Origin of the sequence: Comamonas resistens (genome assembly GCF_030064165.1) — a bacterium.
In the GTDB taxonomy this organism is placed as follows: domain Bacteria; phylum Pseudomonadota; class Gammaproteobacteria; order Burkholderiales; family Burkholderiaceae_C; genus Comamonas; species Comamonas resistens.
On record NZ_CP125947.1, the window covers coordinates 1 to 113400 of the forward strand.

Annotated in this window: 102 protein-coding genes (1 of these 102 only partly in view); 54 read left to right on the forward strand and 48 right to left on the reverse strand. The window is 62.0% G+C overall.

Annotated elements, in window-relative coordinates:
• The 3 genes from dnaA (at position 1) to gyrB (ending at position 5381) form a co-directional block, all read left to right on the forward strand.
• A complete protein-coding gene (gene dnaA / locus QMY55_RS00005; protein WP_283486680.1) occupies positions 1-1407 on the forward strand; it encodes a chromosomal replication initiator protein DnaA in 1407 nt (468 codons plus the stop codon).
• A 131-nt stretch (positions 1408-1538) separates the two neighbouring features.
• The gene (gene dnaN, locus QMY55_RS00010) at positions 1539-2660 is read left to right on the forward strand and encodes a DNA polymerase III subunit beta (RefSeq protein ID WP_283486681.1); all 1122 of its coding nucleotides are present in this window, start codon (positions 1539-1541) and stop codon (positions 2658-2660) included.
• Positions 2661-2810: 150 nt separating this feature from the next.
• Entirely contained in the window at positions 2811-5381 is a 2571-nt protein-coding gene (gene gyrB / locus QMY55_RS00015) for a DNA topoisomerase (ATP-hydrolyzing) subunit B (RefSeq protein ID WP_283486683.1), read from the forward strand.
• A 56-nt stretch (positions 5382-5437) separates the two neighbouring features.
• Here gyrB and QMY55_RS00020 read toward each other — a convergent pair whose 3' ends face one another.
• Positions 5438-6055 (reverse strand): glutathione S-transferase family protein, encoded by a 618-nt coding sequence (locus QMY55_RS00020; RefSeq protein WP_283486684.1) that lies wholly within the window; start codon positions 6053-6055, stop codon positions 5438-5440.
• Between the two features lie 155 nt (positions 6056-6210).
• Between QMY55_RS00020 and QMY55_RS00025 the strand changes: the two genes are divergently transcribed.
• Positions 6211-6612 carry a YkgJ family cysteine cluster protein gene (locus QMY55_RS00025; protein ID WP_003060002.1) on the forward strand — a complete coding sequence of 134 codons (402 nt, stop codon included), beginning with the start codon at positions 6211-6213 and terminating at the stop codon, positions 6610-6612.
• 58 nt (positions 6613-6670) lie between these two features.
• Here the strand turns inward: QMY55_RS00025 and QMY55_RS00030 are convergent, their stop codons facing one another.
• The 5 genes from QMY55_RS00030 to QMY55_RS00050 all read right to left on the reverse strand — a co-directional run bounded on the left by QMY55_RS00030 (position 6671) and on the right by QMY55_RS00050 (position 14448).
• On the reverse strand, positions 6671-8068 hold the full coding sequence (locus tag QMY55_RS00030) for a sensor histidine kinase (RefSeq protein ID WP_283486685.1): 1398 nt from the start codon (positions 8066-8068) through the stop codon (positions 6671-6673).
• The gene (locus tag QMY55_RS00035) at positions 8068-8772 is read right to left on the reverse strand and encodes a response regulator transcription factor (RefSeq protein WP_283486686.1); all 705 of its coding nucleotides are present in this window, start codon (positions 8770-8772) and stop codon (positions 8068-8070) included. The genes QMY55_RS00030 and QMY55_RS00035 overlap by 1 nt, the downstream gene beginning before the upstream one ends.
• 126 nt (positions 8773-8898) lie before the next feature.
• A complete protein-coding gene (locus tag QMY55_RS00040) occupies positions 8899-10071 on the reverse strand; it encodes a TolC family protein (RefSeq protein WP_283486687.1) in 1173 nt (390 codons plus the stop codon).
• Positions 10072-10150: 79 nt separating this feature from the next.
• Complete coding sequence (locus QMY55_RS00045) at positions 10151-13264, reverse strand: efflux RND transporter permease subunit (RefSeq protein ID WP_283486688.1); 3114 nt, start codon at positions 13262-13264, stop codon at positions 10151-10153.
• A gap of 20 nt (positions 13265-13284) precedes the next feature.
• Positions 13285-14448, reverse strand: a complete 1164-nt coding sequence (locus QMY55_RS00050; RefSeq protein WP_283486690.1) for an efflux RND transporter periplasmic adaptor subunit — start codon at positions 14446-14448, stop codon at positions 13285-13287.
• Positions 14449-15467: 1019 nt separating this feature from the next.
• Between QMY55_RS00050 and dinG the strand changes: the two genes are divergently transcribed.
• Complete coding sequence (gene dinG / locus QMY55_RS00055) at positions 15468-17633, forward strand: ATP-dependent DNA helicase DinG (protein WP_283486691.1); 2166 nt, start codon at positions 15468-15470, stop codon at positions 17631-17633.
• Between the two features lie 1390 nt (positions 17634-19023).
• Here the strand turns inward: dinG and QMY55_RS00060 are convergent.
• On the reverse strand, positions 19024-19584 hold the full coding sequence (locus tag QMY55_RS00060) for an acyloxyacyl hydrolase (RefSeq protein WP_283486692.1): 561 nt from the start codon (positions 19582-19584) through the stop codon (positions 19024-19026).
• 209 nt (positions 19585-19793) lie between these two features.
• Positions 19794-20330: a Spy/CpxP family protein refolding chaperone gene (locus tag QMY55_RS00065; protein WP_283486693.1), complete on the reverse strand. Its 537-nt coding sequence runs from the start codon at positions 20328-20330 to the stop codon at positions 19794-19796.
• A 262-nt stretch (positions 20331-20592) separates the two neighbouring features.
• Here QMY55_RS00065 and QMY55_RS00070 point away from each other — a divergent pair, with 262 nt between their 5' ends.
• Complete coding sequence (locus QMY55_RS00070; protein WP_283486694.1) at positions 20593-21630, forward strand: recombination-associated protein RdgC; 1038 nt, start codon at positions 20593-20595, stop codon at positions 21628-21630.
• Between the two features lie 152 nt (positions 21631-21782).
• Here the strand turns inward: QMY55_RS00070 and QMY55_RS00075 are convergent, their stop codons facing one another.
• The 3 genes from QMY55_RS00075 to QMY55_RS00085 all read right to left on the reverse strand — a co-directional run bounded on the left by QMY55_RS00075 (position 21783) and on the right by QMY55_RS00085 (position 23939).
• Positions 21783-22970: an acetyl-CoA C-acyltransferase family protein gene (locus QMY55_RS00075; RefSeq protein WP_283486695.1), complete on the reverse strand. Its 1188-nt coding sequence runs from the start codon at positions 22968-22970 to the stop codon at positions 21783-21785.
• Positions 22971-23148: 178 nt separating this feature from the next.
• Positions 23149-23655 (reverse strand): Cu(I)-responsive transcriptional regulator, encoded by a 507-nt coding sequence (gene cueR, locus QMY55_RS00080; protein WP_283486696.1) that lies wholly within the window; start codon positions 23653-23655, stop codon positions 23149-23151.
• Between the two features lie 89 nt (positions 23656-23744).
• On the reverse strand, positions 23745-23939 hold the full coding sequence (locus tag QMY55_RS00085; RefSeq protein ID WP_283486697.1) for a heavy-metal-associated domain-containing protein: 195 nt from the start codon (positions 23937-23939) through the stop codon (positions 23745-23747).
• A gap of 273 nt (positions 23940-24212) precedes the next feature.
• Here QMY55_RS00085 and QMY55_RS00090 point away from each other — a divergent pair, with 273 nt between their 5' ends.
• Positions 24213-25910: a methyl-accepting chemotaxis protein gene (locus tag QMY55_RS00090; RefSeq protein WP_283486698.1), complete on the forward strand. Its 1698-nt coding sequence runs from the start codon at positions 24213-24215 to the stop codon at positions 25908-25910.
• Positions 25911-26030: 120 nt separating this feature from the next.
• On the opposite strand, the gene QMY55_RS00095 is transcribed toward QMY55_RS00090, so the two are convergent.
• The 4 genes from QMY55_RS00095 to QMY55_RS00110 all read right to left on the reverse strand — a co-directional run bounded on the left by QMY55_RS00095 (position 26031) and on the right by QMY55_RS00110 (position 28940).
• Positions 26031-27140: an alkene reductase gene (locus QMY55_RS00095; protein WP_283486699.1), complete on the reverse strand. Its 1110-nt coding sequence runs from the start codon at positions 27138-27140 to the stop codon at positions 26031-26033.
• A gap of 69 nt (positions 27141-27209) precedes the next feature.
• Positions 27210-27818 (reverse strand): glutathione transferase GstA, encoded by a 609-nt coding sequence (gene gstA / locus QMY55_RS00100; RefSeq protein ID WP_283486700.1) that lies wholly within the window; start codon positions 27816-27818, stop codon positions 27210-27212.
• 74 nt (positions 27819-27892) lie between these two features.
• Entirely contained in the window at positions 27893-28297 is a 405-nt protein-coding gene (locus tag QMY55_RS00105; protein ID WP_283486701.1) for a BLUF domain-containing protein, read from the reverse strand.
• 64 nt (positions 28298-28361) lie between these two features.
• Positions 28362-28940, reverse strand: coding sequence for an NADPH-dependent FMN reductase (locus QMY55_RS00110; protein WP_283486702.1), 579 nt, complete (start codon positions 28938-28940; stop codon positions 28362-28364).
• A 254-nt stretch (positions 28941-29194) separates the two neighbouring features.
• Here QMY55_RS00110 and mnmG point away from each other — a divergent pair, with 254 nt between their 5' ends.
• From mnmG to QMY55_RS00140, 6 genes are all read left to right on the forward strand, one after another.
• Positions 29195-31156 carry a tRNA uridine-5-carboxymethylaminomethyl(34) synthesis enzyme MnmG gene (gene mnmG, locus QMY55_RS00115; RefSeq protein ID WP_283486703.1) on the forward strand — a complete coding sequence of 654 codons (1962 nt, stop codon included), beginning with the start codon at positions 29195-29197 and terminating at the stop codon, positions 31154-31156.
• Positions 31153-31812 carry a 16S rRNA (guanine(527)-N(7))-methyltransferase RsmG gene (rsmG, locus tag QMY55_RS00120; RefSeq protein ID WP_283486704.1) on the forward strand — a complete coding sequence of 220 codons (660 nt, stop codon included), beginning with the start codon at positions 31153-31155 and terminating at the stop codon, positions 31810-31812. The genes mnmG and rsmG overlap by 4 nt, the downstream gene beginning before the upstream one ends.
• Positions 31813-32046: 234 nt before the next feature.
• Entirely contained in the window at positions 32047-32658 is a 612-nt protein-coding gene (locus QMY55_RS00125) for a LysE family translocator (protein WP_283486705.1), read from the forward strand.
• Between the two features lie 12 nt (positions 32659-32670).
• Positions 32671-33441: a ParA family protein gene (locus QMY55_RS00130; protein WP_283486706.1), complete on the forward strand. Its 771-nt coding sequence runs from the start codon at positions 32671-32673 to the stop codon at positions 33439-33441.
• A gap of 52 nt (positions 33442-33493) precedes the next feature.
• Positions 33494-34042, forward strand: a complete 549-nt coding sequence (locus QMY55_RS00135) for an RBBP9/YdeN family alpha/beta hydrolase (protein WP_283486707.1) — start codon at positions 33494-33496, stop codon at positions 34040-34042.
• A gap of 15 nt (positions 34043-34057) precedes the next feature.
• Positions 34058-34987, forward strand: a complete 930-nt coding sequence (locus QMY55_RS00140; RefSeq protein WP_283486708.1) for a ParB/RepB/Spo0J family partition protein — start codon at positions 34058-34060, stop codon at positions 34985-34987.
• Between the two features lie 65 nt (positions 34988-35052).
• Here QMY55_RS00140 and QMY55_RS00145 read toward each other — a convergent pair whose 3' ends face one another.
• From QMY55_RS00145 to QMY55_RS00155, 3 genes are all read right to left on the reverse strand, one after another.
• On the reverse strand, positions 35053-35826 hold the full coding sequence (locus tag QMY55_RS00145) for a class II aldolase/adducin family protein (protein ID WP_283486709.1): 774 nt from the start codon (positions 35824-35826) through the stop codon (positions 35053-35055).
• A 189-nt stretch (positions 35827-36015) separates the two neighbouring features.
• The gene (locus tag QMY55_RS00150; RefSeq protein ID WP_283486710.1) at positions 36016-37302 is read right to left on the reverse strand and encodes a M20/M25/M40 family metallo-hydrolase; all 1287 of its coding nucleotides are present in this window, start codon (positions 37300-37302) and stop codon (positions 36016-36018) included.
• Between the two features lie 297 nt (positions 37303-37599).
• Positions 37600-38898 (reverse strand): MFS transporter, encoded by a 1299-nt coding sequence (locus tag QMY55_RS00155; protein WP_283486711.1) that lies wholly within the window; start codon positions 38896-38898, stop codon positions 37600-37602.
• A 79-nt stretch (positions 38899-38977) separates the two neighbouring features.
• Here QMY55_RS00155 and QMY55_RS00160 point away from each other — a divergent pair, with 79 nt between their 5' ends.
• The 5 genes from QMY55_RS00160 (at position 38978) to sorU (ending at position 42794) form a co-directional block, all read left to right on the forward strand.
• Positions 38978-39859 carry an AraC family transcriptional regulator gene (locus QMY55_RS00160; RefSeq protein ID WP_283486712.1) on the forward strand — a complete coding sequence of 294 codons (882 nt, stop codon included), beginning with the start codon at positions 38978-38980 and terminating at the stop codon, positions 39857-39859.
• A gap of 118 nt (positions 39860-39977) precedes the next feature.
• Complete coding sequence (locus QMY55_RS00165; protein WP_283486713.1) at positions 39978-40541, forward strand: RNA polymerase sigma factor; 564 nt, start codon at positions 39978-39980, stop codon at positions 40539-40541.
• On the forward strand, positions 40538-41116 hold the full coding sequence (locus QMY55_RS00170) for a hypothetical protein (protein ID WP_283486714.1): 579 nt from the start codon (positions 40538-40540) through the stop codon (positions 41114-41116). The genes QMY55_RS00165 and QMY55_RS00170 overlap by 4 nt, the downstream gene beginning before the upstream one ends.
• Positions 41117-41164: 48 nt before the next feature.
• Positions 41165-42388 carry a SorT family sulfite dehydrogenase catalytic subunit gene (gene sorT / locus QMY55_RS00175; protein ID WP_283486715.1) on the forward strand — a complete coding sequence of 408 codons (1224 nt, stop codon included), beginning with the start codon at positions 41165-41167 and terminating at the stop codon, positions 42386-42388.
• 73 nt (positions 42389-42461) lie between these two features.
• Positions 42462-42794, forward strand: coding sequence for a SorU family sulfite dehydrogenase c-type cytochrome subunit (gene sorU, locus QMY55_RS00180; RefSeq protein ID WP_407650580.1), 333 nt, complete (start codon positions 42462-42464; stop codon positions 42792-42794).
• A 7-nt stretch (positions 42795-42801) separates the two neighbouring features.
• Here the strand turns inward: sorU and QMY55_RS00185 are convergent, their stop codons facing one another.
• Entirely contained in the window at positions 42802-43554 is a 753-nt protein-coding gene (locus QMY55_RS00185; protein ID WP_283486716.1) for a class I SAM-dependent methyltransferase, read from the reverse strand.
• A 230-nt stretch (positions 43555-43784) separates the two neighbouring features.
• Here QMY55_RS00185 and QMY55_RS00190 point away from each other — a divergent pair, with 230 nt between their 5' ends.
• Positions 43785-44387, forward strand: coding sequence for a tetratricopeptide repeat protein (locus tag QMY55_RS00190; RefSeq protein WP_283486717.1), 603 nt, complete (start codon positions 43785-43787; stop codon positions 44385-44387).
• Positions 44388-44455: 68 nt separating this feature from the next.
• A complete protein-coding gene (locus QMY55_RS00195) occupies positions 44456-45283 on the forward strand; it encodes a hypothetical protein (protein WP_283486718.1) in 828 nt (275 codons plus the stop codon).
• Positions 45284-45373: 90 nt separating this feature from the next.
• On the opposite strand, the gene QMY55_RS00200 is transcribed toward QMY55_RS00195, so the two are convergent.
• On the reverse strand, positions 45374-46792 hold the full coding sequence (locus tag QMY55_RS00200; protein ID WP_283486719.1) for an FAD-binding oxidoreductase: 1419 nt from the start codon (positions 46790-46792) through the stop codon (positions 45374-45376).
• A gap of 64 nt (positions 46793-46856) precedes the next feature.
• Positions 46857-47078: a hypothetical protein gene (locus QMY55_RS00205; protein WP_283486720.1), complete on the reverse strand. Its 222-nt coding sequence runs from the start codon at positions 47076-47078 to the stop codon at positions 46857-46859.
• A 266-nt stretch (positions 47079-47344) separates the two neighbouring features.
• Here QMY55_RS00205 and QMY55_RS00210 point away from each other — a divergent pair, with 266 nt between their 5' ends.
• The 3 genes from QMY55_RS00210 (at position 47345) to QMY55_RS00220 (ending at position 49995) form a co-directional block, all read left to right on the forward strand.
• A complete protein-coding gene (locus QMY55_RS00210; protein ID WP_283486721.1) occupies positions 47345-48343 on the forward strand; it encodes a Bug family tripartite tricarboxylate transporter substrate binding protein in 999 nt (332 codons plus the stop codon).
• Positions 48344-48354: 11 nt separating this feature from the next.
• Positions 48355-49347: a BMP family ABC transporter substrate-binding protein gene (locus tag QMY55_RS00215; protein WP_283486722.1), complete on the forward strand. Its 993-nt coding sequence runs from the start codon at positions 48355-48357 to the stop codon at positions 49345-49347.
• Between the two features lie 78 nt (positions 49348-49425).
• Positions 49426-49995, forward strand: a complete 570-nt coding sequence (locus QMY55_RS00220) for a cob(I)yrinic acid a,c-diamide adenosyltransferase (protein WP_283486723.1) — start codon at positions 49426-49428, stop codon at positions 49993-49995.
• Positions 49996-50008: 13 nt separating this feature from the next.
• Here QMY55_RS00220 and QMY55_RS00225 read toward each other — a convergent pair whose 3' ends face one another.
• The 4 genes from QMY55_RS00225 to boxC form a co-directional block, all read right to left on the reverse strand.
• The gene (locus QMY55_RS00225) at positions 50009-50587 is read right to left on the reverse strand and encodes an HD domain-containing protein (RefSeq protein ID WP_283486724.1); all 579 of its coding nucleotides are present in this window, start codon (positions 50585-50587) and stop codon (positions 50009-50011) included.
• 150 nt (positions 50588-50737) lie between these two features.
• Positions 50738-52060 (reverse strand): benzoyl-CoA 2,3-epoxidase subunit BoxA, encoded by a 1323-nt coding sequence (gene boxA, locus QMY55_RS00230; RefSeq protein ID WP_283486725.1) that lies wholly within the window; start codon positions 52058-52060, stop codon positions 50738-50740.
• Between the two features lie 117 nt (positions 52061-52177).
• Positions 52178-53605, reverse strand: coding sequence for a benzoyl-CoA 2,3-epoxidase subunit BoxB (gene boxB / locus QMY55_RS00235; RefSeq protein ID WP_283486726.1), 1428 nt, complete (start codon positions 53603-53605; stop codon positions 52178-52180).
• Positions 53606-53631: 26 nt separating this feature from the next.
• Positions 53632-55287: a 2,3-epoxybenzoyl-CoA dihydrolase gene (boxC, locus tag QMY55_RS00240; protein ID WP_283486727.1), complete on the reverse strand. Its 1656-nt coding sequence runs from the start codon at positions 55285-55287 to the stop codon at positions 53632-53634.
• Between the two features lie 300 nt (positions 55288-55587).
• Here boxC and QMY55_RS00245 point away from each other — a divergent pair, with 300 nt between their 5' ends.
• Entirely contained in the window at positions 55588-56787 is a 1200-nt protein-coding gene (locus QMY55_RS00245) for a threonine ammonia-lyase (protein ID WP_283486728.1), read from the forward strand.
• Positions 56788-56817: 30 nt separating this feature from the next.
• On the opposite strand, the gene QMY55_RS00250 is transcribed toward QMY55_RS00245, so the two are convergent.
• Both QMY55_RS00250 and QMY55_RS00255 read right to left on the reverse strand, forming a co-directional pair.
• Positions 56818-57588 (reverse strand): slipin family protein, encoded by a 771-nt coding sequence (locus QMY55_RS00250; protein WP_283489057.1) that lies wholly within the window; start codon positions 57586-57588, stop codon positions 56818-56820.
• Between the two features lie 179 nt (positions 57589-57767).
• Positions 57768-58913 carry an MFS transporter gene (locus tag QMY55_RS00255; protein WP_283486729.1) on the reverse strand — a complete coding sequence of 382 codons (1146 nt, stop codon included), beginning with the start codon at positions 58911-58913 and terminating at the stop codon, positions 57768-57770.
• A 121-nt stretch (positions 58914-59034) separates the two neighbouring features.
• Here QMY55_RS00255 and QMY55_RS00260 point away from each other — a divergent pair, with 121 nt between their 5' ends.
• From QMY55_RS00260 to QMY55_RS00270, 3 genes are all read left to right on the forward strand, one after another.
• Complete coding sequence (locus QMY55_RS00260; RefSeq protein WP_283486730.1) at positions 59035-59865, forward strand: AraC family transcriptional regulator; 831 nt, start codon at positions 59035-59037, stop codon at positions 59863-59865.
• Positions 59866-59976: 111 nt separating this feature from the next.
• The gene (locus tag QMY55_RS00265; protein WP_283486731.1) at positions 59977-60114 is read left to right on the forward strand and encodes a hypothetical protein; all 138 of its coding nucleotides are present in this window, start codon (positions 59977-59979) and stop codon (positions 60112-60114) included.
• Positions 60115-60422: 308 nt separating this feature from the next.
• Entirely contained in the window at positions 60423-62279 is a 1857-nt protein-coding gene (locus QMY55_RS00270) for a phosphoenolpyruvate carboxykinase (GTP) (protein ID WP_283486732.1), read from the forward strand.
• Positions 62280-62487: 208 nt separating this feature from the next.
• Here QMY55_RS00270 and QMY55_RS00275 read toward each other — a convergent pair whose 3' ends face one another.
• The gene (locus QMY55_RS00275) at positions 62488-62931 is read right to left on the reverse strand and encodes a hypothetical protein (RefSeq protein ID WP_283486733.1); all 444 of its coding nucleotides are present in this window, start codon (positions 62929-62931) and stop codon (positions 62488-62490) included.
• A gap of 135 nt (positions 62932-63066) precedes the next feature.
• On the opposite strand from QMY55_RS00275, the gene QMY55_RS00280 reads away from it, so the two are divergent.
• From QMY55_RS00280 to QMY55_RS00290, 3 genes are all read left to right on the forward strand, one after another.
• A complete protein-coding gene (locus tag QMY55_RS00280; protein WP_283486734.1) occupies positions 63067-64047 on the forward strand; it encodes a LysR family transcriptional regulator in 981 nt (326 codons plus the stop codon).
• A gap of 101 nt (positions 64048-64148) precedes the next feature.
• Positions 64149-65027 carry a metallophosphoesterase gene (locus QMY55_RS00285; protein ID WP_283486735.1) on the forward strand — a complete coding sequence of 293 codons (879 nt, stop codon included), beginning with the start codon at positions 64149-64151 and terminating at the stop codon, positions 65025-65027.
• 29 nt (positions 65028-65056) lie between these two features.
• On the forward strand, positions 65057-65479 hold the full coding sequence (locus QMY55_RS00290; RefSeq protein WP_283486736.1) for a universal stress protein: 423 nt from the start codon (positions 65057-65059) through the stop codon (positions 65477-65479).
• Between the two features lie 248 nt (positions 65480-65727).
• Here QMY55_RS00290 and QMY55_RS00295 read toward each other — a convergent pair whose 3' ends face one another.
• Positions 65728-66642: a LysR family transcriptional regulator ArgP gene (locus tag QMY55_RS00295; RefSeq protein WP_283486737.1), complete on the reverse strand. Its 915-nt coding sequence runs from the start codon at positions 66640-66642 to the stop codon at positions 65728-65730.
• Positions 66643-66683: 41 nt separating this feature from the next.
• Between QMY55_RS00295 and QMY55_RS00300 the strand changes: the two genes are divergently transcribed.
• The 14 genes from QMY55_RS00300 (at position 66684) to gorA (ending at position 80557) form a co-directional block, all read left to right on the forward strand.
• Positions 66684-68060 (forward strand): D-amino acid dehydrogenase, encoded by a 1377-nt coding sequence (locus QMY55_RS00300; protein ID WP_283486738.1) that lies wholly within the window; start codon positions 66684-66686, stop codon positions 68058-68060.
• Between the two features lie 102 nt (positions 68061-68162).
• Complete coding sequence (locus QMY55_RS00305; protein ID WP_283486739.1) at positions 68163-68831, forward strand: fumarylacetoacetate hydrolase family protein; 669 nt, start codon at positions 68163-68165, stop codon at positions 68829-68831.
• On the forward strand, positions 68828-69592 hold the full coding sequence (locus tag QMY55_RS00310; RefSeq protein ID WP_283486740.1) for a fumarylacetoacetate hydrolase family protein: 765 nt from the start codon (positions 68828-68830) through the stop codon (positions 69590-69592). The genes QMY55_RS00305 and QMY55_RS00310 overlap by 4 nt, the downstream gene beginning before the upstream one ends.
• 114 nt (positions 69593-69706) lie before the next feature.
• Positions 69707-71164, forward strand: coding sequence for a 5-carboxymethyl-2-hydroxymuconate semialdehyde dehydrogenase (gene hpaE / locus QMY55_RS00315; RefSeq protein ID WP_283486741.1), 1458 nt, complete (start codon positions 69707-69709; stop codon positions 71162-71164).
• 77 nt (positions 71165-71241) lie between these two features.
• Positions 71242-72216: a tripartite tricarboxylate transporter substrate binding protein gene (locus tag QMY55_RS00320; protein WP_283486742.1), complete on the forward strand. Its 975-nt coding sequence runs from the start codon at positions 71242-71244 to the stop codon at positions 72214-72216.
• A gap of 5 nt (positions 72217-72221) precedes the next feature.
• The gene (hpaD, locus tag QMY55_RS00325; protein ID WP_283486743.1) at positions 72222-73148 is read left to right on the forward strand and encodes a 3,4-dihydroxyphenylacetate 2,3-dioxygenase; all 927 of its coding nucleotides are present in this window, start codon (positions 72222-72224) and stop codon (positions 73146-73148) included.
• A 12-nt stretch (positions 73149-73160) separates the two neighbouring features.
• On the forward strand, positions 73161-73601 hold the full coding sequence (locus QMY55_RS00330) for a 5-carboxymethyl-2-hydroxymuconate isomerase (protein ID WP_283486744.1): 441 nt from the start codon (positions 73161-73163) through the stop codon (positions 73599-73601).
• Positions 73602-73605: 4 nt separating this feature from the next.
• Positions 73606-74439: a 2-oxo-hept-4-ene-1,7-dioate hydratase gene (hpaH, locus tag QMY55_RS00335; protein WP_283486745.1), complete on the forward strand. Its 834-nt coding sequence runs from the start codon at positions 73606-73608 to the stop codon at positions 74437-74439.
• A gap of 16 nt (positions 74440-74455) precedes the next feature.
• Positions 74456-75910 carry an NAD-dependent succinate-semialdehyde dehydrogenase gene (locus QMY55_RS00340; RefSeq protein ID WP_283486746.1) on the forward strand — a complete coding sequence of 485 codons (1455 nt, stop codon included), beginning with the start codon at positions 74456-74458 and terminating at the stop codon, positions 75908-75910.
• A gap of 183 nt (positions 75911-76093) precedes the next feature.
• Positions 76094-76912: an HpcH/HpaI aldolase/citrate lyase family protein gene (locus QMY55_RS00345; protein ID WP_283489058.1), complete on the forward strand. Its 819-nt coding sequence runs from the start codon at positions 76094-76096 to the stop codon at positions 76910-76912.
• Between the two features lie 81 nt (positions 76913-76993).
• Positions 76994-77479, forward strand: coding sequence for a homoprotocatechuate degradation operon regulator HpaR (gene hpaR / locus QMY55_RS00350; protein ID WP_283486747.1), 486 nt, complete (start codon positions 76994-76996; stop codon positions 77477-77479).
• Positions 77480-77614: 135 nt separating this feature from the next.
• A complete protein-coding gene (locus QMY55_RS00355) occupies positions 77615-78247 on the forward strand; it encodes a 3'-5' exonuclease (RefSeq protein WP_283486748.1) in 633 nt (210 codons plus the stop codon).
• 253 nt (positions 78248-78500) lie between these two features.
• Complete coding sequence (locus QMY55_RS00360; RefSeq protein ID WP_283486749.1) at positions 78501-79022, forward strand: flavin reductase family protein; 522 nt, start codon at positions 78501-78503, stop codon at positions 79020-79022.
• Between the two features lie 170 nt (positions 79023-79192).
• Positions 79193-80557 carry a glutathione-disulfide reductase gene (gorA, locus tag QMY55_RS00365; RefSeq protein ID WP_283486750.1) on the forward strand — a complete coding sequence of 455 codons (1365 nt, stop codon included), beginning with the start codon at positions 79193-79195 and terminating at the stop codon, positions 80555-80557.
• 124 nt (positions 80558-80681) lie between these two features.
• On the opposite strand, the gene minE is transcribed toward gorA, so the two are convergent.
• The 3 genes from minE to minC are packed head-to-tail and all read right to left on the reverse strand — an operon-like array spanning position 80682 to position 82571.
• On the reverse strand, positions 80682-80948 hold the full coding sequence (minE, locus tag QMY55_RS00370) for a cell division topological specificity factor MinE (protein ID WP_283486751.1): 267 nt from the start codon (positions 80946-80948) through the stop codon (positions 80682-80684).
• Positions 80949-80953: 5 nt separating this feature from the next.
• Positions 80954-81766 carry a septum site-determining protein MinD gene (minD, locus tag QMY55_RS00375; protein ID WP_283486752.1) on the reverse strand — a complete coding sequence of 271 codons (813 nt, stop codon included), beginning with the start codon at positions 81764-81766 and terminating at the stop codon, positions 80954-80956.
• Positions 81767-81824: 58 nt separating this feature from the next.
• Positions 81825-82571 (reverse strand): septum site-determining protein MinC, encoded by a 747-nt coding sequence (gene minC, locus QMY55_RS00380; RefSeq protein ID WP_283486753.1) that lies wholly within the window; start codon positions 82569-82571, stop codon positions 81825-81827.
• Between the two features lie 152 nt (positions 82572-82723).
• On the opposite strand from minC, the gene QMY55_RS00385 reads away from it, so the two are divergent.
• Positions 82724-83473, forward strand: a complete 750-nt coding sequence (locus QMY55_RS00385; protein WP_283486754.1) for an enoyl-CoA hydratase/isomerase family protein — start codon at positions 82724-82726, stop codon at positions 83471-83473.
• A 39-nt stretch (positions 83474-83512) separates the two neighbouring features.
• Here QMY55_RS00385 and QMY55_RS00390 read toward each other — a convergent pair whose 3' ends face one another.
• Complete coding sequence (locus QMY55_RS00390) at positions 83513-85066, reverse strand: GGDEF domain-containing protein (RefSeq protein WP_283486755.1); 1554 nt, start codon at positions 85064-85066, stop codon at positions 83513-83515.
• A gap of 105 nt (positions 85067-85171) precedes the next feature.
• Positions 85172-87253: an acetoacetate--CoA ligase gene (locus QMY55_RS00395; protein WP_283486756.1), complete on the reverse strand. Its 2082-nt coding sequence runs from the start codon at positions 87251-87253 to the stop codon at positions 85172-85174.
• Between the two features lie 260 nt (positions 87254-87513).
• On the opposite strand from QMY55_RS00395, the gene QMY55_RS00400 reads away from it, so the two are divergent.
• The 5 genes from QMY55_RS00400 to QMY55_RS00420 all read left to right on the forward strand — a co-directional run bounded on the left by QMY55_RS00400 (position 87514) and on the right by QMY55_RS00420 (position 93941).
• Positions 87514-89433, forward strand: a complete 1920-nt coding sequence (locus QMY55_RS00400; protein WP_283486757.1) for a B12-binding domain-containing radical SAM protein — start codon at positions 87514-87516, stop codon at positions 89431-89433.
• A 207-nt stretch (positions 89434-89640) separates the two neighbouring features.
• Positions 89641-90957 (forward strand): solute carrier family 23 protein, encoded by a 1317-nt coding sequence (locus tag QMY55_RS00405; RefSeq protein WP_283486758.1) that lies wholly within the window; start codon positions 89641-89643, stop codon positions 90955-90957.
• A 236-nt stretch (positions 90958-91193) separates the two neighbouring features.
• Complete coding sequence (locus QMY55_RS00410) at positions 91194-92708, forward strand: acetyl-CoA hydrolase/transferase family protein (RefSeq protein ID WP_283486759.1); 1515 nt, start codon at positions 91194-91196, stop codon at positions 92706-92708.
• A gap of 276 nt (positions 92709-92984) precedes the next feature.
• Positions 92985-93446, forward strand: coding sequence for a GFA family protein (locus QMY55_RS00415; RefSeq protein ID WP_283486760.1), 462 nt, complete (start codon positions 92985-92987; stop codon positions 93444-93446).
• 21 nt (positions 93447-93467) lie between these two features.
• The gene (locus tag QMY55_RS00420) at positions 93468-93941 is read left to right on the forward strand and encodes a PaaI family thioesterase (RefSeq protein ID WP_283486761.1); all 474 of its coding nucleotides are present in this window, start codon (positions 93468-93470) and stop codon (positions 93939-93941) included.
• A gap of 695 nt (positions 93942-94636) precedes the next feature.
• Here the strand turns inward: QMY55_RS00420 and QMY55_RS00425 are convergent.
• From QMY55_RS00425 to QMY55_RS00460, 8 genes are all read right to left on the reverse strand, one after another.
• A complete protein-coding gene (locus QMY55_RS00425; RefSeq protein WP_283489059.1) occupies positions 94637-95338 on the reverse strand; it encodes an ABC transporter ATP-binding protein in 702 nt (233 codons plus the stop codon).
• A 142-nt stretch (positions 95339-95480) separates the two neighbouring features.
• Complete coding sequence (locus QMY55_RS00430) at positions 95481-96251, reverse strand: ABC transporter ATP-binding protein (RefSeq protein WP_283486762.1); 771 nt, start codon at positions 96249-96251, stop codon at positions 95481-95483.
• Positions 96244-97338 (reverse strand): branched-chain amino acid ABC transporter permease, encoded by a 1095-nt coding sequence (locus QMY55_RS00435; protein WP_283486763.1) that lies wholly within the window; start codon positions 97336-97338, stop codon positions 96244-96246. Before QMY55_RS00435 ends, QMY55_RS00430 begins: the two co-directional genes overlap by 8 nt.
• A 159-nt stretch (positions 97339-97497) precedes the next feature.
• Positions 97498-98367 (reverse strand): branched-chain amino acid ABC transporter permease, encoded by an 870-nt coding sequence (locus QMY55_RS00440; protein WP_283486764.1) that lies wholly within the window; start codon positions 98365-98367, stop codon positions 97498-97500.
• A gap of 163 nt (positions 98368-98530) precedes the next feature.
• Positions 98531-99691, reverse strand: a complete 1161-nt coding sequence (locus QMY55_RS00445) for an ABC transporter substrate-binding protein (protein ID WP_283486765.1) — start codon at positions 99689-99691, stop codon at positions 98531-98533.
• Positions 99692-99873: 182 nt separating this feature from the next.
• Positions 99874-101460, reverse strand: a complete 1587-nt coding sequence (locus QMY55_RS00450) for a benzoate-CoA ligase family protein (protein WP_283486766.1) — start codon at positions 101458-101460, stop codon at positions 99874-99876.
• A 4-nt stretch (positions 101461-101464) separates the two neighbouring features.
• Positions 101465-103027, reverse strand: a complete 1563-nt coding sequence (locus tag QMY55_RS00455) for a 3,4-dehydroadipyl-CoA semialdehyde dehydrogenase (RefSeq protein ID WP_283486767.1) — start codon at positions 103025-103027, stop codon at positions 101465-101467.
• A 41-nt stretch (positions 103028-103068) separates the two neighbouring features.
• Positions 103069-103563 carry a 4-hydroxylaminobenzoate lyase gene (locus QMY55_RS00460; RefSeq protein WP_283486768.1) on the reverse strand — a complete coding sequence of 165 codons (495 nt, stop codon included), beginning with the start codon at positions 103561-103563 and terminating at the stop codon, positions 103069-103071.
• 166 nt (positions 103564-103729) lie between these two features.
• Here QMY55_RS00460 and QMY55_RS00465 point away from each other — a divergent pair, with 166 nt between their 5' ends.
• Entirely contained in the window at positions 103730-104635 is a 906-nt protein-coding gene (locus QMY55_RS00465) for a helix-turn-helix transcriptional regulator (protein WP_283486769.1), read from the forward strand.
• A 72-nt stretch (positions 104636-104707) separates the two neighbouring features.
• Here QMY55_RS00465 and QMY55_RS00470 read toward each other — a convergent pair whose 3' ends face one another.
• The 3 genes from QMY55_RS00470 to QMY55_RS00480 all read right to left on the reverse strand — a co-directional run bounded on the left by QMY55_RS00470 (position 104708) and on the right by QMY55_RS00480 (position 107261).
• On the reverse strand, positions 104708-105553 hold the full coding sequence (locus tag QMY55_RS00470; protein ID WP_283486770.1) for a M48 family metallopeptidase: 846 nt from the start codon (positions 105551-105553) through the stop codon (positions 104708-104710).
• A 9-nt stretch (positions 105554-105562) separates the two neighbouring features.
• Complete coding sequence (locus QMY55_RS00475; protein WP_407650719.1) at positions 105563-106453, reverse strand: DMT family transporter; 891 nt, start codon at positions 106451-106453, stop codon at positions 105563-105565.
• A gap of 109 nt (positions 106454-106562) precedes the next feature.
• Positions 106563-107261: a helix-turn-helix domain-containing protein gene (locus tag QMY55_RS00480; protein WP_283486772.1), complete on the reverse strand. Its 699-nt coding sequence runs from the start codon at positions 107259-107261 to the stop codon at positions 106563-106565.
• Positions 107262-107364: 103 nt separating this feature from the next.
• Here QMY55_RS00480 and QMY55_RS00485 point away from each other — a divergent pair, with 103 nt between their 5' ends.
• The 3 genes from QMY55_RS00485 (at position 107365) to QMY55_RS00495 (ending at position 110813) form a co-directional block, all read left to right on the forward strand.
• Positions 107365-108720, forward strand: coding sequence for an AmpG family muropeptide MFS transporter (locus QMY55_RS00485; RefSeq protein WP_283486773.1), 1356 nt, complete (start codon positions 107365-107367; stop codon positions 108718-108720).
• 126 nt (positions 108721-108846) lie between these two features.
• A complete protein-coding gene (locus QMY55_RS00490; protein ID WP_283486774.1) occupies positions 108847-109593 on the forward strand; it encodes a response regulator in 747 nt (248 codons plus the stop codon).
• The gene (locus QMY55_RS00495) at positions 109593-110813 is read left to right on the forward strand and encodes a HAMP domain-containing sensor histidine kinase (RefSeq protein ID WP_283486775.1); all 1221 of its coding nucleotides are present in this window, start codon (positions 109593-109595) and stop codon (positions 110811-110813) included. Before QMY55_RS00490 ends, QMY55_RS00495 begins: the two co-directional genes overlap by 1 nt.
• 132 nt (positions 110814-110945) lie before the next feature.
• Here QMY55_RS00495 and QMY55_RS00500 read toward each other — a convergent pair whose 3' ends face one another.
• The 3 genes in view from QMY55_RS00500 to QMY55_RS00510 are tightly spaced (each overlapping or abutting the next) and all read right to left on the reverse strand, a layout consistent with a single transcriptional unit that may run on beyond the window.
• Positions 110946-112283, reverse strand: coding sequence for a UDP-glucose dehydrogenase family protein (locus tag QMY55_RS00500; protein ID WP_283486776.1), 1338 nt, complete (start codon positions 112281-112283; stop codon positions 110946-110948).
• Complete coding sequence (locus QMY55_RS00505) at positions 112280-113290, reverse strand: NAD-dependent epimerase (RefSeq protein ID WP_283486777.1); 1011 nt, start codon at positions 113288-113290, stop codon at positions 112280-112282. Before QMY55_RS00505 ends, QMY55_RS00500 begins: the two co-directional genes overlap by 4 nt.
• A protein-coding gene (locus QMY55_RS00510; protein WP_283486778.1) for an ArnT family glycosyltransferase crosses the window boundary here: on the reverse strand, positions 113287-113400 show its end. Its footprint extends 1386 nt past the window's final position; the window shows 114 of its 1500 coding nt (coding positions 1387-1500); its start codon lies beyond the right edge, outside the window; its stop codon occupies positions 113287-113289. The genes QMY55_RS00505 and QMY55_RS00510 overlap by 4 nt, the downstream gene beginning before the upstream one ends.

A 113400-nucleotide genomic window follows, 5' to 3' on the forward strand; every position in this document is an offset into this window, starting at 1 on the left:
ATGACAGAGGAACCTACCAACGATGCAGGCCAGGCCCTGTGGCAAGTCTGTGTTGAGCAACTGGGTCAGGAGCTGCCAGAGCAGCAATTCAATACCTGGATCAAGCCGCTGACGGCAACAGTTGCAGAAGATTTTTCCAAGGTCACCATCTACGTGGCCAACCGCTTCAAACTGGACTGGATTCGCGCCCAGTATGCGGGCCGTATCTCGGCCATGCTGGAGTCGCTCTACGGCCAGCCAGTCACTCTTGAGTTAGCGCTTGCTCAGCGTGAAAGCGTTGTACGTACTTATGTACGTCCTCCATCTTCCGTTCAAACCAGTGCACCCGAGACCATGAATGTCTCCGTGCCCACGGTCAGCAATGAAGAGGCCAGTGCACCGGTTTTCCGCACCCGTCTGAACCCGGCTCTGACCTTCGAAACCCTGGTCGAAGGTACGGCCAACCGCATGGCGCGCTCTGCCGCCATGCATGTGGCGGGCTCTCCCGGCCACCTCTACAACCCGCTGTTCATCTACGGCGGTGTCGGCCTCGGTAAGACTCACCTGGTGCATGCTGTGGGTAACCAGCTGCTCAAGGACAAGCCCGACGCCAAGATTCTCTACATCCACGCCGAGCAGTTCGTCTCGGATGTGGTCAAGGCCTACCAGCGCCGCACCTTCGACGAGTTCAAGGAACGCTACCACTCGCTCGATCTGCTGCTGATCGACGATGTGCAGTTCTTCGCCAACAAGGACCGCACCCAGGAAGAGTTCTTCAACGCCTTCGAAGCCCTGCTGGCCAAGAAGAGCCATATCGTGATGACGTCCGACACCTACCCCAAGGGTCTGGCCAATATTCACGAACGTCTGGTATCACGCTTTGATTCTGGCCTTACTGTCGCCATCGAGCCTCCAGAACTCGAGATGCGCGTCGCCATTCTGATCAACAAGGCCCGTGCCGAGAACGCCGACATGCCCGAGGAAGTGGCCTTCTTCGTGGCCAAGAACGTGCGCTCCAACGTGCGTGAACTCGAAGGCGCGCTGCGCAAGATCCTGGCCTATTCGCGCTTCAACCAGAAGGAAGTCTCGATCCAGCTGGCCCGCGAGGCCCTGCGTGATCTGCTCAGTATTCAAAACCGCCAGATTTCTGTGGAAAACATCCAGAAAACGGTGGCTGATTATTACAAGATCAAGGTCGCCGACATGTACAGCAAGAAGCGCCCGGCCAGCATTGCCCGCCCGCGCCAGATTGCCATGTATCTGGCCAAGGAGCTGACGCAAAAAAGCCTGCCAGAAATCGGCGAGCTGTTCGGCGGCCGCGACCACACCACGGTGCTGCACGCGGTACGCAAGATCGCAGGCGAGCGCCAGACCAATACCGAGTTGAACCAGCAGCTGCATGTGCTGGAACAAACGCTCAAGGGTTGATGAAAACTCCCCCATGAATGTCACTCACACAGGGCAAAATGGGGAATTCACGCGGCATGAGGGAGCATCCGCCCCACCCTGCGGATGCCGCCGCGTCAAAACAAATGCGCACTTAAATCACTGAGGTTGACATGATCGTCCTGAAAGCCACACAAGACAAAGTTCTAGCGGTCCTGCAATCAGTGGCCGGCATTGTCGAGCGCCGCCACACCTTGCCCATCCTGGCCAATGTGCTGATCAAGAAGACAGGCAATGCGCTGCAGCTGACCACCAGCGACCTGGAAATCCAGATCCGCACCACGGCCGAGCTGGGCGGCGACACGGGAGACTTCACCACCACCATCGGTGCCCGCAAGCTGATCGACATCCTGAAGACCATGCCCGGCGACCAGACCGTGAGCCTGGAGACCCAGCAAGCCAAGATGATTCTCAAGGGTGGCAAGAGCCGCTTCACGCTGCAGACCCTGCCAGCCGAGGACTTCCCCCTGGTGCAGGAGTCGGCCGCCTTCGGCCCCGCGTTCAGCGTGCCCCAGAAGGTGCTCAAGGACCTGCTGGGCCAGGTTTCTTTCTCCATGGCCGTACAGGACATCCGCTATTACCTGAACGGCATTCTGTTTGTCGCCGAAGGCAAGCAGCTGTCGCTGGTGGCCACCGACGGCCACCGTCTGGCCTGGGCCAGCGCCACGCTGGATGTGGAAGTGCCCATCAAGCAGGAAGTGATCCTGCCGCGCAAGACCGTGCTGGAGCTGCAACGCCTGCTGTCCGACGCCAGCGGCGAGAACCAGCCCGTCATCGAGATGCAGTTCGCCAACAACCAGGCCAAGTTCACCTTTGGCGGCATGGAGTTCGTGACCAAGCTGGTCGAGGGCAAGTTCCCCGACTACAACCGTGTGATTCCCAAGAACCACACCAACAGCGTGACCCTGGGCCGCGCCCCGCTGCTGGCTTCGCTGCAGCGCACGGCCATCATGACCAGCGACAAGTTCAAAGGCGTGCGCCTGTCGGTCGAGCCCGGCACCTTGCGCGTGGCGTCCAACAACGCCGAGCAGGAAGAGGCCATGGACGAGCTGGACATCGACTACGGTGGCGACACCATCGAGATCGGCTTCAACGTCACCTACCTGATCGACGTGCTCTCCAACATGAACCAGGACATGGTCAAGATCGACCTGCAGGACGGCAACAGCTCGGCACTGATCACCATCCCCGAGATCGACAGCTTCAAGTACGTCGTGATGCCCATGCGCATCTGAACGCCACCCAGCTCAAAGCCAGCCCTTCTATTGCCTGAAAAACATGAGCAGCTACCGCTTGTCATTCATGCTTTTCAGGCAAGTATCCATTTGAAAGTTATGCCAGTCAGGCGCCAACCGCTTCTGACTTGGTAGCAGCAAGGTAATTTCATGACCGAAGAGAACAAGCCAGACACCCAGAGCGCCGCAGCAGATGCAGGCGGCTATGGCGAAGGCGCAATCCAGATCCTGGAAGGCCTGGAGGCCGTGCGCAAGCGCCCGGGCATGTACATCGGCGATACCTCCGACGGCACCGGTCTGCACCACCTGGTTTTCGAAGTCGTGGACAACTCCATCGACGAAGCGCTGGCCGGCTACTGCGACGACATTCTGGTCACCATCCACGCCGACGGCTCGCTGTCCGTGATCGACAACGGCCGTGGCATTCCCACGCGCGTGAAGATGGACGACAAGCATGAGCCCAAGCGCTCGGCTGCCGAAATCGCACTGACCGAACTGCACGCCGGCGGCAAGTTCAATCAGAACAGCTACAAGGTCTCGGGCGGTCTGCACGGCGTGGGCGTGTCCTGCGTGAACGCGCTGTCCATCTGGCTCAAGCTCACTGTCAGCCGCGATGGCCAGCGCTACGAGATCGACTTTTCGCGCGGCCATGTGCAAAACCGCCTGATCGAGGTCGTGGACGGCTTTGAAGTCTCGCCCATGCGCGTGGTCGGTGCCAGCGACAAGCGCGGCACCAAGGTGCACTTTCTGCCCGACCAGGAAATCTTCAAGGAAAACTTCGAGTTCCGCTACGAGATCCTGGCCAAGCGCCTGCGCGAGCTCTCCTTCCTGAACAACGGCGTGCGCATCCGCCTCAAGGACGAACGTGACGGCAAGGAAGACGACTTCTCGGGCGCCGGCGGCGTCAAGGGCTTTGTGCAGTTCATCAACGGCACCAAGAAGGTGCTGCACCCCACCACCTTCCACGCCAACGGCTCGCGCCCTGCGGAAACCTATGGCGGCATTCCCGGCACCGAGATCGGTGTCGAAGTGGCCATGCAGTGGAACGACAGCTATGCCGAGCAGGTGCTGTGCTTCACCAACAACATTCCCCAGCGTGACGGTGGCACCCACCTGACCGGTCTGCGTGCGGCCATGACCCGCGTGATCGGCAAGTACATCGCCGACAACGAACTGGCCAAGAAGGCCAAGGTCGAAGTCTCGGGCGACGACATGCGCGAAGGCCTGTGCGCCGTGCTGTCCGTCAAGGTGCCCGAGCCCAAGTTTTCCAGCCAGACCAAGGACAAGCTGGTCAGCTCGGAAGTGCGTGCGCCCGTGGAAGACATCGTGGCCAAGAGCCTGACCGACTTCCTCGAAGAGAACCCGAACGACGCCAAGATCCTCTGCGGCAAGATCATCGAGGCGGCCCGCGCCCGTGAAGCCGCGCGAAAAGCACGAGAGATGACCCGCAGAAAGGGTGTTCTCGACGGCATGGGCCTGCCCGGCAAACTGGCCGACTGCCAGGAAAAAGACCCTGCGCTGTGCGAAATCTACATCGTCGAGGGTGACTCCGCCGGTGGCTCCGCCAAACAGGGCCGCGACCGCAAGTTCCAGGCCATCCTGCCGCTGCGTGGCAAGATCCTGAACGTGGAAAAAGCCCGCTACGAAAAGCTGCTGTCCAGCCAGGAAATCATCACCCTGATCACGGCCCTGGGCACCGGCATCGGCAAGGTCAGCGAAGACTCGGGCAAGAGCAGCAGCGACGACTACAACCCCGACAAGCTGCGCTACCACCGCATCATCATCATGACCGACGCGGACGTGGACGGCGCCCACATCCGCACCCTGCTGCTGACCTTCTTCTACCGCCAGATGCCCGATCTGGTCGAGCGCGGCCATATCTACATCGCCCAGCCGCCGCTGTACAAGGTCAAGAACGGCAAGGAAGAGCTCTACCTCAAGGACGGCCCGGCCCTCAACAAATACCTGCTCAAGATCGCGCTGAACCACGCCAGTGTGAACACCGGCGGCGCCAATGCACGCACCGTCGAAGGCGAAGAGCTGGCCAGGCTGGCCGACATGCATCTGGCCGCCGAAACCGTCATTGAACGCCTGTCCAACTTCATGGACGCCGAGGCCCTGCGCGCCATCGCCGATGGCGTGCAGATCAAGCTCGACACCATCGAAGAAGCCCAGTCCTGCGCCCCCATCCTGGAAGCCAAGCTGCGCGAACTCTCTGCCACCGGCGTGCCCGCCGAAGTCACGGCCGAAATCGACCCCAACAGCGAGCACCCCATCCTGCGCATCAGCCGTCATCACCACGGCAATATCAAGAGCTCCATCCTCACGCAGGAATTTGTGCGCAGCCATGACTACGCTGCCCTGTCCGACGAGGCACAGAACTTCGTCGGCCTGCTGGGCGAAGGCGCCAAGGTCACGCGCGGCGAAGGCGAAAAGGCCAAGACCGAGAAGGTCGGCGACTTCCGCCAGGCCATGACCTGGCTGATCAGCGAAGCCGAACGCACCACGGGCCGCCAGCGCTACAAGGGTCTGGGCGAAATGAACCCCGAGCAGCTGTGGGAAACCACCATGGACCCCAATGTCCGCAGCCTGCTGCAGGTCAAGATCGGCGACGCCATCGAGGCCGACCGCGTCTTCACCATGCTCATGGGCGACGAGGTCGAACCGCGCCGCAACTTCATCGAAGACAATGCGCTGCGAGCGGGGAATATCGACGTTTGATTTTTGCCCTGGTTGCAAAAAACCAAATAAAAAAGGCCAGCTTGCGCTGGCCTTTTTTATTGCAGCCTCTGCACCGAGTCCCTGGCCTTCACTCGCTCGAAATGGGCTGCCACGCGCGGAAACTCGGTGATGTCCACGCCGTCGCCCTTGAGCCAGCCGGCGACGGTGTACAGATAACCGTCTGCCACGGTGAATTGCTCGCCCATCACCCAGGTCTTGTCGCCCAGGTAATGCTCTTCGATCATGGCGAAACATTCGCGCATGTTCTGGGGCACCTTGGCGCGCATGGCGGCCTGGGCGGCCTCGTCGTCTGCCCAGCGCGAGGCACGCGGACGGTGGGCGTGGGCGATGTGCGCGGTCGAGGCCAGATAGGCATTGAACTCCTGCATCTGCGCCAGCGCAAAAGGGTCGTTCAGCGGCGCCAGCCTTGCCTGCGGATGGGTCTGTGCCACGTACAGCAGCAGCGCGGGAGTCTCGGTCAGCACGCCGCGTTCCGTGGCCAGCGCGGGCACTCGGCCCTTGGGGTTGATGCGCAGGTATTCGGGGCTGCGCTGCTCGTTGTCGGCAAAGCTCAGCGCCTTGAGCGTGAACTGGGCATTCGCCTCATAAAGCGCAATCAGTACGGCCTGCGCGCAGGTGCCAGCTGCGTAGTAAAGCGTGGGTTGGCTTGCCAAAATCGTTCTCCCGTGGAGGTGATATGCCTGTGCAGTGTAGGCTGCTGCGCAGCCCGCTCAATCCCATGAACCGGGTCTGCTCATAGCCATAGCGCAAGGCAGACATCGACATCTCGTGGCAGCATCGCGCTTCTCCCAGAAGTGCCCCACCCGAAATGAAATCCTCCATCCGCATTGTTGACGTCGACCGCCTGGAAACCTGGAGCAAGTACAAGGCCGGCATGTGTGACAGCTGTGCGGCCAATTGCTGCACCATGCCGCTGGAGGTACGCCTGCCGGATCTGGTGCGCCTGGAACTGGTGGACCCGTTCGAGGTCGAAAACATCGAGCCCAAGCTGATCGCCAGGCGGCTGCTGAAGATGCGCCTGATTGACCACTTCAACCCCAAGCACGAGATCTTCACCATGGCCCGCCGTGCAGGTGGTGACTGCAATTTTCTGGACAAGAACACGCGCCGCTGCACGGTCTATGAGAAGCGCCCGGAAACCTGCAGATTGCATCCCAAGAAGGGCCCCAAGCCGGGGTTCTGTGCCTACGGCAACAAGGCGCTTTCCTGAGCCTTGATGCTGCGTAAAGGTACTGGGTGCAGCAGGTTCCCGAAGCAACTGCCGCTTCTCAGACCTTGGCAATGGATGGCAGCCAGATGCGGGCGATCAGACCGGGATTTGCATTCTGGAAACTGAGCTTTCCACCGTGCAATTGCACGATGGCCAGCACGCTTGCCAGACCCAGGCCATAGCCTTGCCGATCGGACTCGGCACGGTAAAAACGCGTGGTCATTTTTTCCAGCGTTTGCGCATCGGCCCCCGGTCCCTGATCCTGCACGGTGATCTGTACGCCCCAGGCGCTTTCAGGACCGCTTTCCTGAGCGGCTTTGGCAGTCAGCAGCACCTCACCCGCAGTCTCCGGCTTGACAGATGCTCCGTATTTAATAGCATTATCGACAAGATTGGCAACGGCGCTGGCGATCAGATCTCCATCACCAAAGGCCTGCACGCCAGGCCGCACATCGAGCTTGAGCGCACCTCCGGCGTCTTCGATCAAGGGCTCATAAAAGTCCACCACATCGACCAGCAGAGCCTGCAGATCCACGGGCGCAAAGCTCTTGCGGCTGGCCCCGCTTTCGACTTCTGCAATCTGTAGAAGCTTCTCGAAAACCACGCCCAGTTCGGCTACTTCTTCGGCCACCAGCGCCAACGTGGCAGACTGCATTTCCGGGCTGGCCTGCTGCGCATTGCGCAGGCGCAGAAGAATGCGCGTCAGCGGCGTTCTGAGGTTGTGCGCAATGCTGTTGGAGACATGGCGTATGCCTTCCATCAGCTGCTCCAGCCGATCCAGCATCGTATTGATGTCGCGGTTGAGCAGCGTGAACTCATCGTTGCGCAGATCGACCGGAATGCGCTGGCGCAGATCACCGGCGGCCACGCGCGACATGGTGATGCGAATGGCCGAGGCACGCTCATCAACCACGCGGCGAAACACCATGGCACCGATGATGGCCATCATGCAGGCCGCAATCGCCGCCATGAGGCTGGCACGGCCAAAAAGCTCTTCCATGTCGCGCTGCAGCTGCATATCGCTGCCGGCAGCCAGCAGGTTTCCGTTGGGCATTTCAGCCACTGCCACACGCCCGATGACGAGGCGTCCGTTGCGCTTGACGGTCAGCTCGCGCACGCCCATGGTGGTGAGCTTGCGTGCCGGAAACACTTCGGCATTGCTCACGATGGGTTCCCCATCGGGGTCCATGAGAATGAGGATTTCCGTGTCGGTGTTCACACCGTCACGGATGGTCTGCAGGATTTCGCTTTCCAGCGCACCGGGGCCGTACTTGGCCGAATGCTCCATCAGCCTGCGCAAGTGGTTTTCGGCCTGCTTGTCCAGTCGTACACGCACCACGCCAACCGTCTGCACATAGAAAACCGCCAGCACGATGGTCATGGTCAGCGCCATGATGGCGCCATAGCTCAGACCCAGCCGGAAAGCCAATGAACTCCAGGGACGGGAGGCCGACATCAGGCGACCTCGGGCAGGTCTTGCGGGCGATCCGAGAGGCTGTAACCCACACCACGCACGGTATGAATCAGGGGTGCGGGAAAGCCTTTGTCCACCTTGCTGCGCAGGCGGCTGATGTGCACATCGATGACATTGGTCTGAGGATCGAAGCGGTAGTCCCAGACGGACTCCAGCAGCATGGTGCGCGTGACAATCTGATGGGCATGCTGCATGAGAAAAGCCAGCAGACGAAACTCGCGCGGCTGCAGTGCCAGGGGCTGGCCTGCACGTTCGGCACTGCGCGACATGAGGTTCACGCGCAGGTCCGCCACGCGCATTTCCCGCGTGGGTGCAGGGATCTGCGCGCGGCGCACCAGCGCCTCCAGCCGCGCGGCCAATTCGGAAAACGCAAAAGGCTTGGTCAGATAGTCATCGCAGCCGGCCTTGAGCCCGCGCACTCTTTCATCTGTAGCAGACAGCGCACTGAGCACAAGCACTGGCGTCTGTTTTCCCATGGATCGGAGTGTCTGCAGAATCTGCAACCCGTCAAAGCCATTGGGCAACATGCGGTCCAGGATGATGACGTCCCAGTTTTCGCCCACGGCCTGCGCAATGCCTTGCACGCCGTCGCCACAGACACTGACATGCGCACCCTGCTGCCTCAGCCCTTCAGCGATGTAACGCGCGTTGAGCGCATCGTCTTCGATGATGAGGTAGCGGTACATGCTGTGTCTGTCTCTGGCCGTTGGGGGAAAGACACTATAAGCCGTTGCATCCTCGCCTGCAGGCATGGGCAAGATGGCAGCAGAAGATGGAGATTGTGGAAGCTGAGCCATCTTCTGCCGCTCCCCTCAGGGTTGTATCTGGGGCAGATCGCCGCTGGCCAGGCGCACTTCCCATTCGGCGTCAAGCATGTCCTTGACCAGCTCCAGATGCTCCAGACGGTGCTCGGTGATCGATCCCAGCGCATCGATCAGCTCCAGAATCGTGCCCTTGCCCAGCTTGTAGGCGTCCTGGGCCATCTGGTGCAACGGCGCGATCTGGGCCAGACCTTCCTTTTCGTAGTCGCGTACTGCCGTGCGGCGCAACTGCAACTGCTGCAGCGATCGCTGCAGCTCGGACTGTGCTGCCAGCACAGCGGCATCGCGGCGCAGCTCGGCCTGATCGGCCTCGACCTTGGCGCGGTCTATGGCACCCTGGCGACGATCGAACAGCGGAATTTCCACATTCACGCCAACCTGGTTGAAGCTGCCGTCAACGCTGTTGCGAATGCGCGCGACGCCAAAGGTCGGTGTGGGCAGCGCCTCGCGCTGCTCCAGCTTGATCTTCTGACGTGCACGGTCCAGTTCGGCCTGCGCGGCGCGCAGCACCGGCAGGCGGGTCTGCGCCGTTTCCCACAGCGGGCCATAGGCCGGTGCGTGGCGCAGATCCGAAGCCTGCAGGCTTCCATCCACCCTCACCTGCCATTGCGGCATAGCCGCAATGCTGGCCACGCGGGAAGCCGCATCCTTGAGTGCGGCCTGGGCCTTGCTGACCTGCATGGACATCTGGGCCTGCTGCAGGTTCAGGCGTGCACCGTCGTAGCGGCTACGTGTTCCTGCTTCTATCTGACCCTTGACGATATACCCAGCCTTGTTCAGCTCGTCCTGCGCACCCTGCCAGACCTTGTAGCGCTGCTGGGCCACCAGCAATTCGTTGAAGGCATGGGCCGCATCGCTCATGGTGACGGCAACGGCGACATCGGCATTGGCCACGGCCGCCTTCTCGCCCAGCTTGGCGTTTTCCATGCGCATGCCGCGCTGACCAAAGATGGGAATGGGCTGCTCCACGCCCCACTCTTTCTCTCCGCGCTTGCTGCTGTAGTGCGCAGCAGGATTGGGGAAAGCCGATGCAGTCCTGCTATCGGCCTTGGCCAACGCAGTCTGCATGCGCTCTGCGGCCAGGGCGGGCTGGTTTTGCACGACCAGACGCAGGTACTCCTGCAAGGTCACGGGCGCCACAGGCGCTGCTAGGGGGCTTGTCACCGCCTCTGCGCCAGATGCCAGATCTGCCGCATTTACTGCACCGCAGCACAAGGCTGCAGCGACTGCCAGAAAGTGCCATTTACTCATCTTGCGCGCTCTCATCCAACTCTTCGCGGGTCAACATCGTCTTCGGCCCCAGCAAGGCATACAGCACGGGCAGCAACACCAGCGCCACCAGTGGCAGCACGACCATGCCGCCCACAATGACCGAGGCGAACGGACGCTGTGTTTCACTACCCACACCGGTGGACAGTGCCATGGGCAGCAGGCCCAGCAGCGCCAGCAAAGCCACCAGGATGATGGAGCGCATGCGCTCTGCCGTGCCGGCTATCAGGGCCTGCATCACAGGCATGCCCTGACGGCGCAATTCCTCGACGGCAGAGATCACCAGCAAGCCTGCCAGCGCCACCTGACCCAGCAGCGCAATAAAGCCGATGGCCGCACTGATGGACAACTCGATGCGCGCCAGATGCAGGGCAGCAATGCCGCCCACCATGGCAAACGGCGCGCACAGCAGGATGATGCCGGCGCTACGGGCCTGGCCCAGCGCACCGAACAACAGCGCATAGACAATGACCAGCGACAGCGGCACCACCACCTTCAGGCGCGCGGCAGCGCGCTGCTGGTTTTCCCACTCGCCGCCCCAGACCGCCTGATAGCCCTCTGGCAGCTTTACATTCTTCTTGAAGGTGGCCAGCGTGTCTTTGACGACGGAGCCAATGTCGCGCCCTTCCACGTTGAACTTCAGCGCCATATAGCGTGCATTGCCTTCACGGAAGATGGAAGAGTTGCCCACCTTCATGCTGACCGTGCCCACCGAATGCAAAGGGACCGATCCGCCATCGGGCAGAGGTATGGCGATATTGCGAATGCGTTCCTCGTCCATGCGGTCCACATAAGGCAGCCGCACCCGCACGGGAACGGGGTATTGCCCCTCCCACAGCGTGGTGGCTACATTGCCTGCCAGGGCCACTTCCAGGGTCTTTTGCGCGTCCTCCATGGCAATCCCCTGGCGCGCCAGGGCCTGGCGGTCGAACTCCACATGCACCTGGGGAGCAGGCGCATCACGGTACAGGTCCAGATCGACCACGCCATTGATGTCTTTCACCAGTCCCTTGGTCTGCAGAAGAATGCCGCGCAGCGTGGGAATATCGGGGCCGAACAGCTTGAGCACAACCTGACCACGCGCACCGGAGGTGGACTCTTCCACGCTGTCGCGAATGGGCTGCGCGAAGTTGAATGCCACACCAGGAATCTCACCCAGCGTTGCACGCATTTCCTCGATCAAGGCCGGCTTGTCCAGCCCCTTGCGCCATTCACCATGAGGCTTGAGGCGCACCAGCACCTTGGCCAGATTGAGAGTCTCGTTGTCGGTTCCCGATTCGGGCCGACCCTGCTCCGTAGTGACGGTGATGACTTCAGGAAAGACCTTCAAACGCAAACGCACATCGCGCAGCACTTCCTGGCCTTTTTCCAGCGAGATCGAGGCCGGCATCTGCACCAGCACATAGGCATCGCCTTCATCGAGCTCGGGCAGGAATTCCGTGCCCAGCCATTTGGCGGAAACGCCTGCGACCACCAGCACGGCAGCAAAGACCGCGATCACCGCGAAGCGCTTTCGACCCGCGCCCAGCACGCCGGTGATCCAGTGCTGGTAGCCATGCTCCGCGCGTTCGAAGACCTTGGGCTCCTCCACCATCACATGCCTGGGCTTGAGGAACAGCGCGCACAGCGCAGGCACCAGGGCCATGGCAAAGACCAGAGCACCCAGCAAGGCAAAGCTATAGGTCATGGCCAGCGGACGGAAGATGCGCCCTTCGATGCTTTGCAGCGAGAACACAGGGATCAGCGCGGCAATCACGATCGCCATGGCAAACAGCGTGGGCTTGGCCACGGCCACGGCCGAATCCACGATGATGTGGCGCATGTCATTGGCCGTCTGTGGCCTGCGCTGGCGTGCATTGCGGATGATGTTCTCGGCCAGCACCACAGCGCCATCCACCATGATGCCGAAGTCGATGGCGCCCATGGAGATCAGATTGGCAGGCATGCCCAGCCAGTGCAGACCGATGAAGGCCACCAGCAGCGACAAGGGAATCACCGTGGCAACGATCAACGAGCCTCGCAGGCTGCGCAGGAACAGCCACAGCACCGCCACGATCAGCGTGGCACCAAACAGCAGATTGTGCTGCACGGTCTTGAGCGTATGACCGACCAGATCCGAGCGGTCATAGTTGGTAACCATGTGCATGCCTTCGGGCAGGCCACCGCCGTTGAGCTCTTCCACCTTGGCGTGGATATCGTCGAGCACTACCGATGGGTTGGCGCCGCGCTTGAGCAGCACAATGCCTTGCACCACATCATCCTGGTCATCCATGCCCACCGAACCCTGGCGCGGTGTATGCGACTGCGACACACGGGCCACGTCACCGATGGTGACGGGCGCCTTGCCACGCATGGCGACCACGACGTCCTGAATCTCCTGCGGCGTGCGCAGCAGACCGATACCGCGAATGATGAAAGACTGTTCTCCACGGCGCATCAGACCACCGCCCACATTGCGGTTGGACTTGGACAGCGCATCGCTCACATCATCCAGCGACAGTCCCAGGCTGTAGAGCTTTTCGGGATCCACTTCGACATGGAATTCCTTGACGAAACCGCCGATGCTCACCACATCGGCCACGCCCTGTACCTGCTTGAGCACACGCACCACATGCCATTCCTGCTCGGTACGCAACTGGGCCAGGGTGTGCCTGTCGCTTTGCAGTCGGTAATAGAAAATCTTTCCCAGCGGGGTGTAGTCAGGTGCCATCTCCGGCGTCATGCCGGCGGGCAGATCGGCCTGCGGCAAACGCTGAGAAACCTCGGCACGTGCCGTGAAACTGTTGGCATCGTCATTGAAGACGAGGTTGATCATGGACAGCCCGAAATAGCTTTCGGAACGCAGTGATATCAACCCAGGTGTACCGTTGAGCTCGCGCTCCAGCGGCTGGGTGATCTGACGTTCGACCTCTTCGGGGGCCAGGCCCGGGGCCTGGGTAATCACACCCACCTGCACATTGGTCACATCGGGGTAGGCCTCGATGGCAGTCTGCAGATAGGAATACACGCCGTACAGCGCGATCGCCAGCGTGGCGCAGACGGCCAGCAGGCGTCGGTGCACCACAAACGAAATGAATGAACGCAGCATGCTTGAAGCTCCTGCCGCGGTTACAGCAACTGGCTGGCTGCGCCGTCGAGCAGCAGACCACCACGCACCACAATCTTCTCGCCGACCTTGAGTCCATCAATCACCGGCACCATGCCGCGCGTGGGACGCCCCAGCGTCACCGTACGGGCCTCGAACTGATGGTTGTCATGCTGAACATAGACGACGCTGCGGCTTTCATCCTTGATAAGCACTGCCGTCACGGGAATCAGCATCTGTTGCTGGTTGGACAGCTGCACGCCCACCTTGGCTTGCATGCCGGGGCGCAGTGCAGGGTTCTGTTCGCTGAGCTCCACCACCACGGAAGCACGGCGAGACTCCTTGTCCAGTGTTGCCCCCAGATAGCGCACTTTGCCGGTGAGCGGCTGTGGAAGCTGAGGCACATTGACCTGAACAGAGCTGCCCAGACGAATGCCGGGCAGGTCGGATTCAAAGACCTCGGCCACCACATTCATGGCCTGTGGATCGCCGATCATGAACAGGGCCGATGAGGGCTCTACCGAGTCCCCCACCACGGCCTTGCGTTCCGCCACGATGCCCGCTCGCGGCGCACGCAACTCGATGCGATCACCGCCACCGGAGCCCAGCAATGCAGCCGTGCCCTGTGCGCGGGACAATTCCTGCGAGGTCTCGCGCAGCTTGGCCTGGGCCGCGCGCAGATCCACTTCCACGCCCACTCCCTTGTCCACCATGTTCTGCTGACGCTGGGCCTCCACCACGGCCACGTCATGGGCCGTCTTGGCGGCTGCCACTTCGTAACGGGTGCGCAATGCATCGGGGCTGACCAGGGTGGCCAGAACATCACCGGCCTTGACCATATCGCCCACATGCGCCGTCACGGACTGTACGCGCGCTGCGACAGGCACGGATACCGACGCCACACGGTCCTCGACAAAAGCGACATGTGCGGGAGCCCAGGCCATCTGCAAGCCCTGGGGATCGGCCACCGGTGCGATCTCCAGCATCTTGACGGATTCCGGTTTGACCTGAATGAAGCCCTTGGGCAATTGCGCCGCCTGCTTCTGAGGCTCAGACGTGGCATTGGAAGCATCGCAGCCAGACACCAGCACGGCAGTCCCCAGCAACAGCGCCACAGCAGACAACCTGCTTGCATTCCACATCGACAGGCTTTGCGCTCCCGGCCGCCCGACAAGGCATTTATTCATCGTTCACCCTCTTGATCCGTTGCCTGAAGACCAGGAGCAAGACAACACCCCCCAGTTTCAGCGATGGCACACATGCTAGGAACGGGGCAGACGCGCGTGGGTGACGCCGACATTACGGTTTGGTAAGGGCTGCAGAAGACCAGACAAGGAGCAGAGCAAACCTGTCTCGGCAAAGAAACGCCGCATTCGTTGAGTTTTGCACCTCAAATCCTCTCCGAATGCATATTTTTTAAGCACTTCTGTTTCAGACCGTATTTTTGCTTAAAAAACAGGCATTTTTCATGTATTTTTTCATACATGAGTACAGAAAGCATCTTCAATTTTGCCCTTATCGAAGATTCGCAGGGATCTCTCAACCCACCAAGAAATTTGGCTTCTATCCCCAATTCTCTTTGAATAAAAGCTATTAAAAATATAGCATTCAAAGAATCCACAATGTGGACAGATTTCACTCTCAAGTGCAGGACAGGCAGAAAAAGCAGCTTTTGAGCAACCCTCGGTACCGAACTACCGACTTATGGAAAAGTCCAGCCCTTCAGCCTGCGTTTCAAGACAACACCATATCTGTGGATAAATCCAATGCTTGAGAGCACTCCAGAGTCAACTTCTTGAAGAACAACCTTACCCACAGCGCTTGAAAACTCATCACAACAAGCTCATTCATAAGATTCCAAGAATCTATAAAATCTTTCTTATTCATAATTATTTAACAAACATATCAACAGACATTGATACAGACTTATCTCCAGAATATACACAACACAGACAACACTCCAATCTGTGGATAAGTTTCTTGAGAACTATGATTTCATTCATCCACAACTACAATGGACAAGCCCCATACAAGTAGTGGAAAAGTTCTACGCTATGCATTCAAAAAACGATGCTGTAGAACATACAGATCCCATGATTTGTAGCCTGTATTGCGTAAGAAATATCATCTTATTTAATACATATCACTGTACGAATATTTATAAAACGCCAAAGCACAGCGTCTTTGCGTCTCGAAAAACGCTGAAATGCATGAAAAAAAGTGGGCTGAAGAAGCCCTGAATTCCTTTGATGCCGTCGTTGGAGCCATGTCCGGATTTCGCAGCCGTGATGGACAGCGAAAAATGGCGGCTCAAGTCGCGCAAACGCTGAGCCAGGCCCAGCTCGGAAAATTCGATGAAGATGATCCCGAGCCTCGCAAAGCCATCGCCGTGGTCCAGGCCGGAACCGGAGTCGGAAAATCGCTGGCATACAGCATCCCGGCCATCCGTATGGCGCTGTCGCGTGGTACGCGCGTGCTGATCTCCACGGCGACAGTGGCCCTGCAGGAACAGCTGGTGAACAAGGATTTGCCGGCATTGGCCCAAAAACTGGATCAGCCGTTCAAGTTCGCACTGGCCAAGGGGCGTGGCCGCTTTGTCTGCAAGCTCAAGCTGGAGCGGCTGGCGAGCACTGGTGAAATTCAGGATGAGATGGAAGACGACCTGTTTGGCGAAGAACAGGCACAGGCGCGCGCCAGCCGCCCGCAGCACGAGCTTCAGGCGCGCATGCAGTTCTACAAGTCCATGGCCGATGCCCTGGCGACCGAGGCCTGGAACGGCGATCGCGACTCATTGGAAACACCACCCGAGCCCGAAGCCTGGAGCCCTGTGGCGGCCGAGTCCTCTTCCTGCACGGGCAAGCACTGCCCGGCATTCGGCAACTGCGTCTATTACGAGCGCCGCAAGGATCTGGTAGCCGCGCAAGTCATTGTCGCCAATCATGATTTGCTGCTTTCCTCGCTGGGCTCCAAGCTGCTGCCGGAGCTGGACAACTGCCTGCTGGTGCTCGATGAAGCCCATCACCTGCCCTCTACTGCCCTGGACCAGTTCGCGGGCGAGATGGATCTGAGCCGACTGACCTGGATCGACAAGCTGGCCAGCCGTGCCCTGCGCGTGAATCAGGTGGCCGAGGTCGAGGAACTGGCCGATGTGCCCAAGCATGCAAGCCAGCTGCGCCAGCAGATGCAGGAGCTGGCCAGACTGGTCATGGAGCACTACGGAGAGGCCCTCAAATCGCAAAAAGACAGCTATGGGCCCGCCAGGGTCAGAGCCCCCCGTGGCGAGCTGCCAGAGGCACTTCTGGAGCCTCTGAGCCAGATTGCACACCACGCCGATGGCTTTCTGGATGCGCTGCGCGCGGTATCCAAGGCCCTGCGGGCCGAGATCAAGGACAAGCCCGAGGAAGCGAGCCGTCTTTCCACCATTTATGCGCAGGTGGGCGCACTGGCACCGCGCCTGGAAGCCATCTTCAACACCACGCAGCTGCTGTTGCAGCACAGCAGCGACGACGGCGAGACCAGAGCCATTCCTCACGCCAAGTGGTTCACGCTGGAAACGGACGGCGAGTTCATCGTCGTCAAAGCCCATGCCAGCCCCATACAGCCTGGATCCACGCTGCGTCAGCACCTGTGGTCACAGGTGCGCGGGGCCGTGCTGACCTCGGCCACCCTGACCAGCTGCGGGCATTTCGACTTCTTTTTGCGCGAGTCCGGCCTGGCAGGTGACGCCAGCGTCACCACACTGGAGGTTCCAAGCCCCTTTGACTATGCCCGTCAGGGCAAGCTGGTGGCCCGGGAGACGGTCGCAGACCCTCGCGAAGCCGCACGCTTTACCGAGGAGATGGTCGAGGCCCTGCTCAACGACCTGAGCCGCGTGCAGGCCGGAGCGCTGGTGCTGTTCACCTCACGCGAGCAAATGCGTCAGGCCGTGGATGCCTTGTCCACCAGCATGCGCAACCAGGTGCTGGTGCAGACCGCCCTGCCCCGCCAGACCCTGCTGGCCCGGCACCGTGACAATGTGGAAATGGGCGAGCCTTCCATCATCTTCGGCATGCAGTCCTTTGGCGAAGGTCTGGATCTGCCCGGAGCGTTATGTGAATCGCTGTTCATCACCAAGCTGCCTTTTGCCCCGCCCGATGACCCGGTAGGCGAAGCCCGTGCTGAATGGCTGCGCAGCAGTGGCCGCAATCCGTTCAACGAATTGGTTGTTCCAGCCACTGCCATTCGCCTGGCGCAGTGGGTGGGGCGAGCCATCCGCACCGAAGAGGATCAGGCCCATGTCTACTGCTATGACAAGCGCCTGACCGGCACCAGCTATGGCCAGCAACTGATCAAGGGCCTGCCCCCCTTCACACTGCAGCGCAGACCCATCTGAAAGGGCTCCAGCGAGCCTCAAACGGCTTCCGGCCCCCCAGGCCTTCACACGCGGTCTTCAGCTCTCAAAACCCTGTTGCGTCTCTTTTTGAGAAGCACAGGGCTTTTGTAATTTTTCTAACACTCAGCGCCAACCTCATCCGCAGCAATGAGGGTGGCAGCCATCACCCCTTTCCTCGTGGACAAGGAACTGCCGTGCACCGATGAACATCGCGCCGATGCTGTGAGTAAAGCCATGCATCCATCGCTGCACTTCCCAAATACAGCAGGCATCAGCAAACAGCCGAACGATGCACCGAGCGCAACTGCATGAAGTCCGCGCTCAAAAATCCAATGAAAACAATGACCTGTGACCATTGAATTTTTTTGAATGAATATGGGGATGCAGTCATCGCACCCACTTCCGCTGGCATCAACCTTGTTTACCCCCAGCTGTTCATAACATCCTGTGGATAACAACGAATGCACAAGTACTCCGATAGCCGTTTATCCCCAAGTCGGTCTCAATGAGGGAGCGCATCTTACGCCAAATTTTCTGTCTCAGGCGATTCAATTTCGACAAAGCCATTTTTTGTGATCAATTTCCCATTTACAGAGGGATTGAGGCATCTGGATTGCTCTGTGCAGCCTCTGGCTTCTCGGCGGGGAAGGATCTTCTCTTCAGTTGTTCATTAGAAGTTTTATAAAAATATAGTCGTAGTAGTAAGAATCGGCATCTTCTGTGGATAACTTAACAAATATCCAATAGATCAAGCATCTTGGGCATTCATAAATCTGGAGACAAGTCACTGCTGCTGCTGTCTCTCAGGTATGAACAACTTGATCTTCTCTCTAAGTTCTGTGGATAACATGAAAATTCATACATCGTTTTCCACAATTTAGCTATGTCTCATATAAAGAATGAATTTCTCTTGAAATCATTGATTTATATTGACTGTTAGCTACTTTTTTTATAGTGAATAACTTTGCTTTGAGGAATCCATCACATGCAATTGGGTTCATGTGATCTTTTTAAAAAATGTTCGGCATGAAGTTGTCGGACATTTTTTTTGTCCAACACGTCCATGTATGCTGTGCAAACTTTCCTGCAGTTGTTGTTTCTAGTCTTATATTTTTAATTAGTGATAGTAGTAAGTAACCCACTTAATTGTTGATAAGTATAAAAATATATTAAAAATCAATGACTTAAAGTTTGTTTAAGTCTGTGCCTCAGACATGGCCCCTGCTGTCCTTGTTTTGGGAACAACTTTTTGCTAGCCTCCATGTCTGTGGAAAACCAAGAAATTGAAGATTTTTTATCACCATGTTTATGCACAGGGGGCTGTGAGATGGCCTTGGCCGTCAAAAAGCCACCCGAAGGTGGCTTGGTCTTGTGTGGCTGATCGGCTGTGTCAGAAGTGGCGCGCGTAGCGAATCTGCAGAAAGTTCTCGCCAGGATTGGGGTGTTTGATGCCTGCGTTCGAGTGGTGCTCCAGGCGCAGGCTGATTTCGCTCTTGAGTTGTTCACCAAACAGATAGCCAACTCCGATGTGGGTGGCGAAGTTGTACCGGGTCGAAAAGTCTTTCTGATCGGTCAGATAGCGATGATTGACGGCATAGCTGACACCCAGGCCGGCTTCTGCAAACCAGGGGGACTGACCCTGGTCGGCACGCCAGCGCAAAGTGGGTTTCGCGCCGATGACCCAGGTCGAACGGCTGCCGCCCTGGTAATCGCCTGACCATTGCCCACCCCAGATATCCCAATATCCGGTGACCAGGCCTGAACCCAGGGAGTAGTTCCAGTTTTTCCAGGGTAGGGTGACGCCAAGCGCCCAGCTGTTCGCGCTGTGTTTGGCCTGCCCATACTGAAGATAGATGGCATTGTTTTGCACAGCCTGTGCAAAGGTATTGCCGCCCAGCAGGCTGCCAAGCACGGCAGTGGCGCAATAGCTGGAGATTTGCAATAGATTCATATCTAAATGCCTCGAATTGCGTGCATCTGGCCGGTTGGCAGCAAGCCGGATTTGCGCGACTGATGTTGAGAGCAGCTGTGGATATGACCGTAAGTTCTTGTGCGCAATTTGCCTGTCGGCCAATAGGTGAGGATGAAGTCAGCCAATCCGCTCAGGCGCAAAAAAGCCCCCTGACTTTCATCAGGGGGCTTGAGGTTCTCAGCAGGTGTTTACTGGGCGGCGGGGGCTGCTGCATCCTGGCCTGGGCGTGCGCCGTGGTGTTTGCCATGACCCTTGTGCATGCGCATTGCGGCACTGTCAAAGGTTTTTTGTTGGTCGGCGTTCAGCTGGGCATAGAAGGCCTTGGTGGCTTCGCCACGGCGATCCATTTCGGCACTGCGCTTGGCGCGGAGCTCGCGCATCTTGTCGATACGTTGAGGTGTGGTGAGCTTGGCAAAGGCTTCACGGTCGCCGGGGGCAGGGCGCTCACCGGGCTTCATGGCCTCGATATAGGTCGTCCATGCACCTTCCTGGGCTGGGGTCAGCTTCAGCTCGGCCTTGAGCTTTTCCAGGCGCTGCTTCATGTGTTCCATGCGATCACCGCGCTTGTCACCACGCTGGTGCTTGTGGTGGTCGGCAGCGGCCTGGGTGGCTACAGCCTTGTCGGCAGGCGCTGCCGCGGTCTGTGCAAAGCTGGGCATGCTCAGCGAGGCCAGCAGGGCGGTAGCAACAGCAGCACCAGTGAGGGTTTGGCGAAAGCGGGTCATGTCAGTTTCCTTTTCAACAGAAGTGCAAGAAGTGGCCGCTCGGTCTTGCTCCACAAGGGCATTCGGCAGCGGATGACTGAAGTGTGGCGGCCTCATGTTTCTGCGACGTGAGGTTTTGCAGCCGCTCTGTAAAGTATTGAGAAGTTTGAGTGCTGCCAGCTGCGCAACAATGCATGCATGGGACTGTTTCAGCAGTCGTTTTTTGCCGTGAGATCCTGCTGCTGGATCATCACGATGATTGAAGGTTCAACAAGGGTTTTTGATGTTCAAGAACATGATTGTTTATCGCATTGCCGAGAGCTGGCAGGGCGATCTGCAGGTGCTGGAAGAGGCGCTGCAAAAAACGGTGTTTGCCGAGTGTGGTGCAACGCAGGAGCGTTCCGTGGGCTGGGTGCCTCCGCGTGGCGAACAGCATGGCCCGCTGGCCGAATCCGTGGCCGGCCAATGGGTGATGCGCTTCATGAGCGAGTCCAAGATGCTGCCGGCCAGCGTGCTCAACCGCAAGGTCAATGAAAAGGCCGAGCACATCGAAAAAACCGAGGGCCGCAAGCCTGGCAAGAAAGAGAAGAAAGAGCTCAAGGACGAGGCCAAGCTGGACCTGCTGCCCATGGCCTTCACCAAGCAGGGCAGCATGTGGGTCTGGATCGACCCGCAGGCCCGCACCCTGGTGCTCGATACCAGCGCGCAAGGCCGTGCCGATGAAATCGTGAGCCTGCTGGTGGAAGGTCTGCCAGGCTTTGCGCTGGCTCTGGTGGATACGCAGACCAGCCCGCAGGCGGCCATGGCCCACTGGCTGATGACGCAGGAGCCGCCTGCAGGTTTTTCGATTGACCGTGAGTGCGAATTGAAGGCTGCCGACGAGTCCAAGGCCGTGGTGCGCTACGCCCGTCATCCGCTCGATATCGATGAGGTGCGCCAGCACATCGAGCACGGCAAGATGCCCACCAAGCTGGCCATGACCTGGGACGATCGCGTGAGCTTTGTGCTGACCGAAGGTCTGCAGATCAAGAAGATTGCGCTGCTGGATGCGGTGATGGACGGTCAGTCGCAAGACGACGGTGGCTTCGACACCGATGTGGCCATTGCCACGGGCGAACTCTCGCGCCTGATTCCCGATCTGATCGAGGCCCTGGGCGGGGAAGGGCGCACAGGTCTGGGCGATGGTCTGCCGGCATCCCTGCAGGCGGCTCCCGCAGCACAAACCCTGCCAGTGCGGCTGGCTCAGGGGCGCGGCCAAGGCACGGTGACAGGGCCTGCCGTGGCGCCTGCAGATACTGCGCCGGAGGAAGCGCCGTTCTGATGCTATGAATGGAGTAGCTGTTATCGCTGGATACACATGAATTTCAATATTCTTTGATATTGAAAACATGGCTGGACATGCGTAAGCAGCTATCAAAAAAAGGCCTGCCAGATCACTCCGGCAGGCCTTTTGCTTTGCGGATTCAAAGCCGCTTACACGCGCTCGAAGATCGCGGCAATGCCCTGGCCACCACCGATGCACATGGTCACCAGCGCGTAGCGACCGCCCGTGCGCTGCAGCTCGTAGATGGCCTTGGTGGTGATGATGGCGCCCGTAGCCCCAACAGGGTGGCCCAGCGAGATGCCCGAGCCGTTGGGGTTGACCTTGGCCGGGTCCAGGCCCAGCTCCTGGATCACGGCGCAGGCCTGGGCGGCAAAGGCTTCGTTGGCTTCGATCACGTCCATGTCGGCGATAGTCAGGCCGGTGCGCGCCAGCACTTTTTGTGTGGCGGGGACCGGGCCTATGCCCATGTAGGCGGGGTCGACACCGGCGTGGGCGTAGCCGACCAGGCGGGCCAGGGGTTTGGCGCCCGAGGATTTCAGGGCTTGCTCGCTCATCATCAGCACGGCGCCTGCACCGTCGTTGATGCCCGAGGCATTGCCGGCGGTGACGGTGCCGCCTTCCTTCTTGAAGGCGGGCTTCATGCCGGCCAGGGTGTCCAGCGTGGTGGCGGCGCGCACATGTTCGTCGGTGTCGAAGACCACCGTGCCCTTGCGCGTGGCGATTTCCACGGGGACGATCTGTTCCCTGAAGCGGCCGGCTGCTATGGCGGCAGCTGCGCGCTGCTGGCTGATGACGGCCAGCTCGTCCTGCATGGTGCGGCTGATCTGGTAGCGTTCGGCCACGTTTTCAGCGGTGATGCCCATGTGCATTTTTTGCCAGGGGTCATGCAGGATGCCCAGCATGTAGTCGATGCTCTTGGCATCGCCCATGCGCACGCCCCAGCGGGCCGCCTGGTCGAAGTAGGGGCCACGGCTCATGGATTCGGAGCCGGCGCCGATGGCCACTTCGCAGTCGCCCAGCGCGATGGCCTGGGCCGCGGAGACGATGGCCTGCAGGCCCGAGCCGCACAGGCGGTTGACGTTGAAGGCCGGGGTTTCGATGGGGCAGCCGGCATCGACGGCGGCCACGCGGGACAGGTAGGCATCGCGCGTGTCGGTGGGGATGACATTGCCCATGACCACATGGCCGACCAGATCGGCGGCAATGCCTGCGCGCTCAATAGCGGCCTTGACCACGGTGGTGGCCAGCTGGGTGTTGGGGACGTCCTTGAGGCTGCCGCCGAAGGTGCCGATGGCCGTGCGCGCTGCGCTGACGACGAAGATGTCTCGGGTGCTCATGCTGTTGTGTCTCCTCCATTGCGATGGCAATGGCTTGTGCGTGAATTATTGATGCGATGGATATGTCGCGACATCCATCACATGGACCATTCTGCAGCACTTGCTGCATCGCAACATGTCTCGTGGCTGACCGGCAATTTGCGCCCTCGGCGAGGTTTCACGTGAAACCCTTAGCGGTTCATGCCGTGGCTTCGGATTTGCGCCTGGAGGCTGGTGCGACCGGCTCGTGACGGGCGGGCGACAGATCGGTATCGGCGCTGGCCAGGTCGTCCAGAATCGGGCAATCGGGGCGATCGTCACCGTGGCAGCAATGCACCAGCGTCTGCAAGGTGCGCTGCATGGACTGCATGGCGGCTATGCGCTCGGTCAGCACCGTGATGTGTTTTTGCGCAATGGCCTTGACCTGGCTGCTGGCGCGGCCCTGGTCCTGCCACAGACCGAGCAGGGTGCTGATCTCCTCCATGGAAAAACCCAGATCTCGCCCGCGACGGATGAAGCGCAGCGCGTGCACATCGGCCTGGGTGTATTGGCGGTAGCCGCTGTCGGTGCGGTGAACAGGCGGTAGCAGGCCCAGGGATTCGTAGTGGCGAACCATGCGCGGAGACACCCCGGCGCGGCGCGCAGCCTCTCCGATCACGACAGGCCAGTTCTGAGCGTTTTTTGGGGCGGGTTGATGTGCAGGCATGGGGAACCCTTGAAAAAAGCGCCAGCGGCCGTTTCCTGGCTTGCAGGAGCTGCTGGCGCTGTATGGGACGGGTGCAGTAGCAAGGCCGCTCAGGCGACCTTGTAGCCTTCTTCCGCGATGGCAGCAGCCACGGCTGCGCGGTCTGCGCCGGTTTCGACTTCCACGCGGTTGGCGGCGCGGTCGATCTTGACTTGTGCATCGGCATCCACGCCCTGGATGGCGTTGGTGACGGCGCGCTCGCAGTGGCCGCAGGTCATGCCCTGAACTTCAAAAACTTGTTGCATTGCTTCACTCCTTGAACGGGAGCCGCCCGGTTGGCGTCTCCATGGCTTGAATCTTCAACCCTAACATCATGGCAAGGTCAAGCGCTGGACAAGACAGGGATTCGAGCAAGGTTGATATCGGGCAATGGCCGGCTGCGGCAATGCGCCATATTGCACATGCTGAAAAGATCTGCGTGACTGCGCTACAGAGCGGCCTGGATTTGCCGATAAATTGAAACAAATTGTCAAATTTAGGGTAAAAGACGCAGGCTAAACAAGACGAGAGGGAGATTCATGAGTCTGTTGGGAATGATGCGCCGCTTCACCATTCGCACGCGAATGCTGGGGGCGATCGGCGTGGTGATTGTGTTGCTGGGATTGTTGGGAGGGGCAGGCATGCTGGGCATGTTCCGCATCCAGCAGATGAGCCAGGATTTTCTGAACGACGCCTATGCCAAGGCTGGCTATATGGCGCAGCTGCGCACGGAGCTGGGCGGTATCCGCATCAGCGAAAAAGACATGGTGATCCAGTACGAGCGTCCCGAGGAAGTGCGCAAGGCCCACGAGCAGTGGGTAGGCTTCATCGAGAAGTCCCAGGCAACCCTGGCGCGCTTTGTGACGGGCCGCAATGCGCAGGATGACGAGCTGGCCAAGAACATTGCCGCACGCATAGACAACTATCGTAAGGCTTTCGAGCCCGTGGCGCGCCAGCTGGAGGCGAGCGGCTACGACTCGGCCACGACGGCCAACCGCATGAGCGGCAAGGCACTGGCCGAGGTCGCGGAAGCCGACAAGTTGCTGTCGCAGCTGGATGCTTTGCTGGATCAGCAGTCCGATGCGCTGGTTGCAGCCGAGCTGAAGGTGGCGGCGCAGACGCGCTGGATGTTCATAGGCGCGGTGATCCTGACGCTGATCGTGGTGGTGCCGCTGACGCTGCTGAACATGCAGTCCATCTGCCGACCGCTGGAGCGCGCACGTCAGATGGCGTTGACCATCGAAGGTGGCGATCTTTCCACCCGCCAGACGGTGACGGGCAATGACGAGCTGTCCGAGCTGCAGCGTGCGCTGGAGCAGATGCGGCAGTCGCTGAGCAGCATGGTCGCTCAGGTGCGTGACGCCAGCGGCAATATCGCGACCGCCAGCCAGGAAATTGCCACGGGCAATCAGGATCTGTCGGCAAGAACCGAGCAGACGGCCAGCAATCTGCAGGAGACAGTGGCGTCGCTGGCGCAGCTGACGGCCAATGTGCAGCAGACCGCATCGTCTTCGCAACTGGCCAACCAGCTCGCGGCATCGGCTTCTTCCACGGCCGTGGAGGGGGGCCAGATCGTGGGGCAGGCCGTGAACAGCATGCAGGAGATTTCGGCCTCCAGCCGCAAGATCGGCGACATCATCGGCCTGATCGATTCCATCGCTTTCCAGACCAATATCCTGGCGCTGAATGCAGCCGTCGAAGCCGCGCGGGCCGGCGAGCAGGGCCGAGGCTTTGCCGTGGTGGCGGGCGAGGTGCGCAGCCTGGCCCAGCGCTCGGCACAGGCCGCGCACGAGATCAAGGGGCTGATCAACACCAGCGTGCAGACCGTGGACACAGGCTCGCGCCAGGTCGATGGCGCGGGCAAGGCCATGCAGGGCACGGTGGAGAGCGCCAAACGCGTGGGCGACATCATTGGCGAGATCACGGCTGCATCGGCAGAGCAGTCGCTGGGTATCAGCCAGGTCAATCAGGCCGTGGGCGATATCGACCGCATGACACAGCAGAACGCGGCGCTGGTGGAGGAGTCCGCAGCCGCCGCCGAATCTCTGCGTGAACAGGCTGCACGACTGGCACAGCTGGTCAGCCAGTTCAAGCTGGCCGAAGGGGATGCGCAGACGACCAGCCGCATGGCACGCGCCAGGCCCCAGGCGGCTTATCCTGCAATGGCTCCGGGTGCGGCCGCCGCTGCAAATCAGGCGCTGCCCGGGCAGAAAGCTCCGTTGCTGGAACATGCCTGATACGGCTTCAGCCGCTTCATGAAAAAAGCCCGGTTGCAGTGATGCACCGGGCTTTTTGCTTTGATTTCAATAGCTGTATGCGCTTGATGGAAAACAGCCTGAAGCTGTTTTCATGAAAACTCAAACCGTGGGGTAGTCGGTGTAGCCATCGGCGCCACCGCCATAGAAGCGGCTGCTGTCCCATTCGTTGAGCGGCAGATCGTCATGCAGCCGGTGCACCAGATCGGGGTTGGAGATGTAGGCCTTGCCGAAGGCCACGATATCGGCATAGCCGCTTTCCACGGCGCGCATGGCCAGTTGGCGGTCATAGCCGTTGTTGACCATCCACGCACCCTTGCCGCCTGCTGCGCGGTAAGCCTCCTTGAGTGCGTGATAGTTGAAGGGGCGCTCGGGCAGTTCGCGTGGGCCGCCGGTCGCGCCTTCGATCACATGGATGTAGGCCAGACCCAGAGGCGCCAGCTGCCGCACCAGATGCTCGAACAGTGGCTGAGGATCGGCATCCACGATGTCATTGGCCGGCGTGACCGGCGAGATGCGGATACCGACCTTGCCGCCACCAATTTCATCGGCTACGGCGCGCATGCATTCCAGCACCAGGCGCGCCCGGTTTTCAATGCTGCCGCCGTAGTCGTCCTCGCGCAGATTGGTACCGGTCTTGAGGAACTGGTCGAGCAGATAGCCGTTGGCTGCATGCAGCTCCACGCCATCAAAGCCTGCGCTTTCGACCGCCTGACGGGCCGCCAGGGCAAAGCTGCGGACAATGCCGGGTAGCTCATCCTGGTGCAGTGCGCGCGGGGCCGAGGTGGGGGTGAAATGGCCTTGCCCAGTGGCATGGTCGATCACATAGGTCTTGGACTTGGCAGTGATCGCCGAAGGCGCGACGGGCGGCTGACTGCCAGGCTGCAGCAGCGTGTGTGAAATACGCCCCACATGCCAGAGCTGGGTGACGATGCGTCCGCCCTTGGTGTGCACGGCATGGGTCACTTTCTTCCAGGCTTGCAACTGGTCTTCGCCATAGAGGCCTGGGACATCGGCATAGCCCTGGGCCTGCGCACTGATGGCCGTGCCTTCGCTGATCAGCAAGCCTGCGGTGGCACGCTGCGTGTAATAGGTTTCCATCAATGGCGTGGGCACAGCATCAGGTGCGCGGTTGCGCGTCAGCGGGGCCATGGCAATGCGGTTGGGCAGGCGCAGCTTGCCTGCATCGATGGGGTCGAACAATGAGGTCATGCAGAACTCCGAGGACAAAAAAAGCCCGGTGAAATACCGAGCTTTCAGTGTGAACGCAAGCGAAAAAGCTTACTTCAGCAGGCCTTCTGCCTTCATGGCGGCCTGTACGGCGGGGCGCATCAGAATGCGTTCGCGATAGGCCTGGATATGCTTGAGATCGGAGATATCCACGCCAACAAACTGTGCCCAGCCCGTGACCGTGAACAGATAGGCATCGGCGACCGTGAATTGGTCGCCCATCAGATAGGACTTGTTGGACAGTTGCTCGTTCACCCAGTTCAGGCGCTTGATCACATTGGCGCGAACCGTGGGCTTGAAATCTTCGGGAGTGGCCGGATTGAACAGAGGGTTGAAGCCCTTGTGCAGCTCGGTAGCGATGAAGTTCAGCCATTCCTGCAGGTGGTAGCGGGCCATGGTTCCGTTGGCGGGAGCCAGGTTTTTTTCCGGCGCCTGGTCGGCCAGATATTGAACAATGGCCGGACCTTCGTGAAGCGTATCGCCGTTGTCCAGCACCAGAAAAGGTACATAGCCCAGCGGATTGATGCTGTAGTAGTCCGTTCCGTCCTGCAGCTTGTGGCTCTTGGTACTGGCCATGATGGCCTCATGTTTGAGCCCTGTCTCGTGCAGCACGATATGGGGGGACAGGGAGCAGGCGCCGGGGCTGTAGTAAAGCTTCATGGTGATGGGCTTCCTATTGCATTGAAAAGACAAGTGGACATGCTAAACCGGTTCAATGTCCGTCGCATGCATGCTTAACAGTAGTCGAGATTGGGTAATAGTTGGCGAAACAGTGCAAGCGCTTCGCGGCCCTTGAAATCGGCGATCTCGTCGAGTGCCAGCTGCTGTTCGCTCTGCGCGTAGGCGATGGCCCAATCCTTGAATTGACGCTCTGCATCGACCGGGCCATGAAACTGCAGCCTCACATCGGTGTGGCGGTTGTCTTCAAGAATGCTTTGCAGCACGCTGGACACCGAAGACGACGGACCTTCGAGGTATTGGCAAAAGTGCTGACCATCGAAGACCAGGATACCGGTCAGATTCAGCGCCGCATTCTTTTCACGGGCCGCTTTGACGATGTCGCCGACCACGCTGACGGGCTGCCTGGGGCAGATTGAGCTGCAGTAGAGAAAGGCATGCAGGCCGGTGCTCAATGACATCGAAATCCTCTCGGTGACGTGGACTGACGGCCCGCTGCGGGCGGGCCTGGTGGCAACTTCCCTCTCAGGCGTGCAGGCGTTGTGCAGCCCACAGCACCTGGGACAACACCGCCTGAACACCTTGTTGGTCTTGAGGGTACATCAGCTGCCCCTGTGCATCGAAAGCATCGGCTGCCCGGCTGACGGCATGGCTGCGAGGAGCCAGCCAGCACTCCAGATTCAAGAGCAACGGAGCCAGATGGGACTGAGCGCGCAGGCCGCCAAGACCACCGGGCGAAGCGCTGCACATGCCCACGACCTTGCCACGAAATGGCAGCACGCCATCGCCCCACACCGGGTCGCCCTTGACGGGGCTGGAGGCCCAGTCCAAGGCGTTCTTGAGCAGGGCCGGGTAGCTGCCGTTGTATTCGGGGCAGCAGATGATCCAGGCCGCGTGGCTGTGCAGCGCCTGCTTGAAGCGGATGACATCGGGGGGTGTGCCCCGGGCTTCCAGATCGGCGTTGTAGAGCGGAATGTCGTAGTCCGCCAGCTCCAGCAATGTGGCCTGGGCACCCTGGCCGGTGGCGATTTCGGCAGCCGCCTTGGCCAGCTTGCGGTTGTACGAGTCTTGGCGGGTACTGCCCGCAAAAATAAGGATTTCCATGCCCGCATTGCAGCACAGAGGGTTGGCATTTTTCCTGCGTTGGCAGAGGAATCAGGGCAAACGCTAGGCATCCATGTTTCACGTGAAACCCGGAGCCTCAACCCCTGGCGAGGCATTGTTGGGCCAATGGTGGGAAAATTACGGGTTCCCCGCTGGGCAGGGCATGGCGCATCCGCCTGTCTGCCCGCCATGAGAGCCGAAGCATGGGTGCTTCGTGCAGGGACCAAGGGCCGGGCATGGCCCGGAGCAAGAAAATGTTGTACCCACAGGAATTTGATGTGATCGTGGTCGGTGGCGGCCACGCCGGCACCGAGGCTGCGTTGGCCGCTGCACGCATGGGCAGCAAGACATTGCTGCTGACCCACAATATCGAAACCCTGGGCCAGATGAGCTGCAACCCCAGCATTGGTGGGATCGGCAAGGGTCACCTGGTCAAGGAAGTGGACGCCTTGGGTGGTGCCATGGCCCTGGCAACGGACAAGGGCGGTATTCAGTTTCGCATCCTCAACAGCTCCAAGGGGCCGGCCGTGCGCGCCACACGTGCCCAGGCGGACCGCATCCTCTACAAGGCCGCGATTCGCGAGATGCTGGAAAACCAGCCCAATCTCTGGCTGTTCCAGCAGGCCGTCGATGATCTGATGGTGGAGGGCGACCGCGTGGTCGGTGCCGTCACTCAGGTCGGGCTGAAGTTCCGCAGCCGCACCGTGGTGCTGACGGCGGGTACCTTCCTCGACGGCAAGATCCACGTGGGCCTGAACAACTATGCAGCGGGCCGTGCCGGTGATCCGCCTGCCGTGAGCTTGTCTGCACGCCTCAAGGAACTCCAGCTGCCCCAGGGCCGCCTGAAAACCGGCACGCCTCCGCGTATCGACGGCCGCTCTATCGACTTCAGTCAGTGCGAGGAACAGCCCGGCGACGGCATGCCCGGCGGTGTGAACGAGGGCGAAGTGCCCGTGTTCAGCTTCATGGGCAACCGTGCCATGCACCCCAAGCAAATGCCTTGCTGGATTACGCATACCAATGAGCGCACCCACGAGATCATCCGCAGCGGCTTTGACCGCAGCCCCATGTTCACGGGCAAGATCGAGGGCGTGGGCCCGCGTTACTGCCCCAGCGTGGAAGACAAGATCAACCGTTTTGCCGACAAGGAAAGCCACCAGATCTTCCTGGAGCCCGAAGGCCTGACGACTCACGAGTTCTATCCCAACGGCATCTCGACCAGCCTGCCGTTCGATATTCAGTACGAACTGGTGCGCAGCATGAAGGGCCTGGAGAACGCACATATCCTGCGTCCCGGCTATGCCATCGAGTACGACTACTTCGATCCACGCTCGCTCAAGAGCAGCTTCGAGACCAAGCAGATTCAAGGCCTGTTCTTTGCGGGCCAGATCAACGGCACGACCGGCTACGAAGAGGCCGCAGCCCAGGGCCTGTTTGCCGGCCTGAACGCCGCGCTGCAATGCCGTGGCGAAGGTCCATGGATGCCGCGCCGTGACGAGGCCTATCTGGGCGTGCTGGTCGATGACCTGATCACCAAGGGTGTGACCGAGCCTTACCGCATGTTCACCAGCCGCGCCGAGTTCCGTCTGCAGCTGCGTGAAGACAACGCCGATATGCGCCTGACCGAAGTCGGCCGTCAGATGGGGCTGGTTGACGATGAGCGCTGGGATTCCTTCAGCCGCAAGCGCGATGCTGTTTCACGTGAAACCGAGCGCCTCAAGTCCACCTGGGTGAATCCGCGCATTGTTTCCGCCGAAGAATCGGAGCGCGTGCTGGGCAAGGCCATGGAGCGTGAGTACAACCTGTTCGACTTGCTGCGCCGTCCCGGTGTCGACTACGACAAGCTCATGAGCCTGAACGAAGGCCGGTACGCATCTGCCGATGTGCAGGTCCAGACGCTGGGCGAGCTCAGTGCTCCGGTGCTCGAGCAGGTGGAGATTGCTGCCAAGTACTCGGGCTATATCGACCGTCAGAAGGATGAGGTCGAGCGTGCCGCGCATTTCGAGCGTCTGCGTCTGCCGCTGGACTTCGACTACATGCAGGTCTCAGCCCTGTCCTTCGAAGTGCGCCAGAAGCTGCAAAAGCACAGGCCTGAAACACTGGGTCAGGCATCGCGTATTTCGGGGGTGACGCCGGCAGCTATTTCCCTGCTGATGGTTCACCTGAAAAAAGGCGGCTTCAAGGGCTTTGCCGCACATGAAGAGGCCGCCGCATGAGCCAGGCATTGCGCTCCCAACTTGAGCAAGGCATTCAGGCGCTGAAGCTGGAGCTGACACCAGCTCAGGTCGATCTGCTGATGTCCTTCATGGATCTGCTGCAGAAGTGGAACAAGGTCTACAACCTGACTTCGGTGCGTGATCCGCAGGAAATGCTGACGCATCACCTGCTGGACAGCCTGGCCGCCGTGCCCGCCTTGCTGCGCCATGTGAACGGTTTGCCGGTGGAAGAGGGCAAGCGTTTGCCCTTGCTGGATGTGGGCTCGGGCGGTGGCTTGCCCGGTGTGGTGTTCGCCATCTGCTGCCCGCAGATCGACGTGAACTGCGTCGATACCGTGGGCAAGAAAGCGGCCTTCATCCAGCAGGTGGCGGCATCGTTGCCCCTGCCCAATCTGCATGGCATTCACGACCGGGTGGAAAACCTCAAGACCCGCTATCCGGTCATCAGCTGCCGCGCCTTTGCGTCCCTGGTGGATTTCACTACCTGGTCGCGCAAGGCCCTGGCCGAGGACGGCATCTGGTTTGCCATGAAGGGCAAGCACCCCGACGACGAGATTGCCGCCTTGCCCGCCGATGTGCAGGTGTTTCACGTGGAACCGTTGCAGGTGCCCGGTCTGGATGCAGAGCGCTGCGTGATCTGGTTGAACTTGAAATAACCCCCTGAGCGGCTTTGCCGCTTCCCCCTGAAAGGGGGACGACGCCTTCGCCGCAGGGCGGCGGGGCCGTCTAGGCCTTTGCTCGGCGTCTCTGGCTTGGGGCGGTGCCAAAGGTCGCGGGCAGGCGACAGGAACGGGGTTTTTACATACCGTAGCGGGCAACATCTGTGCAATGCCGGTGCGCCAGGCATAGCCCTCGCATAAACTCGACGTTTTGCATCGCGCAGGATTTGAATGTTTGGCATCTCCGATTACGGCGCTTTTGTGGCAGCCGTTACCGTCTTTTTGTTGATCCCGGGGCCGGGCAATCTGGCCTTGATTACCTCGACAGGCAAGGGCGGCTGGAGGGCGGGCATGGCCTGCTGTCTGGGCGTGATGGCTGCCGATCAGGTGCTGATGTGGCTGGCTGTGGCCGGGGTTGCCACGCTGCTGGCCGCCTATCCCGCGGCTTTTCATGCCGTGCAATGGGTGGGCGCTGCCTACCTGGCCTGGCTGGGCTACAAGCTGCTGACGGCCAGACCTGGCGATGCACCGGCCATTCAGATCCAGCCGCGCCAATATTTTCGTCAAGGGGCTTTGATCACCTTGATGAACCCCAAGGCCATTGTTTTTTACATGGCCTTTTTCCCGATGTTCGTGAACCCGGCAAAGCATCAGGGGCTGCTGACCTTTGGCGTGATGGCGGGCACGGTGGCCTTGATTACCTTGCTCTACAGCCTTGTCGTCGTGATGCTGACCACGGTGCTGGCAGAGCGTCTGCGTGCCAACCCGGCCGTGGTGAAGTGGCTGGAAAAAACAGCCGGTGTGTTTTTGATCGGTTTTGGCCTCAAGCTGGCCACCAACTAAAAGAGAAGTTCAATGGCCAAGATTTTCTGCGTTGCCAATCAAAAAGGTGGAGTGGGCAAGACCACGACCACTGTCAATCTCGCTGCCGGTCTGGCCAAGGTCGGCCAGCGCGTGCTGCTGATTGACCTGGACCCGCAAGGCAATGCGACCATGGGCTCGGGCGTGGACAAGCGTGCGCTGGAGCTGTCGGTCTACGACGTGCTGCTGGAGAATGCCAGCATCAAGGAAGTGGCTCAGAAGTCCGAGCAGGTCGGTTACGACGTGCTGGGCGCCAACCGCGAGTTGTCGGGTGCCGAGATCGAGCTGGTGTCTCTGGATCGCCGCAATGACCGCCTCAAGGCCGCTTTGCAGAGCGTGGATGCCGACTATGACTTTGTGCTCATCGACTGCCCGCCCTCGCTGTCCATGCTGACCCTGAATGGCCTGTGCTCGGCCCATGGCGTGATTGTGCCCATGCAGTGCGAGTATTTCGCGCTCGAAGGTCTGACCGATCTGGTCAACACCATCAAGCAGGTGCATGCCAATATGAACCCCGATCTGCAGATCATCGGTCTGTTGCGCGTGATGTTCGACCCGCGCACCACGCTGCAGCAACAGGTCAGCGACCAACTCAAGGAGCACTTTGGCGACAAGGTGTTCGATACCGTGATTCCGCGCAACGTGCGCCTGGCAGAAGCTCCCAGCTATGGCTTGCCTGGCGTGGTGTTCGATGCTTCGGCCAAGGGCAGCAAGGCCTTCATCGAGTTTGCCCAGGAAATGGTGCGTCGAATCAAGAAGATGTGAGTGTTTCACGTGAAACAGCTCTCCACCCCATATCCAGCAAGCGCGGGTAGCTATGACATCTGATGCATTGAGCCCTGAGGATGTCTGGCTGCTGCCCGGCTGGCAGAACTCCGGCCCCGGTCACTGGCAAAGCCTGTGGCAGCAGCAGTACGGCTATCGGCGCCTGGAGCAGCACAACTGGCAGCATCCGCTGCGTGGCGACTGGAGCATTCGCCTGCAGGAACTGGTACTCGATGCGCCGCGCCCCGTGACGCTGGTGGCGCACAGCCTGGGTTGTGTACTGGTGGCTTGGTGGGCCGCGCATTCGCAGGTTGCGAAAACCAAGGTTAGCGCTGCCTTGCTGGTGGCCCCCGGCGATACGGAGCAGGACAGCCTGCGTGCGGTTTTGCCGGGCTGGTCGCCCGTGCTGCAGCAGCCATTGCCCTTCCCGTCGATACTGGTGGGCAGCGACAACGATGCCAACTGCACGCTGCAACGCGCCGAAACCATGGCCAAGGCCTGGGGCAGCCGTTTTGTGAATGCGGGTTCTGCAGGCCATATCAACCAGGCCAGCGGACTGGGACTTTGGGAAGCCGGGCATGAGTTGCTGCTCTCCCTTTAAAGAAAGAATTGAGCAATGGTGACTAAGAAACCCAAGGGCCTGGGACGTGGTCTGGAAGCCCTGCTGGGCCCCAAGGTCAGCGAAAAAGAGCAGCAGACGGCGAGCAACATGCCAGCCAATCTGCCCAGCACGCTGGAGCTCAAGGTGATGGTCGCAGGCCAGTATCAGCCGCGCACGCGCATGGACGAGGGCGCGCTGTATGAGCTGGCCGAGAGCATCAAGGCCCAGGGCATCATGCAGCCGATTCTGGTGCGCCAGCTCTCCAAGGGGGAGAACGCGGGCAAGTACGAAATCATCGCCGGTGAGCGCCGTTTCCGCGCCGCACATCTCGCAGGTCTGGCCGAGGTGCCGGTGCTGGTGCGCGATGTGCCCGACGAAGCCGCCGCCGCCATGGCGCTGATCGAGAACATTCAGCGCGAGGACCTGAACCCGCTGGAAGAGGCGCAAGGCCTGTCGCGTCTGGTCAAGGAGTTTGGCCTCACGCATGAGCAGGCGGCCCAGGCCGTGGGCCGTTCGCGCAGCGCCGCCACCAATCTGCTGCGCCTGCTGAACCTGGCCGAGCCCGTGCAGACCATGCTGATGGCCGGCGATATCGACATGGGCCATGCACGTGCCTTGTTGACGCTGGACCGAGCCACGCAGATCACGGCGGGTAACCAGATTGCGGCCAAGAAGATGTCGGTGCGCGAAGCCGAATCGCTGGTCAAGAAGATTGGCGCGGAGTTCAGCCTGACGCGTCAGAAGGCCAAGAAGGATGGCAAATCGCGCGATGTGAAGCGCATCGAGGAAGAGTTGTCCGACCTGCTCACGGCGGATGTGGAAGTGCGCATCAAGAAGACCGTGCGGCGCCACGGCAAGGTGCAGGAGTTGGGTGAAATCGCCATCCAGTTCGGCTCGCTGGACGAGCTCAACGGCATCATCGAAAAGCTGCGCGGCGAAGGCTGAGCGAGGCTTTCACGGACGCAGAAGGGCATCCATCGGATGCCCTTTTTGCATTCAGGCCTGCTGCCTCAGCTGCGGTAGCCAGGGTCGATACGGTCGAGCTTGCGCAGCAGTGCGGGCCAGACGAAGCGGCCGCCCAGACCGTCGGTCTGTACCTTCATGGCATGGGCAACGCCTTGCAGAATCTGTGGATTGACTTCGGTGAGTTCACCGCCGCCGGACTGGGCCGCGATCTGGATCTGACAGGCCGACTCGAACACATACATGGACAGAAAGGCGTCGGCGATCGTGGCGCCGCAGGTCAGCAGGCCATGGTTGCGCAGCATGAGGAAATTGGCCCCGCCCATGTCTGCCGCCAGGCGCGGCTTTTCATCCTCGCGGAAGGCCACGCCCTCATAGCCGTGGTAGGCCAGCGAGCCCAGCACGAAGGTGCTTTGCTGGCTGATGGGCAGCAGCCCCTTTTTCTGCGCCGCCACGGCCACACCGGCGCGCGTGTGGGTGTGGATCACGCATTGCACATCGGCGCGTGCCTCGTGCACGGCGCTGTGGATGACGAAGCCCGCGGGGTTGACGGGAAACGGCGAGTCCATGAGCTTGTTGCAGCCCATGTCCACCTTGACCAGGGAAGAGGCCGTGATCTCGTCGAACATCAGGCCGTAGGGGTTGATCAGAAAGTGATGCTCCGGCCCCGGCAGGCGCGCGCTGATATGGGTGAAGACCAGATCGCTCCAGCCATATTGCGCCACCAGCCGGTAGCAGGCGGCCAGGTCCTGGCGCAGCTGCCATTCCTCGGGGCTGACCAGATGCTGCACGCTGGGAATGTTCAAGGCTTCTTGACTCACGGCGACTCTCCTTCATCGTTGATGCAATGAATGTAGAGACTCAGCCCTTGCAGGTCTGTTGGCTAGGCGACAGAAGCCATGCATAAAAAAGGAGCTGGCAGCGCCAGCTCCTCATGGGTCTCAGATCGATAACTGCCTGCAATGCATGTTCGGCATGCGCAAGCAGCTATCAAAATCTCTAGCTTCGCATCACTTGATCTGGCCGCGCGAGAGATCCTGAATCATGCGTGCCGCCAGATACAGGCGTGGAGCGATGGTGTTGATCTGCACATATTCGGCGTCGTTGGAATGCGCGCCATAGCCCGACAGACCAAAGCCCTCGATCACGCCGCCCTTGGCCTTGAGGGCGGCAAACGCTGCGTCCGTGCCGCCGCCCGTGGCCTTGCTCATGACCTTCATGGGCAGCTTCAGTTCCTGGTCGTAGATGCCTTTGGCATGGGCGGCCAGCTTGCGTGCCGTGTCATTGGCTTCCAGCGGCGGACGGCGCACCTCGAACTTCAGCTCCACCTTGCTGGCGGGGAGCAGCTTGCTGCCGATCTTGTCCTGCATGGCTTTCTCCAGCGCCGTGAAATCGGCCACGCGCAGGGCCCGCGCATCGGCCTGGGCCGTGGCTTCGGCGGGAACCACATTGCGGTTGGTGCCGGCCTTGGACACCGTCCAGTTGAGCTTGAGGCCGTCTTCCGGCTTGGACAGATCCTTCATCTGCAGCAGCTGGTGCGACAGCTCGTACAGCGCGTTCACGCCGTCCTCGGGCTTGGCGCCCGCGTGCGAGGCCTTGCCCTGAACCTTCAGATAGGCTGCACCAATACCGCTGGTGGCCAGACGCAGGCTGCCGTCGGTGCCGCCGCCTTCAAAGCTGAAAACCGCATCCTGCTCGGCCCCCAGGCGCGTGATGGTGCTGCGTGCGCCGGGCGAGCTGATTTCCTCGTCGCCGTTGATCAGCACGGTCAGCGTGCCGTAGTCCTCGATGCCCAGCTTCTTGAGCAGGGGGGCGATGTGAAGAATCAGTGCCACGCCCTGCTTGTCGTCGGCAATGCCCAGACCATAGGCCTTGTCGCCATCGACGCGGAACGGCTGGTCCTTGATCATGCCGGGCAGATAGACGGTGTCCATGTGGGCGATCAGCATGATGCGGCTTGTGCCCTTGCCCTTGAACTCGGCATGCACCATGGGGCCGACCTGCTCGGGCGTGTCGTCCAGGCGGTAGATATCCGTGGGGTTGATGAACTCGACCTTGGCGCCCTGGCTCTTGAGCTTGGCGGCAATGTATTCGGCAATCTTCTTCACGCCCGCCACATCCTTGCTGCCGGACTCGATATGCACCAGGTCGCGCAGCGTATCGAGATAGGGCTGCTGCTCTTTCTTGGCCAGCTCCAGCAGCTCGGACTGCGGGGCTGCGTGGGCTGCGCCAAAGGCCAGTGCCAATGCCAGCGGAGTGGCACGAAAAATAGTCGATGCAGATGAATGCCAAGGCATGGGGGAATGTCTCCTGTCGCGGTGTCGGGGGAGGGCGGTGCTTTGTTTTTAACGGTGCACCAGCCTGTGCGGGCGAGGGCTTTGTGCAGCCCGATCAGCCCGGTTGGGCAGCTTAGCAGCCTGTCTCAGGCTTCCGAGGCTGGGGGAATCGGGGTAAACACCAGCGTGGGTCGCGCATGAAAAAGGGCTTTCTGCTTGATGGGGAGCACGGCCCCGGCGTATTTCCCCCTGGGGCGGCTCGGCAATAAAAAAGCCCTGCGGCGGCAGCGCGCAGGGCTTGGAGGAAGGAGAGAAAGATCAGGCGGCAGCCATTGCCGCCTTGTTCTTTTTGCTCACGCCATCTCCCACGACGACGGCCGACACCACGGACAGCAGCAGTGCCATCGCCGAGCCGTAGAACACGGCATTGTTCATATGGTGGTCCAGCATGTAGCCGAACACCGGGGCGGCCAGGCAAAAGCCCAGGTCCAGGCCCGAATAAACGGTGCCGTAGACGCGGCCCGTGGCGCCGGGTGGCGCGGCGCGCTTGATCAGCATGTCGCGCGAGGGGCCGGCCAAGCCCGTGCCCAGACCGGCAACTGAGGCCACGATCACGGCCGCCATGCCGGGCAACCAGCCCGTGCCCACGACAAACAGCAGCAGACCCGAGCCCAGCATGCAAATCGATATCACCTTCTCCAGCCGCTGCACGCGGCCCACCAGAAAGCCGCCCACGACCATGCCTGCAGCGCCGCACAGCATATAGCCGGTGACGATCAGCGCCGTCACGGAAAGCGGCAGGCCGTACATGGCCTGCATGGCCGGGCTGGCAAAGCTCTGGATGGCGCTGAGCGCGCAGGTGCTCCAGAAGAAGAAGGAAAAGCACAGCCACACCGAGGGCAACTTCATGAAGGCCATGGGGTGCTCCTTGGGGGCAGCCACGGCATTCACGGAACCCGCGGCGGGCTTGGCAGCGGTGCCTGCCGATGCATTGGCCGCTTCGGCGCGGTCATCGAGCGCATCGCGGTTGAGCACCATGATGACGAGCACGGTCAGTGCCCACATGGCGCCGCAAAAGCAGGCGGTGCGCCAGGAGCCCGTGGCCGTGGTGATGCCCGCCATGAACAGCGGTGCCAGTGCCCAGCCGATATTGCCCGACAGGCCGTGGACCGAAAATCCATGGCCTATGCGCTGGGGCGAGACGCGCTTGTTGAGAATCGTGAAATCCACGGGGTGGAAGGGCGCATTGCCCAGGCCTGCGAAGAAAGAGGCGGCCAGCAGCATGGCATAGCCCTGCGCGGTGCTGGCGATCAGGCCTGCCACGGCAAAGCTGCCCAGCGCGGCAAACAGGATGGGGCGTGCGCCGAAGCGGTCCACGGCAAAGCCGGCCAGAGCCTGGCCTGTGCCCGAGACAATGAAGAACAGCGAAACCAGCACGCTGAGCTCGGCATAGCTGTAGCCGAAGTCCTTGATCAGCCAGGGAAACAGCGGCGGCAGCAGCAGGTGGAAGAAGTGCGAGGAGCCATGAGCCAGGCCGATGAGGCCGATGGTGCGCGCATCGCTGCGCAGCGTGTCAGGCGCCTGGTTTTGAAGTGTTGTGGAGGCAGGGCGGTTCATGTGTCGCATCTTAGGCAGACGGCCCGCGTCTTGTATGCGATAGTCTGCCAATTGCTATCGCAAACCAGCCAACCCTATCATGTCCAGCTTCACCGCCCCCGAGCCGCTGCGCGCGGGCAAGGCTTCCGCCTATGTCGAGACGCTGACGCCGCATCTCTTCATACCGACCTCGGACCGCCCCGTGCGTGCCAAATGCCGGTGGCTGGAGGCCGATACCCAGGTCAAGCCGCACCGCCATCCCTGGGGGCAGCTGGCCATCTCCACCACGGGAACCATCAGGCTGACCGTCGCACAGGGCACTTACATCGTGCCGCCCTCGCGTGCGTTGTGGGTTCCGCCAGGCATAGAGCATGCGGTGACCATGGTGGAAAGCGCGGATTTGCGTACGCTGTACTTCTTCCAGACCCATGGCCGCTGCGGGCCCGATGTGGATGAGCAGCAGCAAGCAAAGTGGCGGCAGTGCCGCGTGCTCAATGCCTCGGACCTGCTGCGCGCCGTGGTGCGGGAGCTGCCCACCTTGCCCGATGACAGCCTGCAGCTGTCCGATCAGGACAGGGCGCGGGAGCACCACCTGAGCGAGCTGCTGCTGGACGAGATGCGCCGCGCCAGCGTCGTGCAACTGGGCGTGAGGCTGCCGCAGGACAAGCGGCTGCGCCTGCTGTGCGAGGACGTGCTGGCCGACCCCACGCGATTCGAGACCCTGGAGGACTGGGCGCAGGACACGGGCGCCAGTCCGCGCACGGTGGCGCGATTGTTCCGGCAGGAGCTGGAATGCAGCTTCACCCAGTGGCGCCAGCAGGTGGTGCTGGCCCATGCGGTGAGCCTGGCGGCGCGCAACTGGCCGATCCAGCGCATCGCGGCCGAGCTCGACTACAGCCCCAGCGCCTTCAGCGCCATGGTGAGGCGCACCGTGGGTATGCCGCCCGCGCAATTTTTCGGCCTGCATACGCAAAACCTATAGCTGCAAGCGCATTACTGCAAAGCGTTGTGGGCGATTTTGAGGGTTGTTCTCAAAGCAGGGCAGCAAATTATTTGCAAGGACATGGAATGAAAGCTGCGCATGCGCGCTCTTTAGCAACATGATCTCCACCGCCGAGTCGCGCTACAACCAGTGGGTGCGCGAGCATTACCGATTCCTGCTGCGCAGCGCCTGGGCGTTGACCGGCTCGCGCGCCATTGCCGAGGATGTGGTGCAGGACTGTTTCACCAGCGCCTGGCGCTTTCGCAACCAGCTGCGCGATCCTGGCATGGCCCGTGCCTGGCTGTTCCAGATCATGCGCCGTCACGCCTTCAGGCACTTCGATCCGGCGCAGCATCTGCCGCAGGAGCTGGAGCAGCTCAGCGATGAGGCCAGCCACCATCACCACGATGCGCTGGATGCACAGCTCGATGTGGTCAAGGCGCTGTCGCGCATCGCCCCCATCCACCGCGAGGTGCTGGTGCTTTACTACTTTGACGACATGCCCACGGCGCAGATGGCCGAGGCGCTGGACATTGCTCCAGGTACCGTGCTTTCGCGTCTGGCGCGGGCGCGTGAGGCGTTGAAGAACGCCTTGCAGCCACCAGCCCGTCCACAGGGTGACGCCGCCAGTACCGCCAGCCCCGCCACCAGCGTGATACCGCTGAGAAAGCGCGCACCATGACTTCCCACGACCGTCCCGAGGACACCGCTTTTGACCTGCGCGCCCGTGCCGAGCTGGCGCTGGCATTCGAGCCCGGCGAGCCACCTGCGCATCTGCTGCGCAACACACCCTGGTATGCACGCCGCGGTCTGCAGCGCATGTTTGCCGCGCTGCTGGTGGGCGGCTCCGTCACCGGCGCCGTGTTTGCCATGCGCCCGCCCGAGATGGTGCGCTCGGCCATCGAACACGAGTATTACGAGCGCACGCTGCGTGGCAATTTCATGCCCGAGGCCGAGATCGCCCGCCACATGGACTGGCCCGCCGACCGGAAGCTGCCCGGCTACACCCAGCTGATGCGGCCCTGCGATATCGACGGCAGCCGCGCGTATCACCTGACGACCTTTTTTGAAAAAGGCGGCATCGTCACCGTGCTGGCGTTTGAGCAGCCCCAGCAGATTGCTGACGGCCAGGGCTGGTGGGCCAATACCTACTGGCAGGTCGTGCGCTCGCGCGAAGGCCGTCCGCTGGTGCTGATTGCCGAGAAAAAGCAGGCGCTGGCCGTGGCTTCGCGTGTGCTGAGCCAGCCCAGCAGCTAGACAAGTTCCCGTTTGACCTTTCCCCCACCACGAAGAAGAGGAGACCTCATGCAACACCACCCTTCATCCCTGCCGCGTCGCCGCATGCTCGCGGGCAGCGCCAGTGCATTGGCTGCAGCCGGTCTGGCCAGCTTTCAGAGCCAGGCGCTGGCGCAGACCGCTGCCCCCGCAGCGCCTGCCGCCAAGCCTCTGCCTGGCTATGCCAGCTTCAAGAACGCCGATGCCGTCATCGTCCACAGCTCCACCACCATAGAGACCAAGCGCTCGGCCTTTGGCTCCAGCGTCGTCACGCCGACCAACCAGCTCTATGTGCGCAACAACCTGCCCACACCGCCCGAATCCATCGTGGCTGATCGCGATGCCTGGAAGCTGCAGATCGATGGCGTGAAAAAGCCCAGGCAACTGAGCCTGGCCGAGCTCAAGACCATGGGGCTGGAGACCGTGACCATGGTGCTGCAATGCTCGGGCAATGGCCGCGGCTTCTTCCCCAGCAAGCCCAGCGGCACGCAGTGGACCGTGGGCGCAGCCGGTTGCGTGGTCTGGAGCGGTGTGCCCGTGCGTGAGGTCATCAAGGCCCTGGGCGGCGTGGCCGATGGCATGGTCTATATGACCGGCACAGGCGGCGAAGTGCTGCCTGCCGGCATCGACCCCAAGACCGTGATGGTCGAGCGCTCCGTGCCCTTGGCCGCCATGGAAGATGCGTTGCTGGCATGGGAGATGAATGGCGAGCCCGTCTCGCTGGTTCACGGCGGTCCTCTGCGCCTGATCGTTCCTGGCTATACCGGTGTGAACAACATCAAGTACATCAAGCAGCTGGCTTTCACTGCCAAGGAAAGCGAAGCGCACATCATGTCGCATGGCTACCGCATCTCGCCTCCCGGCAGCAAGGGTGACCCGAGCCAGCCCTCGGTGCAGGAGATGAGCGTCAAGTCCTGGATCAACAGCCCCATTCCCGAAGACGGCAACCAGGCTGCGGGCAAGGTGCAGATCCAGGGCGTGGCCTTTGGCGGCATGAATGCCGTCAAGGGCGTGGAAGTCTCCACCGACGGCGGCAAGACCTGGAAGCAGGCGCGCCTGATCGGCCCCGATATGGGCAAGTACGCCTGGCGCCAGTTCGTGCTGCAGGCAGAGCTGCCCAAGGGCACCTACCGGCTGGCCAGCCGGGCCACCGATGACAAGGGCAATGTCCAGCCCGAAACCCGTGGTGAAAACCAGAGTGGCTACAACAACACCAGCTGGGCAGACCACGCCGTCACCGTGACGGTGGCCTGACCCCTGCCCGCTTCATGTCCTGCGCAGCAGCACAGGGCATGAAGCCTGTCTTCGATGAATGAAAGCCACAAGAATGATGAAGAAAACCTGCACCCTCGCCGCACTCATGCTGACCGCTCTGGCCGGCACTGTCCATGCCGATGAAGCCGCTCAGATGGCGCGTGGCAAGGAGCTGTTCACCACGGCTGCCGTGCCTGCCTGCGCCGTCTGTCACACCCTCAAGGACGCGGGCACCGAAGGCGCCATCGGCCCTGTTCTGGACGAGCTGCAGCCCGATGCCGCCCGCGTGGCGCGCGCCCTCAAGGACGGCATTGGCGCCATGCCTTCGTTCAAGGCCACGATGAGCGAAGCCGATATTGCGGCCGTCGCCCTGTATGTGAGCAAGGCCAGCGGCGGCGCCAAATAAGCCTGTCTCAGCGCTGTCCATTGCCTTCCAAGGGCATGGAATAGATCCAGACCTTGTGGCGGCTATTGCCCTCCAGACAGGCCGTGGGCGTCACCCCGGGCAGCGCAAAATCCAGGCTCACCAGCCAGCTGCCGGGCTGCATTTCGGTGGCGGCCTTGACGGCGGCACGGCCCATGCTTTCGGGGCGCTGGAACAGATAGACCAGCTGATAGTCACTCCAGTCCGCCAGCCAGATATCGGCACGCCGTACCCTGGCCCAGGGGCAGCGCAGCGCGCAGACCAGGCGCAGCGGCCAGCTCCACTCCAGGCCGTGCAGCCGGGCTTGTGGCAGCTCGCTGCGCAGGGCGCGCAGCCCGTCGCCCAGGCCGCAGCCCGCATCCAGCACCAGGGCCTGCTCGGGCAGTTGCACCACATTGGCGAGGCCGCGCAGTGCATGCTGTGGCGTGGGAAATACCGGCGCGTCGCGCCAGGCGTTGAGCGGATAGACCAGCAGCAGCAAGCCCAGCGGCAGCAACCAGCCCCAGGCTGGCAGCTGACTGGCCCACATCACCGCAAACGACAGCGGAAAGCCTGCCGCGATCATGGCTCTGCGCCACCAGCTGTCGCCGAAAAGACTGGCTGCCGTGCTGAGCGTGCAGGCCATGCCCAATGCCAGCCACCAGGGCAGAACACGGATCAACAGCAGCAGGACGGCCCAGGCCATGGCCCAGGTGATCAGGGCCGGCAGCGGCCAGGGCAGGGTAGAGAGGCGCAGGAACATGCCAGAGGTATATCTCAGTGATACCTGCCAACTTTGCTTGAGACAGGATTGCACCGATTTTTTACGCTATTCACTCAATCACTCGATTGTTTGAACCTATTAACCTGGAAGTTTTCCGTTGCCAGCCATTCGTTTCCCATCAGGCCGGTTTGTAAAGTGCGTAAAAATTATGCAAATCTCCCATGTATACTTTTTGGCTTCCAACGGATAAGAACCACTGAGGGCTACTCATGCGATTTGTTCTTCCCTGTCTTTCCCTGGCTGCGCTGGCGCTGGCAGGTTGTGCCGCACAGACTCCACAAGAGCAGCTGGCACCCGCGTCACCGACGGTTCGCCTGTGCGAAGGCAACAACTGTTCCGAAATGCCGCGCAATGTCGCGACCTTTCGTGGCGAGCCGGTCAACCCTGAGGCCGAGCGCCGGCTGGCGGCCTTGACGGCCCGTGCCGAAGCGGATCCGCGCGCAGCCTACGATCTGGGTCTGCGCTATCTGCGCGGCGATGGCGTGGAGCGCAACAGCTATCAGGCCATCGAATGGATGCGCAAGGCCGGCGATGCAGGCCATGGCCCGGCCCAGTTTGCTCTGGGGCGCCTGTACCTGCTGGGCTTCGAAGAAATGGGGCCCGACCCCGCAGAAGCCGAAGCCTGGCTGTCGCGCGCATCGGCCAAGGGATTCAAGGAAGCCCGTCGTCTGCTGCCTCAGGCACAAGCCATGAAGCGTGATGCGCATGCACGCTATCAAGCCATCGAGGACGAGCGCAAATCCTGGGGCATCTGGTACACCAGCGCCCCTTACTACTGGGTCTGGGGATCCTCGGGCTGGTATCTGCGTTGAGGCGCACTGAGCGGCAGTGTTGAGCGCTGCGCTCTGTTTTTTCCTATTTTTCATTAGAAAGACTTTCTATGTCCAAGAAGACAACTCTGCGCCTGGCCGCTCTGGCTTCGGCCCTGGCCCTGGGTGGCTGCGTGACGCCTGGCGGCGGCACCATCAGCACCGGTACCGCTCCTACGGCTGCCACCGGCGCTGCGGGCGGCGGCACCAGCGTCAACGCCAATCCTTCGCTGGAGCGTTGCGATGCGCCTCTGGGCACGCTGGCTGTGGATGACGGCCGCGGCAAGGAGTGGTATGCCAGCTTTGGCGCAGCGACCAAGATCACGACCATCGAGCCCCTGATCCGTCTGGCCGTGCAGCAGTCCAACTGCTTTGTGATCACCTCCATCGGCAACAACCGTACCGAAAGCAAGATGTCGGCCATCACCGACAAGCAGCGCAACTCCGGTGAATTCCGCGCCGGCTCCAAGCAGCAAAAGGGCCAGCGCGTGGCGGCTGACTACTACATGGAGCCATCCATCATCATCGACAACGACGCTACCGGTCAGCTGGCTGCCGGCGTGGGCGGTCTGTTCGGCAACGTGGGCACGCTGATCGGCGGCGCCATGCAGAGCAAGGCTTCGGTGGTGACGCTGAGCATGTTCGACATCCGCTCGGGTGTGCAGATCTCCATCTCCGAAGGCAACTCCACAGCCACCAACTTCGGCGCAGCCATGGGCGCGTTCGGCGGTGGCGTGGGTGGCGGCCTGGGCGGCTTCTCGCGCTCTCCCGAAGGCAAGGCCACCGTGGCCGCCTTCATGGATGCCTACAACAATATGGTGATCTCGCTGCGCAACTACAAGGCGCAGGAAGTCAAGGGCGGCCTGGGCCGTGGCGGCCAGCTCAAGGTCGGCAAGTAATTCCCGTTTGCAGCAACAGAAAAGGGCCTGAGAAATCAGGCCCTTTTTCATTGGAAGCGCGGATGCAGCAAGCGCTGCCAGCTATGCTTATTACAGCTGGAAGATCTTGCCGGGGTTCAGGATGTTCTTGGGGTCCAGCGCCTGCTTGATGGCGCGCATCATCTGCACCGCACCAGCGCCAGCTTCCTCGAGCAAAAAGTCCTGCTTGTGGATGCCGATGCCATGCTCGCCTGTGCAGGTGCCGCCCAGCGCAATGGCCCGTGCCACCAGCTGGTGGTTCAAGGCTTCGGCCTGTTGGCGCCGTGCGTCGTCGGCTGGGTCGATCAGATAGCCGAAGTGGAAGTTACCGTCGCCCACGTGGCCGACCAGGAAGTAGGGGATGCCGCTGGCGTCGGCCTCGGTCACGCATTCCAGCAAAGCATCGGCCAGACGGCTGATGGGCACGCAGGCATCCGTCGTGATGCAGCGGCAGCCGGGCACGCTGGAGACCGCCGCAAAGTAGGCGTTGTGGCGCGCGGTGAACAAGCGCGTGCGGTCTTCGGGGCGCTCGGCCCATTCAAAGGCATTGCCACCGAATTCATTGGCAATGTCCTGCACCATCTCGGCCTGCTCCTTCACGCCCGTGGGCGAGCCGTGGAACTCCATCAGCAGCATGGGCTCTTCACGCAGATCCAGCTTGCTATAGGCGTTGACCATGCGCACCGAGTTCACATCGACCAGCTCTACGCGCGCGATGGGAATGCCCATCTGTATGGTCTGGATCACCGTGTGCACGGCCTTCTCGATGCTGGGGAAGGAGCAGATGGCGGCGCTCACCGCTTCGGGCAGCGGATAGATGCGCAACGTGATCTCGGTGAAGATGCCCAGCGTGCCTTCGCTGCCCACCATCAGGCGCGTCAGGTCGTAGCCGGCGGCGCTCTTCTTGGCGCGGTTGCCGGTACGGATCACCTCGCCATTGGCAGTCACCACTTCCAGGGCCAGCACGTTCTCGCGCATGGTGCCGTAGCGCACGGCATTGGTGCCGCTGGCGCGGGTCGATGTCATGCCGCCTATCGATGCGTCCGCTCCCGGGTCGATGGGAAAGAAGAAGCCTGTGTCCTTGATGGCATCGTTGAGCGCCTTGCGCGTGATGCCAGGCTGCACGGTGATGGTCAGGTCTTCGGTGTTGACCGAGAGCACCCGGTTCATGCGGCTGACGTCGATGGTGATGCCGCCTTGCACGGCCAGCAGATGGCCTTCCAGCGACGACCCTGCGCCATAGGCGATCACGGGCACACCGTACTGGTCGCAGAGCCTGATGGCGTCCTGCACATCCTGGGTGGACTCGGCAAACACCACGGCCGCGGGGGGCGGAGCGGCGATGGAGCCTTCATCGCGTCCATGCTGCTCGCGCACGGCCAGGGCGGTGGAATACTGACTGCCATAACGCGCTGCCAGCGCTTGCAGAAACTCTTGGGGAATGGGGCGCTGCAAGGCGTGCAGCTCATGCGTGGCAACAGGTGCGTTCATGGTCTCGGCGAATCTCCAGGGGGGTCAAAAGAATACCACCGCAGAGCCGCCAGGAAGGCCGCGATCAACCCTGTTGTGCGGGGGCTGGCTTGGCGGAATGCGAACCGTGGGCGTGCTGGGAAAGCACGGTCTGGATGCGATGGACTTTGTCGTCGCGGCTGCTGGAGTGATGGGCCATGGCAGCACCGGCACTGCCGAAGGTGAGAGCTGAAAACAGAATCACGCTCATGACTTCAAAAGGGGTGTCCCTGCAGTGATGCCACAGCTTGTGCTGTACTTTTTTCATAGCGTATCTCCTATGACGGGTATCGGTAATACAAGGTTTTCATGGGCGCATTCCAACCCGCATTGCTTTGTAAAGCCAGCACTCTTGCAGCTTGTTGCCTGAGACAACATTTGCCTGCGGGCTGTAAGCAGGCATAGATAAGTTTGGACAAAGCTCATGAGAAATCAGTGTTTAGTTTTGGCGCCAACGCTGCCTATATTTCAGAGCCTTATGGCGTGCGCTGCAGAGCTCGCTTCAGACAACAAGCAAGCTTGGAAGGACGGCTCATGCCAGTCACAGGACGAAGATCTTTTCTATGGGGGCTGGGAGGCGCATCGGCCCTGGCCATGCTGGGAACGGGGTGGTCCGCGCATGCCACGCAGGGGCAGAGCTGGCCAGCCAGGCCCATCAGGCTGGTCGTGACCTTTCCGCCCGGTGGTTCCAGCGACATCGTGGCGCGGATTCTGGCGCCTTTGCTGGCCGAGAAACTGGGCCAGAGCGTGGTCATAGACAACAAGCCAGGCGCGGGCTCCTCCATCGGTGCGCAGATCGTCGCGCACAGCGCCAGTGACGGCTACACACTGCTGGTGTCCAATTCGGCGGCACTGTCGATTGCACCGTCACTGCTGCAAAAGCCCGGCTATGACGCGGTGCGCAGTTTCGATCATCTTGCCTATATTGGTGCCGTGCCCACGGTGTTTGCCGTGCATCCGTCCGTGCCCGTCAACACTCTGGGCGAGCTGGTCGCGTGGATCAGGGAGCAGGCGGCTCCGGTGTCGTTCGGCAGCGGCGGCGCGGCGTCGGTCGGCCACCTGGTGGGTGAGCAGTTTGCGCAGGTGAACAAGCTCTCCATGGAGCATGTGCCTTATCGCGGCGCCGGGCCCATGCGCGCCGATTTGCTCAGCGGCCATATCAAGCTGGCCGTGGATGCCCTGCCCCAGAACATCGCCCTGCAAAAACAGGGCCGCGTGAAGCTGCTGGCGCTGACATCGCCGGGCCGCGTACCGCAGGCTCCAGGCATTCCCAGCGTGGCCGAACTGGGTCTGCCCCAACTGGTGTCCGAGAACTTTGTCGGTATCTCGGCGCCTGCCGGTCTGCCCGGGGCACTCGGTGAAAAGATCAGCGATGCCGTGCGCGAGATCAGTGGCAGAGCCGATTTTGTGCAGGCTCTGCAAGCCCAGGGTTTTGTGACCCGCGACATGGAGCCCGCAGCCTTTTCCCGATTGATTGCAGACCAGCGGCAGAGCTGGTCCGAGATCGCCAGGAAAACTGGCGCCAGACTTTGAAGAGAACACATATGACAAGCTCCATTCCATCTGTTCATGTCTCGCGTGGAAGCTGCGGCGCAAGCCGTTATGCCGTCGTGCTGTTCGGTCCCGAAGGGCAGGGCAGTTTCAACGAATCAGGACTGCAGGGCGCGCACCAGGCGCGGCGCGCTGGCTACGATGTCGATGTGCTGTGGGTTGCAGGCCAAAGTGCCGAGCAGCGCGCTCAGGAAATGTCCGTGCTTGGCGATGGTCGCTATGCCTTGATCCTGGCCCATGGCGGGCAGGGTGACGGGCCCGTGCAGATCCTCGCAAAGCGCTGGCCCGGGCAGGCGTTTGTGGTGACCCAGGGCAGCTGGAGTGCCGCCAATGTGGCGCGCTATGAGGTGTTGCAGGAGCAGTCGGCCTTTCTGGCCGGTGTGCTGGCCAGCCAGTACAGCAAGACGCGCGTAGCGGGGCATTTTTCGGGCGAGAAAGTGCCACCGGGTTTGCGCGGTCGTGCCGCCTATATCGACGGGCTCAAGGCTGCCGGTTTCGAGGGGGGCATTGTGACCCAGTTCTGCGGCCATCAGCACCGCCCCGAGTGGGCCCGGGCCTGCGTTTCCGATATGGCTGGCCACAGTGGGCTGGATGTGCTGTTCGCCATGGTCGATGGCGGGCGCAGCGGTGTTTCACAAGCCTGCCGCGAGCATGGCGTGGCACAGATCGGCAATGTGCTGAACTGGGTCGAGCGCGATCCGCAGGTATTTCTCGCTTCGGCCATCTGCGATTCGGGAGCCGCGCTGTTTCGCGCCATTGAAGACCATGCACATGGTCTTTTGCCGCTGGGCGGTTACCGTTCTTTTGGACTGGAGGAGCCTGAGCTGGTGCGGCTGGAGATGGGCTCTGGCGTGGACGCGGCAAGCCGTGCACTGGTCGAGACCTGGGCCCAGCGCTTGCTCTGCGGCCAGCATGAAATCCACCTGGAATATGGTGGGCCGGAGTTCGCGTTGCCGGTGACTGCGCAGGAGCCGTCACTAGCCTGAGGTGATCGTCAGTCCATGGGCTCTGCGCCTCAAGCACAATCAAGGCTTGCACCCGCATTGATTGAACAAGGAACAGCCATGGGCAACCGCCTCACGCAGATCGCCACCCGCACGGGCGATGACGGAACCACCGGACTGGGCGACAACACCCGCGTCTCCAAGAACAGCGGCCGCCCGCATGCCATGGGCGATGTGGACGAGTTGAATTCGCATATCGGTCTGCTGCTGTGCGAGCCGCTGTCGCAGGACGTGCGCGACCTGCTGATCGATATTCAGCACCAGCTTTTCAACCTGGGCGGCGAGCTGTCCATGCCCGGCTATGAACTGCTCAAGGATGATGCGCTGCTGCAGCTGGACAATGCGCTGGCCCACTACAACGCGCAATTGCCGCGCCTGCTGGAATTCATTCTGCCCGCCGGTACGCGGGCGGCATCGCAGGCCCATGTCTGCCGCACCGTGGCGCGCCGCGCCGAGCGCCATGTGGTGGCGCTGGAGCAGGCCGAGGCCATGCGAGCCGCACCGCGCCAGTATCTGAACCGCCTGTCCGATCTGCTGTTTGTGCTGGCCCGGGTGCTCAACCGTGTCGACGGCGGTGACGACGTTTACTGGAAGAGCGAGCGCCTGGCCCGCAGTCAGACCGAGGCTTGAGGTCCATCACTGCTCACCGGGCCATGGCCTGCTTGTAGAGGCTTTGCTTGGGCGAGGCCATGAGGCGGCGCAGCATGGGCTCGAATTCCGAGATCGGCAGCGTCTCGCCCTTGGGGTCGAAGGCCGGGTTGTCGTAGAGCTCGCAGAACTCGGCCGTGAGTTCGTAGTGGGGGTGGTCCTTGAACTGTTCGCGCATGTCCCTGTCCATGCCGAGATGGTGGAAGAAATAGTGGCCCTGGAAGATGCCGTGGTGCTTGACCATCCAGTGGTTGGCTTCGCTCACGAAGGGCTGAACAATCGCCGCGGCAATATCGGGGTGGTTGAACGAACCCAGGGTATCGCCAATGTCGTGCAGCAGGGCACAGACCACATATTCCTCATCGCGGCCATCGCGCAGGGCGCGTGTGGCGGTCTGTAGCGAGTGGGTGTAGCGGTCTACCGGAAAACCGCCATAGTCGCCTTCCAGCAGCTTGAGATGAGTCATCACCCGGTCCGGCAGCCCCTTCACAAAGTGCGCGAATTCGCCGCCTATCAACTGCCAGTCTTCACGCGTGCTGTCCTGCATGCGGATGAAATTCGCCCGTGCGTTCATGCCTGTCTCCATGGGGTGTTGTGCGGCCACTGTAGGGCGGCATGAGAGGCCGCGCTGTCAACGGCATGACAGGCGCAGCCGTAGTGATGCGGTGATGACTCCCTTGCTTGCCCGCCACGTGCGGCCGCTGTCCCAATGCACTTCAAGGGCTCAATAGGTTTCCAGGTGCAGACGCCCTTCGCGCTTGAGCTTGGCACCCAGATCATCCCAGTTCATGCCGCCTTGCTGGGCCACATCGCGCAGGGCCAGCACCACGCCTTCTTCCATGCTTTTGAGGCCGCAGACATAGATATGCGTGTTGTCGTCGCGCAGCAGCTCGGCCAGGTCGACAGAGCGCTCGCGCATGGCGTCCTGCACATAGCGTTTGGGCTGTCCCGCCACACGTGAGAACGCGAAATTGTTGTCGATGAAATCCTTGGGCAGGTTCTGCAGCGGGCCGAAATAGGGCAGCTCCTGCGGCGTGCGCGCACCGAAGAAAAGCAGCAGCTTGCCGCCATCGAATTTGCCGCTCTTGCGCAGACGGCGGCGCCACTCCGTCATGGCGCGCATGGGCGCGCTGCCCGTGCCGGTGCAGATCATCACGATGTGCGAGCGCGGGTGGTTGGGCATGAGAAAGCTGCTGCCAAACGGGCCTATGACCTGCACCTTTGCACCCACCTGCAGATCGCAGAGATAGTTGCTGGCGATGCCGCGCACGGCGTGGCCATTGTGATCCTCGACCACGCGTTTGACCGTCAGCGCCAGATTGTTGTAGCCGGGCCGCTCGCCATTGCGCGCACTGGCCACCGAGTATTGGCGTGCCACATGAGGCTTGCCGCTGGCATCCACACCGGGCGGGATGATGCCAATCGACTGGCCTTCAAGCACCGGAAAGGGCATGGAGCCAAGGTCCAGCACGATGTGATGGGTCTCGTTGTCAAAGCCGGTTTCCGTGCAGTTGATATTGCCCACCACGGTGGCCGTGACCGGGGCCTTGGGTCCATGCAGATTGGTATAGGCATGGGCCGCAGACCAGGGCGGTGTGGTGGCCCCGAAACTGGCGGCGCGAAAGACTTCGGCCTCCGTCACCGCGCCGCTGCTGCTGGCGTTGGGTGCAATACCGGCAGCAGCCGCAATCACGGCCTGGGCCTGGCTCAGATCCTGCACATCGCCGCTGCCGGCGGTGCTTTGCGCAGCGGCCAGCACATCGTCTGGAAGCTCTGTGGGAAGACTCTCCCAGCCCAGCTGTTCTTGCACCGTATAGGGCCTGCTCACCAGCACCTTGCGCCAGTTGTCGATGGAGCCCGTGGGGCAGGGCGAGATGCAGTCCATGCAGCCATTGCAGACATCAGCCTTGACGACATAGTTGGTGTCGTCATGCGTGATCGCATCGACCGGGCAAGTCGCTTCGCAGGTGTTGCAGCGAATGCAGATTTCCGGGTCGATCAGATGCTGGTTCAGAATGCCGTTTTCAATCAGCGTGGTGGTGCTCATCTTGTTCTCCAAACCGGCGCAACCCAAGCTCCACCCAACTCAGAGGCATCAAGCAAGGGCCGCCCCGCAGCGAAGATGCCGTCCCCCTTGGGGGAAGCGGCCTAGCCGCTCAGGGGGTTACGCGAACTTCACGTATTCGAAATCCACAGGCTGTCGGTTGATGCCCATGACCGGTGCTGCAATCCAGCCGGCAAATTTGCCGGGCTCCAGACATTGCTTCATCAGCGAGGCCACAAAGGTGCGGTCGTCATCGGTGGGCAGCCATTCATTCTTTTTGGCTTGCCATTCCTGCTCGCTCACGGGGCGGCCTTCGGGGCTGACGCGCACACCGGCCAGCGCGCCGATCTGGCGGTTGAAGGCCTTGTGCGGCACGGTCAAACGGAAGGCTATGCCGGCCTTTTCCATGACCTTGTTCCAGCGGCCCACGCCGGCATTGCTGTCCTTGATGTAGTCGTCACGCAGCACCTCGTTCAAGGCGTTGAGCATGGGCACTTCCTTCTCGCGCAACTGACCGTCCACGACCTCCAGCACCTTGTAGTTCTGGTCGTGCAGCTTGTGGTCGTCTTCGCGCTTGCCTTCCTCGTAGCGGCCCTTGAGGCCCGAGCTGTAGAAGGTGGCAGCGTTGCTCGACTGGTCCGCGCCAAACAGGTCGATGGTGACGCTGTAGTGGAAGTTCAGATAGCGCTGAATCGTGGGCAGATCGATGACACCCGCATTGCGCAGCTTGTTCACATCATCGGTCTTGAGTTCGTTCATCATCTGGCAGGTGCGGGCCAGCACGCGGGAGACGCCGGACTCGCCCACAAACATGTGGTGGGCTTCCTCTGTCAGCATGAACTTGGTGGTGCGCGCCAGCGGATCGAAAGCGCTTTCGGCCAGCGCGGCGAGCTGGAATTTTCCGTCCCGGTCGGTGAAATAGGTGAACATGAAAAATGCCAGCCAGTCCGGCGTTTTTTCGTTGAAGGCACCGAGAATGCGCGGGTTGTTTTCATCGCCCGATTGGCGCTCCAGCAGGGCCTCGGCTTCCTCGCGACCATCGCGGCCGAAATGCTTGTGCAGCAGGTAGACCATGGCCCACAGATGGCGGCCTTCCTCCACATTGACCTGGAACAGATTACGCAGGTCATACAGCGATGGTGCGGTCAGGCCCAGGTGGCGCTGCTGCTCCACCGATGCAGGCTCGGTATCGCCCTGGGTGACGATGATGCGGCGCAGGTTCGCGCGGTGTTCGCCGGGCACGTCCTGCCAGGCCTTCTCGCCCTTGTGATCGCCGAAATGGATGCTGCGATCCTGCTCGGCAGGGTTCAGAAAAATACCCCAGCGATAGTCACGCATCTTGACGTAACCGAACTGTGCCCAGCCTTGCGGGTCCACGCTCACCGCCGTGCGCAGATAGACGTCGTAGTTGGTCGATCCTTCGGGGCCCACATCGTCCCACCACTTGATGAAGTTGGGCTGCCAGCTCTCCAGCGCACGCTGCAGGGTGCGGTCGCCGCTGAGGTCCACATTGTTGGGAATCTTCTGGGTGTAGTCGATGCTGCTCATGGGGTGTCTCCTGAAGGTCGTGGATATCAAACGCGATTGAAATCGAAGCCGGCTTTCTGGCCGGTTCCATACAGCTTGAGAGCGCCTTTTTCGCCCACGGCATTGGGGCGGTTGAAGATCCAGTTCTGCCAGGCCGAGAGGCGGCCAAAGATGCGCGTGACCATGTTTTCCTGGCTGGCGAAACGCAGATTGGCTTCGAGGCCTGTGAGTGCATCGGGCGACATGGCGGCGCGCTCTTCAATGGCGATGCGGATTTCGTCAACCCAGTCGATATCGTCAAGTGCAGCCGTGACAAGGCCCAGCTTCTGGGCGGCATCACCATTGAGCTTCTGGCCCACTGCATGGCGTGCGGCCTCCATCGGCTCTGTCTCTTCGTAGAAGCGGCGCTGCAGACGGCTCTGGTCGTTGACCAGAGGCAGCAGGCCAAAGTTGAATTCATCGAGCTGAATGACGGGCTCGCGGTCGGTTTCATCGGGCAGCACCAGCATATAGGCGCGGTCGGCGCAGAACGCCAGCTCGGCCAGCATGCCGGCAAAGCAGGAGCCGGGTTCGATCAGCGCGAACAGCGAGCGCGAGGACACATCCAGGCGTGCAAACGTGCGGCGCAGCAGGCCTATGGTCTGGCGTACCAGCCAGTGGTCCTGGTGGGCGATCAGGGTCTGGTCCATGGCCAGTACGGCAGCACCATCGCCTTCGGTTTTCAGAATCCAGGTGCCGATGTCCGGCTCATTGGTGCGCAGGTGCAGGATGGCATCGTCCAGCTCGCGGCCCATGGCCAATGGCCACCAGGCGGCGCCGGCATTTTCAATGGCTTCCACGGTGCCGGGTTGATCGCCTTGTGGCGCTTTCACGGTCAGGGTGGCGCAGCGCTTGCTGCGGTCGATATCGACAACGACATGGGTGTAGGCCATGGCGTTCGGGCTTGGGGTTCGCTCTATCTTCGTGAGCTGAACACCCTTGGCAGATGCGGGGCGCGAGCTGTTTTCAGCCAGCTTTGCGGCGTGCTGGTTGACCACATCGGCAAACTGCGCTGGTTTGGCAATCGCATCGACCAGGCGCCAGTCCACCGCACGCTGGCCGCGCACGCCTTCCACGCTGGTGCAGAAGATGTCGGCCAGGTCGTGGCGTACATGGCGCTTGTCGGTCACACGGGTCAGGCCGCCCGTGCCAGGCAGCACGCCCAGCAGCGGCACCTCGGGCAGAGAGACCGAGGAGGAGCGGTCGTCGATCAGCACGATGTCATCACAGGCCAGGGCCAGCTCGTAGCCACCACCGGCGCAGGCGCCATTGACGGCAGCGACGAACTTGAGGCCGTCGTGGCGGGAGCTGTCTTCGATGCCGTTGCGCGTTTCGTTGGTGAACTTGCAGAAGTTGACCTTCCACGCATGCGAGGAAACGCCGAGCATGAAGATATTGGCTCCCGAGCAGAAGATGCGCTCCTTGCCGCTGGTGACGATGACGCTCTTGACTTCGGGGTGCTCGAAACGGATGCGGTTCAGCGCGTCATGCAGCTCCACGTCCACCCCCAGGTCATAGCTGTTGAGCTTGAGCTTGTAGCCGGGGCGTATGCCACCGTCTTCGGCAATGTCGAGCTTCATGCGGGCGATGCTGCCCTCGACTTCAAACGACCAGTGCTGGTACTGGCTGGGCTCGGTGCGGTAATCGACGATGGGTTGCTGCATGCTCGACTCCTGGTGAGATGAAAAATAATGCAGTTATTGACTGGGTGTTGGCACAATTATGCAGAATCATGGAAAAAAAGCAGCAAAAAATAAGCACTATGTTGCATGTTTTCAGTAAAACACAGGGTAATTCCTAGAAGGTGCTGTCTTCAAGGTCGAACTTGAAAAACAGTGTTTTCAGCCTCAAACCAATAGCTGTAAAGCGCTGACAGCTATGAATTGGTGAGCGTCCGCAACAGGCGTCACAGCCGCCGAACTCGCGTGGACGTGGTGCCTGACCGCTTGCACAATAGGGCCATCATGCTGACCTATGCCGATATCCAAGCCGCCGCCGAACGCCTGAACGGTGCCGTGCTTCTGACCCCTTGCGTTGAATCCCGCACGCTCTCGCAGATCACGAATGCGCAGGTGTTCCTCAAGTTCGAGAACCTGCAATTCACTGCATCCTTCAAGGAGCGCGGCGCGCTCAACAAGCTGCTGATGCTCAGCGATGCCGAACGCGCGCGTGGCGTGGTCGCCATGAGCGCCGGCAATCACGCTCAGGGCGTGGCCTATCACGCACAGCGCCTGGGCCTGCGCGCCGTCATCGTCATGCCGCGTTTCACGCCCGGGGTGAAGGTGGAGCGCACTCGCGGCTTTGGCGCCGAGGTCGTGCTGCATGGCGACACCCTGGCCGAAGCGCGTGCCTATGCCTATCAGTTGGCGCAGGAACAGCAGCTGACTTTTGTCCACCCCTATGACGACGAAGCCATTGCCGCAGGTCAGGGCACTTTGGCTTTGGAGATGCTGCAGGCTCAGCCCGATCTGGACACGCTGGTCGTCGCCATTGGCGGTGGCGGTCTGATCGCCGGTATTGCCACGGCAGCCAAGGCCATCAAGCCCGAAATCGAGGTCGTGGGTGTGCAGACCCAGCGCTTTCCTTCCATGGTCAATGCGCTGCGCCATACCGATATGCCCATGGGCACATCGACGATTGCCGAAGGCATTGCCGTGACCCAGCCCGGAGTCATCACCCAGGAAGTGGTCAAGCGCTGCGTGGACGATCTGTTGCTGGTGGACGAGGGCGATATCGAGCAGGCCGTGCTCATGCTGCTGGAGATCGAAAAGACGCTGGTCGAGGGCGCTGGTGCCGCAGGGCTGGCGGCCTTGCTGCGTCACCCCGGGCACTTCAAGGGCAAGAAGGTCGGACTGGTGCTGTCGGGCGGCAATATCGACCCCATGCTGCTGGCTGCCATCATCGAACGCGGCATGGTGCGCTCGGGCCGCCTGGCGCGCGTGCGCGTCAGCGCGCGCGACGTGCCCGGCGTGCTGGCCCAGATCACGGCCACGGTGGCCGGTGCCGGTGCCAATATCGAGGAGGTGCATCACCAGCGCGCCTTCACCATGCTGGCCGCGCAGAACGTGGAGATCGAGTTCGTGCTGCAGACGCGCGGCCACGCCCATGTGAGCGAGGTGCTGGACCAGCTGCGCCGCGCCGGCATGGAGGCCGCCCTGGTCTGACGGCATCCATGCATTGTGGGCCGCTGCGGTTCAGACCTGCAAAGGCCCGAGCTTCTTCATGAGCGGCGTGACCAGATCCATGGGCAGGGGGAAGACCACGGTCGTGTTCTTGTCCGCGCCGATCACGGTCAGCGTCTCCAGATAGCGCAGCAGGATGGCCTGGGGCTCCTGTGCCAGGACCTTTGCCGCCTGGGCCAGTTTTTCCGAGGCCTGCAATTCGCCCTCGGCATGGATCACCTTGGCGAGGCGTTCGCGCTCGGCTTCGGCCTGGCGCGCAATCGCCCGGATCATGGACTCGGTCAGATCGACCTGCTTGATCTCCACATTCGCGACCTTGATGCCCCAGGCATCGGTCTGTGCATCCAGCGCCTGCTGGATGTCCAGGTTCAGCGATTCGCGCTCCGCCAGCATCTCGTCGAGCTGATGCTTGCCCAGCACGGAGCGCAGCATGGTTTGCGCGAGCTGGCTGGTGGCTTCCAGATAGTTGACCACCTGGATGACGGCCTTCTCTGCATCCACCACGCGCAGATAGACCACGGCATTGACCTTGACCGAGACGTTGTCGCGCGAGATCACGTCCTGTGCCGGGACCTCCAGCACCACGGTGCGCAGGTCCACCCGCACCACCTGCTGAATCGCGGGAATGATGAAGACCAACCCCGGCCCCTTGACCTTCCAGAACCGCCCTAGCGTGAAGACCACGCCACGTTCGTATTCGCGAAAAATCCAGATCGAGGTGGACGCCAGGCCTATCACCAGCAGCAGGGCGATCAGCCACAACAAGAAAGAGACACTGACCATATCGGCCATCCTTTCGGCGATGGACTTCGGCGCCGCTTTGCGGCCTTGCACTGGCTGCGCCATGCGCCGGGTTGTCCACGGACTCAGCATATTCCCATGCATGCAAGTGCGCACCTGTTGGCGTATGGTCGACATGAAAGCAGTGCTGTTGCTTTCGACCGCGCCCTGGCACGGGTATGTCAGCGCGGCTCGCGCGGTTGCAGCCAGTGCACGGCCAGCGCCGATGCCAGGCAGACCACGCCCAACTGCTGCACCAGCGCCGCCAGCGCCAGGCCCGCACCCAGTAAGGTGTAATAGCTCAAGCCCAGCAGTGCGGCCGCCGTGCCCCGGCAGTCGGTGTAATGCTGCAGCGCCGGTGCCAGCAGATTGGGAATGGCCAGACCGTAGGCCAGGGCCACCAAGGCCATGGGAACCACCAGCCAAGCGCTGCGGCCAAGCACGGCCAGCATGACTCCAAGTGCTGCAGCCAGCAACAAGGCGTTGGCCCTGCGGACCAGGGCCGTGGCGTTCGTGCCCTGGGCCAGCCAGCGCCGGTTGAGCCAGGCACCGGCCACGGCGCCCAGGCCCAGTAAAACGCCGCCCGTGGCCAGCCAGGATGAAGATGCACCCCAATGCGTCAGATGAAAAGGCATCAACTGGTAGAAGCCATAGAGGCATAAGTTGTACCAGGCCACCATGCTTGCCGTGCGCCACAGTGCCGCATCCCGCGCCATGCGGCGCAGCACCGGCCATACAGGTGTCAGGCCCTCCCTAACCGCAGGCCGGGTTTCTGGCAGAGACCCGGCAGTCCAGGCGCTCAGCAGCAGCGCCAGCCAGACCAAGCCCAGAAACACGCCTTCATGCTGGCGCCAGTGCACCAGGGCCGAACCGGCCAACAGCCCCAGTGCAGGGCTGATGGCCAGTGCCAGACCCATGAGTGCAAAGACCTGTGCCAGCTCTGCGCCGCCGTACTGGTCGCGCAACACGGTCTGTGTGACCACCGAGCCCACGGCTGCCCCCATGGCGGCGAATAGACGGGCGGCCAGCAGCCAGCCAAAATCCGGTGCCCAGAGCGCCATGCAGGACGCCATACCGTAGAGCGTCAACCCGGTCAGCATTGCCGGCCGGCGTCCCCAGCGATCGCATAGCCGACCCCACAACACTGTGCCCAGAGCAAAGGCCGCAAAGTACAGCGACAGTGTCTGCCCTGCCTGGGCCGAAGTCACGGCATAGCCTTGCGCAATCGATGGCAATGCCGGGCTGTACATGGTCTCGACGACCTGGGGAAACATCAGTAGCGCCGCCGGCAAGGCCAGGCCGGTGCGAACAGAGAAAACAGATGACATGGCAGGCAATGTAGGCAGGCACTCGATGACGTAGTTACGTAACGATGACGATTTATTACTAGAATCGGACAAAGCCTAGACCCAGCACCGCTCTGGCGCGCAATCTTCAGGAGACATGACCATGGCCTGGCTGGCCGCCCACAGGGCGTTCGACGCAGACCGCGAAGCCGCTGCTCATGACGTGCCCGTTCTCGGCGTGGCCGCCCGGCTGGGGCCCGGGTGGCCTGACTCGGGCCGCCATACCCATCAGCTGGGTCAGCTGCTGTATTCCGCGCAAGGCTGCATGCGCATCGTGCTGGCCGATAGGCTCGTCATGCTGCCGCCCACACGCATCGCCTGGATTCCGCCCCACACCCCGCATCGCACGCAGATGACGCGTGTCACGGACTACCGCTCGCTGTACCTGGACACCCGGCGCTTTCCCAGCTTGCCGCAGCAGATCCGGGTCTGGACAGCGACAGAGCTGTTGCAGGCTGTGCTTGAGCGCTTGGCACAGTTGCCCTTCGCCACCGACTGGCGGGACAGTCCCGCTTCCCGGTTGCTGCAGGTGGCGTTCGACGAGCTGCAGCAGGCCAATAGCGAGCCCATGGTGTTGCCGCTGCCCAGCGACCGGCGCCTGGCTGCATGGCTGCAAACCCTGGGCACACAGGTGCCGCCACCGCTGCATATGCTCGCCGGTCAGACTGGTGCCAGCAGTCGCACCATCGCCCGCATCTTCCAGCGCGATACGGGTATGGGCTATCAGCAGTGGCGCCAGCAATGGCGGCTCATGCGGGCCATCGAATTGCTGACCGAGCCGTCCTCGCTGCAATGGGTGGCCCATGCGCTGGACTTCAGCACCGACGCCGCATTCACAGGCTTTTTTCGGCAGATGACGGGTTTGCCGCCACGCAGCTATATGGCTCGTCGACAGCTCGGCATGGAGCCGCAGTCGCCGGAAGGCGCGGACTGAAGAGTTCCACAGGCCGTTCTGGCTTTCCCCTAGCGGCCATGGGCAGCTCATGCCTAGAATGATTGCGACCCCTTTGCCATCCCACCGCTTGTTGTCAGGAGTGCTGATCGCATGTCAGATGATCCCGTCGTGAACCATGAACCGCAGGACGCCGTCGAAGCCGTCGTGCCCTTTATCCCTGTCATCATCCCCGCAGCTGGCGCGGTGATGATGTTCTTGCTGGCCTTCATTGCCGTGCACATGGCCTGAACTGTCGCCGATGTGCTCCAGGCAGCAAAACCCCGCATGGCGGGGTTTTTTCATGCCCGCGCCGCTTACATATGTGCATATTCTGATGCTTAAAACGCATAAATATTGCAGCGCATTTGCTGACAAATTCACCCCCCCTACCTAGAATCGGTGTCCCACTGCCTTGGAATGCAAGGCAGATATGACTGTTTCAGACGGATTGCGAGCGTGAAAACACGCTAGGGAGGAAGGTTCGGAAAGCCTTTTTTCGAAGACGCAGCGGGCCTGCTTCTTTGAAAAACTGGTTTTTTCAATTGAAGGACTTCCCCATGAACGCCGCTGTGCAAACCCTGAAGATTCAGGCGCCCGAATACGTCAAGAACCCCAAGCTCGTCGCCTGGGTGGCCGAGATGGCCGCGCTGTGCAAGCCCGCCAAGATCCACTGGTGCGATGGCTCGCAAGCCGAGTACGACGCTCTGTGCCAGCAACTGGTGGATGCCGGTACCTTCAAGCCTTTGGCCAAGCGCCCCGGCAGCTACCTGGCCTGGACCGATCCTTCGGACGTGGCCCGTGTCGAGGACCGCACCTATATCTGCTCCGCCAAAAAGGAAGACGCCGGTCCGACCAACAACTGGATGGCTCCCGCCGAGATGCGCTCCACTTTGCAGCCCCTGTTTGACGGCTGTATGACAGGCCGCACCATGTATGTGGTGCCCTTCTCCATGGGCCCCCTGGGCTCGCCCATCGCCCACGTGGGTATCGAGCTGTCCGACAGCCCCTATGTGGCCGTCAACATGAAGCTGATGACTCGCATGGGCCGCGCCGTGTACGACGTGATCGGCACCGACGGCGAATTCGTGCCCTGCGTCCACACCATCGGCGCACCTCTGAAGGACGGCGAGAAGGACCAGACCACCTGGCCCTGCAGCAAGACCAAGTACATCGTTCACTACCCCGAAACGCGTGAAATCTGGTCCTACGGTTCCGGCTACGGCGGCAACGCCCTGCTGGGCAAGAAGTGCTTTGCGCTGCGCATCGCCTCGACCATGGGCAAGGATCAGGGCTGGCTGGCCGAGCACATGCTGATCCTGGGCGTCACCAACCCCGAAGGCAAGAAGTACCACGTGGCGGCGGCCTTCCCCAGCGCCTGCGGCAAGACCAATTTCTCCATGCTGGTGCCGCCCAAGGCTTTTGACGGCTGGAAGGTCACGACCATCGGCGACGACATCGCCTGGATCAAGCCCCAGGCCGACGGCTCGCTGCGCGCGATCAACCCCGAGGCCGGTTACTTCGGCGTGGCCCCCGGCACCAATATGCTGACCAACCCGAACTGCATGTTGAGCCTGGACAAGAACGTGATCTTCACCAACGTGGCGCTGACCGATGACGGCGACGTGTGGTGGGAAGGCATGGAAAAGGACCAGGGCAAGCTGCCCGATCACCTGATCGACTGGCAAGGCAAGGACTGGACGCCCCAGATCGCCAAGGAAACCGGCGCAAAGGCTGCCCACCCCAATGCCCGCTTCACCGTGGCCGCGACCAACAACCCGGCTCTGGACGAAGCCTGGGACGATCCCGCTGGCGTGAAGATCGATGCCATGATCTTCGGCGGCCGTCGCTCGACCACCGTGCCTCTGGTGACCGAAGCCCGTGACTGGACCGAAGGCGTGTACATGGCTGCGACCATGGGTTCCGAAACCACGGCTGCTGCCTTCGGCGCGCAAGGCGTGGTGCGCCGCGACCCCTTCGCCATGCTGCCGTTTGCCGGCTACAACATGAGCGACTATTTCCAGCACTGGCTGGACCTGGGCGCCAAGATCGAAGCCCAGGGCGCCAAGCTGCCCAAGATCTTCACCACCAACTGGTTCCGCAAGAACGCCGAAGGCAAGTTCGTCTGGCCCGGCTACGGCGAGAACATGCGCGTGCTCAAGTGGATGATCGACCGCCTGGAAGGCCAGGCCCAGGGCCAGGAAACGGCTTTTGGCATCGCCCCCCAGTACGCCGAAATCAACTGGACGGGTCTGGATTTCGATGCCGCCCAGTTCGACAGCGTGACCAATATCGACAAGGCAGCCTGGGCCGAGGAAATGAAGCTGCATGGCGAGCACTTCGACAAGCTGGCCTATCACCTGCCCAAGGCCCTGCTCGATACCAAGGCCAGGCTGGAAGAGCGACTGAGCGCCTGATTGCTCCCCTTGAGCGGCTTTGCCTAGGCGGCCCCGCCGCTTCCCCCTCTCTGGCGCTTCGCGCCGGAGGGGACGGCAGCTTCGCCGCGAGGCGGCTCTTGCTGGCTGCCTCTGAGATGGGCCGTGCCCGAACTGTTAACTCAGTACGAGAACAAACAAAAAGCCGCTGGCCTTATGGGCAGCGGCTTTTTTGTGGAAGCTTCAGCGCTTAGCGGCTTTGACGATCCATGGCTCGGGCCAGGTCGGCCATCAGGCGCGCATCCTGCAGAGCGGCGTTCCAGACGCGTTCATCGGCAGCGGCTTGCTGGCGGCTGCGGCTCCAGCCACGATAGGCAGAGCGCAGCATCTGGATGGCGCGACGGGCAGGTGTGGAGAACAGTGCGATGGCGGCGAAAGCCATGGTCCACAGAACCATCCAGGCGGTCAGCATGGGAACATTGCCCTGCAGCTCAGAGGATTCGATCCAGTGGGCAAGCACCACCACCAAGGCAGCTGCACCAGCGATCAGATAGCTCAGCAGGGGCTGACGTGGATATTCCACACGACGACGGGCCGGTGCTGCGGCAGAGGCCAGACGCTCTTCTTCAGCTTGATAGATACGCACCGTACCTGGGTGCTCGACACAATAGGAGTTGTAAATAAAGTTGCTCATGGCAGTAAACCCTTTGACCCACGCTTTTGGCGACATGCCCGGGGAATAGGTAGAACTATAGGGATTACCCTATATTCATTCAAATTTATATTTTGAATCTGTAGCATTCATGCTGGTGATGTATTGGAGAAAGTCATGCCCTTGAACTTCCGCTCGCTGGATCTCAATCTGCTGCGTGTGTTCGATGAGGTCATGTCCGAGCGCAGCCTGACCAGGGCCGCTCACAAGCTCAACATCACCCAGCCAGCCGTCAGCAATGCCATGCGCCGCCTGCGCGAGGTGCTGGGCGATGAGCTGCTGGTACGCCAGGGTCAGGGCGTGGAGCCCACGCCGCGTGCGCAGGTTCTGTGGCCGGTGGTCAGAGAGGCCATGCAGCAGCTGGAGGGTGTGCTGGCCCCCGATGACTTCAACCCCGCGACGGCCGATACCACCTTTGTGATCGCCATGGCTGACGCCACGGCGGCCACGCTGATCCCGCCGCTATATCCCATTCTTGAAAAAGAAGCCCCGGGCATCAGCGTGCGCTTGTTGCCGCTGACCACGCGCGATCCGCGCCCGCTGCTGGACGACGGCCAGGCCGACATGGCCGTGGGCTATTTCCCCGCCGTGCTGGCCGATCTGACGGCCCGTGCCCAGGCCGGTGCACTGGTGGCCTTCGACAGCCGCCGTCTGTACGAAGGTGAATACCTGTGTGTGATGCGCAAGGGCCACCCGCTGGAGCATGTGCCACTCACGCTGGACAACTACTGCGCGGAGCGCCATATGCTTGTGAGCTTTTCGGGCCGGTCTTTCGGCTTCATCGATGAAGCCTTGGCCTCGCTGGGCCGTTCGCGTGATGTGGTGCTCACGGTCAACCAGTTCTTCACGGCCGCGCGCGTGGTGATCAACTCCGATCTGCTGACCATCTTGCCGCGCCACTTCGTGCCCGTGACGGGCATGCAGGAGCAGCTGGTGCTGCGCGAGCTGCCGTTTGACGTCACGCCCGTGCATGTGGACGCGCTGTGGCGCCGCCGCGGCCCGCATCCCCAGGCCTATGACTGGCTGCTCAGGACGCTGACGCGGGCGGCGGAAATCACTTTTGCCGACGGCACGGCCCAGGTGGCCTTGCCTGGCTGAACAAACACGATTGAGGCAAGGCAGGTTCAGGCAAGCGCTTTGCCGCGAGGCAGCGGTTGTTGCCACATCCGTGCTTGCGCAAGTCCTAATAAACTGAGGGCATGAAGATCCAGTTGCTGTCCGACCTGCACCTTGAAGTCCATCCCCAATTCGTGGCCGAGCCGGCTGCCGGTGCCGACCTGCTGGTGCTGGCCGGCGATATCGGCTCCTACCAGAGCAACTCGCAGGTTCAGGGCGAGTACTTCGGGCTGGAGCGTTTCTCGCCACTGCCCCAGTACGCCAACTGGCCCACGCCGGTGCTGTTCGTGCCCGGCAACCACGAATACGACATGCAGGATTTTGATGAAGCCCGCCTGCGCCTGCAGCGTGCCTGCGATCAGTTGGGCCTGATCTGGCTGGACCGCGAAACCGTGGTCATGGACGGCGTGCGCTTTATCGGTACCACGCTGTGGAGCGACTTCGATGCCATGGCCATGCACGAGGGCGTGACCGACCTCACCCGCTTGCACCAGCTGCGCGAGAAAGCGTTTCGTGCGGCCAACTTCTATTTGCAGAAGACCGGCGGCACGCGCCATGGCGAGCCATTTCTGGCCGAGCCCATGCGCGAGGAAAGCATGCTCTGCCAGGACTGGCTGCGCGCCGCGTTGCAGCAGCCTTTCGACGGCTCCACGGTGGCCGTGACCCACTTTGCGCCCAGCCTGCGCAGCGCCGACCCACGCTATGGTCTGGTGCCGGGAACGGCGGGCTTTTGCAACGTCATGGACGACTGTCTGCCCTATGCCGACCTGTGGCTGCACGGCCATCTGCACTGCGCCAGCGATTACATCGCCCGCGGCCGACGCGAAGATGGCAGCGGCTGGCAATGCCGTGTGGTGGCCAACCCCCTCGGTTATGCGCGCAAGGGCGAGCAGCTGCAGTTTCAGCCCGCATCCACCATTGACTTGAGGCAAGTCAAGACGCAAGCTGCGGCAAGTCATTAGTCTTGAAACATCGACAAGGAGGATCCGAGATGAAGATTTTGTTGGCCGTTGACGGCAGTGCCTACACCCAGAAGATGCTGGCCTATCTGACCTCGCATCAGGAGATGCTGGGCACGGGTCACGAGTACACCATCATCACCGTGCAGCCGCTGCTGCCGCCCCGTGCACGCGCTGCGCTGGGCAGGGATGTGGTGGAGCAGTATTACGACGAAGAATCGACCAAGATTCTGCAGCCCGTGCAGGAATTCCTGAACGGGCGTGGCGTGCAAGTGCAGAGCATCAGCAAGGTTGGCCCGATTGCCGACACCATCATCAAGGAAGCGCAGGACGGCAAGTTCGACCTCATCGCCATGGGCACCCATGGCCATGGTGCGCTGGGCCGCCTGGTCATGGGCTCGGTCAGCTCGCAGGTGCTGGCTGGCTGCACGATTCCTGTTCTGCTGATTCGCTAAAAAATCCATAGCTGCCTGCGCTTGATACGTCTTGATATCAGCAAGCAATCAACTTGAGATCATGGATGAATGAGCGTGTGCAGCTACAAAAATCAATACGACTTACGCAAATCAGGTCCAGGCAAGACGTTTGTCCTATGGGCATGCCTCTTGCGCATCCTTGTTTGCGTAAGTCCTGATCAAGATACCTCCGTTTGATTTGACACTTCCCGGCCGTGCCTTGCAGCACGGCCTTTTTTCTGGGCAGCTCAGCCGGCGTCCAGCAGCTCCCGTGCCTTGCCCTGCAGTGCCTGGCTCACACGCGCCAGCACGCGCGACTCCAGATTCCAGCAATGCCAGAACAGCGCAATGGCCAGCGCATGGCCGGGTGCGACATCGACCAGATCGCCGCTCTCCAGCGCAGGCTGTGCCAGCAACCGGGGCAGCACGCCCACGCCCCAGCCTGCGCGTACGGCACGTACCTGGGCCTCGCAACTGGGCAGCAGAATCTGGTGCTGCAGCGACACATTGCGCAGACCCAGGCAGCGCGCCACGAACTCGGCCTGCATATCGTCCTTGCGGTTGAACGAGAGATAGGGCAGCTGGTTGAAGTTCTTGCGTGTCAGCCCCTGCGGCAGCCTGTCACGAGCGAAGTCGCAAGCGGCAACGGCCACATAGCGCATGGCGCCCAAAGGCTGCACCGTGCAGCCGCGCATGGCCTGGCTCAGCGTGGTCACGCAGCCCATGACCTGACCCGATCTCAGCAGCTCCTGCGTGAAGTCCTGGTCATCGACCACCACCTCCAGCGGCAGGCCGCCGCGTACCAGTTCGTCGAGAGCCGTCATGGCCCAGGTGGCAATGCTGTCGGCATTGATGGCGATGGAGACGATTTCTCCGGCCAGACTTTGCCCGGTCTGCGGTGCCAGCTCCTGCAACTCATGTGCGAGATCGGCGCGCAGCAGGCGCAGCTGCTTGGCATGTTTGAGCAGCAGGCGGCCGGCACTCGTGGGCTTGACGGGGCGCGTGCGTTCCACCAGCACCGAGCCCACCTGTGCCTCCAGCGAGCGCAGGCGCTGGGACACGGCCGACTGGGTGATGTGCAGCTTTTGCGCGGCACGCTCGAAGCCGCCTTCTTCGACGATGGCCGCCAGGCATTCCAGTGCAGCAGGGTCCCAGGAGTGCATGAGAAATCATTAGCAAAACTGATGAAACTGCTGAAAATTTAATGATGCTTTTGGTTGTCCGCAAGAGTGCAGACACTGGGCGCATGAACATCATCGTCCTCGGCGCCGGCATCATCGGCATCAGCACCGCCTGGCATCTGCGCGAGCGCGGCCATCAAGTCACCGTGGTGGACCGCCAGGCCGGCCCTGCGCTGGAGACCAGCTTTGCCAATGGCGCGCAGATCTCCGTGAGCTACTGCGAACCCTGGGCCAATCGCCAGGCGCCATGGAAGGCGCTCAAGTGGATGTTCGACAAAGAGGCTCCGCTGCTGTTTCGTCCCCAGCTCGACCCTGCGCAATGGCGCTGGTGTCTGCAGTTCCTCGCTCAGTGCAACGACAAGGCGTTTGCGCGCAATGTGCAGCAGATCGTGGCGCTGGGTGCCTACAGCCATGCGGCGCTCAAGGATGTGGTGAGAAAGACCGGCATGGAGTTTCAGCGGCTGGAGCGCGGCATCGCCCATTTCTACAGCAGCCAGCAGGCGTTTGATGAAGCCGCGGAAGGCGTGGAACTGATGCGCCGGTATGGCGTGCAGCGCCGCCTGGTAAGCCGCGAAGAGCTGCTGAAGATCGAGCCCGCATTCACGCCCTATGCCGACCATATTGCGGGTGGCACTTTCACTGAAACCGATGAAAGCGGTGACGCGCGCATCTTCACCGAGAAGCTGGCCCAGCTCTGTGCCGGTGCGGGTGTGGATTTCCTCTATCAGCAGGATATTCTGAGCCTGCAGCCCGCACGCAGCGGCAAGCCTGCCAGTGTGCAGATCCGCTCCACCACCGGCGGTGCAGCACGCATGCTGAGTGCCGATGCGGTGGTCGTGGCCTGCGGCTCCTACACGCCCTTGCTGCTGGCGCCGCTGGGTGTGAAAGCACCGATCTACCCTGGCAAGGGCTATAGCGCTACTCTGCCTTTGCTGCAGCCTGACAAGGCCCCTGTGGTTTCGAGCATCGACGACAGTCGCAAGGTTGCCATGAGCCGCCTGGGCGACCATCTGCGCGTGGCCGGCACGATAGAGCTGGGCGGTTTTGACATGCGTCTCGATACATCGACGGCACGTGCGCGCTGCGAGATGCTGGTCCGGCGCGTGGAAGAGCTGATGCCCGGTGTCTGCGATACGCGCCTGCCCGAAGAGGGCGGCGACCCGCAATTCTGGTGCGGCCTGCGTCCCGCCACGCCCACCAATATCCCCTGCATCGGCGTCACGCAGGCACAGGGTATCTGGATCAATGCAGGACATGGGACGCTGGGCTGGACCCATGGCGCGGGCTCCGGCAAGGCCATGGCGGCGCTGATCAGCGGCGAGCAGCCGGCGCTGGACTTCGGCTTCTGGGGACAATCACCCAAACACGCTGCGATTCGTCCTGTAAGCGTGTCTGCATGAGGCTGTAACAATGCACGCGATTTGCGTGCAAACCCTGATCCGCAGCGGTTGACGAGGTGGCGTGGTGAGCATGAAAATTACCACGTTAACTAAAAATCAACCATGCAGATTCAACCATTTCTCCTGAGTGACGATCTGCCGCTTGGCACGGTCTACGGCGCGCTGCTCAATGACCGCGCCACGGTGCAGCGTCTTGCGCCCCAGTTCGACAGTGCGCCCTACAAGGCTGCGCCCAGGGCGCCGGTGCTCTACATCAAGCCGCGCAATACCTTTGCATCCGATGGCGCGGCTGTTGCCACGCCTGCAGAGCTGCGTATCGATGCCACCATCGGTCTGGTGATTGGAGAAAAGGCGAACAGAGTCACCGCCGATCAGGCCCTCAAACATGTGGCCGGCTTTGTACTGGCCAGCGACCTGACACTGCCCCACGACAACTACTATCGCCCGGCCATCCGCCAGCGTGACCGCGATGGTTTTCTGCCCCTGAGCGCGCTGCTCCAGGGCGATGCCGGCTTTGACCCGGACAAGGCCACGCTGAGCATTTCCGTCAATGGCAGGCCGGTGTACGAGCGCAGCTTTGCCACACTGGTGCGCCCTGCCGCGCAACTGATTGCCGATGTGACGGAATTCATGACCCTGGCCGTTGGCGATGTGCTGCTGCTGGGGCCGGGCGAAGCTTCGCCCGTGGCGCGTGCAGGCGATCAGGTTCACATCACCGTGCCCGGTCTGGGCGAGTTGCGCCACAGCGTGGCCGAGGAGAAGCTGGCATGAAGCACGGACGAGTGATCTACCAGGGCCGGCAACTGGCGGTGACCGAAAGCAGTGATGGCCGCGTGCAGCTGCCAGACGGAAAAGTGGTTGCCGAAACCGAGGTGCAATGGCTGCCGCCCATGGAGTTCGGCACCATCTTTGCGCTGGGCCTCAACTATGCCGACCACGCCAAGGAAATCGCCTTCAACAAGGCACCCGAGGAGCCACTGGTTTTCCTCAAGGGCCCGAACACGCTGAACGGCCACCGTGGCCACACACGTCGCCCTGCCGACGTGAGCTATATGCACTTCGAATGCGAGCTGGGCGTGGTGATCGGCAAGCGCTGTCGCAATGTGCAAAAGCAGGACGCATATAGCGTGGTCGCAGGCTATGTGACGGCCAATGACTATGCGATACGCGACTATCTCGAGAACTTCTATCGTCCCAATCTGCGCGTGAAAAACCGCGATGGCGCTACGCCCGTGGGGCCCTGGTTTGTCGATGCGGCCGATATTGCCGACCCCATGAATCTGCGTCTGCGCAGCTGGGTCAACGGCGAGCTCAAGCAGGACGGAAATACGCGTGACATGGTTCACGACATACCGTCGCTGATTGCCCATCTGTCGAGCTTCATGACACTCAATCCTGGCGATCTGATTCTGACCGGCACGCCCGACGGCGTGGCCGATTCCAAGGTGGGCGACGAGATCGTGACCGAGATTGAAGGCGTGGGCCGGCTTGTCAATTTCATGGGCGGCGAGGAACTTTTGGCACAGGCCTGAAGCACAGATACGACTTACGCAAATCAGGTTCAGGCAAGACGTTTGCCCCATGGGATATGCCTTGTCGCATCCTTGTTTGCGTAAGTCCTGACAGAGATTGCAGGAGAAAACATCATGCGTATCGATCACCTGATCAACGGCAAAAGCGTTGCCGGCAAGGACTATTTCGAGACCGTCAACCCCGCCACGCAGGAAGTGCTGGCCGAGGTGGCTTCGGGCGGCGAGGCCGAAGTCGACGCGGCCGTGGCCGCAGCCAAGGAAGCCTTTCCCAAATGGGCCAACACACCCGCCACGGAGCGCGCCAAGCTGGTGCGCAAGCTCGGCGAGCTGATTGCCAAACATGTGCCCGAGATCGCCGAGACCGAGACCAATGACTGCGGCCAGGTGATTGCCCAGACCGGCAAGCAGCTCGTGCCGCGTGCGGCCGACAACTTCACCTACTTTGCCGAGATGTGCACACGCGTGGACGGCCACACCTACCCCACGCCCACGCACCTGAACTACACGCTGTTCCACCCCGTGGGCGTGTGCGCGCTGATCTCGCCGTGGAACGTGCCCTTCATGACCGCTACCTGGAAGGTCGCGCCCTGCCTGGCCTTCGGCAACACGGCCGTGCTCAAGATGAGCGAACTCTCGCCCATGACGGCCGCGCGTCTGGGCGAGCTGGCGCTGGAGGCCGGCATTCCCGCAGGCGTGCTCAACATCGTGCACGGCTACGGCAAGGAGGCCGGCGAGCCGCTGGTGGCGCACCGCGATGTGCGCGCTGTCTCGTTCACGGGATCGACGGCCACGGGCAACCGCATCGTGCAGGCCGCGGGCCTGAAGAAGTTCAGCATGGAGCTGGGCGGCAAGAGTCCGTTCGTGATCTTCGACGACGCAGACTTCGAGCGCGCTCTCGATGCGGCCGTGTTCATGATCTTCAGCAACAACGGCGAGCGCTGCACGGCCGGCAGCCGTATCCTGGTGCAAAAAGGCATTTACGCCAAGTTCGTCGACCGCTTCGTGGAGCGCGCCAAGCGCATCACCGTGGGCGATCCGCTCGATGAAAAAACCATCGTCGGCCCCATGATCAGCCAGGGCCATCTGGCCAAGGTGCGCAGCTATATCGAGCTGGGCCAGAAAGAGGGCGCCAACATGCTCTGTGGCGGTCTGGATGCCCCCGTGCTGCCAGACCGCGTGAAGAACGGCAACTATGTGCTGCCCACGGTGTTTGCCGATGTTCAGAATTCCATGCGCATTGCCCAGGAAGAAATCTTCGGCCCCGTGGCCTGCATCATTCCGTTCAGCGACGAGGCCGAGGCCATACGCCTGGCCAATGACATCCAGTACGGCTTGTCCAGCTATGTGTGGACCGAGAACATCGGCAAGGCCCACCGCGTGGCCGCGGCCGTCGAAGCCGGCATGTGCTTCGTCAACAGCCAGAACGTGCGCGATCTGCGCCAGCCCTTCGGCGGCACCAAGGCCTCGGGCACGGGCCGCGAAGGCGGCACCTGGAGCTACGAAGTCTTCTGCGAGCCCAAGAACGTGGCCGTGTCCATGGGCTCGCACCATATCCCGCACTGGGGTGTGTGAGTTTCTGGAATTTTGATAGCTGCCAGCGCTTTCCACATCAGCGTTACGGGCTGAAAAGACGATAAAAGGAGACACCTATGCAACGCCGTCACTTCCTGCAGGCCTGCTCGGCCGCAGCACTCGCCTCCAGCACTCAGCTGAGTCTGGCTCAGCCTGGAGGCTGGCCAGCCAAGCCCATACGCATCGTCGTGCCGTTCACGCCGGGCGGCACCACCGACATGGTGGCGCGCCTGATCGGCACCGAACTGGGCAAGCAGCTGGGCCAAAGTGTCATCGTGGAGAACAAGCCCGGCGCGGGCACGGTGATCGGCGTGGACTATGTGGCCAAGCAGCCGGCCGACGGCTACACCTTTGTCTGCGTGGCCAACAGCTTCACGGCCAACAAGACGCTGGTGAAGAACCTGCCCTATGACACCACCAAGGACCTGCAGCCCGTGGCCCTCATGGGCCTGTCCGAACATGTGCTGGCCACCCATCCCCAGAGCGGATTGAAGACGCTGGACGATCTCAAGAAAGCGGCCCTGGCCAAACCTGGGGCGCTGACCTATGCCTCGTTCGGCAACGGCACTTCCGCACATCTTTCAGGGGCGCTGCTGTGCCAGATGATGGGTGTGGAAATGATCCATGTGCCCTACAAGGGCCAGGGTCCGGCGCTCACCGACTTGCTGGGCGGCCAGGTCAGCGTGATGTTCGGCAACTGGTCGGAGTTTCGCGGTCATATCGAAAGCGGCAAGCTTGTCGCCCTGGGCATGGCCACGCCCAAGCGCTCGCGCTTTGCCCCCAATGTGCCCACGCTGGCCGAGCAGGGTGTGGCGCTGGACTCCAATTCCTGGCAGGGCCTGCTGGCCCCTGCCGGCACGCCCGAGGCTGTCGTCCAGCGCGTCAACGCCGAAGTCAACAAGGCCCTGGCCTCGCCCAATGTGGTCGAGGTCTTCGCCAAAAGCGGCGTGGTCTCGCAGGCCGGCTCGGTCGCGCAGTTCTCGGGCTTTGTGAACAGCGAGATCGCCAAGTACGGCGAGATCATCCGCCGCGCCAATATTTCCATGGGGTGAGCATCATGGGCAAGCTAGCACTCGCGGCCAAGATCACGCATGTTCCGTCCATCTATCTGAGCGAGCTGGACGGGCCGCGCAAGGGAACGCGCCAGGATGCAATCGACGGGCTCAAGGAGATCGGTCAGCGCTGCCGTGATCTGGGCGTGGATACGCTGGTGGTCTTCGATACGCACTGGCTGGTCAACGCCAACTATCACGTGCTCTGCGGTCCGCATTTCAAGGGCCTGTACACCAGCAACGAGCTGCCGCATTTCATCAGCCATATGCCTTTCGAATTCCCTGGCAACCCGGCGCTGGGCAAGCTGCTGGCGGCCCAGGCCAATGCGCTGGGGGTGGAGACGCTGGCCCATGACGCCACCACGCTGGAGCCCGAATACGGCACGCTGGTACCCATGCGCTACATGAACGCAGACCAGCACTTCAAGGTAGTGTCGATATCGGCCATGTGCATGGCCCATTACCTGAACGACAGTGCGCGTCTGGGCTGGGCCGTTCGCCGCGCGGTGGAAGAGCATTACGACGGAACGGTGGCGATTCTCGCCAGCGGCTCGCTGTCGCATCGCTTTGCGCAGAACGGGCTGGCGCCCGACTATGCGTTCAGGATCTGGAGCCCGTTTCTGGAGCAGCTTGACCAGGAGGTCATCCGCCTGTGGCAGGCCGGTGAATGGCAGACTTTTTGCGGCATGTTGCCCGAGTACGCGGCCAAGGGCCATGGCGAGGGTTTCATGCACGACACGGCCATGCTGATGGGGGCCCTGGGCTGGTCGGCATACGACGGCAAGGCCGAAGTCATCACGCCGTATTTCGGTGCCTCGGGCACGGGCCAGATCAATGCCGTCTTCCCCGTCACGCCGCAGGACGGCAGCGCCATTCCCGCAGCCCAGGCCAGCCAGGCCAATGCTGCAGCCGCCGTGGCGGCAAGACTCTGAGCAAGGAATGACATGCCGCATGTCGTGATTCTTTACACCGGCAATCTGGAGCCGCATGTCGATATGGGCAGCCTGTGCCGCAAGCTGGCCGACACCATGCTGGCCGTGCACGCCGAAGATGGTGCGCAGGTCTTTCCCACGGGCGGAACGCGCGTGTTTGCCTACCCTGCGCCGCACTACGCGGTCTCCGACGGCGGCACCGCGGGCCGTGCCGCTGGTGGTGATGGTGACTATGGCTTTATCTACATCAATCTGCGCATGGGCAAAGGGCGCTCCGACGCGGTCCAGAAGGCCGCGGGCGACGCGCTGCTGGCCTGCGCCCAGGCGCATCTGGCGCCGCTGTTCGCCGACCCGCGCAAGCACCTGGGCCTCACGGTGCAGGTCGACGAAGCGCCGGGCCAGGTGTACGACGCCAAGCACAGCACCCTGCATCCCCTGTTTGCCAAGAAATAGAACCATGTTTTCTCCCGAACTTCTGACCCAGCTCGCGCAGGAACTCGACGCCAGCGAGGCGTCGCGCCAGCAGATCGAGCATTTCTCCAAGCGCTTTCCCGGCATGACGGTCGAGGACGGCTACCGCGTCTCGCGCGAGTGGGTGCGCATGCAGGTCGCCGCGGGCCGCAAGGTCATAGGCCACAAGATCGGCCTGACCTCGCGCGCCATGCAGATGGCTAGCCAGATCGACGAGCCCGACTACGGCACCTTGCTGGACTCCATGCTCTACACCTGCCGACCCGGCCAGGTGCTGGAGATTCCGGTCGCGAACTTCATCGCTCCGCGCGTGGAGGTCGAGCTGGCCTTCATCCTCAAGGCGCCGCTGGTAGGTCCGGGCCTGCCCGGCGGCAAGGAAGTGACGCTGGACGACGTGCTGGCCGCCACCGAGTACGTGACGCCGGCCATCGAGATCATCGACGCGCGCATCGAGCAGTTCGACCGCCACACCAAGGCCATGCGCAAAGTGTTCGACACCATCAGCGACAACGCGGCCAATGCGGGCATCGTGGTTGGCGCCCAGCGCGCTGACCCCAAGGCCGTGGACCTGCCCTGGTGCGGCGCCATACTGCGCCAGAACGGCATCGTCGAGGAAACCGGCCTTGCCGCTGGCGTGCAAGGCCATCCGGCCATAGGCGTAGCCTGGCTGGCCAACAAGCTCGCGCCCTGGGGTGAATCCCTGCAGCCCGGCCAGATCGTGCTGGCGGGCTCCTTCACGCGTCCGGTGGCGGCCAAGCCCGGCGACATGTTCGAAGCCGACTACGGCCCCCTGGGCAAGCTGCAATTCCGATTTGTCTGAATCACGGAGATCTCCCATGCCTTTGCAATTACGCGATCCGAGCCTGCTCAAGACCGAATGCCTGATCGACGGCCGCTGGCTGGCCGCCGGCGACGGCACCACCATTGCCGTGAACAACCCGGCCACCGGGGAGTTGCTGGCGGCCGTGCCCAAGATGGGCGAGGCCGAAACCCAGACCGCCATTGCCGCGGCCGAGCGCGCCTTTGCCGAGTGGAAGTCTCGCACCGCCGACCAGCGCGCCGCCATCCTGCACAAGTGGTTCGAACTGCTGATGCAGCACCAGGAGGACCTGGCACAGATCATGACGGCCGAACAGGGCAAGCCCCTGGCCGAATCGCGCGGCGAAATCGCCTATGCGGCCTCCTATGTGCAGTGGTTTGCCGAGGAGGCGCGCCGCGTCTACGGCTCCACCGTACCCTCGCCCTGGGGCGACAAGAAGATCGTCGTGACCAAGGAGCCGGTGGGCGTGTGCGCGGCGATCACACCCTGGAACTTCCCCGCAGCCATGATCACGCGCAAGGTGGCGCCGGCCCTGGCTGCCGGCTGCACCATCATCGTCAAGCCCGCGCAGCAGACGCCGCTGTCGGCCCTGGCGCTGGGCGAACTGGCTCAGCGTGCCGGCGTGCCTGCCGGCGTGTTCAGCGTCCTCACCGGTCCGGCGCGTGCCATCGGCGGCGTGCTCACGGCCAGCATGGCGGTGCGCAAGCTCACCTTCACGGGCTCCACCGAAGTGGGCCGCGTGCTGGCCGCGCAATGCGCGCCCACGCTCAAGAAGATGTCGCTGGAGCTGGGCGGCAATGCGCCCTTCATCGTCTTCGACGATGCGGATCTGGATGCCGCCGTGGAAGGAGCCATGGCCTCAAAGTACCGCAATACCGGCCAGACCTGCGTCTGCGCCAACCGCCTGCTGGTACAGGACGGGGTGTACGAGGCCTTCATGGCCAAGCTCAAGGCCGCGGTGCTGGCACTCAAGGTCGGCAACGGCGCCGACGCCGGCATTACCCAGGGCCCGCTGATCGACGAGGCGGCCGTGGCCAAGGTCAAGGAACTGGTGGCCGATGCCGTGGCCCAGGGTGCCGAAGTCGTCACCGGCGGCAAGCCTTCGGCGCTGGGCGGCACCTTCTACGAGCCCACCATTCTCGGCGGCGCCACGGACCGCATGCGCATCGCCAGGGAAGAGGTCTTCGGCCCCGTGGCACCCGTGTTCCGCTTCAGCACCGAGGAGGAGGCCATCCGCATGGCCAACGACACCGAATACGGCCTGGCGGCCTACTTCTATGCGCGCGACGTGGGCCGCGTCTGGCGCGTGGGCGCGGCGCTCGAATACGGCATGGTCGGCATCAACAGCGGCATCATCAGCACTGCCGTGGCGCCGTTCGGCGGCGTCAAGCAGTCGGGCATGGGCCGCGAGGGTGGCGCCGCGGGGATTGAAGAATACGTGAGTACCAAATATCTTTGTATGGGGTACTGAGATGAAAACCCCCTGAGTCGCTTCGCCTAGGCGGCCCCGCGCCTTCCCCCTCTCTCTACGCGCTGCGCGCTACGGGAGGGGGACGCAGCCAGCGCGGCGGCCCTTGCGCGGCTGCCCTGGCCTGGCGAGCGTCAGTTGCATGGGCAGCGGGGGCGCGAAGCACTATGGATAACTGAAATGACAATGCAAACACCCACCAATCCCTTCAAGGCCGCGATTGCGGCCGGCCGCCCACAGATCGGCCTGTGGCTGGGCCTGGGCAGCCCCTATAGCGCAGAGATCTGCGCGGGCGCGGGCTTCGACTGGCTGCTGATCGACGGCGAGCATGGCCCCAACGACACGCTGACGCTGTTGGCGCAGCTGCAGGCTATTGCCGCCTATCCGGCCAGCCATGCGATCGCACGCATCCCCATGGGCCATGGCGAGATTGGCGAGATGCTGATCAAGCAGTATCTGGACCTGGGCGTGCAGACCCTGCTGGTCCCCATGGTGGAGACGGGCGAGCAGGCTACCCAGATAGTGCGCTGTTCGCGCTATCCGCAAGATGACGGCAAGGGCGGCATTCGCGGCATGGCCGGGGCCAGGGCTTCGGGCTGGGGACGGCGGGCCAGCTACTACCACGAGGCCAATGCACAGGTCTGCATGTTGCTGCAGGTCGAATCGGTGCAGGGCTTGAAGAATCTCGATGCGATTGTCGCGACCGAGGGCGTGGACGGCGTGTTCATAGGCCCGGCCGATCTGTCGGCCACCATGGGGCATGTGGGCAATCCCGGCCACCCCGAAGTGCAGGCCGCCATTGCCGATGCGATTGTGCGCATACGCAAGGCGGGCAAGGCTGCGGGAATTCTCACCCCCAATGAGGCCCAGGCGCGCAAGTACCTGGAGCAGGGCTGCAGCTTTGTGGCTGTGGGGCTGGATACGGGACTGCTGGTGCAATCCACCAGTGCGCTGGCCGCGCGTTTCAAGGATGTCAAGCCGGTCGCGCCCAGCAGCACGTACTGAGGACGCAGGTCTGTAGTGACCTGGAGCCTATTCGCCAGGCGGGCCTCTTACATACAATCGGGCAGCAACCTCACCTTCGCTATGACCCAGCACGACACAACCAACGCAACTGAACCCATGCGCTCGTTTGCGCGTTCCCTGCCGATGGCCTTGCTCAAGGCGCGTGAGTCGGTCATGGTGCGCTTTCGCCCTTCGTTGCGGGCCCATGGCCTGACCGAGCAGCAATGGCGCGTCATTCGCGCCATGTCGGCAGCAGACCACAGGCTGCGCCCCATGGAGCTGTCGCAGATGACCTTCATCAGCATGCCCAGCCTTTCGCGTCTGCTCAAGACGCTGGAAGGGCGTGACCTGATCAAGCGCGGCCGTCATGTGGGGGATCTGCGCGGTTCGGAGTTCGGCCTCACGCCTGCGGGCCACGCCATGGTGGCCGAGATCGCGCCGCATGCCGAGGAAATCTATGCCGAAATCGAGCGTGTGGTGGGCAGCAAGGAGATCGAGCAGCTGTACTACGTGCTTGAGCAGGTGGTGCAACGCCTGGGCCTGCCCGGCGAGGATGAACTGGAATAACCCCCCTGAGTCGCTGCGCGCCTTCCCCCTGGAAGGGGCGACGTGCAACGGGACGACGCCTTCGCTGCGGGGCGCATCTCTGGCGCGCCTTGCCGGCTTCATGCGCTCCAGCACGGCAATGGCGACAATACGGGCATGAGTTCTGCCATTGCCGTCATCGACTTTGAAACCACGGGCATGACACCCGCCCAGGGCGCCAGGGCGACCGAGATCGCCATCGTGCTGCTGGAGCAGGGGCGTGTCGTCGATCGCTTCCAGAGCCTGATGCAGACCGGTGCCTGGGTCTCGCCTTTCATCACGCAGCTGACCGGCATCACCAACGAGATGCTGCGCACGGCTCCGCCTGCGGCCGAAGTCATGCGCGAGGCCGCACGTTTTGTGGGCGATGTGCCCATGGTGGCCCACAACGCATCTTTCGACAGCAAGTTCTGGCAGGCCGAGCTGGCGCTGGCGGGGCAGGCCGCGCCCCATGCGTTTGCCTGCACGGTGCTGCTGTCGCGCCGCATCTATCCACAGGCACCCAGCCATAGCCTGGGCAATCTGGCGCGCTATCTGCAACTGCCGTCCACAGGGCGTGCGCACCGGGCACTGGCCGATGCCGAAATGGCGGCGGCTTTGCTGGCACGCATGCAGCAGGATCTGTGCACGCGTCATGCTCTGCCCTGGCCCGACCATGCGCTGCTGATGCAGCTGCAGCGCTGCAGCAAGGCGCGCACCGGCAGCTGGCTGGCCCAGCAGGCAGCGCAGGTCAGTCTTACTGCGGGCTGATACATTGCCTGATCGCCTCGGGGGCTTGTATTGGGGATTTGATGTTTTTCAAGGCTTGGGCCCTTATGTATCAAGCGTCAGCAGCTATGGATAAATGAGTCAAATGCTGTTGCTCTTGCGCCGAAGTCCTTACGAGTCGTGATCCGACAGGTTCAGGCCGATAATCAAGCGCAACTCCTGCAGGTGCTGGTGCCTGCTGTTCTTGACCCTGTGGTGCGCTTGAGTGGCGGCCATTTTGTGCTCCTGTTTTGTTGTGAACTCCGCCCTGCCAACTTCAGTCCTGCGTACTGCCGAGCCTTTTTCGCAGCGCGAATTTCGCGATGCGCTGGGGCAGTTCGCCACAGGCGTCACCATCATCACGGCACGCAGCGCTGAAGGGCATGCGGTGGGCACGACGGTCAGCTCTTTCAATGCGCTGTCGCTGGCACCCTCCCTGGTGCTATGGAGCCTGGGCCTCAAGGCCAACTCCCTGCCCGTGTTTCGTCACAGCGTGCATTACGCCGTCCATGTGCTGTCAGCCGCGCAAAAGCCGCTGGCCGAGCTGTTTGCGCGCAGGGGCGCCGACCGCTTCAGCCATACGAGTTACCAGGACTCCGCACATGGCGTGCCGCTGCTGGAAGGCTGCGCGGCGGTGTTCGAGTGCCGCAATCTGCGTCAGCATGAGGAGGGCGATCATCTGCTCTTCATCGGCGAGGTCGAACGCTGCACACACCATGCCGACAGAGCGCCTTTGCTCTATCACAGCGGCCATATGCACACCCGCGGCCTGATCTGAGCCGCCTGCAGCGACTCCAGGCTGTTTGCGCTGCATGACGGCTTGATCGGCCTTGAAGCCGGTCTGATAACGCGCAGTTAAGACGTTTGCTGCAAGCTGGTTTGGGAACCTGTTTAGAGTGCCGGTAAAGGGCAGTCGCTGCCCGGTACCCCAACCCAGCGAGGCAAGACATGCAGCAACAAGATTTTGATTACGACTTTCTGGTCATAGGCGGTGGCTCGGGAGGCGTGCGCGCCAGCCGCGTGGCGGCCGGCCTGGGCGCCCGCGTGGCCCTGGTGGAGGCTGCCCAGCTGGGCGGAACCTGCGTCAACGTGGGCTGCATTCCCAAGAAACTGCTCAGCCACGCTGCGCATTTCAGCCAGCTGGCCGAAGAGGCCAAGGGCTTTGGCTGGCAGCTGGCGCAGCCGCATTTCGACTGGCCCACGCTGATTGCCAACAAGGACCGCGAAATCGAGCGCCTGAACGGCGTTTACGCCAAGATGCTGGCCGGCGCCGGCGTGACTGTCGTTCACGGCCGTGCGGCGCTCTCCGGGCCTCACAGCGTGGTGGTGAACGGCCAGACGCTCACGGCCCATCACATTCTGATTGCCACGGGCGGCACGCCACGTCTGCCCGACATTCCAGGCGCGGAGCATGCCATCAGCTCCAACGAGGCATTCCATCTGCCGCAGCTGCCTGAGCGCGTGGTGGTGGTGGGGGGCGGCTATATCGCTGTCGAGTTCGCATCCATCTTCAACGGCCTGGGTGCGCAGACCACCTTGCTGCACCGCCGTCCGCAGCTGCTGCGTGGCTTTGATGCAGACCTGGGCCTGCATCTGGCGCAGGAGATGGCTCTGCAGGGCGTGAGTTTTCGCTGGGACGAGGAAATCCAGTCTATCGACAGGCAGGAGGACGGGCTGCACCTGCAGCTCAAGAGCGGCGAGCAACTGGTCGTGGACTGCGTGATGTATGCCACGGGACGTGTGCCGCTGACCGAGGGGCTGGGGCTGGACAAGGCGGGCGTGCGCTGCACCGACAAGGGGGCGATCGAGGTGGATTCGCGCTTCGGCACCAATGTGCCGTCCATTCACGCCGTGGGCGATGTGGTGGACCGCATGGCGCTGACCCCGGTGGCACTGGCCGAGGGGACGGTGGTGGCCCATGAACTCTTTGGCAAGGGCGGCAAGAGCGCCCCTGACTATGAGCTGGTGCCCACGGCCGTGTTCTCTCATCCCCAGGTGGGCACGGTGGGCCTGTCCGAGGAGTCGGCGCGCAAGCGCTATGGCGCCGTGCAGATCTTCCAGTCCAGCTTCAGGCCTCTGACCAACCGCATGGGGGCAGAGCCCGAGAATGTGTTCCTCAAGCTCATCGTCTCCAAGGCCGATCAGCGCGTGCGCGGTGTGCACATGGTGGGCGAGGGCGCGGGCGAGTTGATGCAGGGCTTTGCCGTGGCACTGCAGTGCGGCGCGACCAAGCAGCAGTTCGATGCCACGATAGGCATACACCCCACGGTGGCCGAAGAGCTGGTGACCATGCGCGAGCCGGTACGGGAATGAGGCAGGTTTGCCCGCGCTTTCGCAGGCGGCGCAGCCGCAGGGCGACACCGTCATGAAAAATGGGCCTTAAAGGCCCATTTCCTTGTCCATCAAGCGCTGTGCGCTATGAATGGATGAGTCGGTATCAGCCGCGTGCGGCGTCCGGCAGCTCGATCTTGACTTCCAGCACTTCGAGGTTTTCCTGGCGCTCCAGCTGCACCTTGATGTCGTTGGGATTGATGTCCACATATTTGGAAATCACGGCCATCAGCTCTTTTTGCAGGGCCGGCAGATAGTCGGGCTTGCCGCCGTCGCCGCCCACGCGTTCGCGCGCCAGAATGATCTGCAGGCGCTCCTTGGCCACCGAGGCCGATTTTTTCTTCTCTCCAAGCAGAAACGACAACATGGACATTGTGCTTACCTCCCGCCAAAGATGCGCTTGAAGAAGCCGGGCTTGACGGCTTCGGTAAAACGCATGGGCTTGTCTTCGCCCAGAAAACGGGCCACCACGTCCTGATAGGCCTCGGCCACGTCCGAGCCCTGCATATGCACGGCGGGAATGCCCTGGTTGGAGGCCTGGAGCACGGTTTCGGACTCTGGAATCACGCCGATCAGCGGAATGCGCAGAATGTCCTGTATGTCTTCCAGCGACAGCATCTGGCCGTCTTCCACGCGGTTGGGGTTGTAGCGTGTGATCAGCAGATGTTCCTTGATGCTCTCGCCCTTGCTGGCCGCTTCGGTCTTGGAGCTGAGCATGCCCAGAATGCGGTCCGAATCGCGCACCGAAGAGACTTCGGGGTTGGTCACCACCAGCGCTTCGTCGGCATAGTGCATGGCCATCAGCGCACCGCTTTCGATGCCGGCGGGCGAGTCGCAGATGATGTATTCGAAGTCCATGCTGGACAGATCGGCCAGCACCTTCTTCACACCTTCTTGCGTCAGCGCGTCCTTGTCACGAGTCTGCGAGGCAGCCAGCACGAACAGGTTTTCGCACTGCTTGTCCTTGATCAGGGCCTGGTTCAGGTTGGCTTCACCCTGGATGACATTGATCAGGTCATAGACCACGCGGCGTTCGCAGCCCATGATCAGATCCAGGTTGCGCAAACCCACATCGAAATCAATCACAGCGGTCTTGTGACCGCGCAGAGCGAGGCCCGATGCGAAGCTGGCGCTGGTGGTGGTCTTTCCGACCCCGCCCTTGCCAGAGGTCACGACGACGATTTTGGCCATGTTTGCACGATTCCTTAAAGACAAATGAGGCAGGTTGATGGGGTGTCCGGTGCGTTTGTCACACCGGCTCGATGATGATCTTTTCTCCCTCCAGACGGACTTTGGCAGGTTTGCCAGCCACATCTGCAGGTAAATCGGTTTCAATTGTGCGGTAGATACCCGCGATGGAGAGCAGTTGTGCCTCCATGCAAGTGCTAAAAATTCTTGCGCTGGTATTGCCGCTGGCTCCGGCCACGGCCCGACCGCGCAGCGGTGCATAGACATGGACGTTGCCGTCGGCAATCACCTCGGCACCATAACTGACCATGTCCAGCACCACGATATCAGTACCCTTGGCATAGACGCGCTGGCCCGAACGCAGCGGCCGGTCCACGATGACGGCATCGGCCAGCGGGGCCGGCACTTCGACCTCGTGCACCACCTCCACCTCGCGGATGATTTCGTGGATCTCAGGCTCGCTGCGGCGCACTGGCGTGGCGTCCGGGGCTGCGTTCAGGCCCAGTGCCTTGGCCGCTTCCATCTGCGCCTCGCTGCCGCTGCGCACGGCAACCGGCACGGTGCGGTGCTTACGCAAGGCCTCGATCAGGGCGGGAAAGTCGATTTCTTCCTCGACTTCGCGCACTTGACTGAGGTCGATCAGCACAGGGTCGTTGTCGAAGAAGTCCGGGTCATCGGCCAGGCGGCGAGCCAGATCCTGCGTCAATGCCAGCATGTCGGTGCTGCGAAGCACGACGGAAAGCACCGGCAGTTGCGCGCTCTTGAGGTCAAAGCTGGGGCGCTCGGCGCCGGTCGATTCAACAGACATGGGAATGGGATCAGCGCACGCTAAGGTGCTCTATGAGGACGATAAAGTGTACCTGCGTACCAGCGAAAGATATGGTCACTGAGTGTTTGCACTGCAACACTTGATGTGCCTGGGCAAGCTCAATGGCTGCAGGTCTGGATGAAAATACAGTCATGTCTCCAGAGCTTTTGATCCAGGGCGCCTGTGCCAGCATCACCTTGCGCCGTCCCGAAGTCGCCAACAAACTGCTGCCCGAAGACCTGAGCGTGCTGCGCCGCCAGATCGACGAGGTCAACGCCAACCCGGCCGTGCTGGTGCTGACGCTGCAGGCCGTGGGCAAGCATTTCTGCAGCGGCTATGACATTGGCGAGATTGCCAACAGCCAGAACGAGGGCAGCTCCTTTGGCGAAATGGTGGACGCCATAGAGGGCTGCCGCGCCGTGACGATTGCCGCGATTCAGGGCGGCGTGTTTGGTGGCGCCACCGACATGGCTCTGGCCTGCGACTTCCGCGTGGGGGGCGCAGGCAGTCAGATGTTCATGCCTGCGGCCCGGCTGGGTCTGCACTTTTACGCCTCAGGGCTGGAACGCTATGTGACGCGCCTGGGCCTGGACATGGCCAAACGGCTGTTTCTGACCGGTGAAAAGCTGCAGGCGCAGGCCATGAAGGACTGCGGCTTTCTGACCGATCTGGCCGACGGTGCGGACATCACGGTAGCGGTGCAGCAGTTGCAAACTACCTTGGCTGGCATGGCGCCACTGGCCTTGCTGGGCATGAAAAAGCATTTGAATGCCATTGCACGCGGCGTGCAGGACAGGGCCGGCATCGATGCTGCCGTTCAGGCCACGATTGCATCGGCGGATTTGCAGGAAGGCGGCCTGGCCTGGCGTGAGAAGCGCAGGCCGCGATTTACCGGGCGATAACCAGGGACCAACGGCCAAGGCGCGAAAGAGGATGAGGTTCTAGCCTGCCAGCTCGGTGGCATGGACGCGGTTGCCGCCCCCGTGCTTGGCTGCATAGAGCTGTGCATCGGCCTGCTCCAGCAGGCTCTGGGCCGTGCCCGATCCGGCTTGCAGCGTCGCCAGGCCAATGCTGATGGTGAGATGTCCGGTCTCGGCCCGGGTGTTGGGCAAAGCCAGCTGCTCCACCGCCTGGCGAATGCGCTCGGCCAGAGCCAGGGCGTCGCTTGCGCCGGTGGCTGGCAGCAGGCAGGCAAACTCTTCGCCGCCATACCGGGCCGTCAGATCGGTGGCACGGGACGCCGTCTCTTTGAGCGCTTTGGCGACGGCGCACAGGTAGGCATCGCCTGTGGCGTGGCCGTAATAGTCGTTCACGGCCTTGAAGCGATCCAGGTCCGCCATCAGCACGCTCAGCGGCGTGCCCATGCGGCTGCTGCGGGCATGCTCGCGCAGCAGCTCCTGATCGAAGGCCCGACGATTGGCCAGGCCCGTCAGGCCATCGGACAGGCTCAGGTGTTTCAGCTGTGCATTGGCACTTTCCAGTGCCTTGGCCTGCTCCTGGATCTGGCGGTTGCGTTCGTTCAGCAGCCTGGCCAGGCGCCGGTAGTAGAGAAAGGCCATGCCGAAGATCAGCACCAGCGCCGTGCTGCCGATGCCGACGAACTGCCATAGCTGATGCTGGCTGCGCTGCTTGACATAGAGCTCTATGAGGTCGCGTTCGCCTTTTTCATGTTTGGTGACAGACAGCGAGACATCGATGGCTGCCAGATAGCGGTCAAACGCCTGCACGATGCGCTGGTTCTGCGCGGTGGGGCTGAAGTAGAAGCGATATTCACGTGGGTCATCGAGCAGGGTGTGAATGGCTTCCAGGTCGAAGTATTCGCGGGTGTAGCGTTTTTCCTCGAAGATGCTCTGGCTGAAGACGGCGGCGTCCAGAGTACCGTCCTGCACGGCTTTGAACAGGCCGTCGCTGTTGGCCTGATCGAAGCGCTGCAGCCGGTTTGGGGGGAGCAGGGATTGCAGCCGGGCGTCCAGCGCCACCCCTTTGACAACGCCTACCTGATAGGACTTCAGATCGTCGATGCTGTCTACGGACAGCTGTCTGTCCTTGCGGGTGATGACGGCGTAGAAGCTTTGGTAGTAGGGCTCGGTGAAGATGCCAAGCTTGGCCCTTTGCGGCAGCAGGCTCAAGGGCATGAAAACATCTGCGCGGCCTTGCTGCACCTGTTCTATCTTGCTGGCGACGGTCTGGTCGCGTGCCGAATCGATTTCATAGCGCAGGCCCAGCTTGTTCGTGATGAAGCACCAGGTATCAACGGCAACGCCGGTATAGCTGCCTTGCTTTTTGTCATAGCGGGACATGGGCGGAGCATCGACCGCGAGCATGCGCAGCGGAGCCATGGCGCGAAATTCGGCCAGCTCCTCAGGGCCGATTTCCACGGGATGGAGCAGACGGATATGCTGTGCGCCATTGCAGGCCAGAGTCCCTCCCCAGGCCGTGCCACACCAGACCGCATAGAGCAGGCCACACAGCATCGCTGTTGTTCCATGTCTCATGAAATTGCCGTTGGCCCTCATGCAAACATTTTGCAACATCAAGATGCAAGTTGCGGCGCTGCGTGCCTTTTTTAGATCGAGAACACGCTCTCAAGGCGAGCCTGCTCAGCCAGGCGTTCCCGTACGTGCCAGATGCTGGCGCGCAAAGTCCTCATACCAGTCCAGGCAGCCGGGGTTGGCCATGGCGTCCTTGTTGACCACCTTGGCCAGGGGCTGGCCCAGCAGCAGTTTCTTGATGGGCAGCTCCTGCTTCTTGCCGCTGAGCGTGCGCGGAATCTCGGCCACGGCAAAGATATCGTCGGGCACAAAGCGCGGCGACAGCGCCGAGCGTATGGCCTTGTTGATGCGCTCGCGCAGAGCCGAATCCAGCTCCACGCCCGGCCGCAAGGCCACAAACAGCGGCATATAGCTGTTCTTGCCCAGATATTCGAGATCCACCACCATGCTGTCCAGCACCTCGGGCAGGGCTTCTACGGCGCTGTAGATCTCGCTGGTGCCCATGCGCAGGCCATGGCGGTTGATGGTCGCATCGCTGCGGCCGTAGATGATGCAGCCGCCCTCGCCGAGCAGCTTGATCCAGTCTCCATGACGCCAGACAGGCCCCATTTCGGCGTCACCATCGCCGCCACCGGGCTTGCGGCCATGACCGGCCGGGTACATATCGAAGTAACTCGACAAATAGCGCTTGCCGTCCGCATCGCCCCAGAGAAACAGCGGCATGGAGGGAATGGGCTGGGTGCAGACCAGTTCGCCGACCTCGTCCATCACGGGCTGGCCCTCTTCGTTCCAGGCCTCGACGGCCGCGCCCAGCTGGCGGCATTGCATGACTCCGGGCACCAGCGGCAGATCGCGGTTGCCGCCGATAAAGGCGCCCGCGAAGTCGGTGCCGCCGGATAAGTTATTCCACCAAATATTGGCGCGGCCCAGTTTCTCGAATTGGTCTGTACCCCATTGCTGAACTTCAGCAGACAGTGGCGAACCCGTGCTGCCCAGCCCGCGCATGCGCGACAGATCGCCGCAGGCGGACAGATCCACGCCGGCCTTCATGCAGTTGGCGTAGAAGGCGGCGCCTGAGCCAAAGCTGGTCACGCCGGTCTCGGCCGCGAAGCGCCACAGCGTGCCCCAGTCGGGCTTGTCCTTGCTGCCGCCGGGGCTGCCGTCGAAGATCACGCAGGTCGTGCCGCCCAGCAGGCCCGAGACCTGGGCATTCCACATCACCCAGCCCGTGGAGCTGTACCAGTGATAACGCTCGCCCCAGCTATTGGGCTCGTAGCTGCAGCCTATGTCGTTGTGCAGACCCTTGAGCTGCAGGGCGACCAGCACCATGCCGCCATGACCGTGGACTATGGGTTTGGGCAGGCCGGTGGTGCCGCTGGAGTAGACGATCCACAGCGGATGGTCGAACGGCAGCCACTCGGGCGTGAAACCTGCAGTCTCGGCATCATTTCTCGCTGTAACGCTTGTGTAGTCAGCGGTGTCAGCTATCTTTACAGAAGTATTCAGATTGGGCACCAGCACCACATGCTGCACGCTGGGCAGGCCTTGGCGCAGCTCCTGCAGGACCTCGCGGCGGTCTATGTCCTTGCCTGCGTAGTGCACGCCGTCCACGGCGATCAGCGCTTTGGGCGCTATCTGCTTGAAGCGGTCAAGCACGGCATGGGTGCCCATATCGGGTGCGCAGATGCTCCAGATGGCGCCCAGACTGGCGCAAGCCAGAAAGGCGATCATGGCCTCGGGAATATTGGGCAGATAGGCCGCGACGCGGTCGCCCTTGGCGATGCCCTGGGCGCGCAGGTGCAAGGCCAGGGCCGCCACCTGGCGCTGCAACTCGGGCCAGCTCAGCTCGCGCTGCAGGCCCTGCTCGTTGCGGCTGATGACGGCCGGCATGCCGGCGGCATGGGCGGGCTGGACATGGCGCAACACCTGCTGCACATAGTTCACCTGCGTGCCCGGGAACCACTGCGCACCGGGCATGGTGTTCTGGGCCAGCACGGCGGTATGCGGCGTGGGGGACTGGACGTCGAAATAGTCCCAGATGCTTTGCCAGAAGGCATCGAGATCGCTGGTCGACCAGCGCCACAGCGCGTCATAGTCGGCGAAGCTCAGGCCGCGCGTTTCACGCAGCCAGTTCTGGTACAGCCGGATCTGGGGGATATAGGGAGCGGGGTGTTGCGGTGCAGAAGACATGGGTCCAGCCTAGCGCTGCAGCCCTTGCAAGTCATTGGTGGTGGCCCCGCCAGATGTCACCTGTGCAGCAGCGCGGTCGGCTGTATGGGCGCACACGAGCACAGCTGAGCGGTCAAACCGACACGACTTACGCAAATCAGGTTCGAGCAGGAACTGCGCTGTAGGGACGCAGCCTTGGTGCATCTATGTTTGCGTAAGTCCTCATCGATAATCGGGGCCTGTTTACACCGTCAACGGCGCATGCCGGCGACCCGCACCCCATGTCCGCTTTGCCCACCCGCGTGCTGGCCGTCATTCCGCCGATGACGCAGCTCAACACTCCCTACCCCTCCACGGCCTATCTGACCGGCTTTCTGCGCTCGCGCGGCATCACCGCCATGCAGGAAGATCTGGCTCTGGCCCTGGTGCTGCATCTGCTCTCGCCCGATGGCCTGCGCGCCGTGGCCGAGCGTATCCAGAGCCTGCCTGCCAAGCAGCACACGCCTGCCGTCCAGTCCTTTGTCGCGCAGCAGGAGCGCTATCTGGCCACAATTGCGCCCACGATTGCGTTTTTGCAGGGGCGAGATTCCACGCTGGCCCACCGCATCGTGGGGCGCCACTTTCTGCCCGAAGGTCCGCGCTTTGCCACGCTGGACGTGTACGAGGACGAGGAAGGCGGCGATCCCCTGGGCTGGGCTTTCGGGGCCCTGGGTCTGCACGACAAGGCCAAGCATCTGGCCACGCTGTATCTCAACGATCTGGCCGATGTGCTGCGCGATGCCGTGGACGAGCGCTTCGAGTTCGTGCGCTATGCCGAGTCGCTGGCCGGCAGCCAGCCCACCTTCGATCCGCTGGCCAGCGCCCTCGCGGCAGAGCCCAATCTGGTGGACGAGGTGCTGGAGCGCCTGACGCTGGAGGCCGTGGAGCGTCACCAGCCGACGGTGGTGCTGCTGTCCGTGCCCTTTCCAGGCTCGGCCTATGCGGCGTTTCGCATTGCCCAGACCATCAAGCGGCGCTTTCCGCAGATTGCCACGGTGCTGGGTGGCGGCTTTGTCAACACCGAGCTGCGCGAGCTGGCCGAGCCGCGCGTGTTCGACTACTTCGACTTCGTGACGCTGGATGCGGGCGAACGCCCGCTGCTGGCGCTGCTCGAGCATCTGCGCGGCGAGCGTGGCAGATCGCGGCTGGTGCGCACTTTTGTGCGCGGCAGTGATGACGAAGGTGGCAAGGTCCAGTACATCAACATGATGGAGTCCGACATCGCGTTTGCCGAGGTCGGCACGCCCACCTGGGACGGCCTGCCGCTGGACCGATACCTGTCGCTGCTGGACATGCTCAACCCCATGCACCGTCTGTGGAGCGACGGGCGCTGGAACAAGCTCACCGTGGCCCATGGCTGCTACTGGAAGAAGTGCAGCTTCTGCGATGTCAGCCTGGACTATATCGGCCGCTACGAGGGCGCCAGCGCCGCCGTGCTGGCCGACCGCATCGAGGCCATCGTCGCCGAGACCGGCCAGACCGGCTTTCACTTCGTCGACGAGGCCGCGCCGCCCAAGGCGCTCAAGGCGCTGTCGCAGGAGCTGATTGCGCGCAATGCCGGCATCTCGTGGTGGGGCAATGTGCGCTTCGAGAAGACCTTCACGCCCGAGCTGGCCGAGCTGATGGCCGACAGCGGCTGCATCGCGATTTCGGGTGGTCTGGAAGTGGCATCCGACCGGCTGCTGGCGCTGATGAAAAAAGGTGTCACCGTGGACCAGGTGGCACGCGTGACCAAGGCCTTCTCGGAGGCCGGCATTCTGGTCCACGCCTATCTGATGTACGGTTTTCCGACGCAGACCGTGCAGGACACGGTGGACGCGCTCGAGTATGTGCGCCAGCTGTTTCTCAACGGTTGCATTCAAAGCGGCTTCTTTCACCGCTTCAGTTGCACCGTGCACTCGCCCGTGGGCCTCAACCCCGAGGAATACGGCATCGAGCTGCCGCCGCTGCCCGAGGGCAACTTTGCCAAGAACGACCGCCCCTTCATCGACCCCACGGGCGTCGATCACGACGCACTGGGCGCGGCGCTCAAGAAGGCCATCTACAACTTCATGCACGGCATCGGCCTGGAGGAGGACGTGCGCATGTGGTTCCCGTTCAAGGTGCCCAAGCCCACGGTTAAGCGCGACCGCATTGCGCGTGCGCTGCAGCAGAAGCAGTGAATTTGATAGCTGCTTGCGCTGGTCAATTCTGAAAATATCAATAGTTTGAGCTCAAAATCAGGTATGGATCTGCGGTAGCAGCTTCGCTTTTGATAGCTGCTTGAAGCAGCGCCCCTGCTGCCGGCCGTTGCAAGCTGCCACTGGCCGTTCACGGAAAGCAAGGGCTTGCCATAATCTGCCCCGTTTAATAACTCCAGGAGTGACGGGATGGGAATATTTCAATGGCAGGAGCGCTCGGCCGCGACCCTGCAGGCCGGGGGCGTGATCGGCCCCGACGAGCGTCTGCCATGGCCGCAGACCGGGCTGATGGGCGTGCAGCACGTGATCGCCATGTTCGGCTCCACGGTGCTGGCGCCCATCCTCATGGGCTTCGATCCGAATCTGGCCGTGTTCATGAGCGGCATAGGCACGCTGATCTTCTTCATCATCACCGGCGGCAAGGTGCCCAGCTATCTGGGTTCGTCCTTTGCCTTCATCAGCGTGGTGGGTGCTGTCACCGGCTATAGCGGCCAGGGCGCCAATCCCAATATCGGGCTGGCGCTGGGCGGCATCATCGCCTGCGGCCTGGTCTATATGCTGGTCGGCTTTCTGGTGCAGGTGATCGGCACGCGCTGGATAGAGCGCATGATGCCGCCCGTGGTCACGGGCGCCGTGGTGGCCGTGATCGGCCTGAACCTGGCATCGATTCCCGTCAAGAACATGGCCTCCAACAACTTCGAGGCCTGGATGCAGGCGCTGACCTTTGTCAGCGTGGGTCTGGTGGCAGTGTTCACGCGCGGCATGGTGCAGCGTCTGCTGATTCTGGTCGGCCTGATCGTGGCCAGCCTGCTCTACGGCCTGTTCACCAATGTGCTGGGCTGGGGCAAGCCGGTGGATCTGTCGGGCGTGATCAATGCGCCCTGGTTCGGCGTGCCGCATTTCCATGCACCCGTGTTCACGGCCCATGCCATGGTGCTCATCGTGCCCGTGGTCATCATTCTGGTGGCCGAGAACCTGGGCCATATCAAGGCCGTGACGGCCATGACCGGCAAGGACATGGATCAGTACATGGGCCGTGCCTTCATCGGTGACGGCGTGGCCACCATGGTCAGCGCCAGCGTGGGCGGCACGGGCGTGACCACCTATTCCGAAAACATCGGCGTGATGGCGGCAACGCGCATCTACTCCACCGCCGTGTTCTTTGTGGCGGCCCTGCTGGCCGTGCTGCTGGGTTTCTCGCCCAAGTTCGGCGCGCTGATCCAGGCCATTCCGCTGCCCGTGATGGGCGGTGTTTCCATCGTGGTCTTCGGCCTGATCGCCATTGCCGGCGCCAAGATCTGGGTGGACAACAAGGTGGACTTTTCGCAGAACAAGAACATCATCGTGGCGGCCATCACCCTGATTCTGGGTACGGGCAACTTCACGCTGCTGTTTGGCGAATTCAAGCTCGAAGGCATAGGTACCGCCACCTTTGGCGCCATCATCCTCTATGCCTTGCTCAACCTGCGCGAGCAGGGCGATGAAACTCGGGAAACACGCGAGTGAGTGCTGACATGTAACCGAGGGAACATACCCTTGACAGCAGCGCGGGGCCTTTGCGGGTAAACCCGAAACTCATGTTCCGCGCTGGTAACATTTCTCGCTGGAGATATGCCGCCCTACCCGGGCGGTTTTTTTTAGGGGTGCCAGCCACGCGCTGAGCATGGGCCGCAAAAATGCCATCGTGCTCGCGCTGGTCAGGCTCGCGTGCCGGGCCGGGGCCTCTGAGTTTGGAGCCAACAATGTCCATCGCAGATCGCGTACGTTACCCAGAATTCCTCTCGCGCGTCATGACGGCCGAAGAGGCGGCCGCCATGATTCCCCATGGCGTCAATGTCGGTATGAGCGGCTTTACCGGAGCCGGTTACCCCAAGGCGCTGCCCCAGGCGATTGCCGCCCGTGCCAAGGCCGAACATGCCGCTGGCAAGCCCTACAAGATCAATGTCTGGACCGGCGCGTCCACGGCCGCCGAATGCGATGGCGTGATGGCCGAAGCCCATGCGCTGGGCCAGCGCCTGCCCTTCAACACCGACCCCACGGCGCGCAAGGCCGTGAACTCGGGCGAGATCGACTTCATCGACATGCATCTGTCCCATGTGGCGCAGCACGCATGGTTCGGCTTTCTGGGCCCTATGAACATCGCCGTGGTCGAGGTGCTGGGCGTGACCGCCGACGGTCTGCTGATTCCGTCGACGGCCGTGGGCAACAACAAGACCTGGCTGGAAATCGCCGACAAGGTGATTCTGGAAGTCAACACCAAACCGCCTGCCAAGATGGAAGGCATGCACGACATCTACTACGGCACGGCCATCCCGCCACGGCGCATGCCCATCAGCATGACCCATGCCGATGACCGCATCGGCGAGGCCTATCTGAAGGTCGACCCTGCCAAGGTGATCGCCGTGGTCGAGACCCACAAGGGCGACCGCGACAATGTGTTCGCCGTGCCCGACGAGAACTCCCAGAAGATCGCCGGCTACATCATCGACTTCCTGGCCCACGAGATGAAGATGGGTCGCCTGCCCAAGGAAATGCTGCCCATCCAGTCGGGCGTGGGCAATGTGGCCAATGCCGTGCTGGCGGGTTTGCTGACCGGCCCGTTCGAGAACCTGCTGGGCTTTACCGAAGTGCTGCAGGACGGCATGCTGGACCTGCTGCGCGCGGGCAAGATGAGCAAGGCCTCGGCCACCTCCATATCGCTGTCTGCGGCAGCCTACAAGGACTTCGAGGACAACATCGACTTCTACCGTGAGCGCATCATCCTGCGCCCGCAGGAAATCTCGAACCACCCCGAGCTGGTGCGCCGCCTGGGCATCATCGCCATGAACTCGATGATCGAAGCCGATATCTACGGCAACATCAACTCCACCCATGTCATGGGCACGGGCATGATGAACGGCATCGGCGGCTCGGGCGATTTTGCGCGCAACGGCTATCTGTCCTTCTTCGTCACGCCTTCCGTGGCCAAGGACGGCAAGATCAGCTGCATCGTGCCCATGTGCTCGCATGTCGATCACACCGAGCATGACACCCAGATCATCGTCACCGAACAAGGCCTGGCCGATCTGCGTGGCCTGTCGCCCAAGCAGCGAGCGCAGGTCATCATCGACAACTGCGCCCACCCCGACTATCGCGATCAGCTGCAGCACTACTTCGACCGCGCACGTCTGAAAGGTGCGCAGCATACGCCGCATATCCTGCGCGAGGCCCTGAGCTGGCACGAGCGCTTCAGCGAAACCGGTGACATGCGCGTTTAATTGTTTACCCCCTGTGCCGCTGCACGGCTTCCCCAGGGGACGACGCCATCGCGGTGGGGCGGCGGGGCCGCCTAGGCCCTTGCCCGGTGTCTCTGACGAGGCAGCGTTAGCCAAGCGAAACTCGTTTATCCAGTAGCATCAAGGACGGTCTGTTTCAGGCCGTCCTTTTTTCATCGCCGGGCCGCCCCAAGATGAAAAGCCCCTCTTGGAGGGGCTGCGAACCACACGCAGTGTGGGCGTGGGGTGTCTTTTTCATGCTGCAACCCGTTTCGCGCCATGCATATTCATCAGATTCCGGAAGACTCCGCGGCCACCACCACAGGTTCCTGTCTGTGCGGGCAGGTGAGGTTTGCAATTCACGGCGAACTGGCCGGAATTCAGGCCTGTCACTGCAGCCAGTGCCGCAAGGCCCAGGGCGGACCGCTGGCCACCAATATTCCGGTGAGGCAGGAGCAGATCCGCTGGCTTGCGGGGCACGATCAGCTGCGTCACTTCGAATCCTCGCCAGGCAAGCTGCGCGCCTTCTGCCCGCAATGCGGCTCGCCGGTCTACAGCCAGCGCAGCAGTCTGGCCGGAGTGCTGCGCATACGTGCCGGTCTGCTCGATGAGCCCGCAGGGACCTCATTGAGCAGCCACCAGTATGTGGCCTCGCGCGCTTCCTGGTGGCCTTTGCCCGAGGATGGTTTGCCCCGGTATGACGACGCTATGCCACCTGCCTCAACGCAGGCTTCTCATTGATTGACAGCACACAGGATTGATATGGCTATCTGGACCCGTGAAATTGATCTCAAGGCACTGAATGCAGGCGGTGTCAACACCGCAGTTTCCCATTTGGGAATTGAGTTCACCGAGTACGGTGATGACTTCATCTGCGCCCGCATCCATGTGGACGAGCGCACCTGCCAGCCCTATGGCATTTTGCATGGCGGCGTCAGCGTGGTGCTGGCGGAAACGCTGGGCTCCACCGCCGCCGCCCTGTCCATTCCACAAGGCCATCGCTGCGTGGGCCTGAGCGTCACGGCCAACCATATCCGCGCAGGCCGCAAAGGCAGCTGGATCACGGCCACCGCACGCCCTGCGCATCTGGGGCGCACCACCCATGTCTGGAGCATCGAGCTGCGCGATGAGAACGGCAAGCTGACCTGCAATTGCAGTTTGACGATGGCGATTTTGGCGCCTGAGGCGGCGAAGAATGTGAGGTTGGATCAGGCTTCTGTGGGCGGGGTGCAGTAGTTTTCTTTTGAGGACAGAGGCCGGGATTTCGCCCCGGCAGGCGACCTACTTTCTTTTGCAAGAAAGTAGGCAAAGAGCCAGCCCCTACTGCGCACGTCCCTCCGGCTTCGCCTGCGGGCAACCTGCGCCGTCAAGCCCTTGGGGCTGTGCGGCCCAACTCACTGCGTGCCTGCGGCACTCCGTTCAGACACACGGCCGCAAGTCAGGGCACGAAGCTGCTGCACTCTGCGGTGCAGCAGCCAGCCCCAAGAACTTGCCGTCGCAGGCGTGGGCACAAGGGGCAATACCGGGTACGGGATAGCTTCTTTAAAAATTGATAGCTGCTGCCGCAATCTGAATAAGCGCTAGAAGCTAATTTCGTCACAAATCCTGCAGGCCGTCCGTTCCCGCCTCCACCCGTCTGTCTGCGCCTGCGGCATGCGGTTCAGGCTGCGGGCATTGGCACCGAAGAGTGCCAATGCATCGTCATCAAATTTGCGGCAACGTGTTTGAACGCAGCGCTGCAAGCGCGCAGTGAGTTTTGCCGTACCGCAGTCTGAATCGCGTGACACAGGTTTGCCCGTAGGCGAAGCCGAAGGGACGCAGACACTCGGGTCGCATTCTTTGGGTTACTTTTCTTGTGCGAGCAAGAAAAGTAACTCGGCTGGCGGGCCGAGACCCGCCCTCTGTCCTCAAACAAAACAGCAGCGAAAAAATCAAACCCCCAACAACGCCGACAACTTTTCAGGGCGCTGAATCAACTCCGCAGAAGGCGCTTGCAAAGCAAGCTTGCCCTTTTCCATCACCGCCGCGTAATCAGTGTGCGCTAGCACCTTCTTGTAATCGCGGTCCACGATCAAAGTGGAGATACCGGTCTCGCGAATCTGTGCAATCACGCGCCAGATTTCGGCCACCACCAGCGGGGCCAGACCTTCTGTCGCTTCATCCAAGATCATGAGGCGCGGATTGGTCATCAGTGCGCGGCCTATGGAGACCATTTGCTGCTCGCCGCCCGAGAGCTGATCGCCGCCGTTGGACAGGCGCTCCTTCAGGCGCGGAAAAGTCTCCAGCACGCGCTCATAGGTCCAGTCCTTCTGGCCGCCCAGGCCGGCGCGCGCGCTCATCTGCAGGTTTTCCTTGACCGAAAGATTGGGGAAGACGCCGCGCCCTTCGGGTACATAGCCAATGCCAAGGCGTGCCATTTTTTCGGGGGCGGAATTCGTCACCTCGCGGCCATCGGCAAACACCTTGCCTTGCCGTGCGGGGACATAGCCCATGAGCGTGCGGATTAGCGTGGTCTTGCCCATGCCGTTGCGGCCCAGCAGGCCCACGGCGCGGCCCTGCGGCAGCTCCAGCGAGACGCCGTGCAGGATATGGCTGTCGCCGTAATAGGTGTGCAGTTCCTGCACGCTGAACATGGCATGGTTCGAAGGCTCGGAAAGTGGGCGCGTGCCTGTGCCAGAGGCACCAAGCAAGGGCCGCCCCGCAGCGATGGTGCCGTCCCCCTCCCGCGCAGCGAGAGAGGGGGAAGCGGCAGAGCCGCTCAGGGGGTGCCTGGTTTCAAGCATGTTCTTCCTCTCCCAGATAGGCGGTGCGCACCACGGGATCGACGCGAATCTGATCGGGCGTGCCTGTGGCCACCACCGTGCCGTTGACCATGACGGTGATGCGATCGGCGATGCGGAACACGGCATCCATATCGTGTTCGACCAGCAGCACGGCATGGCCTGTTTTGAGTTCCTGCAGCAGGTCCAGCATGCGCTCGGTCTCTTCGGCACCCATGCCGGCCAGCGGCTCGTCCAGCAGCAGCACGCGGGGCTCGGTGGCCAGGCACATGGCCACTTCCAATTGGCGTTTGGCGCCATGGCTCAGGCTGCCTGCGATGCGCTGCGCATGGGTGCCCAGGCCGGCGCGCGAAAGCGCAGCTTGTGCGCGCTGCAGGCTGCGGGCGCAATGCTGGGCGTTTTCCCAGATGCGCCAGGGACTGGCACTGGCCTGGGCCTGTGCGGTCAGGCGGCAGTTTTCCAGCACGGTGAACTCGCCAAAAATCGTGGTGCGCTGGTAGCTGCGGCCCACGCCTGCCTTGGCGCGCTGGGGCTGGGGCATGGCGGTCACGTCATGGCCTTCGAGCGTGATGCTGCCGCTGCTGGCCGCTATCTCGCCCGAGAGCATATTGATCAGCGTGGACTTGCCCGCGCCATTGGTGCCGATGACGGCGTGAACCTCGCCTTCGTGCAGATCGATGTCCACATTGTTGACAGCGACCAGACCGCCAAAGCGCCGCGTCAGGCCGCGCACGGACATCTTGGGTGCGCGTGTTGCATCAACCATGGCTTGCTCCTTGATCGATAGCTGCTGGCGCTTTTTCCTTCTGCGCTGCAGCCCTTTTTTGCCAACGGTCATTGATGCCGACCAGCCCCTTGGGCAGCAGGGCCACGAGCGCGATGATGGCCATGCCCAGCGTCAGCTGCCAGTGGTCTGCTGCATTGCCCATGATGGCATGCGTGCTCAGCAGCTCCTTGAGCAGCACAAAGGTGATGGTGCCCAGTACGGCACCGCGCAGCGAGCCCACGCCGCCCAGAATCAGCATCAGCAGCACTTCGCCCGAGTGGTGCCAGGCCAGCAGTTCGGGGTTCACAACAGCGTCACGCGCGGCGAGCAAAAAGCCCGCCAGCCCGGCCAGTGCACCCGCGATCACAAAGCCTGCCAGCTTGTAGCCATAGGTGGTGAAACCGGCGGCACGCATGCGCTGCTCGTTGACACGGATACCTGCGAGCACATGGCCGAAACGCGAGTGGCGCAGCACGGCGACAAAGCCATAGACCAGCACCAGTGCGGCCAGCACCACGTAGTACTGGGTGCTGCCGCTCTCCATGTCCAGCGCGCCTATGGCTGGGCGCTGCATGAGGTAGATGCCGTCGCTGCCGCCGAAGTAGCCCACGTCATGCACGACGAAGAAAGCCAGCTGCGCAAACGCCAGCGTGACCATGATGAAGTACACGCCTTTGGTGCGCAGGCTCAGGGCGCCCACCACCAGGGCATACAGGCCGGAAGCCAGCAAGGCAGCGCCCAGCATGACCAGGAAATTGCTGCCGTCGGGCCCGGCAGCTTTGACGGCTGCATAGGCGCCCAGGCCGAAGTAGGCCGCATGGCCGAGGCTGACCAGCCCGGTCCCGCCGACCAGAATATGCAGGCTCAGCGCAAAGATGGACAGGATCATGATCTTGACCACCAGGTCGGACAGATAGCCCGACCAGAAAGGCTGGGCCACGGCCAGCAGCAAGGCCACGGTCAGCGGCAACACCGTGCTCACCCAGCGGCTCTTGGAGCGTATGGGGCGGCTCTGGTTGGTCACCGCAGGAGCCTCGGCATAAGCCTGGTTGGACTGCGGCAGCGGCGTATAGGAGGTGTCGCTCATATCAGTGATCCGAACGCTTGGTAGGGCTGAGCTGCGCATGAACTGGGCGCAATCCAGGTCGGGGGCACCGAGCAAGGGCCGCCCCGCAGCGAAGGTGTCGTCCCCCTCCGGCGCGCAGCGCCAGAGAGGGGGAAGGCGCGAAGCGACTCAGGGGGTGCCTCATCTTTTTCCCATCAGACCTTCGGGTCGCCAGACAAGAATGACGGCCATCAGCAGATAGATGCTCATGCCGCTGAGTTCCTGGAAGAACACCTTGCCAAAGGTATCCACAAAGCCCACCAGCAGCGAGGCAATCAGTGCGCCGGTGATCGAGCCTATTCCGCCGATGACGACGACCACAAAGCAGATGATGAGCACGCTGGAGCCCATGTTCGGGTAGACCGAACTCATGGGTGCGGCAATCATGCCTGCGAGTGCCGCCAGGGCCACGCCCACGGCAAACACGATGCGGTACAGGCGTTTGATGTTGATGCCCAGGCCGCGCACCATGTCACGGTTGCTGGCACCGGCGCGGATCATCATCCCTAAGCGCGTGCGGTTGACGGTGTAGTACATCAGCAGCGCCACGACCAGGCAGGCCACGGCCGCAAATACGTTGTACCAGGGGTATTGCATCATGCCCATGAGGGGGAAGCTGCCGGCCAGCCAGGCCGGCTTTTCCACGCCATGCACATCGTTGTCCACAAGGATGGCGCGCAGGCCTTCGAACACCAGGATCAGGCCGTAGGTCATCAGCACCTGCTGCAGGTGATCACGCTCGTAGAGAAAGCTGAAGAAGGCCCATTCCAGAAAATAGCCGAGCACCACGGCGATAAGGACGCCGAGCAGCAGCATGGTGATGAAATGCTGGCCCAGATAGGGAGCCAGCGAGAACGCCACATAGGCACCGATCATGTAGAAGCTGCCATGGGCGAGATTGATCACGCCCATGATGCCGAAGATCAGGGTCAGGCCGGAGGCCAGCAGAAACAGCAGCAATCCGTACTGAATCGAGTTCAGACACTGCACGAGAAATGTGGCGATATCCACGGCAATCCTTCGCTAAGCGGAATCTCGGTCTTTTGTCCTCGCGGGTCATACAGCCCAGCGAATCGTAGATTCGCGTTCGAGACGAGGCGTCTTGTCGCAGACAGCACCAAGGGTGCGGCAAGACAAGGCAACGACGTATCAAGGGCTGTATGGGCCGCGCAACTTACATGCGGCAGCCGCGTGCGGGGTCTGCCAGGGCCTTGACGGCAATGCCGATCTTCTTGTTTTCCTTGCCGTCGACCTTGCGCAGATAGATGTCCTGCACCGGGTTGTGCGCCTTGCTCAGGGTGAAGTCGCCGCGCGGGCTGGCAATCGTGGCTTTTTCAATCGCCGTGCGGAAGACGTCCTTCTTGCCGATGTCGCCGCCTGCGGCCTTCAGGCCTACGGTCAGCATCTGCGCCGCGTCATAGCCTTGCACGGCATAGACATCGGGTTGCAGCTTGTAGTTCTTGGCGTAGTTGACGCGGAAGGCCTTGTCGCGTTCCGTGCCCAGCTCGTCCGCGTAGTGCAGCGTGGTCAGCATGCCTTGTGCGGCCTCGCCCTGGGCTTCCAGCGTGCCATCGGTCAGGAAGCCCGGGCCGTACAGCGGAATGGTCTTGGACAGACCCGAGGCGTGATAGTCCTTGACGAACTTCACGGCGCCGGCGCCGGCAAAGAAGGAAAACACCGCATCGGGCTTGGCCGCAGCGATCTCGGTCAGCAGGGCCTGGAATTCCACGTTGGGGAAGGGCAGGGTCAGCTGCTTGCTGACCTTGCCGCCGCTCTTTTCAAAACCTTCCTTGAAGCCGTTGACGGCTTCCTCGCCGGCCGCGTACTTCCAGGTGATGGTCATGGCGTTCTTCTTGCCTTCCTTGGCGGCCACCACACCCATGGGGTAGGCGGTCTGCCAGTTGGTGAAGGAGCTGCGGAAGATATTGGGCGCGCACATGGGGCCGGTCACGGCGTCGGCGCCGGCATTGGGCACGATGAGCACGGTGCCGCTTTCCTTGGCGGCCTTGGCCATGGCCATGGCGACGCCCGAGTGCACGGTGCCCACGATCACGTCCACCTTGTCGCGCTTGATCAGACGGTTGACATTGTCCGTAGCCTTGGCGGGGTCGGACTCGTCATCGACCTTGAAGAATTCGATCTCGCGCCCGCCCAGCTTGCCGCCTTGCTCGCCCACATACATGCGAAAGCCGTTTTCGATGGCGTTGCCCAGCGCCGCATAGGTGCCGCTGTAGGGCAGCATGAAGCCGACCTTGATCTTGTCCTGCGCCATGGCGCTGCAGCTGGCGGCTGCTGCCAGCGCGATGGCGCTCCACTTTGCCCATTGCTTGCTCATGCTTGTCTCCTCGTGGTTGGTCTGTAATTGCCTGGGTTGAATCACTGGTGCTGACAGGGGGCGTGTGGGCCAGATGCGCACACGAGCGCACTCTAACAACTTTAGGTTTAAAGCAATACCGGCGATTGCCCTAGTGAGCCGACTTCGTTTTTGCTAGCTGATCGCGCTTGATTGGCAAAGCTTCAGCTGGGTTTTGACTCCAATTCGCGCAGGCGAAAGCGCTGGATCTTTCCGGTCGCGGTTTTGGGCAACTCGTCGACAAACTCGATGAAGCGCGGATATTTGTAGGCAGCCAGGCGTGATTTGACAAAGGCCTTGAGCTCATCTTCGGTGGTGCTGTGCCCGGGTTTGCACACCACATAGGACTTGGTCTTGACCAGGCCTTGCGCGTCGGTCACGCCAATGACCGCAGCTTCCAGCACTGCGGGGTGCAGCTGCAGCGTGGATTCGACCTCGAACGGCGAGACGTAGATGCCGCTGACCTTGAGCATGTCGTCGCTGCGGCCCGCATAGGTGTAGTAGCCGTCGGCATCGCGCACATATTTGTCGCCGCTCTTGAGCCAGGCACCCTGAAAGGTATCGCGGGTCTTGTCGCGGTTGCACCAGTACATCAGCGCGGTGCTGGGGCCCTTGATGTAGAGGTCGCCGATTTCGCCATCGCCCACGGGTTTGCCGTCCTCGCCGCGCAGCTCCACCTCATAGCCGGGAACGGGCTTTCCGGTGCTGCCGTAGCGTATGTCCTCGGGCCGGTTGGAGATGAAGATGTGCAGCATCTCCGTGGAGCCGATGCCATCGACGATATCGGCACCAAAGTGTGCCTTGAAGCGCTGGGCAATCTCGGCGGGCAGGGCTTCTCCTGCCGATGAGCACATGCGCAGGCTGACCTGGTCACGTGCAGGCAGAGCAGGGTGGGCCAGCATGCCGGCAAAGCCCGTGGGCGCACCGAAAAACACCGTGGGCCGATGCCGGGTCCAGCGCGCGAAAGTGGCTTCGGGCGTGGGGCGTTCGGCCATCAGGACCACGCTGGCACCCACGCTCAAGGGGAAGGTCAGGGCGTTGCCAAGACCGTAGGCAAAGTAAAGCTTGGCAGCGGAAAAGCAGACATCGTTTTCCGTCAGGCCCAGCACGGGCTTGCCATACAACTGTGCCGTCCAGTAGGGATTGGCATGGGTGTGGACCGCGCCCTTGGGCTTGCCGGTGGAGCCTGAGGAATACAGCCAGAAACCGGGGTCGTCGCCCTTGGTCCTGGCGGCGTGGGCCAGGGGCTGCTGCCGGTCCAGCCAGGGCTGCATGGGCTCGAAAGCCGGTGGCAGGCCCTGGGGCGCATCCTCGGGGTGAGCCACCCAGATATGGTTGACCTCATGCTGAGCCTGGTTCAAGGCTTGCTGCACCACGGGCACCAGGGCGCCGTTGGTCAGAATTGCCTGGGCCCGGCTGTGCTCCAGCATATAGGCGTAGTCGTCGACGGTCAGCAAGGTATTGATGGCAACCGGCACCACGCCTGCATACATCGCTCCCAAAAACGAGATCGCCCATTCGCGCATATCGTGCATGACCAGCAGCACGCGTTCCTCGCGATGAATGCCGGCCGCAGCCAGGCCTTGCGCCAGTCGGCGGGCCTGTTCCTCCAGTTGGGCGTAGCTGAGGCTGCCGTGGTCGTCGATATAAGCCGTCTTGCTGCCCCGCGCGCGGTTGAGCTCAAACAGATGCTGGGCAAAGTTGAAGGGCTGTGTGAAGTCGACGGTGGTGTTGATCGTGGTGTCGTTCATGGCCTCATGCCTCCACACTCTGGTTCAGCGCCTGCAGCACCTGGGGCGCGGCCTGAATGGCGCTCTTGCGGTGGTAGAAATCCAGTGCCCGCAGACCGCCCAGCTCGGCCCCGCCGCCTGCGCGGCCCGGGCCGCCGTGCTGAGATTGGGGCATGACGTTGCCGTGGCCTGAATGCAGCTTGGCGACATCGGGGCTGATGATGTGCACGCGCCCATGGCTGGCTGCCAGATCACTGGCAGCGGCGGCCAGTGCGCCTGCATCTTCGCCATAGACGGAACAGACCAGGGAGCCCTGGCCGCGATGGGCCAGTGCCAGGCCGTGCTCAAGATCACGATAGGGCATGAGGGTGGCCACGGGGCCAAAGACCTCCATATCGTGGACCAGGGTATGGCCGTCGGGGTCTTGCGTGCCCAGCAGCACGGGTTGAGCACAGGCTGCAATGGTCGGATCGGCATCTATCAGGGTCTTGCTGCGTCCGTCATGAAGCGTGCTGGTGTGGGCTAGCAGTTGACTCAGGCCTTGCTGCACGTTTTCGTACTGCGCGCGGCTGACCAGAGAGCCCATGCGAACGGATTCGTTGCGTGGGTTGCCCACCGTGGTTTTGGCCAGCTGTGCACCAATGGCCTGGGCCACGCTGTCATACAGCGTCTGCGGCACCAGCACGCGGCGTATGGCCGTGCATTTCTGGCCGGATTTGACCGTCATTTCGCGTGCCACTTCGCGGGCCAGCAGGGCCACGGCGTCGCTGTCTGCGGCATGGCCGGGCAGCAGCAAGGCGCAGTTGACGCTGTCGGCCTCGATATTGCTGCGTACCGAATGACGTGTGATGGCCGCATGAGCGCGAATCGTGGCGGCTGTATCCGCAGAGCCCGTGAAGGACACGACATCCATGGGCTGGAGCTGATCCATCAACCCGGCCGAGCTGCCGCAGATGATGGAAAGCGCACCGGGCGGCAGCACGCCGGCGTCAATGACATCCTTGACCATGCGCTGCGTGAGCCAGGCCGTGGCCGTGGCTGGCTTGACGATGATGGGCACGCCCGAGAGCAGGGCCGGGGCCGCTTTTTCCCACAGACCCCAGCTGGGAAAGTTGAAGGCGTTGATGAACAGCGCCACGCCACGCGTGGGCACTTGTATGTGCTGAGACTGGAAGGCTCCATCCTTGGCCAGCGCCACGGCGGAGCCATCGGTCAGATGCCTGTCATTGCCCAGGGCAGCACCCCATTTGGCGTATTGACTCAGGGTGTAGATGCCGCCATCGACATCGACGGCCGTGTCGTTCTTCACGGTGCCGCTGTTGGCGATGGAAATTTCGTAATACGCGTCGCGGTTGGCCAGCAGCACGGCGGCCACGTCGGCCAGCAGCTTGGCACGCTGGGCATGGCTCAGCGCGCGCAAGGCCTTGCCACCGGTTTCGCGGGCAAAGGCAAAGGCGGCGGGTAGATCCAGGCCCGTGGCATCGACACGGACCAGTGGCGTGCCCAGCACGGGATCCAGCAATGTGCTGCCCGGGCCCTGGCCGGTTTGCCAGCGGCCAGCAACATGATTGGCAAGTAGCTCTGTCATGACTTCAACCTTGATGAATGACTGCGTGTAGCTAGAGGCCTTCAAGCCGCGCGTCGTGTGAACTGGATCTGCCCTTGCGGCAGCAGATAGAGCACCCAGGCCTCACCCTGGATCACGGTGGGATGGTGGGCGCTGCCCGGCCCATAGACGCACCAGCCAGCGGCATGGCCGTCAAACAAGGCGCCTGGCGTGATGGGGAGGATGAGATCGATCTCGCCCAGAGGGTGGCTGTGGTGCGGGCCGGCAATGTCTTTCATCTGCACCACATCGACCGAGAAGCCGCCCAGCTCGGCGCCGGCTTCAAACACGCGGCCCCAGCGTATGCCGCCGTTTTCGCGCTGGCAGAGCCAGCCTTGTGCCACGCCGCTGGCGCAGGCTTCCATCATCTGCCGGTACCAGTCGCTGTCTGCACCATAGTGCGCGTTGAGCCATTTCTGCAGATCGGCATCCAAAGCGCGCCCATACAGGCGTTGGGCGACAGTTGCGACCAACTGCTGGAATGTCTCAAGTGAGTGCGCGGTGCTGGGGGCAGCCATGATGTCTCCTGATGAGCTGCTCTGAGCAGCATCAAATTCTTTGCCGAAACATGCAATATTGTGCGTGTATTTCAAAGATAGATAGGTGACAATGCAGTGTCAAGCAATATATTGCATGACTGGCGTTAACCCCACTGTTTATCATTCACGCCCTCTGGGGAGTTTTATGGATCAGTTAGACATGGCAGCCACGGTGGTTGCAGACATGGACGAAGCGGGTAAAAGTCCGCTGCTTCAGGCCTTGGGCGAGCGGGTGCGCAATCTGCGGGCTCGCCGTGGGCTGACGCGGCGCAGCCTGGCAGCGGCGGCTCAGGTATCTGAGCGGCATCTGGCCAATCTGGAATACGGCACGGGCAATGTCTCCATCCTGGTGCTGCACCAGATTTCGCTGGCTTTGCAGTGCAGCATGGCCGAGTTGCTGGGGGATGTCAGCACCTCCAGTGCGGAATGGCTGCTGCTCAGGGAGATGCTGGAAGGGCGCAGCGAGGATGATCTGCATCGCGTGCGCATGGCCGCGGCCGAGCTGTTGGGCGCGGCGGCTGGCGCCGATCCGCATCGTGGCTCACGCATTGCGCTGATTGGCTTGCGCGGCGCGGGCAAGTCCACGCTGGGGCGCATGCTGGCAGAGCAGCTCGATGTCCCGTTTCTCGAACTCAACCAGGAGATCGAACGCGTGGCGGGCTGCAGCGTGCGCGAGATCTATGACCTGTATGGCGCGGGAGCCTATCGCCGCTACGAGCGCAGGGCATTGGAAGAAGCGGTGCAGATCTACAGCGATGTGGTGATTGCAACGCCGGGGGGCATTGTTTCCGATCCCGCAACCTTCAATGTACTGTTGGGTCACTGCACCACGGTGTGGTTGCAGGCCAAGCCGGAGGAGCATATGGGCCGCGTGGTGGCACAGGGCGACACCCGCCCCATGGCGGCCAACCCCGAAGCCATGGACGATCTGCGTCGCATTCTGGACGGCCGCACGGCTTTTTACTCAAAGGCCGACCATTTGCTGGACACCAGCGGCAAAAGCCTGCAGCAAAGTGCCGGCGAGCTGCGTGCACTGGTGGCTGCCAGCTAGGTCACGGCTTATGCAAATGAGGCCAAGGTAGCAGCCCTTGGCTCATGCTTGTTTGCGTAAGTCTGAAAGGTATTACCGGCGTCGTGCCTGCTCGTACAGCGACATGACGCGCGGCACATTGCTCTCCAGCTGGCGAATGCGGTCTGGCCCCGTGGGGTGGGTGGAGAGAAAGCCTATGCCGCCCTCGCCGGTGGCCTCGCCCATCTTGCGCCACAGGCTGACAGCCGCCTGCGGGTTGTAGCCGGCACGGGCGGCCAGCTCCAGCCCGACCAGATCGGCTTCGCTTTCGTCATTGCGGCTGAACTTGAGGCTCAGCAACTGACCGCCAAACCGCGCGGCCGCGCTGCTGATATCACCAAGGCCCAGCAACTGGGCGCCCAGAGAAATACCCAGGCTGGTGGCCTGATTCTTGGCCAGCTGCTCGCGGGAATGCTCGCGCAGCGCATGGGCCATCTCGTGGCCCATGATCATGGCGATCTCGTCGTCGCTGAGCTTGAGCTGATCGATGATGCCGGTGAAGAAGGCAATCTTGCCGCCAGGCATGCAAAAAGCATTGATCTGTTTGCTGCCTATCAGGTTCACCTCCCAGCGCCACTGGCGGGCACGGTCGTTCCACTGAGCGGTATAGGGGATCAGGCGCTGGGCAATCGTGCGCAAGCGTTGCAACTGGGCGTTGTCGCTGCCAGCCAGCGCCCCCTGAGCCTTGGCCTGCAGCAGCAGCTTCTGGTACTCGTCGGCAGAGGAGGTTTCCAGCGTCTCTGCCGGAATCAGGCGACGCAGATAGGACGCATTGCCCACATCCACCTGGGCCTGTGCGGCGCCCTGTGGCAATGCTGTGCAGGCCAATGCGAGCAGCAGTGGTGCAGAGGCCCGGCGCAAGGGCAAAATCAGGCGCTGAAATAGAGACTGGGCAAGCATGGCAGCAGTCTATTGCAGCGCTGTATTCCCGTGATTTCTGGTATCGCTTCTTTCGGCCTGCACGACCAGCCAGAGGCCTGCAATAACGGCCAGTAAACCCAGTATGGACCACCAGGCAGGGCGCTCTCCGACCACCAGCAGCGACAATGCGAAAGCCGTGATGGGCTCGGCCTTGCTCAGCGCCACGCCGGTGGCTGCAGACATGCCGCGCAGCCCTACGGAGAACAGCAGGTAAGCCAGACCCGTGGCCACCACGCCCAGATACACCACCACAGCCCAGCCGCTGGCGCTGGCCTGTAGCGGTCCGCCCAGCCAGGCCGCAACCGGAAGAGAGAGCAGGGCAGAGCAGGCAAACACCCGGGCATTGACCGAGGCGACCCTGGCCTGCACTACCAGTGCCTGATTGACCAGCGCATAAGCGGCATAGGCCATGCCGGCAAGCAGACACAAAGCCATGCCGCCCCAGGGCAGGTGTCGCGGGTCGCTGGCAGCCAGTGCCATGGCAATGCCGCCGGCAACGCCTGTGCATGTTCCCAGCCACCACTGCGGCCCAGGCATGCGCTGCTGCACAACGGCCTGCATCAGCCCGGCCCAGATGGGGCCGCTGCCAATGGCCAGTGCCGTGCCCAGCGCCACGCCGCTGGCCTTGACGCCTGCGAAAAAGCTGAGGTTGTAGACCGCCATGCATGCGCCGCAAAACAGGATGCGGCCATGGTGCATGGGCTGCCTGGCGTGGCCTCTGTCCATGACAAAGGCCAGTGCAACAAAGAACAGCGCTGCCATGACCATGCGCAATGCGCCTACCCAGTAGGGCGAGAACTGTGCGGGCGCAAAGTGCTGCGCCGTGCCTGTGGTGCCCCAGAGCATGGCGGCAGCCAGCACCAGGCCAACAGGGCCTATGGCTGTGCGGGTGGACAGGGGCGAAGACAGAGAGCTGCTGGACATGATGGCTGCAATCATGCGCGGCAGCGCAAGCGGAACTATCGAGAAACGCTTGAGCTGAGGCGAATCAGCGACTGGCTTTGAGCTGGCGCGATCTGAGGCCGCGGTCGCGGCGCAGCGCATAAGCCAGTGCGCTGGCCGAGGCATAGCCGCAGCGCAAGGCAGTGGCCTCCAGTGCGGCGCCCTGGCGCAGCTGCTGGCAGGCCGCATCGAGACGCAGATTGCGCAACCAGTCCTGCGGTGTGTTGGCGGTCAGCTCCACGAAGCGGGCATGGAACTGGGCCACGCTCAGGTGAACCATGGCGGCCAGCCTGGCTGTGGGCCAGCTTTCATGCAGGGCGGCCTGCACCTGCTGCTGCAACAGCTGCAGATTCAGTGCCCGGCGCTGCAGCAGCGAGGGGGCTTGAAGCACCAGCGCCATCTGGGCGGCGGCAGACAGGCTGGAGACGGGAAAGCGCAGCGGCGGCGGAACGGCAAAGCGGCGCAGCTTGTCCAGGCCCGAGGCCATGGGCGCATCGATCACGAACACCTGGGTTTGCGGCTGGGCCAGATAGCCATGAGCGGTGCCGGCGGGGATGACCATGCCGCAGGCGCTGTCCACAAAACTGGATTGGCCGGAGACTTCCAGCTCCATGCGGCCCTGCAGTGCAAACAGAATCTGGGCGTGCTCGTGAGCATGGGCCTGATGCTCGCCGCTGTAACTGCGCACCGATGCCTGTGCCTGCTCAAGCGCAGGGTGGGCGGCGAAAGTCTTGCGGAATTGCATGGATGGGCAGGTGGAGCGTGGTGGTCAGTGAGGGCACGCCATGGTAGTGCGAGGGCTAATGCCTGTGCAACCGATAATGCCTCGTGCCCTCAAGAGCCAGACCATGACCGAGTCCTCCAAATCCAACAACACCGCTTTCAACACAGAAGATGTCGCACCCAAGACCAGCTGGGCCCAGGCATTGAGGATCTATGTGCAGCCCACCAGCTTGCGCATGCTGGCACTGGGCTTCTCTGCGGGCCTGCCGCCGCTGCTGGTGCTGGGCACCTTGAGCTTCTGGCTGCGCGAGGCCGATATCGATCGCACCACGATTGGCTTTCTGAGCTGGGTCGGCTTGGCCTATGCCTTCAAGTGGGTGTGGTCGCCGCTGGTGGACCGTCTGCCCTTGCCTGTCATGAACCGTCTGCTGGGGCGGCGGCGCAGCTGGCTGCTGTTTGCGCAGCTGGTGATTGCAGCGGGCCTGTTGGGCATGTCCTTCATGGACCCCAAACAGTCGCTGCAGGCACTGGTCATCTGCGCCGTGGTCGTGGCCTTTGGCTCGGCCACGCAGGATATTGCGCTCGATGCCTACCGTATCGAGTCGGCCAAGCTCGACGATCAGGCAGCGCTGGCCGCGTCCTACCAGAGCGGCTATCGGCTGGCCATGATCTGGGCCGGAGCCGGTGTGCTGTGGGTGGCTTCCAAGGTGCAGGGCGGCGGCGCGGGCTATGTGCTGCATGCCTGGCATGTGGCTTATAGCGTCATGGCTTCCAGCATGCTGGTGGGCATGTGCACGGTGCTGCTCTCGCCCGAGCCCCTGGCGCGGCCCATGGCCCCCGCCCGCAATGCGCAGGAATGGATCAAGGGTGCGCTGGTTGCCCCGTTTGCCGACTTCATTCGTCGCTACCGCTGGCAGGCCTTGCTGCTGCTGGCGTTGATCGGTTTGTACCGGGTCAGCGATGTGGTCATGGGCATCATGGCCAACCCGTTCTATGTGGACATGGGTTACACCAAGGATGAGGTGGCCGCAGTGTCCAAGGTGTTTGGGGTGATCATGACGCTGCTGGGCGCTTTTGTGGGCGGCACCATGGCGGCGCGCTGGGGGGTGATGCGCATTCTGATGCTGGGCGCCGTGCTGTCAGCCTGTACCAATGTGCTGTTTGCCTGGCTGTCCACACGCGGACATGACCTGACGGCGCTGATCTGGGTCATCAGTGCCGACAATCTGGCGGGCGGTATTGCCTCGGCCGCGTTCATTGCCTATCTGTCCGGCCTGACCAATGTGCAGTACTCGGCCACGCAGTATGCGCTGTTCAGTTCCATGATGAATCTGGCGCCCAAGTGGCTGGCCGGCTTCTCGGGCGCTTTTGTGGACAGCTATGGTTACCAGGCGTTTTTCCACACCACGGCCATGATGGGCGTGCCGGTATTACTGCTGATCTATCTGGTTTCAAGAGTGAAAATGGACGCTAACGCTTGATGGTCAAGCGCAGATAGCTATTGTTTTTGCTGAATGTAAAGCGTTTACCCAACTTTACGCAGCAGACAAGCGCAGCTCACGCGCGTGTTTCAGCATGCAGGCATGAACCAACCGCAAGGCGCGAGCATGACTACACTGCCTTCTATGAGCACGCACCAACTTCTGATGATTGAGGACGACGTTCGCCTGGCCCAAATGGTGAGCGACTATCTGGGCAACAACGGTCTGGAGGTCAACCACCAGGCCGACGGGAAAAGCGGCCTGGAACAGTTGCAGCCTGCTGACGGCTCCAGTGCGGAGCCACCGGATCTGGTCATCCTGGACCTGATGCTGCCCGATATGGATGGGCTGGAGGTCTGCCGCCGCATTCGTTCCATGAGTGGGGCTACGGCCCAGGTGCCTGTGCTGATGCTGACCGCCAAGGGTGACCCCATGGACCGCATCATCGGCCTGGAGCTGGGGGCCGACGATTATCTGCCCAAGCCTTTCGAGCCGCGTGAACTGCTGGCCCGCATCCGCGCCATCCTGAGGCGCAAGGGCAGTGATGGCCCCGCGCCATCGGCTTCCGTGATGCGCTTTGGCAGCCTGGAAATCGACCGTGATGCGCGCACCGTGGCCGTGGGCGAGCAGCCTGCCGACCTGACCTCCTACCAGTTCGATCTGTTGGTGGCGCTGGCTGAGCGCGCGGGCCGCGTGCTGACGCGCGACCAGATCATGGAGGCCGTGCGCGGCCGGGAGCTGGAGGCCTTTGACCGCTCCATCGACGTACACATGGGCCGCATCCGCGCGGCCATCGAGGCCGATCCCAAGAACCCCAAACGCATCCTCACGGTGCGCGGCGTGGGTTATGTTTTTGCCAAGCAACAAGACTGATGAAACTGCTGCATGTTTTCTCGCAGCGCCTGTATCTGCGCATCTGGCTGGCCGTGGTGGTCGGCGTGGCGGCGCTGACGCTGTGCGTGGCCTGGGCCTGGAAGATTGCCGAAGAGCAGCGCGCTCAGAACAGCAGCACGCCACCGTCGCGTGAAATGGTGATGCGTGGGCCGGACGGCAATGTGCTGGTCGAAGGCCGCGGCACGCGCGTGCCGGGTTCGCCCGGCGATGGGGTGAGCTTTGAGATTGCCGGCAATGATGGCAAGGCCTATGAGCTGTGGCTGGCCCCGCGCGAATGGCGTGAAGGCCGTCCCCCGCCGCGTGATGGTGCGGTTGCCTTCTGGCTGCGTCCGCCGTTCGGCTTTTTGTGGATGCTGGGCCTGGTGGGGATTGCGGTGATTGTGGGTGTGTTTCCCATCATCCGTCGCCTGCTCAAGCGCTTGGAGAACTTGCAGCGTGGCGTGAAGCGCTTCGGTGAGGGCGATCTGTCGGTGCGCGTGCCGGAGCATGGGCATGACGAAGTGGCTGACCTGGCCCACCAGTTCAATGCGGCAGCGGCCCGTATCGAGACGCTGATGACTTCCCACAAATCCTTGCTGGCCAATGCCTCGCATGAGCTGCGCTCACCGCTGACACGCATTCGCATGGGCCTGGAATTCATGGGCAACGATCCGGCCAGTGCACGGGCCAAGGCCGAGATACAGCGCAATATTTCCGAACTCGATCAGCTGGTGGATGAAATTCTGCTGGCCAGCCGTCTCGACACCCGCGAGGTCGATGTCGGCATGGTGGAGTCTGTCGACCTGATCGGCCTGGCGGCCGAGGAATGCGCGCGCATTGATGCCGAGCTCGATGTGCTGACGGACGGTCCGCTGGATGTGCAAGGTATTTCCAAACTGCTGCGTCGCGCGGTGCGCAATCTGCTGGAGAACGCGCGCCGCTACAGCCAGGGTGAAATCCAGCTGACGTTGGAGAAACAGGACCATTCGGTGGAAATCCGTGTGGAAGACCATGGTCCCGGCGTTCCTCGAGAGCAGCGCGAACGCATTTTTGAAAAATTCTACCGGCTGCCGGGTGCCAGCGAGCGGTCCGGCGGCGTGGGCCTGGGGCTGTCGCTGGTGCGCTCGATTGCGGAGCGACATGGTGGCACGGTGCACTGTGAAGCACGCCAGGACGGCCGCAGCGGGGCGAGCTTTGTGATCTGTTTGCCGTTGTCTTGAGCCACCGTCCAGAAAAAAGCCCCGCAGACTCTGGCCTGTGGGGCTTTTTTTGTTGCCGGGCCGCCCCGAGACAAAAATGCCCCTCGGGGGAGCGGCCACACGCCAGTGGGTAAGCGTGGGGGCATTTTTGTTTCAGCGCGGTTGCTGGGCGGGGCGACCGATGGAGACATAGCCCAGGCCATGGCTGGCAGGCAGGGCTGGCTCGTAAAGGTTGCGGCCGTCAAAAATCATTTTGTCGTTCAGCGTGGCGGCCAGAAGGTCAAAGTCCGGTGCGCGGAAGACCTGCCACTCGGTCACGATGGTCAAGCAGTCGGCACCTTGCACGGCAGCTTGTGGGCTGTCCACCAGTTCAAGATCCATCCGCTCGCCATAAATGCGGCGTGCCTCCTTCATGGCCACGGGGTCGTAGGCTTTGACCTTGGCGCCAGCAGCCCAGAGTGATTCCAGCAGATTGCGGCTTGGAGCCTCGCGCATGTCATCGGTGTTGGGCTTGAAAGCCAGGCCCCAGACGGCGATGGTCTTGCCTTCGAGCCTGCCGTTGTAGAACGCATGGATGCGTTCAAACAGCACCTTGCGCTGCGCGTGGTTTCGGTCTTCCACCGCGTTGAGCAGCAAGGGCTCGAATTCCACTTCCTTGGCGGTGTGGATCAGGGCCTTCACATCTTTGGGGAAGCAGCTGCCGCCATAGCCTACGCCAGGGTAGATGAAGTGGTAGCCGATGCGCGGATCGCTGCCAATGCCGCGGCGCACGGCCTCCACATTGGCGCCCAGCTTCTCTGCCAGGTTGGCGATCTCGTTCATGAAGCTGATCTTGGTCGCCAGCATGGCGTTTGCCGCGTATTTGGTCAGCTCGGCGCTTCGGACATCCATTACCACGATCTTGTCACGATTGCGGTTGAATGGAGCATAGAGCTCGCGCAGCTTGGATTCGGAAGCCGGGTTGCTGGTACCGATGATGATGCGGTCCGGACGCTGGCAGTCGCCCAGCGCGGCACCTTCCTTGAGGAACTCGGGGTTGGAGACCACGTCAAACGGATGCTGGACGCCGCGCTGAGCAAGACCTTCGGCGATCACGGCCGAGACCTTGTCCGCCGTGCCCACGGGGACCGTCGATTTGTTGATGACGATGCGCGGGCCGTCCATATGTCGGGCAATCGTGCGGGCCACGGCAAGCACGTATTGGAGGTCGGCGCTGCCATCCTCGTCGGGAGGTGTGCCCACAGCCAGGAAGATCACCTCACTGTGAGCCACGCCTTCTGCGGCGTCGGTGGTGAATTGCAAACGGCCCAGTTGCTGGTTGTTGATGACGAGAGCATCGAGGCCCGGTTCGTGGATGGGGATCTGGCCGGCCTTGAGTGCCGCAACCTTTTTTTCATCCACATCCACGCAGAGTACCTGGTGGCCGACGTCAGCCAGTACGGCTCCTTGCACCAGACCGACATAGCCGGTTCCAAAAACAGTGACTTTCATACGCGATAAAAAGAGCGGTACCAATCTATAAAACGCTGCACGCCCGTCATCACGGGCATGGCTGGTGCAAATCCTACCCAGGCTTGCAGTGCCCGGGTGTCGGCCGATGTGCTGTGCATATCGCCTGGCTGTATGGGCAGCATGCGCTTGTGCGCCGTGGAGCCGATGGCGGTCTCGATGGCTGCGATGTAGTCCATCAGCACGGTGGGAGAGTTGTTGCCGATATTGAAGATGCGATAGGGCGCTGTGCTGGTGCCAGGGTTGGGGTGCTGGCTGTCGTAGCTGGAGTCAGGTGTGGCAGGCTTGTCCAGCACGCGCATGATGCCTTCGACGATATCGTCGATATAGGTGAAGTCGCGCACCAGCTTGCCTTCGCCATACACGTCGATGGCTTCACCTGCGAGGATGGCTTTGGTGAACTTGAACAAGGCCATGTCGGGGCGACCCCAGGGACCATATACCGTAAAAAATCGCAGGCCGGTGGTGGGTATTCCATAGAGGTGCGAATAGGTGTGTGCCATCAGCTCGTTGGCCTTCTTGGTGGCCGCGTAGTAGCTGATGGGATGGTCTACTGCATCGCTTTCGGCAAACGGCATCCTGGTATTGCCACCATAGACGCTGGAGCTGCTGGCATAGACCAGATGCTCGACCTTGTGCTTGCGGCAGCCCTGCAGGATGTTTCCAAACCCCAGCAGATTGGAGTCCGTGTAATCGTCGGGCTGGTCGATGGAATAGCGCACACCTGCCTGGGCCGCCAGATGCAGCACCTTGGCTGGAACTGCTTCGGCAAACAGCTCGGCCATGCCTTGGCGGTCAGCCACATCCAGTTCCACAAAGCGGAAGTGGGCATGCGGACGCAGTTGCTCCAGACGGGCGTGTTTGAGTGCCACATCGTAGTAGCTGTTGAGGTTGTCGATACCGACAACGGGCACGCCTTGCTCCAGCAGGCGCTTGGCACAATGCATGCCGATAAAGCCGGCGCAGCCGGTGATCAAAACAGGATTCATGGTACGACCCGGAGATATTGGTATTGGGCAGGTGTTGCGCTGGCGGGCATTTTCTCGAAAGGAATGCTCAGGGTCTGGGGCGCGGCATGCTGAGGCAGCACGGCTTTGAC

What these genes read in the sequence shown, in the direction of transcription:
- QMY55_RS00265 (WP_283486731.1), top strand. Translation starts at nt 59,977, where the DNA reads ATGTCAGATGATCCCGTCGTGAACCATGAACCGCAGGACGCCGTCGAA.
- minD (WP_283486752.1), bottom strand. Translation starts at nt 81,766, where the DNA reads ATGGCCAAAATCGTCGTCGTGACCTCTGGCAAGGGCGGGGTCGGAAAG.
- QMY55_RS00485 (WP_283486773.1), top strand. Translation starts at nt 107,365, where the DNA reads ATGACCGAGTCCTCCAAATCCAACAACACCGCTTTCAACACAGAAGAT.
- QMY55_RS00160 (WP_283486712.1), top strand. Translation starts at nt 38,978, where the DNA reads ATGTCCAGCTTCACCGCCCCCGAGCCGCTGCGCGCGGGCAAGGCTTCC.
- boxA (WP_283486725.1), bottom strand. Translation starts at nt 52,060, where the DNA reads ATGAGCACCACCACGCTGATTGAAAACGGCATTCTGAACCAGCATCTG.
- QMY55_RS00035 (WP_283486686.1), bottom strand. Translation starts at nt 8,772, where the DNA reads ATGTACCGCTACCTCATCATCGAAGACGATGCGCTCAACGCGCGTTAC.
- QMY55_RS00165 (WP_283486713.1), top strand. Translation starts at nt 39,978, where the DNA reads ATGATCTCCACCGCCGAGTCGCGCTACAACCAGTGGGTGCGCGAGCAT.
- cueR (WP_283486696.1), bottom strand. Translation starts at nt 23,655, where the DNA reads ATGCCTGCACATCAACCCGCCCCAAAAAACGCTCAGAACTGGCCTGTC.
- QMY55_RS00340 (WP_283486746.1), top strand. Translation starts at nt 74,456, where the DNA reads ATGCCTTTGCAATTACGCGATCCGAGCCTGCTCAAGACCGAATGCCTG.
- QMY55_RS00255 (WP_283486729.1), bottom strand. Translation starts at nt 58,913, where the DNA reads ATGTCATCTGTTTTCTCTGTTCGCACCGGCCTGGCCTTGCCGGCGGCG.
- QMY55_RS00200 (WP_283486719.1), bottom strand. Translation starts at nt 46,792, where the DNA reads ATGAACGCACCTGTTGCCACGCATGAGCTGCACGCCTTGCAGCGCCCC.
- QMY55_RS00495 (WP_283486775.1), top strand. Translation starts at nt 109,593, where the DNA reads ATGAAACTGCTGCATGTTTTCTCGCAGCGCCTGTATCTGCGCATCTGG.
- QMY55_RS00030 (WP_283486685.1), bottom strand. Translation starts at nt 8,068, where the DNA reads ATGTCGGCCTCCCGTCCCTGGAGTTCATTGGCTTTCCGGCTGGGTCTG.
- boxB (WP_283486726.1), bottom strand. Translation starts at nt 53,605, where the DNA reads ATGAGCAGCATCGACTACACCCAGAAGATTCCCAACAATGTGGACCTC.
- QMY55_RS00505 (WP_283486777.1), bottom strand. Translation starts at nt 113,290, where the DNA reads ATGAATCCTGTTTTGATCACCGGCTGCGCCGGCTTTATCGGCATGCAT.
- QMY55_RS00385 (WP_283486754.1), top strand. Translation starts at nt 82,724, where the DNA reads ATGTCTCCAGAGCTTTTGATCCAGGGCGCCTGTGCCAGCATCACCTTG.
- minE (WP_283486751.1), bottom strand. Translation starts at nt 80,948, where the DNA reads ATGTCCATGTTGTCGTTTCTGCTTGGAGAGAAGAAAAAATCGGCCTCG.
- QMY55_RS00025 (WP_003060002.1), top strand. Translation starts at nt 6,211, where the DNA reads ATGAAATCCTCCATCCGCATTGTTGACGTCGACCGCCTGGAAACCTGG.
- QMY55_RS00155 (WP_283486711.1), bottom strand. Translation starts at nt 38,898, where the DNA reads ATGAACCGCCCTGCCTCCACAACACTTCAAAACCAGGCGCCTGACACG.
- hpaD (WP_283486743.1), top strand. Translation starts at nt 72,222, where the DNA reads ATGGGCAAGCTAGCACTCGCGGCCAAGATCACGCATGTTCCGTCCATC.
- QMY55_RS00305 (WP_283486739.1), top strand. Translation starts at nt 68,163, where the DNA reads ATGCAGATTCAACCATTTCTCCTGAGTGACGATCTGCCGCTTGGCACG.
- sorT (WP_283486715.1), top strand. Translation starts at nt 41,165, where the DNA reads ATGCAACACCACCCTTCATCCCTGCCGCGTCGCCGCATGCTCGCGGGC.
- QMY55_RS00090 (WP_283486698.1), top strand. Translation starts at nt 24,213, where the DNA reads ATGAGTCTGTTGGGAATGATGCGCCGCTTCACCATTCGCACGCGAATG.
- QMY55_RS00280 (WP_283486734.1), top strand. Translation starts at nt 63,067, where the DNA reads ATGCCCTTGAACTTCCGCTCGCTGGATCTCAATCTGCTGCGTGTGTTC.
- QMY55_RS00295 (WP_283486737.1), bottom strand. Translation starts at nt 66,642, where the DNA reads ATGCACTCCTGGGACCCTGCTGCACTGGAATGCCTGGCGGCCATCGTC.
- gyrB (WP_283486683.1), top strand. Translation starts at nt 2,811, where the DNA reads ATGACCGAAGAGAACAAGCCAGACACCCAGAGCGCCGCAGCAGATGCA.
- mnmG (WP_283486703.1), top strand. Translation starts at nt 29,195, where the DNA reads ATGTTGTACCCACAGGAATTTGATGTGATCGTGGTCGGTGGCGGCCAC.
- QMY55_RS00195 (WP_283486718.1), top strand. Translation starts at nt 44,456, where the DNA reads ATGTCCAAGAAGACAACTCTGCGCCTGGCCGCTCTGGCTTCGGCCCTG.
- QMY55_RS00290 (WP_283486736.1), top strand. Translation starts at nt 65,057, where the DNA reads ATGAAGATTTTGTTGGCCGTTGACGGCAGTGCCTACACCCAGAAGATG.
- QMY55_RS00135 (WP_283486707.1), top strand. Translation starts at nt 33,494, where the DNA reads ATGACATCTGATGCATTGAGCCCTGAGGATGTCTGGCTGCTGCCCGGC.
- QMY55_RS00405 (WP_283486758.1), top strand. Translation starts at nt 89,641, where the DNA reads ATGGGAATATTTCAATGGCAGGAGCGCTCGGCCGCGACCCTGCAGGCC.
- QMY55_RS00300 (WP_283486738.1), top strand. Translation starts at nt 66,684, where the DNA reads ATGATGCTTTTGGTTGTCCGCAAGAGTGCAGACACTGGGCGCATGAAC.
- QMY55_RS00470 (WP_283486770.1), bottom strand. Translation starts at nt 105,553, where the DNA reads ATGCTTGCCCAGTCTCTATTTCAGCGCCTGATTTTGCCCTTGCGCCGG.
- QMY55_RS00085 (WP_283486697.1), bottom strand. Translation starts at nt 23,939, where the DNA reads ATGCAACAAGTTTTTGAAGTTCAGGGCATGACCTGCGGCCACTGCGAG.
- QMY55_RS00065 (WP_283486693.1), bottom strand. Translation starts at nt 20,330, where the DNA reads ATGACCCGCTTTCGCCAAACCCTCACTGGTGCTGCTGTTGCTACCGCC.
- QMY55_RS00095 (WP_283486699.1), bottom strand. Translation starts at nt 27,140, where the DNA reads ATGACCTCATTGTTCGACCCCATCGATGCAGGCAAGCTGCGCCTGCCC.
- QMY55_RS00285 (WP_283486735.1), top strand. Translation starts at nt 64,149, where the DNA reads ATGAAGATCCAGTTGCTGTCCGACCTGCACCTTGAAGTCCATCCCCAA.
- hpaH (WP_283486745.1), top strand. Translation starts at nt 73,606, where the DNA reads ATGTTTTCTCCCGAACTTCTGACCCAGCTCGCGCAGGAACTCGACGCC.
- QMY55_RS00460 (WP_283486768.1), bottom strand. Translation starts at nt 103,563, where the DNA reads ATGGCTGCCCCCAGCACCGCGCACTCACTTGAGACATTCCAGCAGTTG.
- hpaR (WP_283486747.1), top strand. Translation starts at nt 76,994, where the DNA reads ATGACCCAGCACGACACAACCAACGCAACTGAACCCATGCGCTCGTTT.
- QMY55_RS00425 (WP_283489059.1), bottom strand. Translation starts at nt 95,338, where the DNA reads ATGTTCAGCGTGCAGGAACTGCACACCTATTACGGCGACAGCCATATC.
- QMY55_RS00210 (WP_283486721.1), top strand. Translation starts at nt 47,345, where the DNA reads ATGCCAGTCACAGGACGAAGATCTTTTCTATGGGGGCTGGGAGGCGCA.
- QMY55_RS00465 (WP_283486769.1), top strand. Translation starts at nt 103,730, where the DNA reads ATGGATCAGTTAGACATGGCAGCCACGGTGGTTGCAGACATGGACGAA.
- QMY55_RS00310 (WP_283486740.1), top strand. Translation starts at nt 68,828, where the DNA reads ATGAAGCACGGACGAGTGATCTACCAGGGCCGGCAACTGGCGGTGACC.
- QMY55_RS00450 (WP_283486766.1), bottom strand. Translation starts at nt 101,460, where the DNA reads ATGAACGACACCACGATCAACACCACCGTCGACTTCACACAGCCCTTC.
- QMY55_RS00140 (WP_283486708.1), top strand. Translation starts at nt 34,058, where the DNA reads ATGGTGACTAAGAAACCCAAGGGCCTGGGACGTGGTCTGGAAGCCCTG.
- dnaN (WP_283486681.1), top strand. Translation starts at nt 1,539, where the DNA reads ATGATCGTCCTGAAAGCCACACAAGACAAAGTTCTAGCGGTCCTGCAA.
- QMY55_RS00445 (WP_283486765.1), bottom strand. Translation starts at nt 99,691, where the DNA reads ATGAGCAAGCAATGGGCAAAGTGGAGCGCCATCGCGCTGGCAGCAGCC.
- QMY55_RS00220 (WP_283486723.1), top strand. Translation starts at nt 49,426, where the DNA reads ATGGGCAACCGCCTCACGCAGATCGCCACCCGCACGGGCGATGACGGA.
- QMY55_RS00420 (WP_283486761.1), top strand. Translation starts at nt 93,468, where the DNA reads ATGGCTATCTGGACCCGTGAAATTGATCTCAAGGCACTGAATGCAGGC.
- QMY55_RS00110 (WP_283486702.1), bottom strand. Translation starts at nt 28,940, where the DNA reads ATGGAAATCCTTATTTTTGCGGGCAGTACCCGCCAAGACTCGTACAAC.
- QMY55_RS00245 (WP_283486728.1), top strand. Translation starts at nt 55,588, where the DNA reads ATGCTGACCTATGCCGATATCCAAGCCGCCGCCGAACGCCTGAACGGT.
- hpaE (WP_283486741.1), top strand. Translation starts at nt 69,707, where the DNA reads ATGCGTATCGATCACCTGATCAACGGCAAAAGCGTTGCCGGCAAGGAC.
- QMY55_RS00270 (WP_283486732.1), top strand. Translation starts at nt 60,423, where the DNA reads ATGAACGCCGCTGTGCAAACCCTGAAGATTCAGGCGCCCGAATACGTC.
- QMY55_RS00320 (WP_283486742.1), top strand. Translation starts at nt 71,242, where the DNA reads ATGCAACGCCGTCACTTCCTGCAGGCCTGCTCGGCCGCAGCACTCGCC.
- QMY55_RS00190 (WP_283486717.1), top strand. Translation starts at nt 43,785, where the DNA reads ATGCGATTTGTTCTTCCCTGTCTTTCCCTGGCTGCGCTGGCGCTGGCA.
- gstA (WP_283486700.1), bottom strand. Translation starts at nt 27,818, where the DNA reads ATGAAGCTTTACTACAGCCCCGGCGCCTGCTCCCTGTCCCCCCATATC.
- gorA (WP_283486750.1), top strand. Translation starts at nt 79,193, where the DNA reads ATGCAGCAACAAGATTTTGATTACGACTTTCTGGTCATAGGCGGTGGC.
- QMY55_RS00490 (WP_283486774.1), top strand. Translation starts at nt 108,847, where the DNA reads ATGACTACACTGCCTTCTATGAGCACGCACCAACTTCTGATGATTGAG.
- dinG (WP_283486691.1), top strand. Translation starts at nt 15,468, where the DNA reads ATGCATGAAAAAAAGTGGGCTGAAGAAGCCCTGAATTCCTTTGATGCC.
- QMY55_RS00435 (WP_283486763.1), bottom strand. Translation starts at nt 97,338, where the DNA reads ATGAGCGACACCTCCTATACGCCGCTGCCGCAGTCCAACCAGGCTTAT.
- QMY55_RS00390 (WP_283486755.1), bottom strand. Translation starts at nt 85,066, where the DNA reads ATGAGACATGGAACAACAGCGATGCTGTGTGGCCTGCTCTATGCGGTC.
- QMY55_RS00185 (WP_283486716.1), bottom strand. Translation starts at nt 43,554, where the DNA reads ATGTTCCTGCGCCTCTCTACCCTGCCCTGGCCGCTGCCGGCCCTGATC.
- QMY55_RS00260 (WP_283486730.1), top strand. Translation starts at nt 59,035, where the DNA reads ATGGCCTGGCTGGCCGCCCACAGGGCGTTCGACGCAGACCGCGAAGCC.
- QMY55_RS00070 (WP_283486694.1), top strand. Translation starts at nt 20,593, where the DNA reads ATGTTCAAGAACATGATTGTTTATCGCATTGCCGAGAGCTGGCAGGGC.
- QMY55_RS00410 (WP_283486759.1), top strand. Translation starts at nt 91,194, where the DNA reads ATGTCCATCGCAGATCGCGTACGTTACCCAGAATTCCTCTCGCGCGTC.
- QMY55_RS00480 (WP_283486772.1), bottom strand. Translation starts at nt 107,261, where the DNA reads ATGCAATTCCGCAAGACTTTCGCCGCCCACCCTGCGCTTGAGCAGGCA.
- QMY55_RS00105 (WP_283486701.1), bottom strand. Translation starts at nt 28,297, where the DNA reads ATGTCATTGAGCACCGGCCTGCATGCCTTTCTCTACTGCAGCTCAATC.
- QMY55_RS00215 (WP_283486722.1), top strand. Translation starts at nt 48,355, where the DNA reads ATGACAAGCTCCATTCCATCTGTTCATGTCTCGCGTGGAAGCTGCGGC.
- QMY55_RS00125 (WP_283486705.1), top strand. Translation starts at nt 32,047, where the DNA reads ATGTTTGGCATCTCCGATTACGGCGCTTTTGTGGCAGCCGTTACCGTC.
- QMY55_RS00415 (WP_283486760.1), top strand. Translation starts at nt 92,985, where the DNA reads ATGCATATTCATCAGATTCCGGAAGACTCCGCGGCCACCACCACAGGT.
- QMY55_RS00250 (WP_283489057.1), bottom strand. Translation starts at nt 57,588, where the DNA reads ATGGTCAGTGTCTCTTTCTTGTTGTGGCTGATCGCCCTGCTGCTGGTG.
- QMY55_RS00500 (WP_283486776.1), bottom strand. Translation starts at nt 112,283, where the DNA reads ATGAAAGTCACTGTTTTTGGAACCGGCTATGTCGGTCTGGTGCAAGGA.
- QMY55_RS00430 (WP_283486762.1), bottom strand. Translation starts at nt 96,251, where the DNA reads ATGGTTGATGCAACACGCGCACCCAAGATGTCCGTGCGCGGCCTGACG.
- boxC (WP_283486727.1), bottom strand. Translation starts at nt 55,287, where the DNA reads ATGCAGCAACCCATCGTCGATTACCGCACCGAGCCCAGCCAGTACCAG.
- QMY55_RS00355 (WP_283486748.1), top strand. Translation starts at nt 77,615, where the DNA reads ATGAGTTCTGCCATTGCCGTCATCGACTTTGAAACCACGGGCATGACA.
- QMY55_RS00455 (WP_283486767.1), bottom strand. Translation starts at nt 103,027, where the DNA reads ATGACAGAGCTACTTGCCAATCATGTTGCTGGCCGCTGGCAAACCGGC.
- QMY55_RS00150 (WP_283486710.1), bottom strand. Translation starts at nt 37,302, where the DNA reads ATGCCTTGGCATTCATCTGCATCGACTATTTTTCGTGCCACTCCGCTG.
- minC (WP_283486753.1), bottom strand. Translation starts at nt 82,571, where the DNA reads ATGTCTGTTGAATCGACCGGCGCCGAGCGCCCCAGCTTTGACCTCAAG.
- QMY55_RS00330 (WP_283486744.1), top strand. Translation starts at nt 73,161, where the DNA reads ATGCCGCATGTCGTGATTCTTTACACCGGCAATCTGGAGCCGCATGTC.
- QMY55_RS00395 (WP_283486756.1), bottom strand. Translation starts at nt 87,253, where the DNA reads ATGTCTTCTGCACCGCAACACCCCGCTCCCTATATCCCCCAGATCCGG.
- QMY55_RS00225 (WP_283486724.1), bottom strand. Translation starts at nt 50,587, where the DNA reads ATGAACGCACGGGCGAATTTCATCCGCATGCAGGACAGCACGCGTGAA.
- QMY55_RS00400 (WP_283486757.1), top strand. Translation starts at nt 87,514, where the DNA reads ATGTCCGCTTTGCCCACCCGCGTGCTGGCCGTCATTCCGCCGATGACG.
- dnaA (WP_283486680.1), top strand. Translation starts at nt 1, where the DNA reads ATGACAGAGGAACCTACCAACGATGCAGGCCAGGCCCTGTGGCAAGTC.
- QMY55_RS00170 (WP_283486714.1), top strand. Translation starts at nt 40,538, where the DNA reads ATGACTTCCCACGACCGTCCCGAGGACACCGCTTTTGACCTGCGCGCC.
- QMY55_RS00345 (WP_283489058.1), top strand. Translation starts at nt 76,094, where the DNA reads ATGCAAACACCCACCAATCCCTTCAAGGCCGCGATTGCGGCCGGCCGC.
- QMY55_RS00075 (WP_283486695.1), bottom strand. Translation starts at nt 22,970, where the DNA reads ATGAGCACCCGAGACATCTTCGTCGTCAGCGCAGCGCGCACGGCCATC.
- QMY55_RS00130 (WP_283486706.1), top strand. Translation starts at nt 32,671, where the DNA reads ATGGCCAAGATTTTCTGCGTTGCCAATCAAAAAGGTGGAGTGGGCAAG.
- QMY55_RS00275 (WP_283486733.1), bottom strand. Translation starts at nt 62,931, where the DNA reads ATGAGCAACTTTATTTACAACTCCTATTGTGTCGAGCACCCAGGTACG.
- QMY55_RS00205 (WP_283486720.1), bottom strand. Translation starts at nt 47,078, where the DNA reads ATGAAAAAAGTACAGCACAAGCTGTGGCATCACTGCAGGGACACCCCT.
- QMY55_RS00045 (WP_283486688.1), bottom strand. Translation starts at nt 13,264, where the DNA reads ATGCTGCGTTCATTCATTTCGTTTGTGGTGCACCGACGCCTGCTGGCC.
- rsmG (WP_283486704.1), top strand. Translation starts at nt 31,153, where the DNA reads ATGAGCCAGGCATTGCGCTCCCAACTTGAGCAAGGCATTCAGGCGCTG.
- QMY55_RS00050 (WP_283486690.1), bottom strand. Translation starts at nt 14,448, where the DNA reads ATGAATAAATGCCTTGTCGGGCGGCCGGGAGCGCAAAGCCTGTCGATG.
- sorU (WP_407650580.1), top strand. Translation starts at nt 42,462, where the DNA reads ATGATGAAGAAAACCTGCACCCTCGCCGCACTCATGCTGACCGCTCTG.
- QMY55_RS00060 (WP_283486692.1), bottom strand. Translation starts at nt 19,584, where the DNA reads ATGAATCTATTGCAAATCTCCAGCTATTGCGCCACTGCCGTGCTTGGC.